We start from the raw sequence: 81,698 nt of genomic DNA, 5'->3' as shown, positions 1-81,698 counted from the left end.
TATTCGGGGCCCGTGGGGCCGGGGCGTTGCCGGCCCCCCCCGCCGCTGGGGTCCCCGGGCCGCGGGGGGCGGCCGTCGTCCCGGCCGCCCTCCGGGCCGGGGCCCGCCGCGTTCCCGGGCTTTCCCGCGGCTTCTCCGGCGCTTTCCCCGAAGGCTTTCCTCGAAGGCTTTCCCGGAGCTTTCCCGGGGCCGGGCCGAAAGGGACCGGAACACCGGACCGGCATTCGAACCGGAGTTCCCGGAAAAGCATTCCGTGGGCCCGGTCGAAAAAGCGTGCAATTGACCCGGACGGCATTTCCGGATGGGATGTTGACCTCCCTCCCGAAGGACTCCCCCGCCATGCCTGTGCTCACGCGGCTGGTCCTGCCGCACGCCGCCCCCCGGGTGACCGCCGACCGCCCCGCCGAGGACGAGGACGTCGTCTTCGGACTGCTGGGTGCCCGCTGGCTCGGCCGCGGCCTGGAACTGACCGGCTTCGCCCGCCCGCTGGACCAGGACACCGGCCGACCCGGCTCCGCCTGGACCTGGCTGACCCTGCGCCACCAGGACCGCGCCCAGCCGCCGCTGCACCTGCGCTCCCGCCCCCGCCGGATGCCCGAGGTCACCGACGACAGCGCCCAGCCCGCGCACAACCACGACTGGTCCGGCTTCACCGCCCTGATAGCACCCGGCCGGCTGCGCCACGGGGACCGCTGGCTGCTCGGCGACTGGCGGATCGAGGCCACCCTCTTCACCCGCCCCCGCCCCACCCGGGTGCGCCGCCGGTACGGCGCGCTCGCCCCGCACTGGTGCGGTTCCGGCGAGTACCCGCCGGCCCACTGGGTGGACCGCGACGTCCGGCTCCAGCCGTACTTCGCCGACGGCCGGCTGCGCCTGCGGCTGGAGCGGCCGGCCGTCCTGATCACCGGCGCCGCCCCCGCCGCCGACGGCCTGGAGCTGCGCGGGGTCGCCGACACCTGCCCGTCCGGCACCGTGCTGCGGCTGCGCCACCGGGAGAGCGACGCGGTGGTCGGGCAGCCGCTCGCCCGTACCGGGAACACCTTCACCGTCCGGGTGCCGTACCGGCCGTTCACCGCCGACGGGCGGGGCGGCGGCCGCCTGGAGCACTGGGACGCCGAACTGCTGCGCCCCGACGGCGCCGCCGTGCAGCTCTGCCTCGACGAGCGCGACGGCCCGGTGGCCGGCCAGCACCCGCTGCCCGGCGCCCCGGACCGCGTCCTCTACCTCAAGCACCTCGCCGACGGCCGGCTGCAGCTCTGCGTCCAGCCCGCGGCCGGGCTGGTCGACCGGATCGCCGTACGCGACGGCGGCTTCGAGCTGTCCGGCCACTGCCCGGGCCCGGCCGGGGCCATGGAGCTGGTGCTGCGGCACACCCGCTCCGCGAGCGAGGTCCGCACCCCGGTCGGCACCGGCCCGGACGGCCGTTTCCGGGCCCGGGTGCCCGCCACCCGGACCGGCTCGGACGGCGTCGCCCTGCCGCTGCGCAAGGGCCTCTGGGAGGCCGCGCTGGAGCCGGTCGGGCGCCCCGGGGACGGCCGTCCGCTGCTCGCCGCACCCGCCGCGCTGGGTGCCGTCCCCGCCGCCACCAGCGCCGGCGGCAAGCGGATCCTGCTCCAACGCCGGTGGCACGACACCCTGGTGGTGGACTCCACCCCGGTACTCGGCGCCGGCGAGCGCAGCGCCTGGACCCAGCACCGGCTGCGCACCGAGCACTACCCCGCCGCCCGCCGCGCGCCGCTGCGCGAGGCGGTGCTGTACGACGTGTTCGGCGGCCGCGGCTACGCCGACTCCCCGCGCGCCCTGCACGCCGAACTCGCGCGCCGCCAAGCCGGCTTGGAGCACCTGTGGGTGGTCGACGACGCCCAGGCCGAGCTGCCGCCCGGGATCGTCCCGGTGCGGAGCTGGAGCCCGGAGTGGTACCGCGCGCTGGCCACCTGCCGGTACCTGGTCGGCAACACCCACTTCCCGGACTTCCTGGAGCGCCGCCCCGGCCAGGTCGTCGTGCAGACCTGGCACGGCTCGCTGCTGAAGCGGATCGCCCACGACGTCGAGAGCCCCTGGCTGGCGGACCGCGGCTACCTGCGGGCGCTCGACCGGGAGACCCCGCAGTGGAGCCTGCTGCTCTCCCCCAGCCCCTTCGCCACCCCGATCCTGCGGCGCGCCTTCCGCTACGACGGCGAGCTGCTGGAGTCCGGCTACCCGCGCAACGACGTGCTCGTCCGCCCGGACCCGCGGACCGTCGCGTCCGTCCGCCGCCGGCTCGGCGTCCCGCAGGGCCGCCGGATCGTGCTGTACGCGCCGACCTGGCGCGAGGACCAGCAGCGCGGCGACGGCGACGGGTTCCGGCTGGACCTTCGCCTGGACCTCGGCCACGCCCGGCGCCTGCTCGGCGCCGACCACGTGGTGCTGGTCCGCCCGCACGCGCACGTGCGCGAGCCGCTGCCCGGCGCCGGCGACGGCTTCCTGTACGACTGCGGGGACTACCCCGACCCGCAGGAGCTGCTGCTCGTCGCGGACGTGCTGGTGACGGACTACTCGTCGATCATGTTCGACTTCGCCATCACCGGACGTCCGATGTACTTCTTCACCTACGACCTGGAGCACTACCGCGACACCCTGCGCGGCTTCACCTTCGACTTCGAGGCGAACGCCCCCGGCCCGCTGGTGCCGACCTCGGCCGAACTGCTCGGCGCCCTGCGCGAACTCGCCGACGGCGACGGCCGGCCCCCGCCGGGCCACGCCGAGCGCTACCGGCGCTTCCGGGCCGAGCACTGCGTGCTGGACGACGGCGGCGCGGCCCGCCGGGTGGTCGACCGGATGCTCGAACTGGGGCGGCAGGGCTGTTAGTTCACCCGAAGGGGTAGCTCCGCCAGGGGCGCCATACCTCGTCCGCGTCGAAGCGGGAGAGGCCGAAGCCCGGCACCGGGAAGTCCGCCCGGAAGTCGCGCGCCTGCTCGTACGCCTGGTCCAGCACGTCGTCCGGCAGGCCGTGGGCGACCGTCACGTGCGGGTGGTACGGGAAGGCCAGCTCGCGGGCCAGCGGGCCGGAGCGGATGTCCGCCTCCAGCAGCCGGCACTCCTGCGCGCCCTCCTCGACCCGGACGTACACCACCGGGGAGACCGGGCGGAAGGTCCCGCCGCCGCGCAGCAGCATCCGGAACGGCCGGTGCGCGGCGGCCACCGAGGCCAGGTGCTCCTCGATCTTCGGCAGCTCGTCGGCGGGCACCTCGGTCGGCGGCAGCAGGGTGACGTGCGTCGGTATCGACCGGGCCAGCGGATCGCCGTGCCCGGCGCGGGCGTCCTGGATCGCCGCGCCGTACGGGTCCGGGACGCTCACGGACACGCCGATGGTGACGACCTCGGGGAGGTCGCCGCCACCGGGCAGGTGCGTGAGGGGAGTCACCGCTTGGCGGCCGGGAGGAAGCCGATCCGGTCGTACACCGTCTCCAGCGTCACCGACGCCACCTCGCGGGCCTTCTCGGCGCCGAGCGCCAGCACCCGGTCCAGCTCCGCCGGGTCGTCCAGGAACAGCCGGGTGCGCTCCTGGAAGGGGGTGACCCACTCGGTGAACAGCTCGGCCAGCTCGGTCTTGAGGGCGCCGTACATCCTGCCCTCGAAGTGCTCGACCAGCTGCTCGACCGACCGGCCGCTGAGCGCGGAGTGGATCCGCAGCAGGTTGGAGACGCCCGGCTTGCCCTCCTCGTCGTAGGACACCACGGTGCCGGTGTCGGTGACGGCGCTCCTGAACTTCTTGGCGCTGGCCTTCGGCTCGTCCAGCAGGCTCACCAGGCCCTTGGGCGAGGAGGCCGACTTGCTCATCTTGACGGCCGGGTCCTGGAGGTCCTGGATCTTCGCCGTCTCCTTGAGGATGTACGGCTTCGGGACGGTGAAGGTCGGGCTGTAGCGGGTGTTGAAGCGCTCGGCGAGGTCGCGGGTGATCTCCACGTGCTGGCGCTGGTCCTCGCCGACCGGGACGGCGTCCGCCTGGTAGAGCAGGATGTCGGCGATCTGGAGGATCGGGTAGGTGAACAGGCCGACCGTGGTGCTCTCGGCGCCGTAGCGGGAGGACTTGTCCTTGAACTGGGTCATCCGCGAGGCCTCGCCGAAGCCGGTGAGGCAGTTCATCACCCAGGCGAGCTGCGCGTGCTCGGGCACGTGCGACTGGACGAAGAGCGTGCAGCGGTCCGGGTCCAGGCCGGCGCCGAGCAGCTGGGCGGCGGACACCCGGGTGTTCTCGCGCAGCGTCGCCGGGTCCTGCGGCACGGTGATCGCGTGCAGGTCGACGACCATGTAGAAGGCGTCGTTCTCCTCCTGGAGGTCGACCCACTGGCGCACCGCGCCCAGGTAGTTGCCGAGGTGGAACGAGCCGGAGGTGGGCTGGATGCCGGAGAGCACCCGGGGACGGTCCTTGACCGGACCAGTGACCGCTGCGTTGACCATGCGGGCCATTGTTCCAGCTCCACCGCTCGCTCAGGAAACCTCCGCCCCCGCGGGCTCGGCCAGTGTGACGGCACTCACCCCCACCCGGGCGATCCGCCGGCCCTCGACCTTGGCGACCGTCAGCAGCACCCCGCCGCCGCCCTCGACCGGGATCCGCACCTGGTCGCCGTCCCGGGGCAGCCGGCCGAGCGCGGCGACCAGGCAGCCCGCCACCGTCTCGTACGGGCCCTCGGGCAGGGTGACGCCGGTCTCCTCGGCGAAGTCGCCGAGGTTGAGCAGGCCGTCCAGCTCCATGCCGCCGCCGGCCAGCCGGCGGGTGGGGGCGGCCTCCGGGCGGTCGTACTCGTCCCGGATCTCGCCGATCACCTCCTCGACCAGGTCCTCCAGGGTGACGATGCCGGCGGTGCCGCCGTACTCGTCCACCACGATGGCCAGGTGGTGGCCCTCCCGGCGCATCTCGCCCATCGCCTCCAGCACCAGCTTGGTGCCGGGCAGCAGCTTGACCGGGCGGGCCAGGTCGCGGACCTTGACGGCCTGCTCGCCGCGCGCGCCGTACAGGTCGCGGACGTGGACGAAGCCGACCACCGCGTCGGCGCTGCCCTCGACCACCGGGTAGCGCGAGTGCGGCGAGGTGTCGGCCTGGTGCCGGACGGCGGCCAGCGGGCGCTCGGCGTCCAGGAAGGTCACCTCGGTGCGCGGGACCATCACCTCGCGCAGCTGGCGCTCCCCGGCGGAGAACACGTCGGCGATCAACGCCCGTTCGTCGCTGCCGAGTTCGGTGTTGGCGGCGACCAGTCCGCGCAGCTCCTCGGAGCTCATCGAGCCGCGGCCCGCCGTCGGGTCGCCGCCGAGCAGCCGGACCATCAGGTTGGTGGAGTGGCCGAGCAGCCAGATCGCCGGCCGCAGCACCACCGACATCACGTCCACCACCGGGGCCGCGACGACGGCGATGGACTCGGCGCGCTGCAGCCCGATCCGCTTGGGGGTCAGCTCGCCCAGCACCAGCGAGGCGTAGCTGATCACCAGGGTCAGGCCGACCAGGGCCACCGCGTCGGCCACGCCCTCGGACAGCCCGGCCCGGACGAACAGCGGGGCGACCTTGCCGGCCAGGGTGTCCGCGCCGAACGCGGCGGACAGGAAGCCCATGCAGGTCACCCCGACCTGGACGGCTGCCAGGAAGCGGTTGGGGTCGGCCGCCAGGTGCGCGGCGCGGGCCGCGCGCCGGGTGCCGTGCGACTCCAACGTCCGGATCTGGCCCTCGCGCAGCGAGATCAGCGAGATCTCGGCGACGTTGAACAGCCCGCCCAGCAGGATGAAGACGAGGACGAGCGCGGCGTCCCCGAGGGTTTCGTTCACAGCGGGCCAGTGTAGGACCGCGGCGGGCCCCGGACGGCGGACACGACGGCGGCCCGCCGCCTCCGGGAGGGAGGCGACGGGCCGCCGGGCGGGCCGTGCGGGGCGGGCTCAGATGAGGCCCAGCTCCTTGACCGCGTCGCGCTCCTCGGTCAGCTCCTTGACCGAGGCGTCGATGCGGGCGCGCGAGAAGTCGGAGATCTCCAGGCCCTGGACGATCTCGAACCGGCCGTCCTTGGTGGTGACCGGGAAGGAGGAGATCAGGCCCTCCGGAACGCCGTACGAGCCGTCGGAGACGACACCCATGGAGGTCCAGTCGCCCTCGGCGGTGCCGTTGACCCAGGTGTGGACGTGGTCGATGGCGGCGTTGGCGGCCGAGGCGGCCGAGGAGGCGCCGCGGGCGTCGATGATGGCCGCGCCGCGCTTGGCGACGGTCGGGATGAAGTCGTTCTCCAGCCAGGCCAGGTCGCTGCCGACGGCCTCGAAGGCCGGCTTGCCGACGATCTCGGCGTGGAAGACGTCCGGGTACTGGGTCGCGGAGTGGTTGCCCCAGATGGTGACGCGCTTGATGTCGGAGACCAGGGCGCCGGTCTTGGCGGACAGCTGGCCGACGGCGCGGTTGTGGTCCAGGCGGGTCATCGCGGTGAAGCGCTCGGCCGGGACGTCCGGGGCGTTGCGCTGGGCGATCAGGGCGTTGGTGTTGGCCGGGTTGCCGACGACCAGGACCTTGATGTCGTCCGCGGCGTGGTCGTTGATGGCCTTGCCCTGCGGGCCGAAGATGCCGCCGTTGGCCTGGAGCAGGTCGCCGCGCTCCATGCCCGCGGTGCGCGGACGGGCGCCGACCAGCAGCGCGACGTTGGCGCCGTCGAAGGCCTCGGCCGGCTTGTCGGTGATGGTGATGTCGCGCAGCAGCGGGAAGGCGCAGTCGACGAGCTCCATCGCGGTGCCCTCGGCGGCCTTGAGGCCCTGCGGGATCTCCAGGAGGCGCAGGTTCACCGGCACGTCGGCACCGAGCAGGTGGCCCGAGGCGATGCGGAAGAGCAGCGCGTAGCCGATCTGGCCGGCTGCTCCGGTGATGGTGACGTTGACGGGGGTGCGGGTCATTTCTACCTTCTCCAGCAAATCGCCAGGCGCCCCAGGCACACCGGCACTGGAGCCAGGATGATCTCTCGACATCGAGAGACCTGCGTCAGGTTATCGCAAAGGGAAGCGTACGCCTGGTGTCCCGGCGTGGCAGATACGTCACAGAAAACAGGCGGCCCCCGCCCGGGCCCTTGCTTTCCACGGGGCCGGGCGGGGGCCGTCGGGGCCGGCGGGTCAGTGCTTGGTCCGGCCCATGAGCTGGCCGATGTTGTCCAGCAACGGGATCTGCAGCCACGGGTTCGGCTGCGCCACCAGCGTCAGCAGCACGATCGACAGGCCCAGGAAGCCCAGCACGATCACGTCCGTGAAGCGGCTGCGCACCGCCAGCATCCCGACCTCGGGCAGCACCAGCCGCAGCACCGCGCCGAGCAGCACGCCGACGCCGAGGATCAGCAGGCCGTACTTGAACCCGTCCTTGAAGTCGGCGAACCAGGTCACCGCGAGGCCGGCGCCGACGACCAGCAGGACCAGCGTGATCGGCCACTGCCGCACCGGCAGGGCGTGATCGCGGCCGAGGGCCGCGGCCGAGCCCTCGGGCGGCAGGGTTCCGGTGGTCTTGACCGGCCTGCGGCGGGACCGTGCCGGTCGCGGTTCAGTCATGCTCGCCGTCCCTGGGGTGTCAGATGCCGGCGCGGCGCTCGGCCGCCTCGACGATGTTGTTGAGCAGCATCGCGCGGGTCATCGGGCCCACGCCGCCGGGGTTCGGGGAGATCCAGCCGGCCACCTCGGCCACGCCCGGGTGCACGTCCCCGACGATCTTGCCCTCGCTGCGGCTGACGCCCACGTCCAGCACCGCCGCGCCCGGCTTGACGTCCTCCGGCTTGACCAGGTGCGGCACACCGGCGGCGGCCACGACGATGTCGGCCTTGCGCAGGTGGGCGCCGAGGTCCCGGGTGCCGGTGTGGCACAGGGTCACGGTGGCGTTCTCGCTGCGGCGGGTCAGCAGCAGGCCGATCGAGCGGCCGACGGTGATGCCGCGGCCGACCACGACCACCTCGGCACCGTCGATCTCGACGTCGTGGCGGCGCAGCAGCTCGACGATGCCGAGCGGGGTGCACGGCAGCGGGCCCTCGATGCCCAGGGCGAGCCGGCCGAGCGAGGTCGGGTGCAGGCCGTCGGCGTCCTTGTCCGGGTCCATCAGCTCCAGGACCGGGTTCTGGTCCAGGCCCTTGGGCAGCGGCAGCTGGACGATGTAGCCGGTGCAGGACGGGTCGGCGTTGAGCTCGCGGACGACGTTCTCGACGTCCTCCTGGGTGGCGGTGGCGGGCAGCTCGCGCTGGATCGAGGCGATGCCGACCTCGGCGCAGTCCTTGTGCTTGCCGTTCACGTACCAGCGGCTGCCCGGGTCGTCGCCGACCAGGACGGTGCCGAGGCCGGGCGTGACGCCCTTCGCCTTGAGGGCCGCCACGCGGGCGGCGAGTTCGGACTTGATCGCGGCGGCGGTGGCCTTGCCATCGAGAATCTTGGCGGTCATGGCCCCATTCTCCCGGATCGCCGGGAGTCTCCGTACCGAGGGCGGCCCGCCGCCCGGACCGCCCTCGCCGGGGCGGTTCCGGCGCCGGTCCGGGGTGGTCCGGCGCCGGTCCGGGGTGGCTCCCGGGCCCGCCCGGCGCCGGGCGGGCCGGGGAACGGGCGGGTGAACGGACGGGTACGAAGGTCCGCGGCACATTGCGGTTGCGCCACAGTCTTGACGCGGCGCGCGGAACCGGCTGGACAGCGCGCCGTCGTCCGGATGACGATTAGCCCATTCCCGCCGCGAACCGGCCCGGTGACGGGCCGACGGCCCGCGGCGGAGCGCAACCGGGGGAAGAGCGAGTGAGTCGACCACAGCAGAGCGAGCAGTCCGACCGCGGGGGCACCGTCCCGCCCGCGCCGCACCCGTCGGCCGTCCCGCACCCCTGACGCTCACCACGCTGCGAGCCGCGGCGCCCGTCACCGCCGCCGGGCTGTCACTCCGCTCCGCTAACGTCCCCTTCGGCCGGTGCCCGACTCACCGGCCGGCACCGGGCCGTCAGCGTCCCGTCCCCGCGTCCCCGTAACTGCCCGGAGGCACTCATGAGTTACCCGCCCGACCCGAACAACCCGTACGGCCAGCCGCCGGCCGCCCCGGGCTACGGCTACCCGCAGCAGGCTCCGCCGCAGGCCGCTCCCGGCTACGGCTACCCCCAGCAGGCCCCGGCCTACGGGCAGTACGGCTACCCGCCGGTGGCGGCCCCGCCGCAGTCCATGCCGGGCCTGATGGTGACCGCCCGGGTGCTGCTGTTCATCGTCGGCGGCACCCAGGTGCTGGCGGCGCTGTTCTGCCTGATCGGGGCCGCGGCCGCCAAGGACGTCGTCAGCAACAGCAACACGAGCGACGAGGGCCTGCTCGCGATCGGCAACGCCGCCGCCGGGGTGGCGGCCGTCATCGGCGTCGTGTTCGCGCTGGCCGCGGCGCTGTCCATCACCCTCGGGGTGAAGTTCGGCAAGGGCGGCAACAGCGTCCGGATCGTCACCATCGTCTACGGCTCGATCGGCGGCCTGCTGGGCCTGCTCGGCCTGCTGGGCTCGTTCGGCGCCGAGAAGGGCCAGGCGGCGAACCTCGTCGTCGCCCTGCTGTGGGTGGCCATCAGCGTCATCTGGATCACCGCCGTGTGCACCCGGGACGGCGTCAACTGGTTCAACCGGCCGCGCTACTGACCGGCCCGCGCACCCGAGCGGCCCGGCTCCCTCCTCGGAGGGGGCCGGGCCGCTGCGTCACGGCGTCACGCCGTCGGCGGGATCAGTGGAAGAAGTGCCGTGCACCGGTGAAGTACATGGTCACCCCGGCCTCGGCGGCCGCCGCGACGACCTCCTCGTCACGGATCGAGCCACCGGGCTGGACGATCGCCCGCACACCGGCCGCGATCAGGATCGCCGGGCCGTCCGCGAACGGGAAGAAGGCGTCCGAGGCGGCGTAGGAGCCCTTGGCGCGCTCGCCGGCCCGCTCGACCGCGAGCTTGCAGGAGTCCACCCGGTTGACCTGGCCCATGCCGACGCCGACCGAGGCGCCGTCCTTGGCCAGCAGGATCGCGTTGGACTTGACGGCCCGGCAGGCCCGCCAGGCGAAGGCCAGCTCGGCCAGCTCGTCCGCGGACAGCGCCTCACCGGAGGCGAGCGTCCAGTTCGCCGGGTCGTCGCCCTCGGCGTGCACCCGGTCGGCGTCCTGGAGCAGCACGCCGCCGGAGACCGGGCGCACCTCCTGGCGGTTGGCCGGGGCCTCGGGGGCGAGCAGCACGCGCAGGTTCTTCTTGCGGGTGAGCACCTCCAGGGCGCCCTCCTCGTAGCCGGGGGCCACGACGACCTCGGTGAAGATCGGGGCGATCTGCTCGGCCAGCGCGACGGTCACCGGGCGGTTGACGGCGATCACGCCGCCGTACGCGGAGACCGGGTCGCACTCGTGCGCCTTGCGGTGCGCCTCCGCGACGTCGGCGCCGGTCCCGATGCCGCACGGGTTGGCGTGCTTGATGATCGCGACGGCCGGGCCGGCGTGGTCGTAGGCGGCGCGGCGGGCGGCGTCGGTGTCGACGTAGTTGTTGTACGACATCTCCTTGCCGTGCAGCTGCTCGGCGCCGGCCAGGCCGCCCGTGCCGTCGCTGTAGAGCGCGGCGCCCTGGTGCGGGTTCTCGCCGTAGCGCAGCACGTTCTGCCGCTCCCAGGTCGCGCCGAGGAACTCGGGGAACCGCTCGTCGCTGGGCGCGTAGCCGGCCTCGAACCAGGAGGCGACGGCCACGTCGTAGGCGGCGGTGTGGGCGAACGCGGCACCGGCCAGGCGCTTGCGGGCGGCCAGGTCGAAGCCGCCCTCGCGGACGGCCTCCAGCACGTCCGGGTAGCGGGCCGGGTCCACCACCACGGCCACCGACGGGTGGTTCTTGGCGGCGGCGCGGACCATGCTCGGGCCGCCGATGTCGATCTGCTCGACGCACTCGTCCGGGGTGGCGCCGGAGGCGACGGTGGCCTTGAACGGGTAGAGGTTCACCACGACCAGGTCGAAGGGCTCGACGCCCAGCTCGGCCAGCTGCGCGCGGTGCGACTCCAGCCGCAGGTCGGCCAGGACACCGGCGTGCACGCGGGGGTGCAGCGTCTTCACCCGCCCGTCCAGGCACTCCGGGAAGCCGGTCAGCTCGGAGACCTCCGTCACCGGCACGCCGGCGGCGGCGATCCGGCCCGCGGTGGAGCCGGTGGAGACGATGGCGACCCCGGCGGCGTGCAGGCCCTGGGCCAGCTCCTCCAGACCGGTCTTGTCGTACACGCTGATCAGCGCGCGACGGATCGGACGGACGTTCTCCGAAACGGGCGCGGTGGTGGAGCCGGCACTCATGCTCCCACCTCGCTGCGCTCGGCGGGCGCTGCGCGCCAGGCACCTTCCTCGACGACTCTCCCCCAGCCTTCGGCCGGGGAGACTCCCACGCTGCGCTCACTCATGTGCCGGAATCCATACCTTTCGGTCCTCGATGCGGTGACCTTCGCGGGCCAGCCGGCCCACGACGTCGACGAGCAGCTTGCGCTCGACAGTCTTGATGCGCTCGTGCAGCGCTTCGCCGCCATCGGCGTGGTCGGCGTCGACGACCTCGACGACGCCCTGCGCGATGATCGGCCCGGTGTCCACGCCGGAGTCGACCAGGTGGACGGTACAGCCGGTGACCTTCACCCCGTACGCGAGCGCGTCGGTGACGCCGTGGGCGCCGGGGAAGGCGGGCAGCAGTGCGGGGTGGGTGTTGACGATCCGCCCGGCGAAGGCGGCGACGAACTCGGGGCCGAGGATCTTCATGAAGCCGGCCGTGACCACCAGGTCCGGCTGGTACCCGGCGACGGAGGCGGTCAGCGCGCGGTCCCAGGCGGCGCGGTCCGGGTGGTCCTTCACCCGGTGGACGAAGGTCGGCAGGCCCGCCCTCTCGGCGCGCTCCAGGCCGGCGATCCCGTCCCGGTCCGCGCCGACGGCGAGGATCTCGGCGCCGTAGGCCGGGTCGGCGACGGCGTCCAGCAGCGCCTGGAGGTTGGTGCCGGAGCCGGAGACCAGCACCACCAGGCGGGCCGGTCCGGGCGTACGGGGCGGGAAGTGCTGGGCGGGGGCGGCGGCCACTGCGCGTCTCTCCGTAGGTCGGGCGCCGTCCGCTGGTACGTCCACCGGTGGTGGGGCCACTACGAACGGCAGGTCGAGCGAGGGGGAACTCCGGGAAAACCCGCCACGACGCGGGCCCGGGGAACCTCTGTGGGCTGCTGACCGTCACCACGATAACGGCTGGTCGGAGGGCCTCCGCACCCTCCCGGCGGCGCTACGCGCGTAGTTGAGACGGGGATCTCCTCCGGCCCGCCGCGCCGAAGTTGCCCCGGCCCGCACCGGCCCGCCGGCGCCCGCCGGCCGCCCCCGCGGCACGGGCCGTCGGCGGGCGGGCGGAGGGCTGCGGGATCATTGGGGGCGCGGGAGACCGCTCCGACGCGAGGACCTCCGCACGAGCCCCGACCGAGAAGGAATGGCTGAACCCATGAGCAGCGGCGACGACACCGGCGAGCGCAACCCCTTCGCGCCGCCGCCGGCGGATGCCCCGGACCAGCCGTGGCAGCCGCGCAGCCCCTGGGGCGGTGGGGGCCAGGGCGGCTCCGGCGGGCCGGAGCACCAGGGCGGATCCGGCGGGCCGGGGGGCCAGGGCGGCGAGCGCCCGCGGCAGCAGCCGTGGGGCCCCGGCGGCGACGACGGCCGCCCGGGCCGGCGGCCGCCGGCCCCGCAGCCGCCCCGGCTCGACCTCGCCGACCCGGCCCACCGCAAGGCCCGCAACGCCGCGCTGGCCGGGCCGTTCGCGCTGGTCTGCCTGTTCACCGGGTTCCACTGGATCGCCCTGCTGGCCGGGGTGCTCGGCATCGTCTGGGGCGTCGGCGCGCTGCGGGCCCGGCAGGCCGCACCCGCCGGCGGCTCGGCCGGCGGGTACGCCGCCGCCCCCGCGCCGAACCCGCTGACCCCGGCCGCGCTGGCCGGCATCCTGACCGGCGCGATGACCGTCGTGGTGGCCACCTCGGTGATCGGCCTCGGGTACCACTACCGCGAGTACGTCACCTGCGTCCAGGACTCGCTGACCTCGGTCGGCGCCCAGAACTGCGACCGGTACGCGCCGCAGTGGTACGTGGACTTCACCGGCAACGCCGAGTAGCGGGCCCTCCGGTCCGCTCCCCGGCGCCGCCGTCCTGGGCCCGCTCCTCGAGGGCCGGGGCGGCGGCGCACCCGGCGCCCGCTTCGGAGAGCCGCAGCACAAGGGCGTACGTACCGGCGCGCAGTTCCAGCGCGCTCCGGCGGGCCCGCCGCGCGAGCCGGGCGTACGCGCCCCCGCCGTCCGCCTCGCCCAGCGTCCGGTAGCGGACCAGCAGCGCCCCCGGCACGGCGACCAGCGCGACCCAGCCCGCCGCCGCCGGCCCCGTCCAGGGCACCGGCCCCACCCAGGCCAGCCGCTCCCCGGCCAGCGCCCCGCCGGAGAGCCAGCCCAGCACCGCCGCCCCGGCGCCGACCGCCAGCGCCGTGGCCAGCGCGGCGACCGCCGTCGCGGCCGCCGGCCAGGGCTCGGACCGCTGCGGCGCCCCGCCGGCCCGCCGCCGCCGGCCCGCCGCCGCCCGGCCCAGCAGCACCGCCGGCACCACCCCGGCCAGCAGCGGCAGCACCGCCGCCGCGAGCCGCCAGCCGCCCGGCCCGTCCACCGGCAGCAGTGCGAACAGCGGGAACTCGGGCACCGGGCCCAGCACCGCCCCGGTGGGCGCCACCACGGCCCCGGCTCCCACCGCGAAGCCCGGGCCCAGCGCGTACGCCGCGCCCCACAGCACCGCGTTCGGCAGCAGCACCGCCGAGAGCACCAGCAGCCCCAGTACCGCGGCGGGCCCGCCGCCCAGCAGCGCCGAGCCGCGCCCGCCGCCGGCCACCGCGGCCAGCACCGCCGAGCACGCGACCAGCAGGCCGCCCACCGCGACCAGCCCGGCCCCGGCCGCCAGCGCCGCGGCCCGGACCACCGGCACGCCGTCGACCGGGCGGTACGGCGGCGGCAGACGGTCCAGCAGGAAGTCGGCCACGCCCTCCGGGACGGCCACCGAACGGGCCCCGGCCGCCGTCGCCAGCCCCGCCACCAGGGCCACCACCGGGACGTCCAGCAGCACCCGGCTACGCAACGGCCCGGCGCCCGCGCAGTGCAGCGCCACCGCGAGGGCCACCGCGCAGTACCCCGCCCACACCGCCACCGGGCCGCCCCAGCGCGGGCGCGGCCCGCGCCGGGCCGCCACCCCGGCCGCCGCCCGGTGCAGCCGGGCCACGGCGAGGACGCCGAGCAGCAGTGGAGCGACGCCCAGCGGGGCGTCCGACGGCCCGCGCAGCAGCGGCGCGCCGTGCCCGATCAGCCAGACCGCCCCCGCCAACCGGGTGACAGCGGCGGCGCCGTCGTCCGCGTAGGGCGACACGATCCAGAGCCCGAGCACCGGCAGCCCCACGGCCGCCAGACCGACCAGCGCCGTCCGCACCCCCGCCAACACGTCGGCCAGCGCGGGGCGTCCGCCCAACGCGCCGGACGACTCCAGGATCGGACGGCCCATCAGCTGCGTCATGCGCCACATGGTGCCAAGGCGACTCGCCATGCTCCGTGAAGCGCCAAACCGCCGCCGTGTCCCAGATTATTGGCTTATGCGCATTTTCAGACCTTGCCCCCACGCCGCCGGCGCCCCGGCCCGGAACGTCTGATGACCACGCCGCCCACCGCCGACTCCCCCACCCCGGAGCGCCACCGCAAGCCCGCCCGCGCCGAGACCGACGCGGGCCGCCTGCTGCGGAAGCTGACCCCCCGTGAGGCCCAGACCCTGGCCCACCTCGCGGCCGGCCACGACCTCCCCCGCACCGCCGCCGCCCTCGGCGTCACCCCCGCCACCGCCCGCAGCTACCTCCAGCGCGCCCTGCGCAAGCTCGGCGCCCGCTCCGAGGCGCAGGCCCTCGCGCTGGTGGGCGGCGCCCTGCCCCAGCCCCAGCCCCCCGGGCCGACCGGGCCGACCGGCCCGACCGGCTCTCCGACGAAGCCCGCCGACGGCGGCCCGACCGGGGACGCGGGCGGCAAGCGGCGCCGCTCCCGGAACGGGAAGGCCGCCCCGGGCGCCGCCGGGGACACCCGGCCGGCCCCGGAGAAGCCCACCCGGGCCGCCCGCCCGGCCCCGGGGGCGGACGACGGCGCGCAGCGGCGGCCTCCGGACGGCGAGGCGCGAAGGGCCCCCGGCCCGTCGGCCGCCACCGTAGAGGGCGCCGCCCCCGGGCGCGCGCAGGAGGCGCGCACGCCCGCGCTCCCGCCTGGAAGCACCACCGGGCCCCGGCCGGACCCGGGCGGCCCCCGCGGTGACGGACCGGCACCCGCGGCGGCCCGCGACCGGCACGACGGCGCCCCCGGTGACGGCGGAGCCCGCCCGGAGGCCGTCCCGGCCACGGCGGTCGGCCACGGCCCGGCCGCCGGGCCGCCGGAGGGCGCCCCCGCCGAGCCCGAGCGGGCGCCGCACGCCGCACCGCGGCCCGCCCCGCACGACCCGGCCGTGCCCCCCGCCGTCAGCCCCGGCCGGGCGGCGCTGGCCGCCGCCGCCCCCTCGCACACGGAGGACGACCTCGACGCGGAGCCCCCGCTCCCCCCGATGGTGGACTTCGAGGAGCTCTACGCGAGCGCCCACACCCGGCTGGTGCAGCAGGTGTTCCTGCTGACCGCCTGCCGGCACCGGGCGGTGCACTGCGTCCGGCGGGCGTTCGGGGAGGCCCGCCGGTGCTGGGACGAGGTCGCCGGTTCGGGCACCCCGGAGGGCTGGGTACGGGTGCGCGCCAGCGAGCTGGCGCTCTCCCCGTGGCACCGGGGCGGACCCCGGCGGACCCGCTCCTGGGGGCTGCCGCACCGGCGGATCAAGGTGCGCCCGGCCGACGAGGCACAGGCGGTGCTGCCGGACCACGACCGGCTGACCGACCGCGACCGGGCGCTGCTGAAGGCCCTCAAGCGGCTGTCCCGCCCCCAGCGCCGGGCGCTGGTGCTGCACGACGGACTGGGGCTGCCGGCCGCCGCGGTCGCGCTGGAGGTGGAGTCCACCCAGGCGGCCGCCGAGGGCCGGGTGTGGGCCGCCCGGGCGGCCCTGGCCCACTGGGTGCCGGACCTGGTCGGGGCGGACCCCGCGGCGCCCGGCTTCGCGGACGGGCTGAGCCGGCTGCTGCACCGGGCCGCGGTGCGCGGCTGCCCGGAGCCGCACCGCCCGCCGGTGGCGGTGCTCCGGGCCCGGCACCGGCTCCGGTCGGCGAGCCGGACGGGCGCGGCGGCGCTGCTGACCGTCGCGGTGGGCGGGGCGACGCTGGCGACCCTGGCGGGCGTGCGCCCGGCGGTGCTGTTCCGGCCGCCCGCCCCGCCGGCGCCCGCCCTCTGCCTGCCCGCCGCCGGGGCGGAGCCGGCGGAGCCGGGCGTGCCGCTGCTGCCCGGCGGGGCGCCGAACGGCATCACCAGCATCTGGTGCAGCCCGGCGCCCGGTCTGGAGGCCGTCCTGGTGGAGCCGCAGCCGCAGGCGGTCGCGCGCTGGGAGCTGCCGGCGGCGGGCCGGGGCGCGGCTCCCCCGCCGCAGGGGCCGGTGGCCTGCCCGCTGTGGTCACCGCTGCCCTGCACGACGGGGCCGCGGGGGCGCTGAGCGCGCCCGGGAACGACGAGCGCCCCCGGCCCGGGGAGGGCGGGGGCGCTCGTCACGCGCGGAGCGGGATCAGGCCTGGGCGGCGATGATCTCGCGGGCCAGGCGGGCGGTCTCGGACGGCGTCTTGCCGACCTTGACACCGGCGGCCTCCAGGGCCTCCTTCTTCGCCTGGGCGGTGCCCGAGGAGCCGGAGACGATGGCGCCGGCGTGGCCCATGGTCTTGCCCTCGGGGGCGGTGAAGCCCGCGACGTAGCCGACGACCGGCTTGGTGACGTGCTCGGCGATGAAGGCCGCGGCACGCTCCTCGGCGTCGCCGCCGATCTCACCGATCATGACGATGAGCTCGGTCTCCGGGTCCTCCTGGAAGGCCTTGAGCGCGTCGATGTGGGTGGTGCCGATGACCGGGTCGCCACCGATGCCGACGGCCGAGGTGAAGCCGATGTCCCGCAGCTCGTACATGAGCTGGTAGGTCAGGGTGCCGGACTTCGAGACCAGGCCGATCTTGCCGGCCTTGGTGATGTCGGCCGGGATGATGCCGGCGTTCGACTGGCCGGGGCTGATCAGGCCGGGGCAGTTCGGGCCGATGATGCGGGTCTTGTTGCCCTTGGCACCGGCGTGCGCCCAGAAGGCGGCGGTGTCGTGCACCGGGACGCCCTCGGTGATGACGACGGCCAGCGGGATCTCGGCGTCGATGGCCTCGACGACGGCGGCCTTGGTGAAGGCCGGCGGCACGAAGAGGACGGAGACGTCGGCGCCGGTCTCCTTCATGGCCTCGGCCACGGAGCCGAAGACCGGGATCTCGGTGCCGTCGACGTCGACGGTGGTGCCGGCCTTGCGCGGGTTGACACCGCCGACGATCCGGGTGCCGGAGGCGAGCATGCGGCGGGTGTGCTTCATGCCCTCGGCGCCGGTCATGCCCTGGACGATGACCTTGCTGTCCTTGGTAAGGAAGATAGCCATGGTGTTTAAGTCCCCTTCCTTACTTGTTGGCCAGCTCGGCGGCGCGGTCAGCGGCGCCGTCCATGGTGTCCACGCGCTGGACCAGCGGGTGGTTGGCGTCGTCGAGGATCTTGCGACCCAGCTCCGCGTTGTTGCCGTCCAGGCGGACGACCAGCGGCTTGGTGACGTTCTCGCCCTTGCTCTTCAGGAGCTCCAGGGCCTGCACGATGCCGTTGGCGACCGCGTCGCAGGCGGTGATGCCGCCGAAGACGTTGACGAAGACCGACTTGACGTCGGGGTCGCCCAGGATGATCTCCAGGCCGTTCGCCATCACCTCGGCGGACGCGCCGCCACCGATGTCGAGGAAGTTGGCGGGCTTGACGCCGCCGTGCTTCTCACCGGCGTAGGCGACCACGTCGAGGGTGCTCATGACGAGGCCCGCGCCGTTGCCGATGATGCCGACCTGGCCGTCGAGCTTGACGTAGTTCAGACCCTTGGCCTTGGCGGCGGCCTCCAGCGGGTTGGCCGCGGCCTTGTCCTCCAGGGCCTCGTGCTCGGGCTGGCGGAACTCGGCGTTGTCGTCCAGGGAGACCTTGCCGTCGAGCGCGATGATCTTGCCGTCACCGGACTTGATCAGCGGGTTGACCTCGACGAGGAGGGCGTCCTCCTTGATGAAGACGGTCCACAGCTTCTGGAGGACGTCGGCGACCTGGTCGGCGATCTCGGCCGGGAACTTCGCGGCGGCGACGATCTCGGCGGCCTTCTCCGGGGTGCAGCCCTCGTTGGCGTCGACCGGGATCTTGGCGAGCGCGTCGGGGTTCTGCTCGGCGACGACCTCGATCTCCACGCCGCCCTCGACGCTGGCCATGGCCAGGAAGGTGCGGTTGGTGCGGTCCAGCAGGAACGAGACGTAGTACTCGTCCTTGATGTCCGCGGTCTGGGCCAGCATCACCTTATGAACGGTGTGGCCCTTGATGTCCATGCCGAGGATCTGCTCGGCCTTGGCGACGGCGTCCGCCGGGTCGGCGGCGAGCTTGACGCCGCCGGCCTTGCCTCGGCCGCCCACCTTCACCTGAGCCTTGACGACGGCGCGGCCGCCGAAGCGCTCCGCGATGGCGGCAGCGTCTGCGGCGGTCTCGATGACATCGCCGTCAAGCACGGGCACGCCGTGCTTGGCGAAGAGGTCCCTCGCCTGGTACTCGAACAGGTCCACGTGTTTGTCCTTGTTCGTGGTCGCGGATTGTGTCTCTACGAGCGTGCCACGGCAGGATCTTCGCTGCGGGTCGTCGGGGCGGTGCGGGTACGCAGAGGTACGGCCTTGCGGCCCACACAGCCACGGGCGCACACGTCAATCAACACGCGCGTCACGTCCGTCTGGCAGGTTATCCCCGTGGGGCGGGGCTGTTCCGCCCGGGGCCTGTCCGCCTTGGGTGAGAACCGTCACAAACAGCCCGGCCGGACGGGGCGGGCGGGCGGTCCGCCGATCGGGCCGATTAGCGCGTCCGGGTGAACCCGTCACGCTCCCCGCCCCGGCCCCTCCATCAGGTTCCGGGGGATCGGGCGCTTCTCGACGGCCGCGGCCATGACCTCCGGGAACGCGTCCGGGGTGCAGGCGAAGGCCGGCGCGCCGAGCGCGGCCAGCGCGGCGGCGTGCGCGTGGTCGTACGCCGGGGCCCCCTCGTCGGAGAGCGCGAGCAGGGCGATGAACTGGACGCCGGCCGCCTTCATCGCGGCCACCCGCCTGAGCATGCCGTCCCGGATGCCGCCCTCGTACAGGTCGCTGATCAGCACCACGATCGTCTCGGCGGGCCGGGTGATCCTCGACTGGCAGTAGGCGAGCGCGCGGTTGATGTCGGTGCCGCCGCCGAGCCGGATGGCGAACAGGACGTCGACCGGGTCGCTCAGCTGCTCGGTGAGGTCGACCACGGAGGTGTCGAAGACGACCAGGCGGGTGTCCAGGGTGCGCATCGAGGCGAGCACCGCGCCGAACACCGCCGAGTGGACGACCGAGGGGGCCATCGAGCCGGACTGGTCGATGCAGAGGATGACGTCCTTCTTCACCGCGCGCTGGGCGCGGGCGTAGCCGACCAGCCGCTCGGGGACGACGGTGCCGTGCTCGGGCAGGTGGTTCTTCAGGTTGGCCCGGATGGTGCGGTCCCAGTCGATGTCGCGGTGGCGCGGGCGGTTGACCCTGGCGCTGCGGTCGAGGGCGCCGCCGAGGGTGGCCCGGGTGCGGTCGGCGAGCCGGCGCTCCAGTTCGGCGACCACCTTGCCGACCACCGCCCGGGCGCTCTCCCGGGTGGTCTCGGGCAGCGCGTGCCTGAGCGACAGCAGGGTGCCGACCAGGTGCACGTCCGGCTCGACGGCCTCCAGCATCTCCGGCTCCAGCAGCAGCCGGTCCAGGCCGAGCCGGGTGATCGCGTCCTGCTGCATCAGCTGCACGACGGTGGACGGGAAGTACTCGCGGATGTCGCCCAGCCAGCGGGCGACCTGCGGGGCCGAGCCGCCCAGCCCGGCACTGCGGCGGCCGGACCGGCCGCCCTCCTCCGGCGCACCGCGGTAGAGCGCGGCGAGGGCGCCGTCCATCGCGGCGTCCCGGCCGCGCAGGGTGCAGCCGGTGCCGTCGGCCTCGCCGCCGAGCACCAGCCGCCAGCGGCGCAGCCGTTCGTCGGTCGTGGGCGCTGCCATCTCGTCCTCCTCCTTCAGCGGGTCCTGCGGTGGGCAGGCGGTCGGTGCGGTGCGGTACGTGCCACCGCGGCGGGTGCCGGGGCCGCGGCGGGTGCCGGGGCCATGGCCGCCGTCAGGTGTCGCGGCCGGCGGCCTGCCGGGGGATCCTCGGGCGGACCCCGAGCAGCAGGGCCACCACCGGGACGGCGGCGTCGGCACGGGCCGGGTCCAGCTCGCCGCCCGCGGCCGCGGTGGCCGGGGCCTCGCCGAGCGGGCCGGCCGCGACCCGGGCGCCCACGCCGGTTCGCACCCCCGCCTCCAGAGCGGCGAAGGTGCGGCGCAGCAGCGGCAGGACGTCGGTGAAGACCTCCTCGCCCACACCGGTCAACCAGTCGTCCAGCAAGGCCAGCAGCCGGGGGTCGTGCAGCAGCAGGGCGCCGCCGCCGGCCAGGAAGCCCTCGACCCAACCGGCCGCGTCCGCCGGGGCGTTGGCGACGGAGAGCACCAGCCGCAGCCGTCGGCCGGCCTCCTCGGAGTCGAGCCGGCCGTCGTCCAGCAGCAGTCGTACGGCCCGGCCGCGCAGCAGCCCGGGGGCGCCGGTGGCGGGGCCGCCGGCCGGTTCGCGCCGGGCCAGCGAGCGCAGGGCGGCGGCCCACCGGTCGGCCAGGCCGGCCAGGGCGGCCTCGTCGGCGGAGCCCTGCGCGCAGGCGCCGGCGGTCAGCAGCCCGATCGCGCCGTGCACCTCGTCGAGCCGGCCGCGCATCGTCGCCGCGCTCTCGGCGTCCAGGCCCACGCAGGCGGGCGGCAGCCCGACGCAGATCCGCTCGGCCAGGCCCGAGGCGGCCCCGGCGAGCGCGCCGTGGTCGGTGCCGCGCACGTCGCCGTAGCGCAGCGCGCGGACCAGTGCGGGCAGTGCGCCCGCGAGGTGCGCCACGTCGGTGTCCAGGGCCGCGCAGTCGGCGAGCGCCCGCATCACGGCGGGCAGCGCGCCGGACAGCCCGGCCAGCAGGCAGGTCTCCACCAGGCCGGTCAGCTCGGCGAGCTCCCCGGCGGCGCGGGCGGTGCCGACGGCCTTGTTGGCCGCCGCCTCCTCGACCGTGGTGCCCCACTGCGCGGCCTCGGCGATCCGGACGGCGAACTCGGGCTGCCAGCACAGCCGCCAGCTCTCCCGGAACGTCCCGGTCGAGTGCACCGAGGAGCGGGCGGGCACGCCCCAGTCCACGCCGAGCAGCCGCAGCCGGTGCAGCAGCCGGGAGCGGGCCGCGTCGGTCTCCCTGCGCAGGTCGAGGTCGACGTCCTTCGGCGCGGCCTCGGGCCTGAACCGCAGCGAGCGCTGCAGGCGGGCGAGGTCGCGCTGGAGCGGCACCGCGGGCGCCGCGTCCGGCACCTCGCCGAGCGCGTCGCCGACCACCAGGCGGTCCCGGACCAGCTCCAGGGCGACGTCCGAGCCCTCGCAGAGCACCGCGCGCACGGCGTCCAGGGTCTCGGTCAGCCCGGCGAGCGGGCGGCCGCGCAGCACGGCCAGCGTCTCGGCGAGCCGGACCGCCTCGATCACGTGCGCGGAGGAGACCGGGTGGTCCTCGGCGCGCAGCAGCTCGGCGGCCCGGGTGAGCCAGCGCGGCACCGGGTCCCCGTCGGTGGTGAACAGGTGGTGGTACCAGCCGGGCGACTGCACGCCCGCCCTGTAACCGCCCGCCTGGGAGAGCCGGCGGTGCGTCCACGGCACCCAGGTGATCTCCGTCCGCACCTTCTTCGGCAGCCCGGCGAGCAGCGCCCGGTCGTGGGCGACGGTGGGCATCCGCTCCAGCGCGGGGACGTGGAAGGCCCCGCAGACCACGGCGATCCGCCGGTGCCCGGCGCGGCGGGCGGCGCGGACTTGCTGGCGCATGTACGCCTCGCGCAGGCCGTCCCGGCGGGACTCGCCGAGGCCCTCGGCGCGCAGCGCGGCCATCGCCTCGGCGACGGCGGCGAACGGCGCCAGCGCGTCGCCGCCGGGGGCGCGGTGCTCGACCACGTCCTCCCACCAGCGCTCGGCGTCGTCGTGCCCGGCCGCTTCGGCGAGCAGCGCCAGCGGGTCGGCGCCCGGCCCGGCCTCCGCCTCCTGTGCCTCCGCCTCCTGCGCCGCGGCCTCCTCCGCGGCCGGGGCGAGGCCGTGGGCGGCGGGCAGGTCGATGAAGCGGACCGGCAGGTCGTGGTCCACGGCGTGGCGGATCGCCACCCACTCCGGGGAGAACTCGGCGTACGGCCAGAAGGCGGCCCTCGCCGGGTCGTCCACCGCGTGGGCGAGCAGGGCCACCGGCGGGACCAGGTCCTTCCCGGCGGCCAGGTGGACGATGCCGTCCGCCTCCGGCGGGCCCTCGATCAGCACCGCGTCCGGCCGCCACTGCGCCAGTGCGGCGGCCACCGCCCGGGCCGAGCCGGGCCCGTGGTGGCGGATGCCCAGCAGGGCGACCTCACCGTCGGTCATGCCGTCACCTCGCGGGCGGCGCGGTAGAAGTCCTTCCAGCCGTCGCGCTCGCGCACCACCCCTTCGACGTACTCGCGCCAGACCGCCCGGTCCGCCACCGGGTCGCGGACGACGGCGCCGACGATGCCGGCCGTCACGTCCCCGGCGCGCAGCACGCCGTCGCCGAAGTGCGCGGCCAGGGCCATCCCGTTGGTCACCACCGAGATCGCCTCGGCCGTGGAGAGGGTGCCGCTCGGGGTCTTGACCTTCGTCCGGCCGTCCACCGTGATCCCGGCCCGCAGCTCGCGGAAGACGGTCACCACACGCCTGATCTCCTCGGCGCCGCCGGGCAGTTCGGGCAGGTCCAGGGAGCGGCCGAGCTGGCCGACCCGCCGGGTGACGATGTCGACCTCCTCGTCCAGCGAGCCCGGCAGCGGCAGCACCACGGTGTTGAAGCGGCGGCGCAGCGCGCTGGACAGCTCGTTGACGCCGCGGTCCCGGTCGTTGGCGGTGGCGATCACGTTGAAGCCGCGCACCGCCTGCGTCTCGGTGCCCAACTCCGGTATCGGCAGCGTCTTCTCGGACAGGATGGTGATCAGACTGTCCTGCACGTCGGCCGGGATGCGGGTGAGCTCCTCGACCCGGGCGATCGTGCCGTCGGCCATCGCCCGCATCAGCGGCGAGGGCACCAGGGCGTCCCGGCTGGGGCCCTCGGTGAGCAGCCGGGCGTAGTTCCAGCCGTACCGGACGGCCTCCTCCGGGGTGCCCGCGGTGCCCTGCACCAGCCTCGTGGAGTCGCCGCTGATCGCCGCGGCCAGGTGCTCGGACACCCACGTCTTCGCGGTGCCCGGCACACCGAGCAGCAGCAGCGCGCGGTCCGTCGCCAGGGTCGTCACGGCGACCTCGACGACCCGGCGCGGGCCGATGTACTTGGGGGTGATCCGGGTGCCGTCGGACAGTTCGCCGCCGAGCAGGTACGTCGCCACGGCCCACGGCGAGAGCTTCCAGCGCTCGGGGCGCGGACGGTCGTCCCGCGCGGCCAGCGCGGCCAGTTCGCCGGCGAAGGCGTCCTCGGCGTGCTGCCGCAGAACGTCGGTCATGGGGGCTCCTTCGGGTCGGCCGCCGGGCACACGGGTGCCCGGGCGGCAGGGTGATCGGGGGGAGCCAGGTCGGCGTCCCGGCCTGTGGCAACCACCCTGCACCGGACCACTGACAACCCGGCCCTGGCTCCGGACGGCCCGTCAGCGACTGTCAGTGCCGCCTCCTACGGTCGGTCGCATGGAGGAACGCTGGAGCACCGAACACGTCCTGTCCCTGGCCCCTGACGCCGCCTCGCGCAAGGCCGCGGGCAAGCTCTCCGCGCCCGGGCCGTGGTCCGCCGCCGGCACCGACGGCACCGCGCTCTGGGGCGAGTGCAAGGGCAGCGGCCGCACGCCGTACCGCACCGCGGTCGAACTCGCCACGCCCGCCTACCAGTGCAGCTGCCCCAGCCGGAAGTTCCCGTGCAAGCACGCGCTCGGGCTCCTCCTGCTGTGGAGCGGCACCCCGGCGGCCGTCCCGGCCGGTGAGCCCGCCGGCTGGGTGGCCGAGTGGCTGAAGTCCCGCGAGGACCGCGCGCAGGCGCGGCTGGAGAAGAGCGCCGGGAGGCAGGCGGACCCGCAGACGGTCCGCCGCCGCGAGGCGGAGGTCGCGGTCGGCGCCGCCGAGCTGCGGCTGCGGCTGGCCGACCGGGTCCGGCACGGCCTGGCCGACCAGTCCACCGCCGGCCCCTGGGAGGAGGTCGCCGCCCGGATGGTCGACGCGAAGGCCCCCGGCCTGGCCGCCCGGGTCCGCGAACTGGACGCGCTGCCGCAGGAGCGGCTGCTGGAGGAGTACGCCATGCTGCACCTGCTCGCCACCGCCGCCACCCGGTTCGACGAACTGCCGGCCGACCTGGCCGCCACCGTCCGCACCCGGGTCGGCTTCCCCGCGGACTCCGGCACGACCGACCCCACCGTCCGCGACCGCTGGCTGGTGCTCGGCACCCGGGACACCACCGACGAACGGCTCACCACCCGCCGGGTCTGGCTGCGCGGCGCCAAGACCGGCCGCACCGCCCTGCTGCTCGCCTTCGGCCGCCAGGGCCAGGCCCCCGCGCTCGCCCTGCCCACCGGGCGGGTGGTCGAGGCCGACCTCGCCTACTTCCCCGGCGCCCACCCGCTCCGCGCCGAGCTGGGCAGGCGCTACGGCGCCCCCGAACCCGGCCCCGCCGAGCCGCCCGCCGGGCTCACCGTCGCCGAGGCGGCGGCCGGTTACGGCACCGCCGTCGCCGACGACCCGTGGCTGGAGAGCCGGCCCACCGTCCTCGCCGGGGTCGTCCCGGTCCGCACCCCGGACGGCTGGTACCTGACGGACGGCCACCACACCGTGCCCGTCCGGGCCTCGGCCGTCCCGGAGGCCGCGCTGTGGCGGCTGGCCGCGGTCTCCACCGGCCGGCCGCTGACGGTCTTCGGCGAGTACGGCCACCAGGGCTTCGCCCCGGTCACGGCCTGGCCCGCCGGGCAGCACCCGGTCGGCCTCACCAACGCTTAGGAGCACCGAGAATGACGACCGCCCAGGACCCGTGGAAGACCCTGCACACCACCGCCCTGCTCGGCACCGACCGCCGCCCGCTCCCGGCCACCGCCCTGCCGCTCGCCGACGCCGTGGACCGCGGCGACCCGGCCACCGCCCTGCTGGAGCTGGCCGCCCTGGCCGCCGTGCGCCGCCGGGCCGGCGCCCTGCCCGCCCCCGCCGCCGAGCCGCCCGGCCCGCCCGCGGCCGAGGACACCCGCCCGGAGCTGCCCGAGCCGGCCGCCCGCAGGCTGGCCGTCCTGCTCTCCGGGCGGCCGGGCGGCAGCGGCGGCACCCCGGCCAACCTGGCCGAGCTGCTGCCGCAGTGGCTCGCCACCGCCCGGGCGCGCGGCCTGCGCCCGCCCGCCGCACTGGTGCCCGGCCTGCTCGACGCCGCCCGCGCCCGCAGCGAACTGCGCCCCGACGCCGTGGCGTTGGCCGGCCCGCTGGGCCGCTGGCTGGCCGAGCGGAACCCCGACTGGCGGTTCGTGCTGCGCACCACCGCCCCCGAGGCGCCGCGCCGGACGGCCGACGACCGGCTCTGGCACGAGGGCCTGTTCGCCGAACGCGTCACCCACCTCACCCAGGTGCGCCGCCGCGATCCCGCCGCGGGGCTGGAACTGCTGCGCGGCACCTGGGCCACCGAGCGCGCCGAGGACCGCCTGCTCTTCCTGGACGCCCTCCAGGACGGCCTCTCCCTTGCCGACGAGCCGTTCCTGGAGGCCGCCCTCGGCGACCGCAGCAAGAACGTCCGGTCCACCGCCGCCGAGCTGCTCTCCACCCTGCCCGGCTCCGCCCTGGCCCGCCGGATGGCCGAGCGGGCGCGGGCCGCCGTCCGGCTCGCCGGCGCCGGCACCCACCTGCTGGTCACCCCGCCCACCGAGTGCGACGCGCAGATGCAGCGCGACGGGATCGCGCCCAAGTCGCCCACCGGGCGCGGTGAACGGGCCTGGTGGTTCGGCGAGGTGGTGGCGGCCGCACCGCTGTCGCTCTGGCCGCAGAGCACCGGGCTGACGCCCGAGCAGCTGCTCGCCCTGCGGGTCGGCGACAGCATCGACGAGACCAGCAGCAGCTGGGCCGACGACCTGCGCGAGGCCTGGGCACGGGCCGCCGTGCGCCAGCAGGACGCCGACTGGGCCCGGGCGCTGCTCGGCCCGGCACCCGCCGCCCCCGGTCGCGGCGCCCGGGGCCGCACCCCGCGCACCACCGGCGCCCCGGCCAAGCTGCTGGCCGTCCTCCCGCCGCAGGAGCGGGCCGCCTGGACGGCCGCGTTCATCGCGGCGCACGGGCTGGGCGAGGCCTTCCAGCTGCTCGGCGCCTGCACCGCCCCGTGGACGCCGCCGCTGTCCACCGCCGTGGTGGACGCCCTGGGCCGGGCGGCGGCCTCCGGGGCGTACCCGTGGAGCCACAGCGGCGTGCTCGGGATGACGGAGCGCGCGCTCGCCCCGGACGCGGCCGACGCGGTGGACGGGCTGGCCGCCGGGGCCGCGCCGGACTCCGCCTGGTCCGAGACCTTCGCCCGGCTGGCCGGCACCCTGCGGTTCCGGGCGGCGATGCTCGCCGAGCTGGCGGGCTGAGGCCGGCCCGCCCCGGCCCCGGCACGACGGAGCGGGCCGGCCCTCCCGGGGCCGGCCCGCTCGACGTGCGGCCGGTCAGCCGGCCCGCAGGTTCGACTCGACCCAGGCGACCACGTCCCGGGTCGGCGTGCCCGGGGTGAAGATGTCCGCGACGCCCATCGCCTTGAGCTCGGCGACGTCCTCGTCCGGGATGATCCCGCCGCAGAAGACCTTGATGTCCTCCGCGTCGCGCTCCTTCAGCAGCTCCAGCACCCGTGCGCACAGCGTCATGTGGGCACCGGAGAGGATCGACAGCCCGATGCCGTCCGCGTCCTCCTGGATCGCGGTGTCGACGACCTGCTCGGGCGTCTGGTGCAGTCCGGTGTAGATGACCTCCATACCGGCGTCGCGCAGGGCGCGCGCGATGACCTTGGCACCACGGTCGTGACCGTCGAGCCCGGGCTTGGCGACCACCACACGGATCGGCCCCGACACACTCATGACTGCCTCCTGGACCTCGTCGTCCACCATCCGACCGGGCCTCGTGGGCCGCCGGCGCGGTTAACGGTCAATAACCAACCTGAGGGGAGGTTAGCGCCACCCGGCACGGTTGGCCGCGCCGCCTCCGAAGAGGAGGGCAAAGTCACAGCTCCGGGCCTTGCTACCAGCGGGTATACCCGTCCTTCCCGCAACCTCCGCACAGACCCCCCGGCCGACCCCTTGACATCCGGAGGTTTTTCCGGGGCGTCGGCCCGGGAGCTACAGTCACGGCTGTCGTCCCCTCGCCCTTCCCCCGCCCGACGACGCCTGAGGCCCACCGAGGAGGCAGCCCCCGATGGCTCCCGATGCAGCCGCCCGTCCGACCCGCGCGCAGCTGCGCCTCGCCGCCCGCGAGCAGTCCCGCGCCCAGCGCCGCGGCGCCGCCAGGGCGGCCACCCGCACGGCCCTGCTGCGGGTCGCGCTGCCGTCGGTGGCCGCGCTCGGGGTCGCCGGGGCGGCGGCGGTCACCGTGCAGGGGGAGGCGGACCAGCAGCACGCCCAGGCCTCCGGACGGGCGCCGCAGACCGCGGCGGAGGACACCGCGGCCGCGCAGGCCGCGGCCCAGGCGGTCGCGGCGGGCGCACCGGACCAGGCCTCCCGCGGCGACGCCCGCCGCCCGCTGGCCGGCACCCAGCCCACCGAGGCGCCCACCGCCGAGCCGGCGCCCGAGCCGGTCAGGCCCAGAGCGGTCATGCCGGTCGCCCGGCACGGCCTGGGCGAGCTGTTCGGCGAGGCCGGCACCCACTGGGCGAACCGGCACACCGGCATCGACTTCCCGGTGGACGGCGGCTCCGAGGTCTACGCGGTGACCGACGGCGTCATCCGCACCCAGTGGAACCCGTTCTACGGCTACATGACGATCCTCAGGATGCCCGACGGCACCGAGGCCTGGTACTGCCACCTGCGCGCGTACAAGGTGCGCAAGGGCCCGGTGAAGCAGGGCGACGTGGTCGCCTTCGTCGGCAGCAGCGGCAACAGCACCGGCCCGCACCTGCACTTCGAGATCCGGCCGCAGGGCAGCGGGCCGATCGACCCGCTGCCCTGGTTCCTCGCGAACGGACTGGACCCGCGCTGAGGCGCGTCCGGTCAGGTCAGAGCTTCTCCACCGGCGCGTAGCGCAGCAGCAGCTGCTTGCGCCCGTCGGTGCCGAAGTCGACGGTGGCCTGCGCCCGGTCCCCGACGCCCGTGACGGCCACCACCGTGCCCAGCCCGAAGCTGTCGTGGGTGACGCGGTCGCCGACCGCGAGCGAGACGACCTCGCGCTCCACCGCCTGGCCGCCGCGCCGCGCCGACTGCCCCCAGCCGGCCTTCGGCCTGGCCGCTGACGACGGGGACGAGGACGAACGCGGACTCCCGCCCCCGGACGAGGACTTCCCCCAGGACGAGCCCGAGGAGTAGCCGCGCTGGGCCGGCGCCTGCGCCGCCCCGGTGCGCTTCCACTCCACCAGCGTCTCCGGGATCTCCTCCAGGAACCGCGAGGCCGGGTTGTAGGCCGGCTGCCCCCAGGCGCTGCGCAGCACCGAGCGGGTCAGGTACAGCCGCTCGCGGGCCCGGGTGAGGCCGACGTACGCGAGCCGGCGCTCCTCCTCCAGCTCCTTGACCTGGTTGAGCGCCCGCATGTGCGGGAAGATCCCGTCCTCCATGCCGGTCAGGAAGACGACGGGGAACTCCAGGCCCTTGGCGGTGTGCAGGGTCATCATCGTGATGACGCCCTGCCCGTCCTCGTCCCCGTCCGGGATCTGGTCCGAGTCGGCGACCAGCGCGACCCGCTCCAGGAAGTCGGCCAGCGAGCCGACCGGCGGCGCGCCCTCCTCGCCGGCGTCCGGGCGCTCGCCCGGGTCCTGCTCGTACTCCAGGGCGACGGAGGCCAGCTCCTGGAGGTTCTCCACCCGGGTCTCGTCCTGCGGGTCGGTGGAGGCCTGGAGCTCGGCCAGGTAGCCGGTCTCCTCCAGGACGGCCTCCAGCACCGCCGCCGGGCCCGCGCCCGACTCGACCACCTGGCGCAGCCCGGCCATCAGGGTGTTGAACTTCTTCACCGCGTTGGCCGAGCGCGCGGCCATCCCGTACGCCTCGTCGACCCGCACCAGCGCCTGGGCGAAGGAGATCCGCTCCCGCGCGGCCAGCGCGTCGATCATCGCCTCGGCCCGCTCGCCGATGCCGCGCTTGGGCACGTTGAGGATCCGGCGCAGCGGCACGGTGTCCTCCGGGTTGGAGAGCACCCGCAGGTACGCCAGGACGTCCCGGACCTCCTTGCGCTCGTAGAAGCGCACCCCGCCGACCACCTTGTACGGCAGGCCGACCCGGATGAACACCTCCTCGAACACGCGGGACTGGGCGTTGGTCCGGTAGAAGATCGCCACGTCGCCGGGCTTGGCCTCGCCCTGGTCGGTGAGCCGGTCGATCTCGTCGGCGACGAACTGGGCCTCGCCGTGCTCGTCGTCCGCGACGTAGCCGACGACCTTCTCGCCGTGCTCGCCGGCCGTCCACAGCTTCTTCTCGCGGCGGTTGGCGTTGCGCTCGATGACGGCGTTGGCGGCGCTCAGGATGGTCTGGGTGGAGCGGTAGTTCTGCTCCAGCAGGATCGTGGTCGCGTTCGGGTAGTCCTCCTCGAACTGGAGGATGTTGCGGATGGTCGCGCCGCGGAAGGCGTAGATCGACTGGTCCGCGTCACCGACGACGCACAGCTCGGCCGGCGGCACCTCGGCCAGGCGCCCGGCCGCCGGGTTGACCAGGTCCCCGTCGACGGTGCGCCGGGGGGCGTCCGCCACCGAGCCGCCGGTCAGCTCGCGCACCAGGGTGTACTGGGCGTGGTTGGTGTCCTGGTACTCGTCGACCAGGATGTGCCGGAACCGGCGCCGGTAGTGCTCGGCGACGTCGGGGAAGGCCTGGAGCAGGTTCACCGTCGTCATGATGATGTCGTCGAAGTCCAGCGCGTTGGCCTCGCGCAGCCGCCGCTGGTAGAGCGCGTACGCCTCGGCGAGCTTCTTCTCCATCGGGTTGGCGGCCTGGTCGGCGAAGGTCTCCTCGTCGATCAGCTCGTTCTTGAGGTTGCTGACCTTCGCGGTGAACGACTTCGGCGGGAACTGCTTCGGGTCCAGGTCGAGGTCCCGGCAGACCAGCGACATCAGCCGCTGCGAGTCGGCCGAGTCGTAGATCGAGAAGCTGGAGGTGAAGCCCAGCTGCTTGGACTCGCGGCGCAGGATGCGCACGCAGGCGCTGTGGAAGGTGGACACCCACATCGCCCGGGCGCGCGGGCCGACCAGCGCCTCGACGCGCTCGCGCATCTCGCCGGCCGCCTTGTTGGTGAAGGTGATCGCCAGGATCTCCCCCGGCTGCACCCCGCGGGCGCCCAGCAGGTAGGCGATCCGGTGGGTGAGCACCCGGGTCTTGCCCGAGCCGGCGCCGGCCACGATCAGCAGCGGCGAGCCCGCGTGCAGCACCGCCTCGCGCTGGGGGTCGTTCATCCCCTCCAGCAGCTGCGCCGGGTCCACCACCGTCCGCGCGCCGCCGTTGCGGTACCAGGCGTCCCGCTCCGCCTCGGCGGCGTGGTCGGTCTGGAACAGGCCGTCCGGGATCGCCTCCTCGTACGCGTCGTACGGGGCGTCCTCCCCGTACGGCGGGGGCTCCTCGTCGATCGCGTCGACGGGCGCGTCGGGCTGCTTCGACCCGGCGGCGGCTGCCTCGAAACCGGGGAGCGGAAGGTCGTCAAAGAGGCTACTCATGGCACATCGAGTCTATGGCCACCCACCGACAAGCCCGCCCGCCCGGAACGATCCGGTCGGACGGGCCTCGACCGGCGCCCCGGTGCGCCGCGGCGCCTCAGACCAGGCGGCGGGCGGTGGCCCAGCGGGTGAGCTCGTGCCGGTTGCTCAGCTGGAGCTTGCGCAGGACGGCGGAGACGTGGCTCTCGACCGTCTTCACCGAGATGAACAGCTGCTTGGCGATCTCCTTGTAGGCGTAGCCGCGGGCGATCAGCCGCAGGACCTCGCGCTCGCGCTGGGTGAGCCGGTCCAGGTCCTCGTCCACCGGCGGGGTGTCGGTGGCGGCGAAGGCGTCCAGCACGAAGCCGGCCAGCCGGGGCGAGAACACCGCGTCGCCGTCGGCGATCCGGAAGACCGCGTTCACCAGGTCGGTACCGGTGATGGTCTTGGTGACGTAGCCGCGCGCCCCGCCGCGGATGACGCCGATGACGTCCTCGGCCGCGTCCGACACCGACAGGGCCAGGAACTTCACCCCGCCCTGCTCGCCCATCACCCCGGCCGAGCGGCGCAGCACCTCGACGCCGCCGCCTCCGGGCAGGTGGACGTCCAGCAGCACCACGTCCGGCCTGGTCTCGGCGACCACGCGGACCGCCGAGTCCACGTCGTCGGCCTCGCCGACCACGTCGATGCCGGTCACCTCGGTACGGCCGATCTCGGCCCTGACCCCCGTCCGGAACATCCGGTGGTCGTCCACCAGCACGACCCTCGCCGTGCGCTCCGGAGCTGCCTCAGTCATCCGTTCTCTCCATCTCCAGCTCGACCTCCGTGCCGCCGCCCGCCGCCGGCCGCACCCGAGCGGTGCCGCCGTTGCGCTTCATCCGGCCGATGATCGACTCCCGTACGCCCATCCGGTCCCCGGGCACCGTGTCGGGGTCGAAGCCGGGGCCGTGGTCGCGGACGAACACCGACACCGTCCTCCCCTCCACCTCGGCGTAGACCTGGACCGGTCCCCCGCCACCGTACTTGGCCGCGTTGACGGTCGCCTCCCTCGCGGCCTGCATCTGTGCCGCGATCCGCTCGTCCATCGGGCAGTCGCCGACGATCACCAGCTCGACGGGGACGCCGTGCCGGTCCTCGACCTCGGCGACGGCGGCCCGCAGGCTCTCCGCCATGGTGTCCGGCGCGGCCTCGGCGGCGGCCTCCGGGCGGTACAGCCACAGCCGCAGCTCGCGCTCCTGCGAGCGGGCCAGCCGCAGCACCTCCTTGGGGTCCTCGGCCCGGCGCTGGATCAGGGTCAGGGTGTGCAGCACGGAGTCGTGGATGTGCGCGGCGATCTCGGCCCGCTCCTGGGCCCGGATGCGGGCGGTGCGCTCGGCCCCGAGGTCCTGCCAGAGCCGCAGGCCGTACGGGCCGAGCAGCACCAGCACGCCGGCCAGCACCGCCAGCGAGGCCTCGATCACCGAGCCCAGCGTGGAGCCGCTGCCCTGCATGGCGAGCAGCGCGATGGTGCCCGCCACCGCGAGCAGCACGCCCGCGCCGACCCGGGTGTAGGCGCCGCGCCGCTTCTCGCCCTCCTCGATGCCGAACCAGCGCTGCCAGCGCGAGTCGTCGGCCTGCCGCCAGACCAGCGCCACGCCGACGCCGATCGCCAGCAGCGGCCAGGTGTACGGCTTGGCGGTCTGCAGGCCGAGCACGTTGAGCAGGGCGATCAGGCCGATCACCGTCATCACCAGGGCTGCGAGCTGGCCGATGCCGCCCTGCCCGGCCTTGCCGGCCGGCGCCTCCTCCTCCCCCGCCGCGGGGGCGCCCACCGGCTCGCCCTGGAGGGCGTGCTGGAGCAGCCGGCGCGTCCGGCCCACCCAGCCGCCGGCCCGGCCGGGCTTGTTCAGCAGGCCGCCCTGCAGCCCCGGCGAGGCCGGGACGAACGCCCCGTTGAGGTACACCCACTGGGCCCCGCCGCGCTGCGAGGGCTCGCCGATGCCGATCGGCACCACGAACCAGAACGCGGCGTACAGCAGCGCGCCGATCCCCTGCGCGAAGAACAGCACGACGAAGGCGATCCGCACCCACCGCACCGGCAGCCCGAGGTGCACCGCCAGGCCGTGCGCGACCCCGCCCAGCATCCGGCCCTGCGGACTGCGGTAGAGCCGCCGGTAGGGCGGCCGCCCGTCGTCGGGCGCGCTCGGGTCGGCGCCGGCCGCCGGCGCGCTGTCGGGGGCGGTGCTTCGGGGATCGGTACCGGGGGCTGCCACGCCACCGATGGTTCCACGCGGGCGCCCGCGGGCGCATCAGGGTGTGTCCCCATCCCGTATCAGGGACAAGTCAGGGTACGGACAGGGACCGACCCGGTTGGGCCGGGCCCTCCTGTGCCGGAAGGATGGTGCCCATGACCGAGGACCCCCGCATCGAGGAGGCCGGGCCCGCCGCCCCGCCGGAACCGGACCGCCCGCCACTGACCCGGGCCGAGCGCCACCGCGTGGTGGCCGGCGTCTGCGGCGGCCTCGGCCGGCACCTGGACATCGACCCGGTGGTCTTCCGGATCGTCACGGTGGTGCTCTGCCTCTCCGGCGGCCTCGGGCTGTTCCTGTACGGCCTGGCCTGGCTGATCGTGCCGACCGACGACGAGAGCAAGGGCCGCGGCGGGCGCACCGAGCTCCAGCGGGTGCTCACCGGGCGGGTGGACGGCCAGTCGGTCGGCGCGGTGCTGCTCACCGTGATCGGCACCGGGGTGTTCTTCTCCTCGATGGGCGACGGGGACCAGATGTTCCCGCTGCTGCTGCTCGCCGCCCTGGTCTTCCTGGCGGTGCGCTACGACCCGGAGCGCCGCCGGGGCCGGGGGCGCCAGCGCCGGCGCGGCGGCCCGTACGACCGCCACTTCCCCGAGGACGGCGCGGGCGGCGGGAGCGCCGGGGCCTACCGCTGGCCCCGGCAGGAGCAGGACGAGCCGGCCCGGGCCGCCGGGAGGGGCGCCGCGCAGAGCCCGGCGCCCGGCCCCGGCAGCTACCTGTGGGACCCGCGCCACCCGGAGCGCAACCCGTACGGGGGCGCCGCCCCGGGCACGCCCACCCCGCCGTACGGCACCCCGACCCCGCCGTACGGCACGCCCACCCCGCCGTTCGGGACCCCGGTGCCGCCCCTCGGCGGCCCGGGCCGGCCCTGGTGGCAGCGCACCGACCTGCCGGAGGGCGACCCGCTGCGCAAGGAGGGCGCGCGGCGCCGCCCCGAGCCCGCCGCCGTACGGCGCCCCCGGGAGCGCTCGGCGCTCGGCTTCTTCGGCTTCCTGCTGGCGGTCGGCGCGGGCACCGCGGTCTGGTCGGCCACCTCCGGCCACCACGCGTCGAGCGTGGTGGGCGCCTCGGTGCTGGCCACCGCGCTGCTGGTGGTGGGCCTGACGCTGCTGGTCGGCGCGAAGTTCGGCCGGGCCCGCCGGCTGGCGGTGACCGGTCTGCTGCTCACCCTGGCGCTGGCCTTCGTCGGCCACTCGCCGGACGCCATGCGCAACGCGATCGGCGACCGCGCCTGGACCGTCGCCTCCGCGACCGACCTGCGCGACCGGTACAACCTGGCCGCCGGGCAGATCAGGCTGGACCTCTCCGGGATCGACCCGGCCGGGACCACCCTCGCCACCAAGGTCGACCTCGGCACCGGCGACATGACCGTCACCGTGCCGGACGACGTGACGGTGAACCTGGTGACCAGGGTCGGCCTGGGCAACGTCAGCGTCCCCGGTGAGCACGGCGACAGCACCGGGCGGCACACCTACCTGATCGGCCCCGTCAACGGGCAGCCCGCCAAGGGCGGCCTCAGTCTCGAACTCGGAATCGGGCTCGGCAACATCAAGGTGGTCCAGCGGTGAGGAAGCATCGGCTCGACCTGTTCTCGCTGGTCGCGGGCGCACTGTTCACGGTGATCGCCGTGCTCTACCTGGTCGCGGCGCTCAACGACCAGTCGGTGAACGGGCGGATCGTCATCCCGGTCACCTTCATCGTGCTCGGCGTCGGCGGCCTGGCCGGCGCGGTCGCCGCGGTGGCCCGCCGGGGGCGTCCCGACCACGAGGAGTGACCCCGGGGCCCGCCCGGGGCCGCTAGGCCTGCTGCGGGCCCAGCGTCAGCCGGTCCCCGTCCTTGCTGACGGCGTACCTGGGCAGCGGCTTGACCGCCGGCCCGTTGACCACCGCACCGGTCGCCGCGTCGAACCGGGAGCCGTGGCAGGGGCAGTACAGCTGGCCGTTCTTCGGCGCGTCCACGGCGCAGCCGGAGTGGGTGCACACCGCGGAGAAGGCGCAGTACTGGCCGGCCTTGGGCTGGACGATGTAGACCGCGTCCCCGGTGGCCGGGTCCTTGACCTGGGCCGATCCGCCGACCGGTACGCTCGCGGCGGGCACCGCGGGGGCGGCGGAGGGGGCCGCGGCGGTGGCGGCCGGGGCCGCGGACTGCTTGGGCGCGGCGGAGCGGTCCCGGCCGAAGGTGCGGGTCAGCGAGCCGGTGAGCAGCCCGGCCCCGCCGATCGCGACGGCCGCGATTCCGCCGTCCACCAGGGCCCGGCGCCTGACGTGGTCCTCGCCCAGCCCCCGCGCGCGGTCCCGCCCGGCCCGGCGGGCCAGGTAGCCGTCCACCGACAGGTACGGCGTGCCGGCCAGCAGCAGCGGGGTCCAGGCCATCAGGTAGGCCAGGTCGTTGCCGAGGTAGTACGGCGAGACGCTCCAGCTGACGGTCAGCCACAGGCTGAGGTTGAGCAGCGCGCCGCCGAGCGCGGCGACCCGGCCCCAGAGGCCGAGCAGGGTGCCGAGGCCCACCGCCAGCTCGCCGAAGGCGATGCCGAGCGCGAAGAGGGTCGGGTGGTCGAGCGCGGGGCCGAGCAGGAAGGAGATCGGGCTGCCGCCCGCCTTGGCGGCCTGGGTCTGCGAGACGAAGGACGCCGGGTCGCCCGCCCCGGCCAGGAAGTGGGCGTCGGAGAGCTTGTCGAGGGCGGCGTAGACGAACGTGACGCCGAGGAAGAGCCGCAGGGGAAGCAGGGCGTAGGTGGACGCGAACGCCCGCCGCTGCGCCGCCCGGGCGGTCCGGCCGGCCGCTCCCCCGCCGGTCGGCACCGAGTTGCTGGCCTCCGACATCCCGTACACCTTCCCTCACCGCCTGCCACTGCCTGACAGGTCCGGTCCGCATTCTGCCCGCTCCCGACCGCTTTCGGTGGGAGGTCCCTCCCGGCGGGCGGCGCCCGCACCGCAAACGGCCGCGCCGTCGCTCCCTCCAGTACGGGAACGACGGCGCGGCCGTTCAGGCATCGGCCTCAGGACGAAGAAGCGTCCCGGCGGCCGGTGGGAGCGGTCACTCCCACTCGATGGTGCCCGGCGGCTTGCTGGTGACGTCGACGACGACGCGGTTCACGTCGCGGACCTCGTTGGTGATCCGGGTGGAGATCCGGGCCAGCACGTCGTACGGCAGGCGCGACCAGTCGGCCGTCATGGCGTCCTCGGACGACACCGGGCGCAGCACGATCGGGTGGCCGTAGGTGCGGCCGTCGCCCTGCACGCCCACGCTGCGGACGTCGGCGAGCAGCACGACCGGGCACTGCCAGATCTCGCGGTCCAGACCGGCCGCGGTCAGCTCCTCGCGGGCGATCGCGTCGGCGTCGCGGAGCAGGTCCAGGCGCTCCCTGGTGACCTCGCCGACGATCCGGATGCCCAGGCCCGGGCCCGGGAACGGCTGGCGCTGGACGATCTCCTCCGGCAGGCCCAGCTCCTGGCCGACCATCCGGACCTCGTCCTTGAACAGCTTGCGCAGCGGCTCCACCAGCTGGAACTGGAGGTCCTCCGGCAGGCCGCCGACGTTGTGGTGGGACTTGATGTTCGCGGTGCCGGCGCCGCCGCCGGACTCCACCACGTCCGGGTACAGGGTGCCCTGGACCAGGAAGTCGACCGACTCGCCCTGCTCGCCGGCCTCGGCGACGATCTCGGCCTGGGCCTGCTCGAAGACCCGGATGAACTCCCGGCCGATGATCTTGCGCTTCTCCTCGGGGTCGGTGACCCCCTTCAGCGCGTCCAGGAAGCGCTCGGAGGCGTCGACGACCTTCAGCTGCACACCGGTGGCGGCGACGAAGTCCTTCTCGACCTGCTCGGTCTCGCCCTTGCGCATCAGGCCGTGGTCGACGTAGACGCAGGTCAGACGGTCGCCGATGGCCTTGTTGACCAGGGCGGCCGCGACCGCGGAGTCCACGCCGCCGGACAGGCCGCAGATCGCGCGCTTGGTGCCGACCTGCTCGCGGATCAGGGCGATCTGCTCCTCGACCACGCTGCCGGTGGTCCAGGTCGGGGCGATGCCGGCGCCGCGGTAGAGGAAGTGCTCCAGGACCTGCTGGCCGTGGTCGGAGTGCAGCACCTCGGGGTGGTACTGGACGCCGTACAGGCGGGCCTCGTCGTTCTCGAAGGCCGCGACCGGGACCAGGTCGGTGGAGGCGGTGACGGTGAAGCCCTCCGGAGCGGCGGAGCAGGCGTCGCCGTGCGACATCCACACCGAGTGCTGCGCCGGGACGCCCTCGAACAGGGTGGAGCCGCCGCGGGAGACGGTCAGCGGGGTGCGGCCGTACTCGCGGGCGCCGTTGTTGTCGACGGTGCCGCCCAGCGTCGTGGCCATCAGCTGGAAGCCGTAGCACATGCCGAAGACCGGGACGCCGGCCTCGAAGATCGCACGGTCGATCTGCGGCGCGCCCTCTTCGTAGACCGACGACGGACCGCCGGAGAGGATGATCGCCTTGGGGTTCTTGGCGAGCATCTCGGCGACCGGCATGCTGCTCGGCACGATCTCGCTGTAGACCCGCGCCTCACGCACCCGACGGGCGATGAGCTGGGCGTACTGGGCGCCGAAGTCGACCACCAGGACGGGGTCGTTGTCCGGCACGGACTGGACGGGAATTGCAGAGGACACGGACGCCCTTCCGGCAGCGGTATCGAGAGTGTCGCGCGTGGCCGCGCCCCGGGGGGTTGCGGCTGCGGCGGACGGTGTGGGGTGTCTGGACACCGATTCTACCGGGCTGTCCGGTTTCACTCGTCTGCCCGTCCAGGCAGCCGTGACCGGGCGGGGCCCCGGTTCGTTGCTTCTGACGAACGTACGGCCGCGCCGCGCCCGCCAGACGCGCCGTCCGCCCCCGCGGGGGCACCGTCGTACGGCAGCAGGACCACGCGTGGAGTACCACCCAGTCCGCCCGCGCACGTGGTGCCGCGGCCCGGCCCGCCGGGCGCGGTTCCGTGGGACCGTGCGCGGGTGCCGCGGCCGGCCAGCAGGGGACAGCGAACCCGGCCGCGACTGGGCCGAGCGGTGGGACGGCCGGAGTCCGGGGACGCCCGGGCCGGCCGTCGCACCCCGGTCCGGCCCGGTGCACGCCCGGCGCACTCCCCCGTCCGCTATGCGCCGCTACGCGCGTCCCCGTGCATCGCCACCACCCACCCCACTACGCACCGTGATCATCGCTCGCGGTCCCGGCCGGAAATGCTCCGGACCGAACTGTGCCGAACCGGTTGCAGAGCGAGCCCTCCGTCCAGCACGATGCTCGGTGTAAGCGGTTCTCCCGGCGCCTCACGGCGCGGCGGGGAGGCCCGCGACGGCGTTCTCCGCAGCCGCGCCGCAGGGAGGCGGCAGCGATCCGCAGTTCACGCTCCGTAAGCGTGGGACCGGCGCAGACCACAGCGCCACCCCACCGCGCAGGGGCGTGCGCGCCCCGCGCGGCCGGCCACCCACGCCGGAGCCGCACGGCGCACCCGAAGCCAACCGACACGACGGCGCTCCTCCCCCGGCGCCGTCACGCCGGCACCGGCGCGGCCCTGACGCCGGGTGCCGGACGACAAAGGGCCCCGTCCCCCCGCGGGGCCCTTTGCCCGTCCCACCGGCGCCGGTGAGGCCTCAGGGGTGCTCGCGCCACACCCGCGGGTCGACCGGCTCCTCGGCGGGAGGCGGCGGCACCGGCGCCCCGCCGGCCGCGGCGGACGGCGCCTCGTGCGAACCGAGCACCTCGCTCACCCCGCTCCCCGGGGCGAACGGCGCCTCCGGCGGCCCGGCGGCCCGCGGCGGCGCCCCCTGGGCGGGGACTGCCCGGGCCGGCGTGCCCTCGACCGGCGTCCCCTCGACCGACACCCCCTGGGCCGGCACCCCGTGCGCCGGCGTCGCGTACGGCACCTGCGGCGGCACCCCCGCCGGCGAGGGCCCGGCGTCCCGGGCGAACGGGGACTCGGCGTACGGCACCGCACCCTGCGGCGCGCCCGCGCCCCGGCCGCGCACGGCCGCCAGCGCCGGCGGCACCAGCAGCACACCGGCCAGTGCCCACACCGCGTTGGCCACCAGCGCGGTGAGGAACACCAGCCCGCCCGACTCGTCCTGGGAGAACTCCATCCGCCCGGGGCTGGTCCAGCCGGTGGCGGACACGGTGCGCGTCACCAGCACGCCGGAGACGGCCATCAGCAGGGTGAGCGCCCCGGTGTACCCGGCCGCCAGCCGCAGCCGGTCGGCCGCGTCCAGCCCCCGCCGGAACGCCGTCACGCCGAGCACCACCGCCGAGACGAGCGCGAGCAGGCCGGCCCAGCGCCAGTCCCCGGTCACGCCGTGCAGGTCGAAGAGGGAGAACCCGGTCTCGCTGCTGCGGTCCCCCCAGGCGGTGTCGTCGCGCAGGCCGTCGCCGCCGGACAGGCCGGTGTGCGCCCGGAAGGTCGCCCCCGAGCCGAAGCCGAGGAGGTTGAGGCCGAGGTTGGGCAGGAAGGCCAGCGCGATCCCGGTCCGCGCCCCGCTGTCGCTGGTGGCCGCGACCAGAACGAAGGCCGCCACCGAGGAGAGCCCCAGCGTGAACGCCAGCGCCCGGCCGGCGGCCAGCGCGGACACCGCCCAGCCCCGCACCGAGCGGCTGCGCCAGGCGGCCCAGCGCAGCGCGTCGGTGCCGTAGACGACGAAGGCCAGCAGGGCGGCGAGCAGCGCCGTCCAGGCGACGGCCTCCGGCCAGCCGGAGTCCGCGGTGATCAGCGGCCGGGTGTCGGGCTTCAGGCCGCCGGAGCCGAAGTAGTCGGGCTTCACGCCGCGGCTCGCGGGGTGCCACCGGGTGCTGCCGAGCAGTCCGAGCACGCCGCTCACCGCCGCCAGGACCAGCGCGGTGCGGATCGCCTCGGCGGCGGCCTGGGCCCGGGTGAGCTGGCCCTCCACCGCCCTGCGCCGGCGCAGGGCGGCCCGCAGCCCGAGCCAGAGCGCCAGGCACCACAGCACGGTGACGGTCATCGGCAGCACCCGCAGGGCGATCACCAGCCCGTCGGTCCGGCCGTGGTCCAGCGGTGTCCGGTAGCCGAGCCGGAACGGCGCGCCGAGCGCGCTCAGGGCCATCGACAGCGCCGAGCCGAAGCGCTCGCCGAAGCCGGCCGACTGGAACCGGTACTCGTACTGGTAGTCGCTCGGGACCGCCGCGACCAGCGCGGCGGCCAGCAGGACGAGCGTCGGCGCGACGGCCGCCCGGACCGCCGGGCGCCAGTCCGCGGCCGTCAGCAGCCGCCGGAACGCGGGCGACCGGTCGTACACCTGCCCGCCGCCCCAACTGCCCAGCGCGGGCGGGGCCGGCGGCGCCGGGGTGGTCGGGCCGTACCCCGGCGGCGGCGCGTACCCGGACGGCGGCGCATCCGGCGGGGACGGCGGCACGGACGGCGGCGCATCCGGCGGGGACGGCACGGCAGACGGCGGGGCCGGGGGCGCGAACGGCCGACCGCACGACCCGCAGGCGGGCTCCCCCTCCCCCGACGTCGCGCCGCACGCTGTGCAGTTGGCCATGGACCGCGTTCCCCCCGCTCGACGAGCCCTGGCCGCCCCAGGGAGCCCGTTTATCCCATCGGACCCGAACCGATGTCAACCAGGAACCGGGGCGGGCGGATTGGGCCGCCGAGCGGGTCTCAGCCGCTCTTCTTCGGGACCTCCGGCACGGGCAGCAGTGGCAGCCGCAGCGCGCCGAACGCGCCCTCGGGCACGGCCGGCCGGACCGGCGCCACCGCCGCCACCCGCCGGTACCCCTCGCCCTGGGCCGGGCGCGGGTCCGGCTCGCCCTTGTTCGGCCACATCGACAGGGCGCGCTCGGCCTGCGCGGTGATGGTGAGCGAGGGGTTGACGCCCAGGTTGGCGGAGACGGCCGAGCCGTCCACGACGCTGATCCCGGGGTGGCCGTACAGCCGGTGGTACGGGTCCACCACACCGGTCTCCGGGGTGTCGCCGATCGGGCAGCCCCCCAGGAAGTGCGCCGTCATCGGGATGTCGAAGATCTCGCCGACGGTGCTGCCCGGGAAGCCGTTGATCTCGTCGGCCAGCGCCTGGGCGCCCCGCTCGGCCGCCGGGATCCAGGTCGGGTTGGGCTCGCCGTGGCCCTGCGCGGAGGTGAGCCGGGCCTTGCCGAGCGGGCCCTTCCGCAGCGAGACGGTGATCGAGTTGTCCAGCGACTGCATCACCAGGCCGATGATCGTCTTCTCGGACCAGCGGCGCTGGTTCATCGAGCGGGCGAAGGTCACCGGGTGGAGCGCCGAGTTGCCCAGGTAGCGCAGCCAGCGCGGGACCGCCCCGCCGCCCCTGACCTGGGCGATGGACAGCGCGCCCATCGCGTTGGAGCCCTTGCCGTAGCGGACCGGCTCGATGTGGGTGTTGGCGTCCGGGTGGATCGAGGAGGTGATCGCCACGCCCTTGGTGAAGTCCGCCCGGGTGCCGTAGCGCCGGTCGGTGGTCTGCGCGCCCACCAGCGCCTCGGAGTTGGTGCGGGTCAGCTCGCCCAGCCGGGCCGAGATCCGGGGCAGGTGGCCGGCGTCCCGCATCCGGTGCAGCAGCGACTGGGTGCCGTAGGTGCCGGCCGCGACGACCACCCGGGCCGCGGTGATCGTCCGCGCGCCCGCCTTCACCCGGTCCGTCCTGGAGCGCGCGTCGGTGCGGCGCACGTCCACCGCGTACCCGCCGTCGCCCGTCTCCCGGATCCGGGCCACCGTGGTGAGCGGGTGGATCCGCGCCCCGCCCTTCTCCGCCAGGTACAGGTAGTTCTCGGTGAGCATGTTCTTGGCGCCGTGCCGGCAGCCGGTCATGCACTCGCCGCACTCCACGCAGGCCCTGCGGGCCGGGCCCGCGCCGCCGAAGTACGGGTCGGCGACCTCGCTCCCGGGGGCCGCCTTGGCGGTGCCGTCGGTGTCGCGGCCGTCGCCGAAGAAGACCCCGACCGGCGCCATGTGGAAGGTGTCGCCGACGCCCATCCGCTCGGCGGCCGCTCTGAGGTGGACGTCGGAGGGGGTGAGGGTCGGGTTGAGCCGGACCCCGAGCATCCGCTGCGCCTGGTCGTAGAACGGCGCCAACTCCTGCTGCCAGTCGGTGATGTGGCGCCACTGGCGGTCCTCGAAGAACGCCTTCGGCGGCACGTACAGGGTGTTGGCGTAGTTCAGCGAGCCGCCGCCGACCCCGGCGCCGGCCAGGATCAGCACGTTGGCCAGCAGGTGGATGCGCTGGATGCCGTACAGCCCCAGCCGCGGCGCCCACAGGTAGTTCGGCAGGTCCCAGGAGTTCCGGGGCAGTTCGTCCCGCTCGAAGCGCCGGCCGGCCTCCAGCACGGCGACCCGGTAGCCCTTCTCGGTCAGCCGCAGCGCCGCGACCGAACCGCCGAAGCCCGACCCGACCACCACCACGTCGTAGTCGTACTGCGCCGCACCGCCGGACTGCTCCATCTGCCACCGCTCCTTCGCCGGAATGAACTCGCCGGGTGAACCTGTTTGCGGGTACCGCGAACCGGGCCCCGCCGCCGTCGGCGGGGCCCCGGGCACGGCCGCGGCCCCCGGGGGCCGACGGACCCGCCCTACTTGAAGCGCAGCGCCTTGAGCGCCCGCAGGCCGCCCGTCATCAGGGCGGCGAACTGCCTGTCGTCCAGGCCGAACGAGGGCGCGATCGGCACCAGCCGCTGGGTCGCGATGGTCTGCGCCTCGGTGAAGCGCAGGATGCCCTCGGCGCCGTGCCGGCGGCCCAGCCCCGAGTCGCCCATGCCGCCCATCGGCGAGCCGACCGAGCCGTACGCGGCGGCGTACGCCTCGTTGACGTTGACGGTGCCGGTGCGCAGCCGGGCCGCGACCGCCCGGCCGCGCCGCCGGTCCCTCGTCCAGACGCTGGAGTTCAGGCCGTACGGCGTCGAGTTGGCGGCGGCCACCGCCTCCTCCTCGGTGTCGAAGCGGTAGACGGAGACGACCGGGCCGAAGGTCTCCTCGGCGCAGACCGCCATCTCCGGGGTGACGCCGTCGAGGACGGTCGGCTCGAAGAAGAACGGGCCCAGGTCCGGCCGGGCGCGCCCGCCGGCCACCACGGTGGCGCCCGCCTTGACCGCCTCCTCCACGTGCCGGGTGGTGGTCTCCAGCTGGCGGACGGAGACCAGCGAGCCCATGTCCGCGCCGTACGCCAGGCCGCCGCCGAGCCGCAGCGCCCGGGTGCGGGCGGCGAAGCGCTCCAGGAACCCGTCGGCCACCGAGCGGTGCACCAGCAGCCGCTCGATGGAGATGCACAGCTGCCCGGCGGAGGAGAAGCAGGCCCGGACGGCCCCTGCGGCGGCCGCGTCCAGGTCGGCGTCGGCGAGCACCAGCATGGCGTTCTTGCCGCCGAGTTCGAGCGAGGCGCCGACCAGCCGGGCGGCGGCGCGCTGGGCGACGTCGCGGCCGGTGCGGGTGGAGCCGGTGAACGAGACGTAGTCGGCGTGCTCCACCACGGCGGGGCCGATCACCGGGCCGTCGCCGACCACGATCTGCCACAGGTCGGCCGGCAGCCCGGCCTCGACCAGCAGCTCCCGGGCCCACAGTGCGGTCAGCGCGGTCTGGGTGTCGGGCTTGTTGACGACGGCGTTGCCGGCCACGAAGGCGGGCAGGGCGTCGCCGATCGACAGCTCCAGCGGGTAGTTCCACGGCGAGATGTGGCCGACCACGCCCTTGGGGCGGCGGGCCTCGACGGCGTGGGTGAGCACCGGCAGCGCGCCGCCGCGCCGCCGGTCCCGGAGGTACCCGTGCGCGGCCCGCCCGTAGTGCCGGGCGGCCATGGCGACGGCCAGCACCTCCTCGAAGGCGTGCAGCCGGGCCTTGCCGGTCTCCGCCTGGACGAGGTCCAGCACCTCGTCCTGCCGCCGGAGCAGCAGGTCGTGGAAGCGCAGCAGGACGGCGGCCCGGCGGCGCACCGGCAGCGCGGCCCAGGCGGCCTGGGCGCGGCGGGCCAGCTGGAAGGCGACCTCGACGTCGGCCGGGGTGGACCGCGGCAGGCTGGCCAGCCGCTCGCCGGTCAGCGGAGCGACGGTCTCCACCAGGTCCGGCTCGCCGGTGGCGGTGACGCCGGCGGCCAGCCGGGCGACCAGGGACGGCGGCACGGCGGAGGCGACGGTCCGGCCGCCGCCGGGAGCCGCCGGGTTGCCGGCGCCGGGCTGTTCGGTGGCCACTGCATCTGCTGTGAGGTCCGACATACGGCGCAGCCTAGGCGCTCGGCGGCCGGTCCGGTACCCGTCGGTAACAAGAATCTGCCGCACCCGGGCGGCAGCGGGCGCCCGGGCCCGCCCCCGGTCAGTGGGTGGCGGCGAAGTTGTTGAGCACCGCGTAGAAGCGCTGCTCGGCCTCGTTCCACTCGTTGCCCCGGTCGGGGCTGGACGAGTAGATCGCGTAGCTGGTGCCGTCCGGGCTGATGAACTCGGTCTCGATGGCGCGCCGGCGGCCGCCCTCCTTGGCGAGGTAGCTGAACTCCCAGACCGCCGCCTCCTGGCCCTTCACCGCCGTGCCGGCCATCCGGTGCTGCTTGTAGTCCTTGAGGGACTTGGCGACGGTGGTCTCCATCTGCCGCATGTGCTCCAGCGGCTTGACCGACTGGCCGACGGTGACGGCGAACTGGAGGTAGTGCACCTTGTTGTCGGGGGTGTAGTAGATCTGGTTGTCCCCGGTGCTGATCCGCTGCCAGGACGGCGTCCCGTTCGGCAGCGGGAAGCGGAAGCCGGCCGGGTCGTCCACCCAGTGGTAGCCGCTGGGCGGCGCCAGCGCCGGGGAGGCGTCGCTGGTGGGCTCGGGCCCGGTGGTCTCGGCGGCGGTCGGGGTCGGGCCGTCGGGGCCGCCGCCACCGCCCACCACGTGCCGGGTGACGAGGAAGGTGCCGGCGGCGGCGAGCAGGCCGACGGCCACCGCGACGCCGACGATCTTCAGCAGGTTGCGGCGTTTGGCCGGTCCGCGCACGGGCGCACCGGAGTGCGGCACCGGCGCGACGGGCCGAGTGTGCGCCCCGGCCGCTGCCTGCGATCCCCCTGCGGTGTCCGGCTCGACGGCGAGGACGGGCGCGAGGGCCGCGAGGGGCGCGGCGGGCGTGGCAGGGAGGACGGGCACGGCCGGCGGCGCCGGGACGGCGGTCGCGGCGGCCTTCGGCTCGGTCGGCTCCTCGGAGCCCTCGACCGGCTCCGCCGCCGCGGGCTCACCCCGGGCGTCGCGGCGGTCCACCACCGGCACCGACTGGGTCGGCATGCGCACCGCCGCCACCGACTTCAGGCCGATCGTGTGCCCGGCCTGCACCTCGGCCAGCATCCTGGCCGCCTCGTCGGCGGTGGGCCGCTCGTCCGGGTCCTTGGCCATCAGCGCGGCCAGCACCGGCCCCAGCGGTCCGGCCCGCCGCGACTCCGGCAGCGGCTCGTCGACCACCGCCGCGAGGGTGGTGATCGGCGAGTCCCGCCGGAACGGCGACTGGCCCTCGACCGCCGCGTACAGCGTCGCCCCGAGGCCCCACAGGTCGGAGGCCGGCCCGGGCCGCTCGCCCTGGGCCCGCTCCGGCGCCAGGTAGTCCGGCGAGCCGACCAGGTCCCCCGGCCGGGTCAGCTCGGTCGAGCCCTCGTACTTCGCGATGCCGAAGTCCAGCAGCACCACCCGCCCGGTGCCGCGCTCCAGCAGCACGTTGGCCGGCTTCACGTCCCGGTGCAGCACCCCCAGCTGGTGGCCGCGGTGCAGCGCGGCCAGCACCTGGCTGCCGACCTCGGCGGCCGCACGCGGCTGGAGGGTGCCGTCCTGGCTGATCACATCGGCCAGCGAGCGGCCGTCGACCAGCTCCATCACGATCCACGGCCGGCCGTCCTGCTCCAGCACGTCGTGCACGGTGATCACCCCGGGGTGCTTGATCCGCGCGGCCGCGCTGGCCTCGCGCTTCATCCGGGTGTGCAGGATCTGGAGGTCCTCCTCGGGCAGGTGGTTGACGGTCAGTTCCTTGACCGCGACCTCACGGTCGAGCATCCGGTCCCAGGCCCGCCAGACGGTGCCCATGCCGCCCCGGCCGAGCCGCTCGCCCAGCTCGTACCGCCCGGCCAGCAAACGCTCCGCCTCGGCCGCCTCCGGCCGGTCCTGCACGCCCATCTGCGCCCGCTCCCCCACACATTCCGCCTGCCGTCACCGCGACGGAGGACCTGGTGCAGACCACTGTTCGAACAAATCCCACGCACACATTAGGCGCACCTTGCCGCCCCCGGTAATCACACCCGCCCGCCGGCCCGCCGGGCCGCAATCCCGGCGGGCCGTCAGCCCGCGAACAGCACCACCGCGGCGACCCCCAGCGCCAGCAGCACGAACACCCCGCCCACCAGCAGCGGGCCCAGCAGCGCGGGGGGTATCCGGGGTGGTTTCGCCCCGTTCCCCGCCTCGGCACCCCCGCCGGAGCCGCCCTTCCGCGCCGCCCTGCCCGCCCGGGCGGCCACGGCCCTCGCGCCGCGCCCGCGCGGCAGCGGCGGCGCCTGGGGCTGCGGCACCGGGCTGCGCTCCTGCTCGTCCACCGGCTCCGGCGCCCCCGCCAGCAGCACCGCCAGGTCCCCGCGCACCGCCTCCGCCGTCGGCCGCAGCACCGGGTCGGGCTGCACCAGCCGTTCCACCAGCGGCGCGAGCGGCCCGCACACCGCCGAGGGCTCGCGCCGCCCGTCCCGGACGGCCGTGACCAGCTCCGGCACGTCCCGCTCCGGGTACGGCGCGCGGCCGGTCACCAGCCGGTGCGCCAGCACGCCGAGCGCCCAGCAGTCGCCCGCCGGGCCGCCGTCCAGCGGCCAGCGCTCCGCCACCGGGCCGACCAGGGCCGCCCGCACCTCGTACCGCCGCCGCCCGCCCGGCCCGCCGAGCTCCTCGGCCAGCGCCTCCTCGGCCACCCCGGCGAGCAGCCCGCCGAGCATCGCGGCGCCGTCCTCGCAGACCAGCACCGACTGCGCGGTCAGCGCGCCGTGGGTCAGCCCGGCCGCGTGCAGCGCCCGCAGCGCGCCGGCCAGGTCCGCCGTCAACTCGGCCGCGCGGTACGGCGGCAGCGGCCCGTCGGCGAGCAGCTCGGCCACCGTCCGTCCGAGCGGCCGCTCCTCCACCGTCCACAGCAGCTCGTCCTCGACGAAGGCGCCGACCCCGCGCAGCAGCCGCGGGTGCGCGACCGGCGCGGCCGAGCCGACCGCCGCCACCCGCCGCACCAGCCGGTCCGCCTGCTCCGCGGCGGCCTCCTCCGGGTCCCGGCCCGCCGTCAGCACCCCCGGCAGCTCCAGGGCGGTCAGCAGGACCGATTCGCCCGTCCGCTCGTCCACCGCGTGGGCGCGCAGCGGCCCCGGACGCTCCGTCAGCCGGTACCGCCCTGCCAGCAACTGCCCCGGGCCACCTCGCATGCCAGTTCCTCTCCGTCACCGAGCAGCCTACTGAGCGGCTCCCTTAGGCTCGATCCCATGGACTGGACCGATCTGATCGACACCGCCTTCGAGGCGGCCGGAAACCACAACAAGGCCAACCACGCCGAGGCCGTCCGCACCGTCCAGGGGACGGTCATCGACGGCGAGAAACCGGTCGCGTCCACCGCCGGGCGCCACCCGGACCACTTCCGCAAGGGAGTGCTCGTGCTGACCACCCATCGGCTGCTCTTCCTGAAGGACGGGAAGCCTCCGGTCCCGGTTCCGCTCGACGCCGTCAGCGACGTCACCGTGACCCGCACCAAGCTCAACGGCGAAGTGCTCCTGGTGGTGGCGCTCACCGGCTCGCACCGCTTCGAGGAGGTGGCCAAGGCCGAGTTCTTCGCCGAGCAGGTCCGGGCCGCCGCCCGGGCCGCCCGGAACGCCCCGAAGACCCTGGCCGCCGCCCCGGCCGAAGCCTCCGACGGCGAGCAGCTGATCGGCCAGCTGGAGCGCCTGGCCGCCCTGCGCACCGCCGGCGCGCTCACCGAGGAGGAGTTCAGCCGCGCCAAGCAGCGGCTGATCGGCTGAGGCCCGGGCCTGCCCTACGGCGCGGGCTGGAAGGTGTTGAAGACGACGTCCCGGACCGGGGCCTGCGCGGCCCACTCGGCGTCCGGGACGATCCAGTAGATCGAGTACCCGTACTTGGGCGGGGTCCCGGTCACGAAGCCCCGGTTGAGCGAGTGCATCCTGGGCGTGCCGTTGGTCCACTCCCAGTCCGCCGCGTTGCTCCACTGCCGGTAGGTGATCGCCGCCAGGTTGAGCCGCTGGTAGTTGCTGACCTGACCGCGGACGTTCGGCTCCGACTCCTGCCAGTCCGCGACCGCGCTCGCCCCGGGCGAGGTGGTCCACTCGATCCGCAGCTGGCTGCCGTCGGCGGTGTTCTTGAAGATCCGCCGGTTGGCGTCCGAGCCGCTCGGCTGGAGCCCGTCCGGCAGGACGACCGAGAAGCCGCTCGGGTCCTTGTACTCGTGGAAGCCGGCCGGCACCGCGGGCGGCGCCGCTGCCGGGGGCTGCGCGGGGGCCTGGGGCGCGCCGGCGGACTGCGCGGGCGCGTCCGGCACCGCGGCCGGGTCGCTGCTCGGCTGGGCGGGGGCGGGCGCCGGCGCGGGTTCGCCCGTCGCTGCCGGTGCCGACGGCGGTACCGAGGCCGGTGCCGAGGCCGCTGCCGGCTCCGTGCCGGCCCCCACCGGCGCGGTGGCCCCCGGGCTGGGCGAGGCCGCGCCGTTCGAGGCGCCGTCCCCGTCGCCGACCATCCGGACCACCGCCACCACCCCGGCGATCAGCAGCAGCACCACGATCACGGTGGCGATGGCCAGCCGGCGCCGGCCGGTGCGCGGATCGGCCCCGGCGGCCTGCGTCGCCCCCATCGTCCACTCGCTGGTCACCGGCCGGATCGCCTCCGGCGCCGGCTCCCCGGACGGCTTCCCGGCGGGCTGCGGATCCCGGGCCCGGCTCCCCACCCGGACCGTCCCCAGCAGTCCGCCCACCGGCCGCCCGCGGCCGTCCCCGGCCTGCTCCGGCTCCGACGCCTCCGGGCCCTCCGACGCCTCCGACGGCTCCGGACGGTCCGACGGCTCCGTCCCCGCGGCCTGCGCGCGCGGGGCCACCGGCACCGCGTGCTCGGTGGTCGACTCGGCCCGCGCGGTCGCCTCCGCGACCACCCGCTTGAGCATCGACCGGGTCTGCGAGGCGTCCAGCCGCTCGGCCGGGTCCTTCGCCAGCAGCCCCTCGATCACCGGCAGCAGCGGGCCCGCGTTCACCGGCGTGACCAGGTCCTCGGTCATCACCGCGGTCAGCGTGGCCAGCGCCGAGCCCCGGTCGTAGGGCGGGCGGCCCTCGACCATCGCGTACAGCGTGCCGCCCAGCGACCACAGGTCCGCCGGCGGCCCGGGCTTCTGCCCGCGGGCCCGCTCCGGCGAGATGTACGAGGGCGCGCCGACCAGCATCCCGGTCGAGGTGACGGAGGCGTCGCCCTCCACGCTGGCGATGCCGAAGTCGGTGAGCACCACCCGGCCGTCGTCGCCGATCAGCACGTTGGACGGCTTGACGTCCCGGTGCAGGATCCCCAGCGCGTGCGCCGCGCTGAGCACGCCCAGCACGTCGAGCGCGATCTCCGCCGCCCGGGCGGGCTCCAGCGGCCCGTCCTCGCGCACCACGTCGGCCAGCGAGCGGGACTCGACCAGCTCCATGACGATCCACGGCCGGTCGTCCTCGTCGACCACGTCGAAGACCGTCACCGCCGAGTTGTGCCGGATCCGCGCGGTCGCCTTGGCCTCGCGCAGCGTCCGGGTGATCAGCCGGTGCTTCTCCTCCTCCTCGACGCTGGCGTTCATCCGCAGTTCCTTGACCGCGACGGTCCGGCCCAGCATCTCGTCCTCGGCGCGCCAGACCGTGCCCATGCCGCCGCGCCCGAGCACGCCGTTCAGGCGGTAGCGGCCGGCCAGGAGGCGGCCGGTGGAACCCTGCGCCTGGGTCATTCGGAACGTTCCCCCATGTGCTGCTGGCGGTCGTGGTGACGGCGCGTCGGCCCGACCTGGGGCCCGGACGCCCAAGCCTCCATCATCCCCTGTCCGCGGGCCCCTCGACCACCCGCCCCCCGCCCCGAGCCGGGACGAACCGGAACGGGTGCGGCACTCCGTGCCCGATCTGTGATCGAAAACTCGCCAAGATCTGCCCGGTCCGCTGCTACCGTTCGGCAGCTCATCGTATTCCGGGGGGATTCGACGCCCATGACCGCACCCGCACCGGGCGCTGACGGCCCATCGACCCGGCCGCGCACCGCCCCGCACTACTCGGTCGCACCGCCCCCGGCCGCCCCCGAGGGCTACGTCGCCCCCGGCATGCCCGGCGCCCCGGTGGCCGGCTTCGAACCCGCCGGGCCCGCCCGCCCCGCCGTCCCCCGCCACCGCACCGCCCTGGCCGTCGCCCTGGCCCTGCTCGCCATGCTCCTCGGCGGCCTCGCCTACGGCGCCGCCCCGCTGCGCGCCGCCGACAGCCTCGGCTGGCTGGCCATCGCCCCGGCCGCACTGGTCGCCCTCCCGCTCGGCCGCCTCGGCGGCCAGGCCCGCCTGCTCCCCCCGCTCGGCTCCCTCCTCGCGGCCGGCGCCCTCCTGCTCGGCCAGCTGATCGAACACCTCCGCCGCCTCGGCCCCGACACCCCCGACGGCCCTGTGCGCGGCGCCCTCACCAGCTGGCGCGCCGACCTGCGCCCCCTCGACGCCGCCTTCTACGCCATCGCCCTGGTCGGCGGCTTCCTCCTCACCCGCCGCACCGCCACCCGGAGCTGACCGCCCCGCCCCCCTCCCCGGGAACGCCGAAGGCCCCCGCCGTTCCCGGCAGGGGCCTTCCGGACCGCCCGTCAGCGGAGGTCGAGCGCCGGGTTCACCGTCACCTCGACCCGCTGGAACTCCTTGAGCTCCGTGTACCCCGTGGTGGCCATCGCCCGCCGCAGCGCACCGAACAGGTTCATCGTGCCGTCCGGGGTGTGCGAGGGCCCGGTGAGGATCTCCTCGGTGCTGCCGACCGTCCCGAGGTCCATCCGCTTGCCGCGCGGCAGCTCCTCGTGCACGGCCTCCATGCCCCAGTGGAAGCCCTTGCCCGGGGCGTCGGTCGCCCGCGCCAGCGCCGCACCGATCATCACCGCGTCCGCGCCGCAGGCGACGGCCTTCGGGATGTCGCCGCTGTAGCCGACGCCGCCGTCCGCGATCACGTGCACGTAGCGGCCGCCGGACTCGTCCATGTAGTCGCGGCGGGCCGCCGCCACGTCGGCCACCGCGGTGGCCATCGGCACCTGGATGCCGAGGACGTTGCGCGTGGTGTGGGCGGCGCCGCCGCCGAAGCCGACCAGCACACCGGCGGCGCCGGTCCGCATCAGGTGCAGGGCCGCGGTGTACGTGGCGCAGCCGCCGACGATCACCGGCACGTCGAGCTCGTAGATGAACTGCTTGAGGTTGAGCGGCTCGGCGGCGCCGGAGACGTGCTCGGCCGAGACGGTGGTGCCGCGGATGACGAAGACGTCGACGCCGGCGTCCACCACGGCCTTGGAGAACTCGGCGGTGCGCTGCGGGGACAGCGCGGCGGCGGTGACCACGCCGGACTCGCGGACCTCCTGGATCCGCTGCTTGATCAGCTCGGCGCGGATCGGCGCCGCGTAGATCTCCTGGAGCCGGCGGGTCGCGGTGGACGCGTCGGTGATCGCGGCGATCTCGTCCAGCAGCGGCTGCGGGTCCTCGTAGCGGGTCCACAGGCCTTCGAGGTTCAGCACGCCCAGACCGCCGAGGCGGCCGATCGCGATGGCCTGCTGCGGCGAGACCACGCTGTCCATGGGGGCGGCCAGGAACGGCAGCTCGAAGCGGTAGGCGTCGATCTGCCAGGCGATCGAGACCTCCTTCGGGTCACGCGTACGACGGCTGGGGACGACGGCGATGTCGTCGAAGGCGTACGCCCGTCGGCCGCGCTTGCCTCGCCCGATCTCGATCTCAGTCACTTCGAGCCCTTCTGCTGTGTTGCTCATGCCCGCCGGGTCACCCCGGCCGCCCCCCAGTATCCCGTACTGCCGCTGGTCCCGCCCCGACGGCCCGGGTCCGGGAACGCCCGAGGGGCCCGCCGCCGCGGTGCGGCAGCGGGCCCCTCAGCGGTTCACGCCGGTCGGCTCAGCGGTCCACGCCGGTCAGCGGGCCGAGTAGTTCGGCGCCTCGACGGTCATCTGGATGTCGTGCGGGTGGCTCTCCTTGAGGCCCGCCGAGGTGATCCGGACGAAGCGGCCCTTGCTCTCCATCTCGGCGACGGTGGCGGCGCCCACGTAGCCCATGGTCTGGCGCAGGCCGCCGACGAGCTGGTGCAGCACGGCCGACAGCGGGCCGCGGTAGGGCACCTGGCCCTCGATGCCCTCGGGGACGAGCTTGTCGTCCGAGGCGACCTCGGCCTGGAAGTAGCGGTCCTTGGAGTACGAGCGGCCCTGGCCGCGGGACTGCATGGCGCCCAGCGAGCCCATGCCGCGGTAGGACTTGAACTGCTTGCCGTTGATGAACAGCAGCTCGCCCGGGGACTCCTCGCAGCCGGCCAGCAGCGAGCCGAGCATCACGGTGTCGGCGCCGGCGGCCAGCGCCTTGCCGATATCGCCCGAGTACTGGAGGCCGCCGTCGCCGATGACCGGCACGCCGGCCGCCAGGCAGGCCTGGGCGGCCTCGTAGATGGCGGTGACCTGCGGGACGCCGATGCCGGCGACGACGCGGGTGGTGCAGATGGAGCCGGGGCCGACGCCGACCTTGACGCCGTCCACGCCGGCGTCGATCAGCGCCTGGGCGCCGTCGCGGGTGGCCACGTTGCCGCCGACCACGTCGATCCCGACGGCCGACTTGATCTTCTCGATCCAGGCCAGCGCGTTGTGGCTGTGGCCGTGCGAGGTGTCCACCACCAGGAAGTCCGCACCGGCCTCGACCAGGGCCTGGGCCCGGTCGAACGCCTCGGCGCTGGCACCGACGGCGGCGCCGACCAGCAGGCGGCCCTCCGCGTCCTTGGCGGCGTTCGGGTACTGCTCGGCCTTGACGAAGTCCTTGACGGTGATCAGGCCCTTGATCCGGCCCTCGTCGTCGACCAGCGGCAGCTTCTCGATCTTGTGGCGGCGCAGCAGGGCCATCGCGTCCACGCCGGAGATGCCGACCTTGCCGGTGATCAGCGGCATCGGGGTCATGATCTCGCGGACCTGGCGGCTGCGGTCCGACTCGAAGGCCATGTCACGGTTGGTGACGATGCCGAGCAGCTTGCCCGCCTCGTCGGCGATCGGCACGCCGGAGATGCGGAACTTGGCGCACAGCGCGTCGGCCTCGGCCAGGGTGGTCTCCGGGCCGACGGTGATCGGGTCGGTGACCATGCCGGACTCGGACCGCTTCACCAGGTCGACCTGGTTGACCTGGTCCTCGACGGACAGGTTGCGGTGCAGCACGCCGACGCCGCCCTGACGGGCCATCGCGATCGCCATCCGCGACTCGGTGACCTTGTCCATCGCCGCGGAGAGCAGCGGGATGTTGACGCGCACGTTGCGGGAGACCCGGGAGGAGGTGTCCACCTGGTTCGGCAGCACCTCGGAGGCCCCGGGCAGCAGCAGCACGTCGTCGTACGTGAGCCCGAGCATCGCGAACTTCTCGGGTACGCCTGCGGCGTTGTAAGACATTTGGGGGGTACCTTCCGTGGCCGGCCTAATCCGCTCACGCCCTGAGGGTGGGGGCGCATTCATCGCTCACTCGCGCAGGACAGCCGAAGCCGGGTGCAATGGGAGGATCCTCCGAAAGGACCCCGCGCGCACCCGCCAAACTCTGGCAACCCGCCCAGGCGCCGATACCCCATGGTACTGGCACCGCGAATGTGTCCTCGTGTGCCCTTGACAACACCCCGGCCCGGTTGCTCATTCCCCGTGGCCGCCTGGCACGGCACGGGTCAGGAGGACTCCTCAGCGAGCGCCCGCAGCCGGCTGAGCGCCCGGTGCTGGGCCACCCGGACGGCCCCCGGGGACATCCCCAGCACCTCGCCGGTCTCCTCCGCCGACAGCCCGGCGGCCACCCGCAGCAGCACCAGCTCGCGCTGACGGGCCGGCAGGTTGGACAGCAGCTCCTTCGCCCAGGCGGCGTCGCTGCTCAGCAGCGCCTGCTCCTCCGGGCCGAGCGCCTCGTCCGGCACCTCCGGCAGGTCGTCCTGGGGCACCACGGTCGAGCCGGGCCCGCGCATCGCGGCCCGCTGGAGATCGGCGATCTTGTGCGCGGCGATCCCGTAGACGAAGGCCTCGAACGGGCGCCCCTGGTCCTTGTACCGGGGCAGCGCGCAGAGCACCGCGACGCAGACCTCCTGGGCGACGTCGTCCACGTGGTGCCTCGCCCCGCCGGGCAGCCGGACCAGCCGGGCGCGGCAGTACCGCAGCGCCAGCGGGTGGACGTACGCGAGCAGCGCGTCGATCGCCGGGCCCTCGCCGCGCACCGCGGCGGCGACCAGTTCGCCGACCAGCGGCGAGCCGCCCGTGCCGAGCACCGGCGGTCGGCCCGGCCCGACCGCGGCCGCGGAGCCGCCGGGATCGGCGTACGACGGATCGTGGCCCGGACCGGAGGGCTCGGCCTCCGCCGGGTCCGCCTGGCCGGCCGCACCGGCGACGTCGTCGCGCATCGGTCCATGGTGCCTGGTCGAGCGGGAAAACGCGGCACCGCGTCCGGAGTTGTGCACCGGAACGTTATGCGCTGCGGCACCGTACGGCGCCCCGCGCACCACCGGCCCCTCCTGCACCGTGCCGCCTCCCGCCCCGCCGCCGTCGGCGGTCCCGTCCGTCGCGCCGTCCGCCGAGTGTCCTGCGGCTGCGTGGTTCGCCGCAGTGCCTGTCCGCTGGTCCCCGAGGTGCTCCACTCCTCCATGGTGCAACCTCGGGACCGTAACGTCACACGCCCGTGCGGCGCCCGCTCCGGGAACCTCCGGCGGCACGCCGCAACCGGCGGCGCCGCCCGTGGTCAGCGGACCAGGCCCCAGCGGAAGCCCAGCGCCACGGCGTGCGCCCGGTCGGAGGCCCCCAGCTTCTTGAACAGCCGGCGGGCGTGGGTCTTGACGGTGTCCTCGGAGAGGAACAGCTCGCGGCCGATCTCGGCGTTGCTGCGGCCGTGGCTCATGCCCTCCAGCACCTGGATCTCACGCGCCGTCAGGGTGGGCGCCGCGCCCATGTCGGGGCTGCGCAGCCGGCGCGGGGCGAGCCGCCAGGTCGGGTCGGCGAGGGCCTGGGTGACGGTGGCCCGCAGCTCGGCGCGCGAGGCGTCCTTGTGCAGGTACCCGCGGGCGCCCGCGGCCACCGCGAGCGCGACACCGTCGAGGTCCTCGGCGACGGTGAGCATGATGATCCGCGCGCCCGGGTCGGCGGACAGCAGCCGCCGGACCGTCTCGACCCCGCCGAGGCCGGGCATCCGGACGTCCATCAGAACGAGATCGGAGCGGTCGGCCACCCAGCGGCGGAGGACCTCCTCCCCGTTCGTCGCGGTGGTGACCCGGTCCACTCCGGGTACGGTCGCGACCGCGCGGCGAAGCGCCTCGCGGGCGAGCGGGGAATCGTCGCAAACGAGAACGGAAGTCATGACCGTCGTCCTCCGCAGCTGATCCGCGTCACGTTGAGCCTCCTGGCTGGTACGAACCTCTACGACACGGCCGATCGGCGACGGACTCCGTGCAGATCGCCCCAACCTGTCCGCGATCGTTCCCGACGTCCGACACCCGCTAACCGCCTCCGCACTTCCAACGACCGTCACTCGAATGAGTTACGGCCTTCGGGGCCATCTCCACCACTGTACGTGGCCAACCCATTACCGATCAGCCGCATCGCGGTGCACACGCCGCTCTTTTCCGCAGCTCGCGCGCGGTCGGCGTACGACCCGCACACCGGACCGGCGCGTCGCGCGCCCGTCGGCCACCCGATTGCCACGCCCGCGCCCGGCGGGAGCCCATGCCCACTATGCCCGTTTTTATAGCTTTCGTATGGTCATTGACTGTTGTGCCAGTGTGTGGGTGACTTGTCCATGGAGTTGCCTTAAGTCATATTTCCAGGTGTCCACACCAGCGCAGGAAGCCCGCCGCACCGTTCGACAGCAGGGCCGCCGAACGCCCGGCCGACGGCCGACAGCCTCTGAAGGGAATGAGCCATGGCAGATTTCTCCCGCCTCCCCGGCCCCAACGCGGACCTCTGGGACTGGCAGCTCTCCGCAGCCTGCCGTGGCGTGGACAGCTCGCTCTTCTTCCACCCCGAGGGCGAGCGCGGCGCCGCGCGCAGTTCGCGCGAGGCCAGTGCCAAGGAGGTCTGCATGCGCTGCCCGGTGATCGCCGAGTGCGCGGCGCACGCACTGGCCGTCCGCGAGCCCTACGGCGTCTGGGGCGGGATGACCGAGGACGAGCGCGAGGAGCTGCTCGGGCGCTCCCGGCACCGCCTGGTCGAGGTCCCGCTGGCGCCGCCGGCCGTCGCCCGGCGCTGACCCGGCGCCGCGGGCGTCGTGAAGAAACGTTTCTTCCGAGCGCTTCAGCCTCCCGGCTCACCGTACGTGCCGGGCCGCCGCAGCCCCGTCACGCACCGTCAGCGGTCGGCGGCCGCCCCCGCCAGCCGCTCCAGCATCAGCGCCACGGCCGGCACCCCGGCCAGGTCCGGCAGGGTCAGCGCGACCACCTGGCGCACCGCCGGCGCACCGGAGGCCGTCCGCACCGGCACCGTCGACACGCCGTCGGGGCGCACCGACCGCAGCGCCAGCCGGGGCAGCACCGCGACCCCCAGCCCGGCCGCCACCAGGCCGACCACCGCCGGGTAGTCGTCCGTCGCGAAGTCGATCCGGGGCTCGAAGCCCGCCCCCGCGCACAGCTCCACCAGGTGCCCCCGGCACTGCGGGCAGCCGGCGATCCACTGCTCCCCCGCCAGCTCGGCCAGCCCCACCGCCCCGCCCCGCCCGGCCAGCGGGTGGCCGGCGGGCAGCAGGCCCACCAGCGGGTCGTCCAGCAGCGGGGTGACCACCAGATCGGACCAGTCCGTCCCGGCGGTCAGCTGCTGGGCCTCCAGGTTGGCCTCGGCCCGCGCCTCGCGCGGCGTGCCGTGGACGGGCGCCGGGAGCGCGGCGGCGCCGTCGGACTGCGGGTAGCGGAAGGCCAGCGCGATCTCGCACTCGCCGCCGCGCAGCATCGCCAGCGACTCCGGCGGCTCGGCCTCGACCAGCGACACGCGCACCCCCGGATGGCCGTCCCGCAGGCGGGCGACCGCGGGCGGCACCAGCGTGGAGCTCGCGGTCGGGAAGGAGACCAGCCGCACCCGGCCGGCCCGCAGCCCGGCGATCGCGGCGATCTCCTCCTCGGCCGCGGAGAGCCCGGCCAGGATCCCGGTGGCATGCTTGAGCAGGACCCGCCCGGCCTCACTGAGCTGCATCCCGCGGCCCGAGCGGACCACCAGCGGGGTGTCCACCGACTTCTCCAGCGCCTTCATCTGCTGGCTGATGGCGGGCTGCGTACACCCCAGCTCGCGGGCGGCGGCGGAGAAGGAGCCGGTGCGGGCGACGGCACGCAGGACGCGCAGATGGCGGGCCTCGATCATGCCTCAGTTATAAGGCAATCTTTGCATTCTGCAAAATTCTACTGATAGTTGAAGCATGAAGCGGCGAACGCCGGAGGCCCGGCCCGCCTCCCCTCGCGGGGAGCGGACCGGGCCTCCGGTCAGGCGTCGGAGCCTCAGTGCGAGTGGCCGTGGCCGTGCGAGTGGCCGGCGCTGTCCGCCTCCTCCTCCTTCTTCTCCACCACGAGGGTCTCGGTGGTGAGGAGCAGGGAGGCGATCGAGGCGGCGTTCTCCAGGGCGGAGCGGGTGACCTTGACCGGGTCGATGACGCCGGCCTTCACCAGGTCGCCGTACTCGCCGGTGGCGGCGTTGTAGCCCTGGCCGTTCTCCAGCTCGGCGACCTTGGAGGTGATGACGTAGCCCTCCAGGCCGGCGTTCTGGGCGATCCAGCGCAGCGGCTCGTGCAGCGCCTTGCGGACCACGGCGACACCGGTGGCCTCGTCGCCCGACAGGCCCAGGCCGTCCTCCAGCACCTTGGCGGCGTGGACCAGGGAGGCGCCGCCACCGGCGACGATGCCCTCCTCGACCGCGGCGCGGGTCGCCGAGATGGCGTCCTCCAGGCGGTGCTTGCGCTCCTTCAGCTCCACCTCGGTGGCGGCGCCGACCTTGATGACGCAGACGCCGCCGGCCAGCTTGGCCAGGCGCTCCTGCAGCTTCTCGCGGTCCCAGTCGGAGTCGGTCGCGGCGATCTCGCCCTTGATCTGGGCGACGCGGCCGGCGACGGCCTCGGCGTCACCGGCGCCGTCGACGACCGTGGTCTCGTCCTTGGTGATGGTCACGCGGCGGGCGGTGCCCAGCACGTCCAGGCCGACCTGGTCGAGCTTGAGGCCGACCTCCTCGGAGATGACCTGGCCACCGGTCAGGACGGCCAGGTCGCCGAGGATCGCCTTGCGGCGGTCGCCGAAGCCCGGGGCCTTGACGGCGACGGCGTTGAAGGTGCCGCGGATCTTGTTCACGACCAGGGTCGACAGCGCCTCGCCGTCGACGTCCTCGGCGATGATCAGCAGCGGCTTGGAGCCACCGCCCTGGAGGATCTTCTCCAGCAGCGGCAGCAGCTCCTGGATCGACGAGATCTTGCCCTGGTTGATCAGGATGTACGGGTCCTCCAGGACCGCCTCCTGACGCTCCGCGTCGGTGACGAAGTACGGCGACAGGTAGCCCTTGTCGAACTGCATGCCCTCGGTGAAGTCCAGCTCCACGCCGAAGGTGTTCGACTCCTCGACGGTGATGACACCGTCCTTGCCGACCTTGTCGATCGCCTCGGCGATCAGCTCGCCGACCTGGGTGTCCTGCGCGGAGAGGGACGCGACGGCGGCGACGTCGTCCTTGCCCTCGATCTCGCGGGCGACGGACAGCAGGTGCTCGGAGACGGCGGCGACGGCCTTGTCGATGCCCTTCTTCAGGGCGGCCGGGCCGGCACCGGCGGCGACGTTGCGCAGACCCTCGTTGACCAGGGCCTGGGCCAGCACGGTGGCGGTGGTGGTGCCGTCACCCGCGACGTCGTTGGTCTTGGTGGCGACCTCCTTGACGAGCTGCGCGCCAAGGTTCTCGTACGGGTCGTCCAGCTCGACCTCGCGGGCGATGGTGACACCGTCGTTGGTGATGGTCGGGGCGCCGAACTTCTTGTCGATGACGACGTTGCGGCCCTTGGGGCCGATGGTCACCTTGACGGTGTCGGCCAGCTTGTTGACACCGCGCTCCAGCGAGCGGCGGGCGTCCTCGTCGAACTGCAGGATCTTCGCCATGTTCCCTATTCCCTCGGGGCTGCGGCCGGCCGACCGGCCGCCGATCTACGTGAACCAACAACCACGCCCCGGGCCCCTGTCACTTGGGACACGGATCCGGGGCGGGGCGGGACGTCTTACTTCTCGATGATCGCGAGGACGTCGCGGGCCGAGAGCACCAGGTACTCCTCGCCCTGGTACTTCACCTCGGTGCCGCCGTACTTCGAGTACAGGACGATGTCACCCACGGCGACGTCGAGCGGCAGACGCTGGCCGTCCTCGAAGCGGCCCGGGCCGACGGCCAGGACGACGCCCTCCTGGGGCTTCTCCTTGGCGGTGTCCGGGATAACCAGGCCGGAGGCCGTGGTGGTCTCGGCGTCGAGCGGCTGGACCACGATGCGGTCCTCGAGCGGCTTGATGGCAACCTTGCTGCTGGTGGTCACGTCCGAGCTCCCCTTCGGAGATTACGGGGTTTTCTAACGGGTAGGGGCGAACCTGCGGGCCTGCCGTCGCGGGGGTCAGGCACGCGTTGCCGCGTTAGCACTCACCCGGTGGGGAGTGCCAAGGACGACCATAGGGCCGTGTTAGCACTCAGTCAACCAGAGTGCCAACGACGCGCCCTCGGGGCCCCGGCTCGACGCCGAGCAGCCGTACCCGTGTGCGGCGAACCCGTGTACGACGGCCCCGCGAGCGGGCAGACTCCTCGCCATGACCTCCGCCCCGGTGCCCACCGGCCCGCCCCGGCCCGGGGCCGCCGCTCCCGCGCTCCCGCCCGCCCCGCCCCGGCGGGCGAGGGAGAACGGGCCGCCCGCGCGGCCGCGGATCAACCGGGCGCCGGACCTGCTGCTCGCCGCGGTGGTGCTCGCCGCGGCCGTGCCGGTGACGCTGGTCGGCTCGGTGCTGCTCGGCACGCTGAAGCTCTTCACCTTCTACGGCCCCTGGTCGGTGGCGCTGGACGTGCTCGGCGTCGCGGTCGCGCTGACGCTGCTCGGGCTGGCCGCCTGGGGCGCCTGGCGGCTCGGGTACCGGCTGACGCCGTACGCCGCGGTGGCGGCGGCGCCGCTGGTATCGGTGGCGCTCTGGCTGAACGCCGACGCCCCCGTCATCGGCCGCTGAGCCCGCGGGCGCCGCGGCCCCGCCCGCCCGGCCGAGCGGCGAGAATGGCCCCGTGGACACCGAGAACCTCCAGCCGCTGCTGACGCCCGAGGGCCAGGCCCTGCTCGCCGAGTTGCGCGAGTTCACCCCCGAGGAGGAGCTCGCGCTGGCGACCCGCCTGCGGCGGGAGCACCCGGCGGAGCTGGTGTCGGCCGCGTTCGGGCAGGCCCGGCTGCGGCAGCGGGCGCGGGCGAAGTTCGGCGCCGACGCCGACCTGATGTACTTCACGCCCAACGGGGTCGAGCAGTCCACCCGGCGCAGCGTGGCCGAGTGGCGCGCCCGGCGGTTCGCCGCCCTGGGCGTCCGGCGGCTGGCGGACCTCTGCTGCGGCATCGGCGGGGACGTGCTGGCGCTGGCCCGGGCCGGCATCGAGGTGCTGGCCGTCGACCGGGACCCGGCGGCCTGCGCCGCCACCGCGGCCAACGCCGCCGCGCTGGGCCTGGCCCACCTGGTCGAGGTGCGCTGCGCGGACGTCGCCGACGTGGACGTCGCCGGCTACGACGCGGTGTTCACCGACCCGGCCCGGCGCACCTCGCGCGGCCGGGTGTTCGACCCGGAGGCGTACGCCCCGCCGCTCTCCTGGGCGGTCGAGGCCGGCCGGCGGACCCCGGTCGGCGCGCTGAAGGTCGCCCCGGGCGTCCCGCACGAGGCGGTCCCCGGGGACGCCGAGGCCGAGTGGGTCTCCGACCACGGCGACGTCAAGGAGGCGGTGCTCTGGTTCGGGACGGGGGCCGCGGGCCCGCACCGCGCCACCCTGCTGCCGCTGGGCGCCAGCCTGACCGGCGGCGACCTGCCCGACCCGCCGGCCGGCCCGGTCGGGCGCTACCTGTACGAGCCGGACGGCGCGGTGATCCGGGCCCACCTGGTGGCCGAGGTGGCCGGGCAGGTGGGCGGCCGGCTGATCGACCCGAAGATCGCCTACCTGACCTCGGACCGGCTGGTCGCCACCCCGTACGCGCACGCCTTCGAGCTCACCGACGTGCTGCCGTTCCACATCAGGAAGCTGAAGGCGCTGCTGCGCGAGCGGGCGGTGGGCACGGTGGTGATCAAGAAGCGCGGGATGGCGATCACCCCGGAGGAGCTGCGCCGCCAGCTCAAGCCCTCCGGGCCGAACTCCGTCACGGTGATCCTCAGCCGCACCGACCACGGGCCGCTGATGATGCTGGGGCAGCCGGTCACGGCCTCCTAGCGGGCCCGGGGAGGCGCCTGCCGGCGTCAGGAGGCGGGCGCCTGGATGTAGTCCTCCAGCCGGGCCACCGAGAAGCCCTGCTCCTGGATGCGGGCCAGCAGGTCGCCGAACATCTGGGTCATCGTGGCGCCCTTGAGCTCCTTGGGGCCGCGGAAGTGCGCCAGGACGATGTCGCCGGGCCTCAGCTTCTTGTCCGCCGCCTGGTACTGCATGTCGTGGATCTGCATCGACTCGCGCCACAGCACGATCGCGCGCGGCCCGCACTGCTGGACCGAGGTGTTGAGCGTCGCGGTGTTGGCGCCGTCGCCGAACGGCGGACGGAACAGCAGCGGGGCGGTGCCGTACTGCTGGGTGAGCGCGGACTGGGCGTCGCAGATCTCGGACTTCTGCTTCTCCGCCGGGATCTTGCTCATCACCGGGTGGTCCACGGTGTGGTTCTGGACGTGGTTGCCCAGCGCCTGGAGCGGCTTGAAGTAGCCGTAGTCGTTCTTGACGATGTCCCGGGTCAGGAACATCGAGATCGGCACCTTGAGGTCGGTCAGCATCTCGACGAACTTCGGGTCCTTCTCGGCGCCGTCGTCGATGGTGATGAAGACGACCTTGTCGCTGGTCTTCACCTCGCTGAACACCGGCACCGGGCCGGTCCGTTCGAGCTTGACCGGCTTGTCGGCGGGCGGCGCCGGGGCGGGCGCGAGCGGGGTGAGGCCCCACTTGGCCCAGGCCGCCGCGTCCGCGCCCGCCGGGGCGCCGGCGGCCGACGGGGTCGCGGCCGCACTGGTCGGCGCGGCGCCGGTCGGCCGGGGCGCGGGCGCCGCGGTGGCGGCGGGCGCGGCGCTTCCACCGCCCCCGTTGTCGCCGCAGGCGGTGGCGAAGGCCAGCAGGGCCAGCGCTCCCGCCGCGTACGTCCTGGTCCTGCTCCGCCCGTCCCTGATCACCGCTGCGCGCTCCCGGTTCCCGTCCAGCCTTCTCTCGGCTATGCACGGTACCGACCGCCGCGGCGGTTCCCGGCCTCGGGCTACTCGACGTGTTCGCTGGTGAAGGACCAGCGGTGCACCGGGCGGCCGAGCAGCTCGGCCGGCGGGTCGGCGACCGGCACCGGCTCGCCGTTCCACCAGGTGATCAGCAGCACCCGCTCGCCCGGGGCGGAGAGCAGTTCCAGGCGGTCGAGACCGGCCGAGCCGCGGACCGCGGGCAGCACCGACTCCCGCACCCAGGCGGCGAGTTCGGCCCCACGGCCGGCCGCGGCCCGGGCCTCCCACATGGCGGCGACGGTCATGCCGTGCCACCGCCGAGGGCCTGGTAGGCCTGGCCGTGGACGTCGGTGTGCGGCACGTGCACCTCGGTCACCGGCAGCGAGGAGTCCGCCGACAGGTCGAAGGCGGACGGCGCGCGGTCGCGCCAGACCATCTCGGAGCCCAGCGCCGCGACCATCGCGCCGTTGTCGGTGCACAGGCCCGGCCGGGGCACCCGCAGCCGGATGCCGGCCCGGTCGCAGCGCTGCTGGGCCATCTCGCGCAGCCGCGAGTTGGCCGCCACGCCGCCGCCGATCATCAGGTGGTCGACGCCGTTGTCCTTGCACGCCTTGACGGCCTTGCGGGTGAGCACGTCGGTGACGGCCTCCTGGAAGGACGCCGCCACGTCGGCGACCGGCACCTCCTCGCCGGCCCGGCGCCGGGCCTCCACCCAGCGGGCGACGGCGGTCTTCAGGCCGGAGAAGGAGAAGTCGTACTCCGGGTCGTTCCGGCCGGTCAGGCCGCGCGGGAAGGCGATCGCCTGCGGGTCGCCCTCGCGGGCCGTGCGGTCGACGACCGGGCCGCCGGGGAAGCCGAGGCCGAGCACCCGGGCGACCTTGTCGAAGGCCTCGCCGGCCGCGTCGTCGATGGTCGCGCCGAGCGGGCGGACGTCGCTGGTGATGTCCTCGCTGAGCAGCAGCGAGGAGTGCCCGCCGGAGACCAGCAGGGCCATCGTCGGCGAGGGCAGCCGGCCGTGCTCCAGCTGGTCGACGCAGATGTGCGAGGCGAGGTGGTTGACCCCGTAGAGCGGCTTGTCCAGCGCCCAGGCGTACGCCTTCGCGGCGCTGACACCGACCAGCAGCGCCCCGGCCAGGCCGGGGCCGGCGGTCACGGCGATGCCGTCCAGGTCGCTCGCCTTGACCCCGGCGGTGTCCAGGGCGCGCTGGATGGTCGGGACCATCGCCTCCAGGTGCGCCCGGCTGGCGATCTCCGGGACGACGCCGCCGAAGCGGGCGTGGTCGTTGACGCTGGAGGCGACCGCGTCGGCCAGCAGCGTCGTGCCGCGCACGATGCCGACGCCGGTCTCGTCGCAGGAGGTCTCGATGCCGAGGACGAGCGGTTCGTCAGCCATGGCGGGTGTCCTCAATGTCCTTCGGTTCGGTGCTGTCCGTACTCGGGTGGTCGAGGCGCATCACCAGCGCGTCGACGTTGGCGGGCTGGTAGTAGCCGCGCCGGATGCCCACCGGTTCGAAGCCGTGGCGCTCGTAGAGCCGCTGGGCGCGCGGGTTGTCCACCCGCACCTCCAGCAGGAGCTCGGCGCACTCGCGCCGGGCGGCCTCCCGGATCAGGTCGGTGAGCAGCGCCGTGCCGAGGCCGGCGCCCTGGTGGCGCCCGTCGACGGCGATGGTCTGGACGTCCCCCTCGCCGGCGACGGCCATCAGTCCGGCGTAGCCGACGACCGTGCCGTCCGGGGCGGTCGCGACGGTGTAGTGGCGGGTGCCGCCGGGGTGGGTCTCGGCGAGCTCGGACCAGAACATCCCGGCGGACCAGGCGTCCTCGGGGAAGAGCCGCAGCTCCAGTTCCAGCACCGGCTCGATGTCCCACCAGCGCATCGGGCGCAGGGTGGTGCCGTGGTTCACGCCGGGAGCACCGCCTTGTAGCCCGCCGGGACCTGGGCGTCCGGGCGGCGCAGGTACAGCGGGACGTTCGGCAGCAGCTCGCGCCCGGCGGCCAGCTCGGCGGCGGCGAAGCCGGCCAGGGCGCCGGCCGAGACGTGCTCGGGGCCGCACGCCCCCGGGAAGGCGTCGGGGTAGAGCAGCGCGCCGGCGCCGACGGAGCGCTCCTGCGGGGCCAGCGCGGCCGGGCGCTCGACGCCGGGGCCCTCGGTGCGGCGGCCCTCGGCGTCGTACGAGGCCCAGTAGACCTCCTTGCGGCGCGCGTCGGTGGCGACCGTGAACGGCTGCCCGGCCAGGCCCTCGGCGCGGGCCTGGAAGGCGATCGCGTCCAGGGTGCAGACGCCGTGCACCGGCAGCCCGAGGGCGTGGCCGAGCGCCGCGGCGGTCACCAGGCCGACCCGCAGGCCGGTGTACGGGCCGGGGCCGACGCCGACCGCGATGCCGGTCAGCCGGTGCTTGTCCACGCCGGCGGCCCGCAGCACCCCGTCGATGGCGGGCAACAGCAGTTCGCCGTGCCGCCTGGCGTCGACCTGGTGGGTCTCGGCGAGGACGGCCGTGCCGTCGTGGACGGCGGCGGTGACGGCGGGGGTAGCGGTGTCGAACGCGAGCAGCAGCACGGGTCAAGGTTAGACCGAGGTTGGGCCGACCGGCCGATCGGCAGGGCGTACGACCGGGGAACACACGTCCGGCCGCTGCGACCCGCGCGGATGAACCTGGCACGATGGGGCCGTACGTAAAGGGACGGCGGCGGGAGCGGCGACGTGGCGAAGATGGGTCCTGGAGTGGTGGTCACGGGGTTGACCCTGGGGGCCCTGGCGGTGGTGAGCCTGCTGGCCTTCCAGGCCAACGGCGCCCAGGACCGGGCCGGCGGCCCCAGGCCCACCGCCACCACCACGGCGACCGGCACGGCCACCGCCGCGGCGCCGACCGCCTCGGCCACCCCGACCGTCCCCGCCCTGCCGGGCAACTCCGGCACCGGACTCCGGGTCGTCTACTCGATCGGCAACCACTACGTCTGGCTGGTCGACCCGAAGAAGAGCCCGCAGGTCTCGGCCGCCTTCCCGGTCACCCCGGGCTCGGTGGAGCCGGCGCCGGGCAACTACGCGGTGTCCAGCCGCACCCCGAGCACCACCGGGACGGACGGCAAGCAGGTCGAGCACGTGGTGCGCTTCGCCCAGCTGAACGGCGTGGTGTTCGGCTTCAGCGCGGCGGTGGACGGCGCGACGGCGACCACCGATCCGAGCGTCAAGACCGGCGGCATCCGCAGCGGCCGCGCCGAGGGGCAGCTGCTCTGGGACTTCGCGCCCAAGGAGACCAGGGTGGTCGTGGTCCCCTGATCCGTACCGGCCGTGGCGGCCCGGGTGCTCCGGGCGGCCACGGGCCGGGCAGGCCTCAGGCGGCCCGGGGCGTCAGCGCCTCGGGCCGTTCGTCGTGTCCGGGCCGTTCTTCCTCGTGTCCGGGCCGCGGTTCCGGCGGGGTGGACACCGCCGCGGCGGCCGCGCAGGCGGCCAGCAGCGCCCGCATCGGCTCTCCCGGAGCACGGCGGGCGGGCTCTCCGGCCCCGGCGGCGGGGACCGCGCGCTGCGGGGCGGGGGTGGTGCTCGACATGGCGCCTCCCTAGTTAGGCAGACCTAACCGCAGCACCCATCCCACCACGCCCGGCACCCCCGCCGCAACATCTTGCCGACACTCTGTCGGAACGATGTCGGCGGCGGCTCGCCACAGGCGCGGCCCCGGACCGCCGCCGACCGCGGCCGCCCGGCAGCGGCGCCCTCGGCTACCCGAGCGCCGCCAGCGCCACGTTCGCCCAGCGCGGGCCGATGCCGGTCAGCTCCACCCGGCGCGGGTCCTGGTCGTCCCCCTCGGCGGTGCCGCCGATGGCGCGCTCGATCCGGACCTCCAGCCGGTCCTCGGACAGCCGCTCGACCTTGCCCTCGCCCCACTCGACCACGACCACCGACTCGGGCAGCGAGACGTCCAGGTCGAGGTCCTCCATCTCGTCCAGGTCCCCGCCCAGCCGGTACGCGTCCACGTGCACCAGCGCCGGGCCGCCGACCAGCGAGGGGTGCACCCGGGCGATCACGAAGGTCGGCGAGGTCACCGCCCCGCGGACGCCCAGCCCCTCCCCCAGCCCCCGGGTCAGCGTGGTCTTCCCCGCCCCCAGCTCGCCGGAGAGCAGCACCAGGTCACCCGGCCGCAGCAGCGCGGCCAGCTCCCGGCCGAGCCGGCCCATCCGCTCCGGGGTGGGGACGGTGAGAGTGGCGTGCGAGCCCATGCGCGTGTCTTGCCCTTCGATCCGTACCGGCGCACCGACCGCCGGGCGCCACCGCTACGGTGCCACATCGGCGGGCACCCGGGGCTCACACGGGGTCGACGACGCCCTCCGCGCCCCGCTCCCCGGCGGCGGCCAGGTCGAGGACGGCCGCGGGCAGCGGCGCGGCCCCGGCGAAACCGGCCGCCCGGCGCAGCAGCCGGGCCAGCTCGTGGTCGACCAGCTCCGGGCGCTCCAGCATCACCAGGTGCCCGGCGCCCTCGACCAGGACCAGCTCCGCGCCGGGCAGCCGCTCGGCCATCGCCTCGCTGTGCGACGAGGGCGTCAGCAGGTCCTTCGTGCCGGCCAGCACCAGTGCGGGCAGGCCGCGCAGGGCGGCCAGCGCCTCGTACTTCTCGTGCGCGCCGAACACCGGGTAGAACTCGGCGACCACGTCGATCGGCGTGGCGTCCAGCAGCTGCTCGGCGAAGCGCAGCACGCCCGGGTCGACGTCCCGGCCGCCGAAGGAGAACCTCCGGTAGAACACGGCGGCCACCTCCGAACCCAGCCGCCTGGTCGCCTCCACCAGGTCGACCTGGCGGCCCAGCAGCTTCACCACCCCCGGCGCGACCCTCCTGAACAGCTTCGCGCCGGCCTTCGGGAGGCCGAGGCTGACGTCGTTCCAGCCCCCGGCGAGGGTGCCGACCAGCGCCACCCCGGCGACGCGCTCGCGGAACAGCTCCGGGCGCTGGTCGGCCAGCGCCATCACCGTCATGCCGCCCATCGAGTGGCCGACCAGCACCAGCGGCCCGGTCGGGGCGACGGCGTCGACCACCGCCCCGAGGTCGCCGCCCAGCTGGTCGATGCCGGCCGGCTCGCCCGCCAGGAACGAGCGGGAGCGCTCGGAGCGCCCGTGGCTGCGCTGGTCCCAGAAGACCAGCCGCAGGCCCTCGCGCAGCGCGGCGCGCTGGAAGTGCCAGCTGTCCTGGTTGAGGCAGTAGCCGTGGCAGAACACCACGGTCAGCGGCTCGGCACCGTCGGCCGTCCGGCCGTCGTCCGGCGCGTCCCAGCCGGTGCCGTCCAGTTCGACGTACAGCTCGGTGCCGTCCGGTGCGGTCACCGTGCTCGGCCGGCCGCGCAGCGAGCCGTACGGGGCGTTCGCGTCCAGCTCGGCCCGGGCCCGGCGGCGGGTCGCCCGGCCGACGGTCAGCCGCTCTATCGCGACGCCCGCGGCCGCCCCGGCCGCCAGCACGCCGACCGAGATCCCGATCACGCCCGCCCGGCTCACCCCGCGCGCGGCGTCGGCCGCCTTGGCGACGGCCGCGACCGGACCGGCCGCGACCGGACCGCCCGCGGCCGGGGAGTCGGTCATGCCGACGCACCCCCGGCGTGGCTGCCGCCCACGTGGCGGCGGGGCACCCGGGCGCCGATCCGGGTGACGATCTCGTACGAGATGGTGCCGCAGGCGCGGGCCCAGTCCTCGGCGGTGGGCTCGCCGCGCTCGCCGTTGCCGAACAGCAGCACCTCGTCGCCGATCGCCGGGGTGTCGCCGCCGAGGTCCACCACGAACTGGTCCATCGCGACCCGCCCGGCCACCGTGCGCCACTTGCCGTCGACCAGCACCGGGCCGGTGCCGCTGGCGTGCCGGGGGATGCCGTCGCCGTAGCCGACGGGCACCAGGCCCAGGGTGGTCGCGCCCGGCGTCGTGTAGTGGTGGCCGTAGCTGACCCCGTGCCCGCCGGGGACGTGCTTGACCAGCGCCAGCCGCGCGGTCAGCGCCATCACCGGGCGCAGCCCGAAGTCGGCCGGCGAGCCCACCTCGGGCACCGGCGACAGCCCGTACGCGGCCAGGCCGGTGCGGACCAGGTCGAAGTGCGACTCGGGCAGCAGCAGGGCGGCCGGGGAGTTCGCCAGGTGCCGGACCTCGGGGCGCAGCCCGGCGGCCTCGGCCGCGGCCAGCGCGGTCCGGTAGGAGTCCAGCTGGGCGCGGATCGACGGGTGGCCCGGCTCGTCCGCCGCGGCGAAGTGCGACCAGACGCCGACGACCTTCAGCAGCCCCTGCGCCTCGGCCCGGCGGGCGGCGGCCACCAGCTGCGGCCAGTCGTGCGGCTGGCAGCCGTTGCGGCCGAGGCCGGTGTCGGCCTTCAGGTGCACCCGGGCCGGGATGCCGGTCTCGCGCACGGCGGGCAGCAGCTCGTCCAGCGCCCACTGGCCGCTGACCGAGATGTCCAGGTCCGCGCGCAGCGCCTCGCGCCACGGCCCGCCCGGCGTCCACAGCCAGCACAGGACGCGGGCCTGCTCGGGGCGGATGCCCGCGGCCCGCAGCGCCAGCGCCTCGTCCGGCGTCGCGCAGCCGAGCCAGCCGACGCCGTTCGCGACCGCCTCGCGGGCGCACTCGACCGCGCCGTGGCCGTAGGCGTCCGCCTTGACCGCGAGCATCACGGCCGCGCTGCCGACGCGCTCGCGCAGGGCGGCGAGGTTGCCGCGCAGGGCGGCGAGATCGATGGTCGCCTCGGCCCGTGCGCCGTCGGTGAGGGTGGCCGTGCCGGTCGTGTTCGCAGTTGTCATCAGGGTCAGTCTCCCAGACGTCCCGGAGTCCTCGCCGAACGGCCCGTCGGCGCGGCGGCCGACGCCCGGGCCGCGCGCACCGCGCCGACCTGCGGCGAACCGCTCGTCATCCCTGGTACGGACGCGTCCGACGGGCCGTCCGGTTCCGCTTCCCGGCCCCTGCGCCGCCCCGGGCCGGCCCCCGGTCAGTCGGCCCGCACCGCCCGCCACACCGCCGGGAGCGCCCCGGCCACCGCGAGCGCCGTCGTCGGCGCGCCCGGGGCGCCCGCGGCCTCGCGGCCGGCCAGGCCGTGCAGGTAGGCGGCCGCCGACGCGGCGTCCAGCGGGGAGAGGCCGGCCGCGAGGAGCGAGCCCGCCAGTCCGGCCAGGACGTCGCCGCTGCCGGCGGTGGCCAGCCAGGACGTCCCGGTGGGGTTCACCCGGACGTCCCCGCCCGGGTCGGCGACCACCGTGGTGGAGCCCTTCAGCAGCACCGTCGCGCGGTAGCCGGCCGCCAGCCGGCGGGCGGTGGCCAGCCGGGCCGCGGCCAGGTCGGCGGCGGCCGGCGGCGCGCCGCCCTCGGCGCCCGCGAGCAGCCGGGCGGCCTCGCCGGTGTGCGGGGTGAGCAGGGTGGGCGCGGTGCGGCCGGCCAGCGCGTCCGGGCCGAGCCGGCCCAGCTCGGTCAGCCCGTCCGCGTCCACCAGCACCGGGACGTCGCCCGCCAGCGCCTCGGTCAGCGCCTGCCGCGCGCCCTCGCCGCCGCCCGGCCCGACCACCCAGGCCTGCACCCGCCCGGCCCCGGCCGGCCCGCCCTCGGTGACCAGCGCCTCCGGGAAGCGCCGCACCACCTCCTCGGCCGCCGTGCCGACGTACCGGACGGCGCCCGCGCCGCCGTGCAGCGCCCCGGCCACCGCGAGCAGCGCCGCCCCCGGGTAGGTCGCCGAGCCGGCCGCCACCCCGACCACCCCGCGCCGGTACTTGTCGCTCTCCGTGTCCGGCACCGGCAGCAGCGCCGCCACGTCCGCGTGCTGGAGCGCCGTCACCCGCGGCCGGGGCAGCTCCAGCCCGAGGCCGACCAGCTGCACGGCGCCCGCGTAGGACGCCCCCGGGTCGACCAGCAGCCCGGGCTTGTACGTGCCGAAGCAGACCGTGACGTCCGCGCGCAGCGCCACGCCCGGCACCTCGCCGGTGTCCGCGTCCACCCCGCTCGGCAGGTCCACCGCCACCACCGTCCCGGACCGCCCGGCCCGCGCGTACGGCACCGCCTCGGGGCGCAGCCCGCCCCGGCCGCCGATGCCGACGATGCCGTCCAGCACCAGGTCCGCGCGCGAGAAGTCGGCCAGGCCGACTTCCTGCTCCACCGTCACCCGTCCGCGGGCGGCCCGCAGTGCGGCCAGCCCGCCTCCGTGCGCCTTGTCCGGCGCCAGCAGTACCGCCGTCACCCGCGCCCCGCGCCGGGCCAGCGCGGCCCCCGCGTACAGGGCGTCACCCCCGTTGTCCCCGCTGCCCGCGAGCACCGTCACCCGGCTGCCGTACACCCGCCCCCGGCGCCCGGTCAGCAGCCGCGCGCAGGTCGCGGCCAGGCCGGCGGCCGCCCGCTGCATCAGCGCGCCCTCCGGCAGCCGCGCCATCAGCGCGGCCTCGGCGGCCCGGACGGTGTCCACAGGGTGTGCATGGCGCATGGGGAGAACTCCTTCGGCAGTCGGCCGGTACCGGGCCCGGGCGCACTTTCGGGTGACCCCTACGACGGTCCCCCGCCCACACCCGGCTGTACGCCTACGGTGCCACCCGTGGACACCCTTCAGTCGTTCCCGAGGCTGCGCGTCCCCGCAGGATCGAACTCCTCCGGGCGGGCAGGAGAGCACCGTGACCCCTCGTCAGGGCGGGGAGCACGAGCGCGTCGTCGCCCGGTCCGCCCGTACCGCGGCACGGGAGGCAGCCGAAGGGCTCGACACGGCGCCCCTGCGGTAGGACGCAGCCACCGCAGGGGCACCGCGCCGTCGCTACTCGACGGTGACCGACTTGGCCAGGTTGCGCGGCTGGTCCACCTCGTGGCCCTTGGCCGTGGCCAGCTCGCAGGCGAAGACCTGCAGCGGGACGGTGGAGACCAGCGGCTGCAGCAGGGTCGGGGTGGCCGGGATGCGGATCAGGTGGTCCGCGTACGGGACGACGGCCTCGTCGCCCTCCTCGGCGATCACGATCGTGCGGGCACCGCGGGCCCGGATCTCCTGGATGTTGGAGACGATCTTGTCGTGCAGGATCGACCGGCCGCGCGGCGAGGGCACGACCACCACGACCGGCAGCCCCTCCTCGATCAGCGCGATCGGGCCGTGCTTGAGCTCGCCCGCCGCGAAGCCCTCGGCGTGCATGTACGCCAGCTCCTTGAGCTTGAGCGCGCCCTCCAGGGCCACCGGGAAGCCGACGTGGCGCCCGAGGAACAGCACCGAGCGGGCGTCGGCCAGCGAGCGGGCCAGCTCGCGCACCGGCTCCATGGTCTCCAGGACCTGCTCGACCTGCTTCGGCGCGTCGCCGAGCTCCTTGATGACGGCGAAGATCTCGTCGCCCCACTTGGTGCCGCGGACCTGGCCCAGGTACAGGGCGACGAGGTAGCAGGCGACCAGCTGGGTCAGGAACGCCTTGGTGGAGGCGACGGCGACCTCCGGACCGGCGTGGGTGTACAGCACCGCGTCCGACTCGCGCGGGATGGTGGAGCCGTTGGTGTTGCAGATCGCCAGCACCTTGGCACCCTGCTCGCGGGCGTGCCGCAGGGCCATCAGGGTGTCCATGGTCTCGCCGGACTGCGAGATCGCGATGACCAGCGTGCCCGGGCCCATGATCGGGTCGCGGTAGCGGAACTCGGAGGCGACCTCGACCTCGCAGGGGATGCGGGTCCAGTGCTCGATCGCGTACTTGGCGATCATGCCCGCGTGGAAGGCCGTGCCGCAGGCCACGATGACGACCTTGTCGACCGAGCGCAGGTCGGCGTCGGAGATCCGCAGCTCGTCGAGGGTCAGCCGGCCGTCGGTGCCGATCCGGCCGAGCAGGGTGTCGGCGACGGCCTTCGGCTGCTCGGCGATCTCCTTGAGCATGAAGTAGTCGTAGCCGCCCTTCTCGGCGGCCGAGGCGTCCCAGTCGACGTGGTACTCGCGCACGTCGGCCGGGGTGCCGTCGAAGTTCGTGACGGTCACGCCCTCCCTGCGCAGCTCGACGACCTGGTCCTGGCCCAGCTCGACCGCCTCGCGGGTGTGGGCGATGAAGGCGGCGACGTCCGAGGCGAGGAAGTTCTCGCCCTCGCCGCGGCCGACCACCAGCGGCGAGTTGCGGCGGGCGCCGACCACCACGTCCGGCGCGTCCGCGTGCACGGCGACGAGGGTGAAGGCGCCCTCCAGCTGACGGCAGACCACCCGCATGGCCTCGGCGAGGTCACCCGCGTAGGCCTCGCCCAGCAGGTGGGCGACGACCTCGGTGTCGGTCTCGGAGCGCAGCGTGTGGCCGCGCTCGGCGATCTCGGCGCGCAGCTGCGCGAAGTTCTCGATGATGCCGTTGTGCACCACCGCGACCCGCTGGTGGTCGTCCAGGTGGGGGTGGGCATTGGCGTCCGTCGGGCCGCCGTGGGTGGCCCAGCGGGTGTGGCCGATGCCGGTGGTGCCGCCGGGCAGAGGGGACTCGGCGAGCGACTTCTCCAGGTTGGCGAGCTTGCCCGCCCGCTTGTCGGTGGCCAGGCTCCACTGCCCCTGGGAGTCCTGGACCTGCACCGCGACACCGGCCGAGTCGTAGCCCCGGTACTCCAGTCGCTGCAAGCCTGCGATGACGACGTCAAGGGCGGACTGACCGCCCACATATCCAACAATTCCGCACATGCGTGCCAGCATAAGGGCGGTTCTGTGGCCGTTTTCCCGCCGCGCGGGAACACTGCGTGACCGACACCACAGCCACCGTGAACGCCGCTACCGCTCACAATGGAGCATGTGCTGACCGAACTCTGTACGCGGGGCGCCCCCGCGCCCGGCCCGTCCCCGTCGCCCTACGTGGACCTCAGCCGGGCCGAGTGGAGCGCGCTGCGCGAGCGTACGCCGATGCCGCTGACCGCCGAGGAGGTGGAACGGCTGCGCGGGCTCGGCACCGCCCTCGACCTGGACGAGGTGCGCGACGTCTACCTGCCGCTGTCGCGCCTGCTGAACCTCTACATCCACGCCACGCACGAGCTGCGCGGCACGCTGGGCACCTTCCTGGACACCCCGGACACCGAGCGCACCCGCACCCCGTTCATCATCGGCGTGGCCGGCTCCGTCGCGGTCGGCAAGTCCACCACGGCCCGCCTGCTCCAGGCGCTGCTCGCCCGCTGGCCCGAGCACCCCCGGGTCGAGCTGGTCACCACCGACGGCTTCCTGCTCCCCAACGCGGAGCTGCGCCGGCGCGGCCTGATGGCCCGCAAGGGCTTCCCGGAGTCGTACGACCGCCGGGCGCTGATGCGCTTCGTCGCGGACGTGAAGGCCGGCAAGGAGCGGGTCAGCGCGCCGGTCTACTCGCACCTGGTGTACGACATCGTGCAGGGCGAGCGGCTGACGGTGGAGCGCCCGGACATCCTGATCGTCGAAGGCCTGAACGTGCTCCAGCCGGCCCTGCCCGGCACCGACGGCCGCACCCGCCTCGCGGTGGCCGACTACTTCGACTTCTCGATCTACGTCGACGCCCGGACCGACGACATCGAGCACTGGTACCTGGACCGCTTCCGCAAGCTGCGGCAGACCGCCTTCCAGGACCCGAACTCCTACTTCCGCCGCTTCACCGAGGTGCCGGAGGAGGAGGCGATGGAGTACGGCCGGCAGGTCTGGCGCACCATCAACAAGCCCAACCTGCTGGAGAACGTGCTGCCGACCCGCGGCCGGGCCACCCTGGTCCTCCAGAAGGGCGCGGACCACAAGGTCCGCCGGGCGCTGCTGCGCAAGCTCTGAGCGCGCCGACCGCCGCACGGCGCCGGGCGAGCGCCCGCACGACGGCGAAGGGCCCCCGCGCGCCGCGGGGGCCCTTCGCCGTCCCCGGGGTCAGCCCAGGTGGGTGCGCACCGCCTCGGCCAGCCGCTGCCCGACCGTCTCGGCCTGTGCCGGGTCGGCGGCCTCGACCATCACCCGGACCAGCGGCTCGGTGCCCGACGGGCGCAGCAGCACCCGGCCGGTGGAGCCCAGCTCCGCCTCGGCCTCGGCGACCGCGGCGGCCAGCTCGGTGCTGGTCCGCACCCGGGACTTGTCGACGCCCTTGACGTTGATCAGCACCTGCGGCAGCCGGGTCATCACGGCGGCGAGGTCGGCCAGCGGCTGCTTGGTGGCGGCCAGCCGGGCGCCCAGCATCAGCCCGGTCAGGGTGCCGTCACCGGTGGTGGCGTGGTCCAGCAGGATCACGTGGCCGGACTGCTCGCCGCCCAGCGCGAAGCCGTGCTCCTTCATCGCCTCCAGCACGTAGCGGTCGCCGACGGCGGTCTCCACCAGCTCGATGCCCTCGCGCTGCATCGCCAGCTTGAAGCCCAGGTTGGACATCACGGTGGCCACCGCGGTGTTGCCGCGCAGGGTGCCGGCCTCCTTCATGGCGACCGCGAGGATGGCGATGATCTGGTCGCCGTCCACCTCGTTGCCCTCGGCGTCGGCGGCCAGGCAGCGGTCGGCGTCGCCGTCCAGGGCGATGCCCAGGTCGGCCCGGTGCTCCTTCATCGCGGCGCGCAGCCGGTCCAGGTGGGTGGAGCCGACGCCGTCGTTGATGTTGAGGCCGGTGGGCTCGGCCCCCAGGGTGTGGACCACCTCGGCGCCGGCCCGGGCGAAGGCCTCGGGGGCGACGTAGGCGGCCGCGCCGTGGGCGCCGTCGATGACGACCCTGATGCCGTCCAGGCGGTTGGGCAGCACGCCGATCAGGTGGGCGACGTACTTGTCGAAGCCCTCGGTGTACTCGCGCACCCGGCCGACGGCCGCGCCGGTCGGACGGTTCCAGTCCTCGTCGCCCAGCGTGTGCTTGCGGTAGTGGGTCTCGATCGCGTCCTCGATGCGGTCGTCCAGCTTGTGGCCGCCGCGGGCGAGGAACTTGATGCCGTTGTCCGGCATGGCGTTGTGGCTGGCGGACAGCATCACGCCGAAGTCGGCGCCGAGCGCGCCGGTGAGGTACGCCACGGCCGGGGTGGGCAGCACGCCGACCCGCAGGACGTCGACGCCGGCGCTCGCCAGGCCGGCGATGACGGCGGCCTCCAGGAACTCGCCCGAGGCGCGCGGGTCACGGCCGACCACCGCGACCGGCCGGTGGCCGTCGAAGGCGCCGGCCTCGCCGAGCACATGGGCCGCCGCGACCGACAGGCCGAGCGCCAGCTCCGCCGTCAGGCCCTCGTTGGCCACCCCGCGCACGCCGTCCGTACCGAAGAGTCGTCCCACTGTCCCGTTCCTCCATCACCACTGCTCGGAACCCAACCGATGATCCCGGCCGCCGCACAGTAGCCGGGGAACACGTCGCCCCGGAGTACACGAGGTACTCCGGGGCGACGGTTTCGCACATCCAGGGGGTGCGCCGCCAGGGCGGAGCGCACCCCCGGGGAGGCGATTAGCGCTTGCTGTACTGCGGCGCCTTGCGGGCCTTCTTCAGACCGGCCTTCTTGCGCTCGACGGCGCGGGCGTCACGGGTCAGGAAGCCGGCCTTCTTGAGGGCGCCGCGGTTGTTGTCCACGTCCGCCTCGTTCAGGGCACGGGCGACACCGAGGCGCAGCGCGTAGGCCTGGCCGGAGACGCCGCCACCGCTGATGCGGGCGACGACGTCGTAACGGCCGTCCAGCTCAAGGAGCTTGAAGGGCTCGTTCACGGTCTGCTGGTGCACCTTGTTCGGGAAGTAGTCCTCGAGGGTGCGACCGTTGATCTTCCACTGGCCGGTGCCGGGGACGATGCGCACGCGGGCGATCGCCTCCTTGCGGCGGCCCAGGCCCGCGCCCGGAACGGCCTCGCCGAAGCGGCCGGCCAGGGACTCGGAGGTGTAGCTCTCCTCGGAGGTGTACTCGCCCTCGACGACGTTCTCGTCGAAGTCGACCTCAAGGGTTTCAGTGGTCTCGGCCACGGTGTTCCTCAGCTCTTTTCAGTGTTGGGGGGCTTGGTGGCCGAATTACTGCGCGACCTGGGTGATCTCGAACGGCACCGGCTGCTGGGCAGCGTGGGGGTGCTGGTCGCCCGAGTAGACCTTCAGCTTCGAGAGCATCTGACGGCCCAGGCTGTTCTTGGGGATCATGCCCTTGATGGCCTTCTCGACGGCCTTCTCCGGGTTGTTCGCCAGCAGGTCGTCGTAGCGCACCGAGCGCAGACCGCCCGGGAAGCCCGAGTGGCGGTAGGCCAGCTTCTGGGTCTTCTTGTTGCCGGACAGGTGCACCTTGTCGGCGTTGATGATGATGACGAAGTCACCAGTGTCAACGTGCGGCGCGTAGATCGCCTTGTGCTTGCCCCGGAGGAGGTTGGCGGCCTGGGAGGCCAGGCGGCCGAGCACGACGTCGGTCGCGTCGATGACGTGCCACTGACGCTGGACGTCGCCGGGCTTGGGGCTGTACGTACGCACGGTCGTAGCCTTCGCTTTTCAGTGAGTGAGTCCTGACAGGAGCACCCGGACGGAAGAGCAGCCTGATCCCCCTTGGACGCAATTCAAGGGGGACCGCTGGTCGACGACCTGATGTCTCCGGCGTACCGACCTCTCACGTGAGATAGAGCGAGCCAATACGCACATCAAGCGTCCAGGTTACCGGCAGGGCCGGAGCGGGTCAAAAACGCCCCGGACCGGCCCCCGCCGTCACTCAGCGTTCGCGCTCCACCCGGTTGACGTCCCAGACCGGCTCGGGCGACTCGTAGACCCGGCCGTCCGCACCGAACACCAGGAAGCGGTCGAAGCTCCTGGCGAACCAGCGGTCGTGGGTGACGCACAGCACGGTGCCCTCGAAGGCCTCCAGGCCGGCCTGCAGCGCCTCGGCGCTCTCCAGGTCCAGGTTGTCCGTCGGCTCGTCCAGCAACAGGGCCGTCACGCCGGAGAGTTCGAGCTTGAGGATCATCAGCCGGGCCTGCTGCCCGCCGGACAGCGACTCGAACTTCTGCTCCTCCTGGCGGTCCAGCTCGTACCGGCGCAGCGCGCCCATCGCGGCGCCGCGGCTGAGCGCGTGCTCCTCCTCGACGATCGAGCGCACGGTGCGGCCGAACAGCTCCGGGTGGGCGTGGGTCTGCCGGAAGTGCCCGGGCACCACCCGCGCCCCGAGCTTCCACTGCCCGGTGTGCTCGACGGTGGTGTCGCCGGCCAGCAGCCGCAGCAGGTGCGACTTGCCGGCGCCGTTGGCGCCCAGCACCGCGACCCGCTCGCCGTAGAAGACCTCCAGGTCGAAGGGGCGCATCAGGCCGGTGAGCTCCAGCTGCTCCAGGGTGACGGCGCGCACGCCGGTGCGCCCGCCCTTGAGCCGCATGGTGATGGTCTGCTCGCGCGGCGGCGTCTCCGGCGGGCCGGCGTCCTCGAACTTCTTCAGCCTGGTCTGGGCGGCGGCGTAGCGGGAGGCCATCTCGTGGCTGACGGCCGCGGCCTGGCGCAGGGTGACGACCAGCTTCTTGAGCTTGGCGTGCTCCTCGTCCCAGCGGCGGCGCAGCTCCTCGAAGCGCTCGAAGCGGGCCTTGCGGGCCTCGTGGAAGGTGTCGAAGCCGCCGCCGTGCACCCAGACGCTGCTGCCGGTGGCGCCGGTCTCGACGGCGATGATCTTGTCGGCCGTCCGGGAGAGCAGCTCGCGGTCGTGCGAGATGAACAGGACGGTCTTCGAGGTGGCCCTGATCGCCTCCTCCAGCCAGCGCTTGGCCGGGACGTCCAGGTAGTTGTCGGGCTCGTCGAGCAGCAGCACCTCCTCGGGGCCGCGCAGCAGCGCCTCCAGCACCAGCCGCTTCTGCTCGCCGCCGGAGAGGGTGTTCAGGCCCCGCCACTGGGCCTTCTCGAAGGGCACCCCGAGGGCCGCCATGGTGCAGACGTCCCAGTCGGTCTCGTAGTCGTAGCCGCCGGCGTCGGCCCAGTCGGAGAGCGACTGGGCGTAGGCCATCTGCGTCTTCTCGTCGTCCTGGGCGATCATCGCCAGCTCGGCGGCGTCCACCGCGCGGGCGGCCCGGGCGATCCGCTCGGGGGCGACGGACACCAGCAGGTCGCGCACCGAGGCGTCGGCCGGCAGCGCGCCCGGGGTGGACTCCTGGTCCTCGCGGCCGGTCGTCCCGACGAACTGGCGCATCACGCCGAGCCCGCCGCTGATCGTCACCGAGCCGCCGTGCGGCTGGAGGTCCCCCGCGATCATGCGCAGCAGGGTGGTCTTGCCGGCGCCGTTGGCGCCCACCAGGGCGACGGCGGCGCCCTCGCCCACCCGGAAGGACGCGTCGTCGAACAACACGCGCCCGTCCGGCAGGTAGTACTCCAGGTGCGAAATCTCGACGTGTCCCATGGGAGCGATTCTCCCAAGCGGGCGCGCCGGGCCCAAACGGATTACCCGGCGGCCGGCTGCTGCCCGGGCAGGGTGCGCATCCGGCGGGCGGCGCGGTTGCGCTCGGCCAGCTGGTCGTCCGGCGGGTAGCCGACCTCCTCCAGCGTGAGCCCGTACGGCCGGATCACGTTGACGGCGGAGTTGCGCACCCCGCCGGCCAGCACCTCACCGGGGAACTCCACCGGCCGGTGCCCGTCACCGACCAGCAGCATCGCGCCGACCAGCGCCCGGACCATGTTGTGGCAGAAGGCGTCGGCCCGCACCGTGGCGACCGCGAGCGAGCCCTCCTGGGCCGCGTACGGGTCCACCGGGACGCGGTCCCAGTGCAGCTCCAGCAGGGTGCGGATGGTGGTGGCGCCCTCGCGCTTCTTGCAGTACGCGGCGAAGTCGTGCTCGCCCAGCAGCAGCCGCGCGGCGGCGTTCATCCGGTCCAGGTCGAGCGGGCGGTCGTGCCAGAGCACGTGGCCGCGCAGCAGCGGGTCCACCCCGCCGGGGTGGTCGGCGACCCGGTAGGCGTACCGGCGCCAGACCGCGGAGAAGCGGGCGTCGAACCCGGCCGGCGCCTCGCCGACCCGGTAGATCCGGACGTCCCCGGGGAGGCGGCCGGCCAGCCGGCGCAGCAGCTTCTCCCGGTGCGCCTCCCACAGCTCGGCCGGCAGGTCGACGTGCGCGACCTGGCCGCGCGCGTGCACCCCGGCGTCGGTGCGGCCGGCCACGGTCAGCGGGAACAGCTCCCGGCTGCGGGTGACGACCTGCAGCGCGGTCTCGATCTCCTCCTGCACCGTCCGGCGGCCGCCCTTCTGGCGGGCCCAGCCGGAGAACCCGGCGCCCTGGTAGGCGAGGTCGAGCCGGACCCGGACGTGGCCGTCGGCCGGGCCGTCCTTCACCGGCGGCTGCTCGGCGCAATCGTTGACCACTGCTCTCCACTCCTGGACACGAGGAACGGGCCCGCTCCCCCACGGATGGGAGAGCGGGCCCGCGACACACCTACCGGTGTCAGGCCTGCTCGGCGGCCTCGGTCTCGGTGGCCTCGACCTTGGCGTCGGCCTCCTTGACGGCACGCTTGGTGGCGGCCTCGGCCTCGCCGACGGCGGTCTGCGCGACGGTCAGCGCCTCGACCAGCTCGATCACGGCCATCGGGGCGTTGTCGCCACGACGGGGACCGATCTTGGTGATGCGGGTGTAGCCACCCGGGCGGTTCTCGTAGCGCGGCGCGATCTCGGTGAAGAGGGTGTGCAGCACCGACACGTCGGTGATGGTCTTGCGCACCAGGCGACGGTTGTGGATGTCGCCCTTCTTCGCCTTGGTGATCAGCTTCTCCGCCAGCGGGCGCAGGCGGCGGGCCTTGGCCTCGGTGGTGGTGATGCGGCCGTACTGGAACAGCTCACGGGCCAGACCGGCGAGCAGCAGCGGCTCGTGGTGCGGGCCACCGCCCAGACGGGCACCCTTGGTGGGACGCGGCATGGAATTACTCCTCGAATCTCCGACTGCGGCCGTACCAGGTACCGCAGCGGGCGTACGGGCACGGTGCCCGTACGGCTTTCAGGACGACGGGGGCGGCCGACGTGCGGCCGCCCCCGCGGCCGAATCTCTCAGTACTGCTCGGTCTCGGCGAAGTGCGAGTCGTCGAGGTCGTCGGCGCCGAACGCGTCGGCGGCGGCGGTCGGGTCGAACCCGGGCGGGCTGTCCTTGAGGGCCAGGCCCATGCCGGCCAGCTTCGCCTTGACCTCGTCGATCGACTTCGCACCGAAGTTGCGGATGTCGAGCAGGTCGGCCTCGGAGCGGGCGACGAGCTCACCCACGGTGTGGATGCCCTCGCGCTTGAGGCAGTTGTAGGAGCGGACCGTGAGCTCCAGCTCCTCGATCGGCAGCGCCAGGTCGGCGGCCAGGGCGGCGTCCGTCGGGGACGGGCCCATGTCGATGCCCTCGGCGTCGATGTTCAGCTCGCGGGCGAGGCCGAACAGCTCCACCAGGGTCTTGCCGGCCGAGGCCATGGCGTCGCGCGGACGCATGGCGGGCTTGGTCTCGACGTCGACGATCAGCTTGTCGAAGTCGGTCCGCTGCTCGACACGGGTGGCCTCGACCTTGTAGGTGACCTTCAGCACGGGGCTGTAGATCGAGTCGACCGGGATGCGGCCGATCTCCTGGCCGGAGGCCTTGTTCTGGACGGCGGAGACGTAGCCGCGACCGCGCTCGACGGTCAGCTCCATCTCCAGCTTGCCCTTGCCGTTCAGCGTGGCGAGGACCAGCTCGGGGTTGTGCACCTCGACACCCGCCGGCGGGGCGATGTCGGCGGCGGTGACGACGCCCGGGCCCTGCTTGCGCAGGTACATCACGACCGGCTCGTCGTGCTCCGAGGAGACGACCAGCTGCTTGATGTTGAGGATGAGGTCGGTCACGTCCTCCTTGACGCCCGGCACGGTGGTGAACTCGTGCAGGACGCCGTCGATGCGGATGCTGGTGACAGCGGCACCCGGGATCGACGACAGGAGCGTGCGGCGCAGGGAGTTGCCGAGGGTGTAGCCGAAGCCCGGCTCCAGCGGCTCGATCACGAACCGGGAGCGGAA

67 protein-coding genes (1 of these 67 running past the window's edge) are annotated in these 81,698 nt (G+C 74.8%); 16 read left to right on the top strand and 51 right to left on the bottom strand.

Going from position 1 to position 81,698, the window contains the following annotated elements; genetic code table 11:
* The first annotated feature begins 339 nt into the window (after window positions 1-339).
* The gene (locus ACH5AR_RS06665) at window positions 340-2,847 is read left to right on the top strand and encodes a CDP-glycerol glycerophosphotransferase family protein (RefSeq protein WP_396300261.1); all 2,508 of its coding nucleotides are present in this window, start codon (window positions 340-342) and stop codon (window positions 2,845-2,847) included.
* 1 nt (window position 2,848) lies between these two features.
* Here ACH5AR_RS06665 and ACH5AR_RS06660 read toward each other — a convergent pair whose 3' ends face one another.
* The 6 genes from ACH5AR_RS06660 to ACH5AR_RS06635 all read right to left on the bottom strand — a co-directional run bounded on the left by ACH5AR_RS06660 (window position 2,849) and on the right by ACH5AR_RS06635 (window position 8,410).
* On the bottom strand, window positions 2,849-3,403 hold the full coding sequence (locus ACH5AR_RS06660; RefSeq protein WP_396300260.1) for a 2'-5' RNA ligase family protein: 555 nt from the start codon (window positions 3,401-3,403) through the stop codon (window positions 2,849-2,851).
* On the bottom strand, window positions 3,400-4,395 hold the full coding sequence (gene trpS / locus ACH5AR_RS06655; RefSeq protein WP_396300368.1) for a tryptophan--tRNA ligase: 996 nt from the start codon (window positions 4,393-4,395) through the stop codon (window positions 3,400-3,402). The genes ACH5AR_RS06660 and trpS overlap by 4 nt, the downstream gene beginning before the upstream one ends.
* A gap of 75 nt (window positions 4,396-4,470) precedes the next feature.
* Entirely contained in the window at window positions 4,471-5,796 is a 1,326-nt protein-coding gene (locus ACH5AR_RS06650; protein ID WP_396300259.1) for a hemolysin family protein, read from the bottom strand.
* 108 nt (window positions 5,797-5,904) lie between these two features.
* Window positions 5,905-6,897 carry a malate dehydrogenase gene (locus ACH5AR_RS06645; protein WP_396300258.1) on the bottom strand — a complete coding sequence of 331 codons (993 nt, stop codon included), beginning with the start codon at window positions 6,895-6,897 and terminating at the stop codon, window positions 5,905-5,907.
* A gap of 213 nt (window positions 6,898-7,110) precedes the next feature.
* Window positions 7,111-7,536 carry a DUF3017 domain-containing protein gene (locus ACH5AR_RS06640; protein WP_396300257.1) on the bottom strand — a complete coding sequence of 142 codons (426 nt, stop codon included), beginning with the start codon at window positions 7,534-7,536 and terminating at the stop codon, window positions 7,111-7,113.
* Between the two features lie 19 nt (window positions 7,537-7,555).
* Window positions 7,556-8,410 carry a bifunctional methylenetetrahydrofolate dehydrogenase/methenyltetrahydrofolate cyclohydrolase gene (locus ACH5AR_RS06635; protein ID WP_396300256.1) on the bottom strand — a complete coding sequence of 285 codons (855 nt, stop codon included), beginning with the start codon at window positions 8,408-8,410 and terminating at the stop codon, window positions 7,556-7,558.
* A 581-nt stretch (window positions 8,411-8,991) separates the two neighbouring features.
* Between ACH5AR_RS06635 and ACH5AR_RS06630 the strand changes: the two genes are divergently transcribed.
* Window positions 8,992-9,615: a hypothetical protein gene (locus tag ACH5AR_RS06630; protein WP_396300255.1), complete on the top strand. Its 624-nt coding sequence runs from the start codon at window positions 8,992-8,994 to the stop codon at window positions 9,613-9,615.
* An 82-nt stretch (window positions 9,616-9,697) separates the two neighbouring features.
* On the opposite strand, the gene purH is transcribed toward ACH5AR_RS06630, so the two are convergent.
* Both purH and purN read right to left on the bottom strand, forming a co-directional pair.
* The gene (gene purH, locus ACH5AR_RS06625) at window positions 9,698-11,275 is read right to left on the bottom strand and encodes a bifunctional phosphoribosylaminoimidazolecarboxamide formyltransferase/IMP cyclohydrolase (RefSeq protein WP_396300254.1); all 1,578 of its coding nucleotides are present in this window, start codon (window positions 11,273-11,275) and stop codon (window positions 9,698-9,700) included.
* Between the two features lie 96 nt (window positions 11,276-11,371).
* Window positions 11,372-12,037, bottom strand: a complete 666-nt coding sequence (gene purN / locus ACH5AR_RS06620; protein WP_396300253.1) for a phosphoribosylglycinamide formyltransferase — start codon at window positions 12,035-12,037, stop codon at window positions 11,372-11,374.
* Window positions 12,038-12,440: 403 nt separating this feature from the next.
* On the opposite strand from purN, the gene ACH5AR_RS06615 reads away from it, so the two are divergent.
* Entirely contained in the window at window positions 12,441-13,100 is a 660-nt protein-coding gene (locus ACH5AR_RS06615; RefSeq protein WP_396300252.1) for a hypothetical protein, read from the top strand.
* Here the strand turns inward: ACH5AR_RS06615 and ACH5AR_RS06610 are convergent.
* Window positions 13,081-14,529 carry a DUF6350 family protein gene (locus tag ACH5AR_RS06610; RefSeq protein WP_396300251.1) on the bottom strand — a complete coding sequence of 483 codons (1,449 nt, stop codon included), beginning with the start codon at window positions 14,527-14,529 and terminating at the stop codon, window positions 13,081-13,083. The two genes, ACH5AR_RS06615 and ACH5AR_RS06610, sit on opposite strands and share 20 nt — an antisense overlap.
* 132 nt (window positions 14,530-14,661) lie before the next feature.
* Between ACH5AR_RS06610 and ACH5AR_RS06605 the strand changes: the two genes are divergently transcribed.
* Window positions 14,662-16,611, top strand: coding sequence for a LuxR C-terminal-related transcriptional regulator (locus ACH5AR_RS06605; protein WP_396300250.1), 1,950 nt, complete (start codon window positions 14,662-14,664; stop codon window positions 16,609-16,611).
* Between the two features lie 69 nt (window positions 16,612-16,680).
* On the opposite strand, the gene sucD is transcribed toward ACH5AR_RS06605, so the two are convergent.
* The 5 genes from sucD to ACH5AR_RS06580 all read right to left on the bottom strand — a co-directional run bounded on the left by sucD (window position 16,681) and on the right by ACH5AR_RS06580 (window position 23,763).
* Window positions 16,681-17,571 (bottom strand): succinate--CoA ligase subunit alpha, encoded by an 891-nt coding sequence (gene sucD, locus ACH5AR_RS06600; RefSeq protein WP_396300249.1) that lies wholly within the window; start codon window positions 17,569-17,571, stop codon window positions 16,681-16,683.
* Between the two features lie 19 nt (window positions 17,572-17,590).
* On the bottom strand, window positions 17,591-18,763 hold the full coding sequence (gene sucC / locus ACH5AR_RS06595) for an ADP-forming succinate--CoA ligase subunit beta (protein ID WP_396300248.1): 1,173 nt from the start codon (window positions 18,761-18,763) through the stop codon (window positions 17,591-17,593).
* A gap of 302 nt (window positions 18,764-19,065) precedes the next feature.
* On the bottom strand, window positions 19,066-20,238 hold the full coding sequence (locus ACH5AR_RS06590) for a VWA domain-containing protein (RefSeq protein ID WP_396300247.1): 1,173 nt from the start codon (window positions 20,236-20,238) through the stop codon (window positions 19,066-19,068).
* A gap of 112 nt (window positions 20,239-20,350) precedes the next feature.
* Window positions 20,351-22,684, bottom strand: coding sequence for a DUF5682 family protein (locus ACH5AR_RS06585; RefSeq protein ID WP_396300246.1), 2,334 nt, complete (start codon window positions 22,682-22,684; stop codon window positions 20,351-20,353).
* Window positions 22,681-23,763, bottom strand: a complete 1,083-nt coding sequence (locus ACH5AR_RS06580; protein ID WP_396300245.1) for an AAA family ATPase — start codon at window positions 23,761-23,763, stop codon at window positions 22,681-22,683. Before ACH5AR_RS06580 ends, ACH5AR_RS06585 begins: the two co-directional genes overlap by 4 nt.
* Window positions 23,764-23,941: 178 nt before the next feature.
* Here ACH5AR_RS06580 and ACH5AR_RS06575 point away from each other — a divergent pair, with 178 nt between their 5' ends.
* Window positions 23,942-25,234, top strand: a complete 1,293-nt coding sequence (locus ACH5AR_RS06575) for an SWIM zinc finger family protein (RefSeq protein ID WP_396300244.1) — start codon at window positions 23,942-23,944, stop codon at window positions 25,232-25,234.
* A gap of 11 nt (window positions 25,235-25,245) precedes the next feature.
* Window positions 25,246-26,832 (top strand): DUF5691 domain-containing protein, encoded by a 1,587-nt coding sequence (locus ACH5AR_RS06570; RefSeq protein WP_396300243.1) that lies wholly within the window; start codon window positions 25,246-25,248, stop codon window positions 26,830-26,832.
* A 75-nt stretch (window positions 26,833-26,907) separates the two neighbouring features.
* Here ACH5AR_RS06570 and ACH5AR_RS06565 read toward each other — a convergent pair whose 3' ends face one another.
* The gene (locus ACH5AR_RS06565) at window positions 26,908-27,312 is read right to left on the bottom strand and encodes a cobalamin B12-binding domain-containing protein (RefSeq protein WP_396300242.1); all 405 of its coding nucleotides are present in this window, start codon (window positions 27,310-27,312) and stop codon (window positions 26,908-26,910) included.
* A gap of 334 nt (window positions 27,313-27,646) precedes the next feature.
* On the opposite strand from ACH5AR_RS06565, the gene ACH5AR_RS06560 reads away from it, so the two are divergent.
* On the top strand, window positions 27,647-28,426 hold the full coding sequence (locus ACH5AR_RS06560) for a M23 family metallopeptidase (protein WP_396300241.1): 780 nt from the start codon (window positions 27,647-27,649) through the stop codon (window positions 28,424-28,426).
* A 16-nt stretch (window positions 28,427-28,442) separates the two neighbouring features.
* On the opposite strand, the gene pcrA is transcribed toward ACH5AR_RS06560, so the two are convergent.
* From pcrA to ACH5AR_RS06545, 3 genes are all read right to left on the bottom strand, one after another.
* Window positions 28,443-31,073 carry a DNA helicase PcrA gene (gene pcrA, locus ACH5AR_RS06555; protein WP_396300240.1) on the bottom strand — a complete coding sequence of 877 codons (2,631 nt, stop codon included), beginning with the start codon at window positions 31,071-31,073 and terminating at the stop codon, window positions 28,443-28,445.
* A gap of 97 nt (window positions 31,074-31,170) precedes the next feature.
* Complete coding sequence (locus ACH5AR_RS06550; RefSeq protein WP_380735377.1) at window positions 31,171-31,848, bottom strand: LuxR C-terminal-related transcriptional regulator; 678 nt, start codon at window positions 31,846-31,848, stop codon at window positions 31,171-31,173.
* Window positions 31,841-33,304, bottom strand: a complete 1,464-nt coding sequence (locus ACH5AR_RS06545) for a PspC domain-containing protein (protein WP_396300239.1) — start codon at window positions 33,302-33,304, stop codon at window positions 31,841-31,843. Before ACH5AR_RS06545 ends, ACH5AR_RS06550 begins: the two co-directional genes overlap by 8 nt.
* Before the next feature lie 134 nt (window positions 33,305-33,438).
* Here ACH5AR_RS06545 and ACH5AR_RS06540 point away from each other — a divergent pair, with 134 nt between their 5' ends.
* The gene (locus ACH5AR_RS06540; RefSeq protein ID WP_396300238.1) at window positions 33,439-34,908 is read left to right on the top strand and encodes a PspC domain-containing protein; all 1,470 of its coding nucleotides are present in this window, start codon (window positions 33,439-33,441) and stop codon (window positions 34,906-34,908) included.
* Window positions 34,905-35,114: a hypothetical protein gene (locus ACH5AR_RS06535; protein ID WP_396300237.1), complete on the top strand. Its 210-nt coding sequence runs from the start codon at window positions 34,905-34,907 to the stop codon at window positions 35,112-35,114. The genes ACH5AR_RS06540 and ACH5AR_RS06535 overlap by 4 nt, the downstream gene beginning before the upstream one ends.
* Before the next feature lie 22 nt (window positions 35,115-35,136).
* On the opposite strand, the gene ACH5AR_RS06530 is transcribed toward ACH5AR_RS06535, so the two are convergent.
* The 7 genes from ACH5AR_RS06530 to ACH5AR_RS06500 all read right to left on the bottom strand — a co-directional run bounded on the left by ACH5AR_RS06530 (window position 35,137) and on the right by ACH5AR_RS06500 (window position 47,696).
* A complete protein-coding gene (locus tag ACH5AR_RS06530; protein ID WP_396300236.1) occupies window positions 35,137-36,162 on the bottom strand; it encodes a Rieske 2Fe-2S domain-containing protein in 1,026 nt (341 codons plus the stop codon).
* 214 nt (window positions 36,163-36,376) lie between these two features.
* Window positions 36,377-37,972: a glutamine-hydrolyzing GMP synthase gene (gene guaA / locus ACH5AR_RS06525; protein WP_396300235.1), complete on the bottom strand. Its 1,596-nt coding sequence runs from the start codon at window positions 37,970-37,972 to the stop codon at window positions 36,377-36,379.
* Window positions 37,973-38,944: 972 nt separating this feature from the next.
* Window positions 38,945-40,711, bottom strand: coding sequence for a hypothetical protein (locus ACH5AR_RS06520; RefSeq protein WP_396300234.1), 1,767 nt, complete (start codon window positions 40,709-40,711; stop codon window positions 38,945-38,947).
* Between the two features lie 248 nt (window positions 40,712-40,959).
* Complete coding sequence (locus ACH5AR_RS06515) at window positions 40,960-42,753, bottom strand: GMC oxidoreductase (protein WP_396300233.1); 1,794 nt, start codon at window positions 42,751-42,753, stop codon at window positions 40,960-40,962.
* A 128-nt stretch (window positions 42,754-42,881) separates the two neighbouring features.
* Complete coding sequence (locus ACH5AR_RS06510) at window positions 42,882-44,513, bottom strand: succinic semialdehyde dehydrogenase (RefSeq protein ID WP_396300232.1); 1,632 nt, start codon at window positions 44,511-44,513, stop codon at window positions 42,882-42,884.
* 97 nt (window positions 44,514-44,610) lie between these two features.
* On the bottom strand, window positions 44,611-46,425 hold the full coding sequence (locus tag ACH5AR_RS06505) for a serine/threonine-protein kinase (RefSeq protein WP_396300231.1): 1,815 nt from the start codon (window positions 46,423-46,425) through the stop codon (window positions 44,611-44,613).
* 161 nt (window positions 46,426-46,586) lie between these two features.
* Window positions 46,587-47,696 carry a hypothetical protein gene (locus ACH5AR_RS06500; protein WP_396300230.1) on the bottom strand — a complete coding sequence of 370 codons (1,110 nt, stop codon included), beginning with the start codon at window positions 47,694-47,696 and terminating at the stop codon, window positions 46,587-46,589.
* 57 nt (window positions 47,697-47,753) lie between these two features.
* Here ACH5AR_RS06500 and ACH5AR_RS06495 point away from each other — a divergent pair, with 57 nt between their 5' ends.
* A complete protein-coding gene (locus tag ACH5AR_RS06495) occupies window positions 47,754-48,284 on the top strand; it encodes an SHOCT domain-containing protein (RefSeq protein WP_396300229.1) in 531 nt (176 codons plus the stop codon).
* Between the two features lie 14 nt (window positions 48,285-48,298).
* Here ACH5AR_RS06495 and ACH5AR_RS06490 read toward each other — a convergent pair whose 3' ends face one another.
* Window positions 48,299-50,233, bottom strand: a complete 1,935-nt coding sequence (locus tag ACH5AR_RS06490; protein ID WP_396300228.1) for a serine/threonine-protein kinase — start codon at window positions 50,231-50,233, stop codon at window positions 48,299-48,301.
* 252 nt (window positions 50,234-50,485) lie between these two features.
* Between ACH5AR_RS06490 and ACH5AR_RS06485 the strand changes: the two genes are divergently transcribed.
* Window positions 50,486-51,043, top strand: coding sequence for a hypothetical protein (locus ACH5AR_RS06485; RefSeq protein WP_396300227.1), 558 nt, complete (start codon window positions 50,486-50,488; stop codon window positions 51,041-51,043).
* Between the two features lie 71 nt (window positions 51,044-51,114).
* Here ACH5AR_RS06485 and ACH5AR_RS06480 read toward each other — a convergent pair whose 3' ends face one another.
* From ACH5AR_RS06480 to ACH5AR_RS06465, 4 genes are all read right to left on the bottom strand, one after another.
* Window positions 51,115-52,242: a GuaB3 family IMP dehydrogenase-related protein gene (locus tag ACH5AR_RS06480; RefSeq protein WP_396300226.1), complete on the bottom strand. Its 1,128-nt coding sequence runs from the start codon at window positions 52,240-52,242 to the stop codon at window positions 51,115-51,117.
* Between the two features lie 183 nt (window positions 52,243-52,425).
* Window positions 52,426-53,928 (bottom strand): IMP dehydrogenase, encoded by a 1,503-nt coding sequence (gene guaB / locus ACH5AR_RS06475; RefSeq protein WP_396300225.1) that lies wholly within the window; start codon window positions 53,926-53,928, stop codon window positions 52,426-52,428.
* Window positions 53,929-54,191: 263 nt separating this feature from the next.
* Window positions 54,192-54,908, bottom strand: coding sequence for an RNA polymerase sigma factor ShbA (shbA, locus tag ACH5AR_RS06470; protein WP_396300224.1), 717 nt, complete (start codon window positions 54,906-54,908; stop codon window positions 54,192-54,194).
* A 335-nt stretch (window positions 54,909-55,243) separates the two neighbouring features.
* Complete coding sequence (locus ACH5AR_RS06465) at window positions 55,244-55,855, bottom strand: response regulator transcription factor (RefSeq protein ID WP_014136228.1); 612 nt, start codon at window positions 55,853-55,855, stop codon at window positions 55,244-55,246.
* 561 nt (window positions 55,856-56,416) lie between these two features.
* On the opposite strand from ACH5AR_RS06465, the gene ACH5AR_RS06460 reads away from it, so the two are divergent.
* Window positions 56,417-56,743, top strand: coding sequence for a WhiB family transcriptional regulator (locus tag ACH5AR_RS06460; protein ID WP_396300223.1), 327 nt, complete (start codon window positions 56,417-56,419; stop codon window positions 56,741-56,743).
* A gap of 98 nt (window positions 56,744-56,841) precedes the next feature.
* Here ACH5AR_RS06460 and ACH5AR_RS06455 read toward each other — a convergent pair whose 3' ends face one another.
* From ACH5AR_RS06455 to groES, 3 genes are all read right to left on the bottom strand, one after another.
* On the bottom strand, window positions 56,842-57,840 hold the full coding sequence (locus ACH5AR_RS06455) for a LysR family transcriptional regulator (protein WP_396300222.1): 999 nt from the start codon (window positions 57,838-57,840) through the stop codon (window positions 56,842-56,844).
* 134 nt (window positions 57,841-57,974) lie between these two features.
* The gene (gene groL / locus ACH5AR_RS06450; protein WP_396300221.1) at window positions 57,975-59,603 is read right to left on the bottom strand and encodes a chaperonin GroEL; all 1,629 of its coding nucleotides are present in this window, start codon (window positions 59,601-59,603) and stop codon (window positions 57,975-57,977) included.
* A gap of 116 nt (window positions 59,604-59,719) precedes the next feature.
* A complete protein-coding gene (gene groES / locus ACH5AR_RS06445) occupies window positions 59,720-60,025 on the bottom strand; it encodes a co-chaperone GroES (protein ID WP_014136232.1) in 306 nt (101 codons plus the stop codon).
* Window positions 60,026-60,290: 265 nt separating this feature from the next.
* Here groES and ACH5AR_RS06440 point away from each other — a divergent pair, with 265 nt between their 5' ends.
* The gene (locus tag ACH5AR_RS06440; RefSeq protein WP_396300220.1) at window positions 60,291-60,698 is read left to right on the top strand and encodes a hypothetical protein; all 408 of its coding nucleotides are present in this window, start codon (window positions 60,291-60,293) and stop codon (window positions 60,696-60,698) included.
* Between the two features lie 52 nt (window positions 60,699-60,750).
* Window positions 60,751-61,926, top strand: a complete 1,176-nt coding sequence (locus ACH5AR_RS06435) for a methyltransferase domain-containing protein (protein ID WP_396300219.1) — start codon at window positions 60,751-60,753, stop codon at window positions 61,924-61,926.
* Between the two features lie 26 nt (window positions 61,927-61,952).
* On the opposite strand, the gene ACH5AR_RS06430 is transcribed toward ACH5AR_RS06435, so the two are convergent.
* The 5 genes from ACH5AR_RS06430 to tsaB all read right to left on the bottom strand — a co-directional run bounded on the left by ACH5AR_RS06430 (window position 61,953) and on the right by tsaB (window position 65,451).
* Window positions 61,953-62,861 carry a polysaccharide deacetylase family protein gene (locus ACH5AR_RS06430; RefSeq protein WP_396300218.1) on the bottom strand — a complete coding sequence of 303 codons (909 nt, stop codon included), beginning with the start codon at window positions 62,859-62,861 and terminating at the stop codon, window positions 61,953-61,955.
* Between the two features lie 80 nt (window positions 62,862-62,941).
* The gene (locus ACH5AR_RS06425; protein WP_396300217.1) at window positions 62,942-63,202 is read right to left on the bottom strand and encodes a hypothetical protein; all 261 of its coding nucleotides are present in this window, start codon (window positions 63,200-63,202) and stop codon (window positions 62,942-62,944) included.
* On the bottom strand, window positions 63,199-64,290 hold the full coding sequence (tsaD, locus tag ACH5AR_RS06420) for a tRNA (adenosine(37)-N6)-threonylcarbamoyltransferase complex transferase subunit TsaD (protein WP_396300216.1): 1,092 nt from the start codon (window positions 64,288-64,290) through the stop codon (window positions 63,199-63,201). The genes ACH5AR_RS06425 and tsaD overlap by 4 nt, the downstream gene beginning before the upstream one ends.
* Entirely contained in the window at window positions 64,283-64,771 is a 489-nt protein-coding gene (gene rimI, locus ACH5AR_RS06415; RefSeq protein WP_396300367.1) for a ribosomal protein S18-alanine N-acetyltransferase, read from the bottom strand. Before rimI ends, tsaD begins: the two co-directional genes overlap by 8 nt.
* Before the next feature lie 23 nt (window positions 64,772-64,794).
* Window positions 64,795-65,451 (bottom strand): tRNA (adenosine(37)-N6)-threonylcarbamoyltransferase complex dimerization subunit type 1 TsaB, encoded by a 657-nt coding sequence (tsaB, locus tag ACH5AR_RS06410; RefSeq protein ID WP_396300215.1) that lies wholly within the window; start codon window positions 65,449-65,451, stop codon window positions 64,795-64,797.
* A 153-nt stretch (window positions 65,452-65,604) separates the two neighbouring features.
* On the opposite strand from tsaB, the gene ACH5AR_RS06405 reads away from it, so the two are divergent.
* A complete protein-coding gene (locus ACH5AR_RS06405) occupies window positions 65,605-66,171 on the top strand; it encodes a hypothetical protein (protein ID WP_396300366.1) in 567 nt (188 codons plus the stop codon).
* Between the two features lie 55 nt (window positions 66,172-66,226).
* Here ACH5AR_RS06405 and ACH5AR_RS06400 read toward each other — a convergent pair whose 3' ends face one another.
* The 6 genes from ACH5AR_RS06400 to glmS form a co-directional block, all read right to left on the bottom strand.
* The gene (locus tag ACH5AR_RS06400; protein ID WP_396300214.1) at window positions 66,227-66,442 is read right to left on the bottom strand and encodes a hypothetical protein; all 216 of its coding nucleotides are present in this window, start codon (window positions 66,440-66,442) and stop codon (window positions 66,227-66,229) included.
* Window positions 66,443-66,611: 169 nt separating this feature from the next.
* Window positions 66,612-67,109 (bottom strand): tRNA (adenosine(37)-N6)-threonylcarbamoyltransferase complex ATPase subunit type 1 TsaE, encoded by a 498-nt coding sequence (gene tsaE / locus ACH5AR_RS06395; RefSeq protein WP_396300213.1) that lies wholly within the window; start codon window positions 67,107-67,109, stop codon window positions 66,612-66,614.
* Between the two features lie 85 nt (window positions 67,110-67,194).
* The gene (locus ACH5AR_RS06390; RefSeq protein ID WP_396300212.1) at window positions 67,195-68,457 is read right to left on the bottom strand and encodes an alpha/beta fold hydrolase; all 1,263 of its coding nucleotides are present in this window, start codon (window positions 68,455-68,457) and stop codon (window positions 67,195-67,197) included.
* Window positions 68,454-69,653, bottom strand: coding sequence for an alanine racemase (alr, locus tag ACH5AR_RS06385; RefSeq protein WP_396300211.1), 1,200 nt, complete (start codon window positions 69,651-69,653; stop codon window positions 68,454-68,456). The genes ACH5AR_RS06390 and alr overlap by 4 nt, the downstream gene beginning before the upstream one ends.
* Before the next feature lie 185 nt (window positions 69,654-69,838).
* Entirely contained in the window at window positions 69,839-71,314 is a 1,476-nt protein-coding gene (locus ACH5AR_RS06380) for an NAD(P)H-hydrate dehydratase (protein WP_396300210.1), read from the bottom strand.
* 321 nt (window positions 71,315-71,635) lie between these two features.
* Complete coding sequence (gene glmS / locus ACH5AR_RS06375; RefSeq protein WP_396300209.1) at window positions 71,636-73,492, bottom strand: glutamine--fructose-6-phosphate transaminase (isomerizing); 1,857 nt, start codon at window positions 73,490-73,492, stop codon at window positions 71,636-71,638.
* A gap of 99 nt (window positions 73,493-73,591) precedes the next feature.
* Here glmS and coaA point away from each other — a divergent pair, with 99 nt between their 5' ends.
* Window positions 73,592-74,587 carry a type I pantothenate kinase gene (coaA, locus tag ACH5AR_RS06370; protein WP_396300208.1) on the top strand — a complete coding sequence of 332 codons (996 nt, stop codon included), beginning with the start codon at window positions 73,592-73,594 and terminating at the stop codon, window positions 74,585-74,587.
* A gap of 90 nt (window positions 74,588-74,677) precedes the next feature.
* Here coaA and glmM read toward each other — a convergent pair whose 3' ends face one another.
* The 7 genes from glmM to ACH5AR_RS06335 all read right to left on the bottom strand — a co-directional run.
* Complete coding sequence (glmM, locus tag ACH5AR_RS06365; RefSeq protein WP_396300207.1) at window positions 74,678-76,042, bottom strand: phosphoglucosamine mutase; 1,365 nt, start codon at window positions 76,040-76,042, stop codon at window positions 74,678-74,680.
* Window positions 76,043-76,208: 166 nt separating this feature from the next.
* Complete coding sequence (gene rpsI, locus ACH5AR_RS06360) at window positions 76,209-76,712, bottom strand: 30S ribosomal protein S9 (RefSeq protein ID WP_396300206.1); 504 nt, start codon at window positions 76,710-76,712, stop codon at window positions 76,209-76,211.
* A 45-nt stretch (window positions 76,713-76,757) separates the two neighbouring features.
* Window positions 76,758-77,201 (bottom strand): 50S ribosomal protein L13, encoded by a 444-nt coding sequence (gene rplM, locus ACH5AR_RS06355; protein WP_030055846.1) that lies wholly within the window; start codon window positions 77,199-77,201, stop codon window positions 76,758-76,760.
* Window positions 77,202-77,433: 232 nt separating this feature from the next.
* Window positions 77,434-79,092, bottom strand: coding sequence for an ABC-F family ATP-binding cassette domain-containing protein (locus ACH5AR_RS06350; RefSeq protein WP_396300205.1), 1,659 nt, complete (start codon window positions 79,090-79,092; stop codon window positions 77,434-77,436).
* Window positions 79,093-79,133: 41 nt separating this feature from the next.
* Window positions 79,134-80,048: a tRNA pseudouridine(38-40) synthase TruA gene (gene truA, locus ACH5AR_RS06345; protein WP_396300204.1), complete on the bottom strand. Its 915-nt coding sequence runs from the start codon at window positions 80,046-80,048 to the stop codon at window positions 79,134-79,136.
* A gap of 79 nt (window positions 80,049-80,127) precedes the next feature.
* On the bottom strand, window positions 80,128-80,595 hold the full coding sequence (gene rplQ, locus ACH5AR_RS06340; protein ID WP_396300203.1) for a 50S ribosomal protein L17: 468 nt from the start codon (window positions 80,593-80,595) through the stop codon (window positions 80,128-80,130).
* A gap of 128 nt (window positions 80,596-80,723) precedes the next feature.
* A protein-coding gene (locus tag ACH5AR_RS06335) for a DNA-directed RNA polymerase subunit alpha (protein WP_049649049.1) crosses the window boundary here: on the bottom strand, window positions 80,724-81,698 show its 3' portion. 48 nt of this gene lie beyond the right edge of the window; the window shows 975 of its 1,023 coding nt (coding positions 49-1,023); the start codon falls outside the window, past its right edge; the stop codon is at window positions 80,724-80,726.

The sequence above is a fragment of the Kitasatospora sp. NPDC018619 genome, from assembly GCF_044391605.1.
Taxonomy (GTDB): domain Bacteria; phylum Actinomycetota; class Actinomycetes; order Streptomycetales; family Streptomycetaceae; genus Kitasatospora.
Note: the sequence above shows the minus strand (reverse complement) of the source record. Positions and strands in the feature narration are given on the sequence as shown.

Excerpts from the sequence above, each read along its gene's own strand:
- ACH5AR_RS06665 (WP_396300261.1), top strand. The coding sequence starts at position 340 with ATGCCTGTGCTCACGCGGCTGGTCCTGCCGCACGCCGCCCCCCGGGTG.
- ACH5AR_RS06590 (WP_396300247.1), bottom strand. The coding sequence starts at position 20,238 with ATGGCAGCGCCCACGACCGACGAACGGCTGCGCCGCTGGCGGCTGGTG.
- alr (WP_396300211.1), bottom strand. The coding sequence starts at position 69,653 with ATGACAACTGCGAACACGACCGGCACGGCCACCCTCACCGACGGCGCA.
- ACH5AR_RS06640 (WP_396300257.1), bottom strand. The coding sequence starts at position 7,536 with ATGACTGAACCGCGACCGGCACGGTCCCGCCGCAGGCCGGTCAAGACC.
- ACH5AR_RS06610 (WP_396300251.1), bottom strand. The coding sequence starts at position 14,529 with ATGACGCAGCTGATGGGCCGTCCGATCCTGGAGTCGTCCGGCGCGTTG.
- ACH5AR_RS06630 (WP_396300255.1), top strand. The coding sequence starts at position 8,992 with ATGAGTTACCCGCCCGACCCGAACAACCCGTACGGCCAGCCGCCGGCC.
- rplQ (WP_396300203.1), bottom strand. The coding sequence starts at position 80,595 with ATGCCGCGTCCCACCAAGGGTGCCCGTCTGGGCGGTGGCCCGCACCAC.
- sucD (WP_396300249.1), bottom strand. The coding sequence starts at position 17,571 with ATGGCTATCTTCCTTACCAAGGACAGCAAGGTCATCGTCCAGGGCATG.
- ACH5AR_RS06485 (WP_396300227.1), top strand. The coding sequence starts at position 50,486 with ATGACCGCACCCGCACCGGGCGCTGACGGCCCATCGACCCGGCCGCGC.
- ACH5AR_RS06560 (WP_396300241.1), top strand. The coding sequence starts at position 27,647 with ATGGCTCCCGATGCAGCCGCCCGTCCGACCCGCGCGCAGCTGCGCCTC.
- ACH5AR_RS06585 (WP_396300246.1), bottom strand. The coding sequence starts at position 22,684 with ATGACCGACGGTGAGGTCGCCCTGCTGGGCATCCGCCACCACGGGCCC.
- groL (WP_396300221.1), bottom strand. The coding sequence starts at position 59,603 with ATGGCGAAGATCCTGCAGTTCGACGAGGACGCCCGCCGCTCGCTGGAG.
- ACH5AR_RS06570 (WP_396300243.1), top strand. The coding sequence starts at position 25,246 with ATGACGACCGCCCAGGACCCGTGGAAGACCCTGCACACCACCGCCCTG.
- ACH5AR_RS06635 (WP_396300256.1), bottom strand. The coding sequence starts at position 8,410 with ATGACCGCCAAGATTCTCGATGGCAAGGCCACCGCCGCCGCGATCAAG.
- ACH5AR_RS06460 (WP_396300223.1), top strand. The coding sequence starts at position 56,417 with ATGGCAGATTTCTCCCGCCTCCCCGGCCCCAACGCGGACCTCTGGGAC.
- ACH5AR_RS06530 (WP_396300236.1), bottom strand. The coding sequence starts at position 36,162 with ATGTCGGAGGCCAGCAACTCGGTGCCGACCGGCGGGGGAGCGGCCGGC.
- ACH5AR_RS06400 (WP_396300214.1), bottom strand. The coding sequence starts at position 66,442 with ATGTCGAGCACCACCCCCGCCCCGCAGCGCGCGGTCCCCGCCGCCGGG.
- pcrA (WP_396300240.1), bottom strand. The coding sequence starts at position 31,073 with ATGAGTAGCCTCTTTGACGACCTTCCGCTCCCCGGTTTCGAGGCAGCC.
- glmS (WP_396300209.1), bottom strand. The coding sequence starts at position 73,492 with ATGTGCGGAATTGTTGGATATGTGGGCGGTCAGTCCGCCCTTGACGTC.
- ACH5AR_RS06550 (WP_380735377.1), bottom strand. The coding sequence starts at position 31,848 with ATGACTGAGGCAGCTCCGGAGCGCACGGCGAGGGTCGTGCTGGTGGAC.
- ACH5AR_RS06440 (WP_396300220.1), top strand. The coding sequence starts at position 60,291 with ATGACCTCCGCCCCGGTGCCCACCGGCCCGCCCCGGCCCGGGGCCGCC.
- guaB (WP_396300225.1), bottom strand. The coding sequence starts at position 53,928 with ATGTCTTACAACGCCGCAGGCGTACCCGAGAAGTTCGCGATGCTCGGG.
- ACH5AR_RS06575 (WP_396300244.1), top strand. The coding sequence starts at position 23,942 with ATGGAGGAACGCTGGAGCACCGAACACGTCCTGTCCCTGGCCCCTGAC.
- ACH5AR_RS06380 (WP_396300210.1), bottom strand. The coding sequence starts at position 71,314 with ATGCGCCATGCACACCCTGTGGACACCGTCCGGGCCGCCGAGGCCGCG.
- ACH5AR_RS06455 (WP_396300222.1), bottom strand. The coding sequence starts at position 57,840 with ATGATCGAGGCCCGCCATCTGCGCGTCCTGCGTGCCGTCGCCCGCACC.
- tsaD (WP_396300216.1), bottom strand. The coding sequence starts at position 64,290 with ATGGCTGACGAACCGCTCGTCCTCGGCATCGAGACCTCCTGCGACGAG.
- ACH5AR_RS06605 (WP_396300250.1), top strand. The coding sequence starts at position 14,662 with ATGACCACGCCGCCCACCGCCGACTCCCCCACCCCGGAGCGCCACCGC.
- ACH5AR_RS06615 (WP_396300252.1), top strand. The coding sequence starts at position 12,441 with ATGAGCAGCGGCGACGACACCGGCGAGCGCAACCCCTTCGCGCCGCCG.
- coaA (WP_396300208.1), top strand. The coding sequence starts at position 73,592 with ATGGAGCATGTGCTGACCGAACTCTGTACGCGGGGCGCCCCCGCGCCC.
- ACH5AR_RS06425 (WP_396300217.1), bottom strand. The coding sequence starts at position 63,202 with ATGACCGTCGCCGCCATGTGGGAGGCCCGGGCCGCGGCCGGCCGTGGG.
- ACH5AR_RS06390 (WP_396300212.1), bottom strand. The coding sequence starts at position 68,457 with ATGACCGACTCCCCGGCCGCGGGCGGTCCGGTCGCGGCCGGTCCGGTC.
- purH (WP_396300254.1), bottom strand. The coding sequence starts at position 11,275 with ATGAGTGCCGGCTCCACCACCGCGCCCGTTTCGGAGAACGTCCGTCCG.
- ACH5AR_RS06465 (WP_014136228.1), bottom strand. The coding sequence starts at position 55,855 with ATGACTTCCGTTCTCGTTTGCGACGATTCCCCGCTCGCCCGCGAGGCG.
- rimI (WP_396300367.1), bottom strand. The coding sequence starts at position 64,771 with ATGCGCTGGTGGGACATCGAGCCGGTGCTGGAACTGGAGCTGCGGCTC.
- ACH5AR_RS06490 (WP_396300228.1), bottom strand. The coding sequence starts at position 50,233 with ATGACCCAGGCGCAGGGTTCCACCGGCCGCCTCCTGGCCGGCCGCTAC.
- ACH5AR_RS06500 (WP_396300230.1), bottom strand. The coding sequence starts at position 47,696 with ATGCGAGGTGGCCCGGGGCAGTTGCTGGCAGGGCGGTACCGGCTGACG.
- tsaE (WP_396300213.1), bottom strand. The coding sequence starts at position 67,109 with ATGGGCTCGCACGCCACTCTCACCGTCCCCACCCCGGAGCGGATGGGC.
- ACH5AR_RS06495 (WP_396300229.1), top strand. The coding sequence starts at position 47,754 with ATGGACTGGACCGATCTGATCGACACCGCCTTCGAGGCGGCCGGAAAC.
- ACH5AR_RS06510 (WP_396300232.1), bottom strand. The coding sequence starts at position 44,513 with ATGTCGGACCTCACAGCAGATGCAGTGGCCACCGAACAGCCCGGCGCC.
- ACH5AR_RS06645 (WP_396300258.1), bottom strand. The coding sequence starts at position 6,897 with ATGACCCGCACCCCCGTCAACGTCACCATCACCGGAGCAGCCGGCCAG.
- ACH5AR_RS06405 (WP_396300366.1), top strand. The coding sequence starts at position 65,605 with ATGGGTCCTGGAGTGGTGGTCACGGGGTTGACCCTGGGGGCCCTGGCG.
- ACH5AR_RS06565 (WP_396300242.1), bottom strand. The coding sequence starts at position 27,312 with ATGAGTGTGTCGGGGCCGATCCGTGTGGTGGTCGCCAAGCCCGGGCTC.
- ACH5AR_RS06505 (WP_396300231.1), bottom strand. The coding sequence starts at position 46,425 with ATGGGCGTGCAGGACCGGCCGGAGGCGGCCGAGGCGGAGCGTTTGCTG.
- shbA (WP_396300224.1), bottom strand. The coding sequence starts at position 54,908 with ATGCGCGACGACGTCGCCGGTGCGGCCGGCCAGGCGGACCCGGCGGAG.
- ACH5AR_RS06540 (WP_396300238.1), top strand. The coding sequence starts at position 33,439 with ATGACCGAGGACCCCCGCATCGAGGAGGCCGGGCCCGCCGCCCCGCCG.
- ACH5AR_RS06515 (WP_396300233.1), bottom strand. The coding sequence starts at position 42,753 with ATGGAGCAGTCCGGCGGTGCGGCGCAGTACGACTACGACGTGGTGGTG.
- ACH5AR_RS06350 (WP_396300205.1), bottom strand. The coding sequence starts at position 79,092 with ATGGGACACGTCGAGATTTCGCACCTGGAGTACTACCTGCCGGACGGG.
- ACH5AR_RS06580 (WP_396300245.1), bottom strand. The coding sequence starts at position 23,763 with ATGACCGACGTTCTGCGGCAGCACGCCGAGGACGCCTTCGCCGGCGAA.